This is a genomic window from Marinobacter sp. VGCF2001, from assembly GCF_049943275.1.
Classification (GTDB): domain Bacteria; phylum Pseudomonadota; class Gammaproteobacteria; order Pseudomonadales; family Oleiphilaceae; genus Marinobacter.
Genome location: NZ_JBNFVX010000006.1, coordinates 1 through 115,343 on the forward strand (window position 1 = coordinate 1; position 115,343 = coordinate 115,343).

99 protein-coding genes and 3 tRNA genes (1 of these 102 running past the window's edge) are annotated in these 115,343 nt (G+C 56.7%); 73 read left to right on the forward strand and 29 right to left on the reverse strand.

What is annotated here, in order from left to right; translation table 11 throughout:
- Positions 1-119 precede the first annotated feature (119 nt).
- The 4 genes from htpG (at position 120) to ACP2AU_RS08120 (ending at position 5,894) form a co-directional block, all read left to right on the forward strand.
- On the forward strand, positions 120-2,012 hold the full coding sequence (gene htpG / locus ACP2AU_RS08105) for a molecular chaperone HtpG (protein WP_426375614.1): 1,893 nt from the start codon (positions 120-122) through the stop codon (positions 2,010-2,012).
- 13 nt (positions 2,013-2,025) lie between these two features.
- Positions 2,026-2,244 (forward strand): DUF2835 domain-containing protein, encoded by a 219-nt coding sequence (locus ACP2AU_RS08110; RefSeq protein WP_426375615.1) that lies wholly within the window; start codon positions 2,026-2,028, stop codon positions 2,242-2,244.
- A gap of 350 nt (positions 2,245-2,594) precedes the next feature.
- Entirely contained in the window at positions 2,595-4,766 is a 2,172-nt protein-coding gene (gene katG / locus ACP2AU_RS08115; protein WP_426375616.1) for a catalase/peroxidase HPI, read from the forward strand.
- 150 nt (positions 4,767-4,916) lie between these two features.
- On the forward strand, positions 4,917-5,894 hold the full coding sequence (locus ACP2AU_RS08120) for a tRNA dihydrouridine synthase (protein WP_426375617.1): 978 nt from the start codon (positions 4,917-4,919) through the stop codon (positions 5,892-5,894).
- Here ACP2AU_RS08120 and ACP2AU_RS08125 read toward each other — a convergent pair.
- Positions 5,891-6,910: a class I fructose-bisphosphate aldolase gene (locus tag ACP2AU_RS08125; RefSeq protein WP_426375618.1), complete on the reverse strand. Its 1,020-nt coding sequence runs from the start codon at positions 6,908-6,910 to the stop codon at positions 5,891-5,893. The genes ACP2AU_RS08120 and ACP2AU_RS08125 overlap by 4 nt on opposite strands.
- 139 nt (positions 6,911-7,049) lie before the next feature.
- Here ACP2AU_RS08125 and ACP2AU_RS08130 point away from each other — a divergent pair, with 139 nt between their 5' ends.
- Entirely contained in the window at positions 7,050-9,104 is a 2,055-nt protein-coding gene (locus ACP2AU_RS08130) for a dehydrogenase (RefSeq protein ID WP_426375619.1), read from the forward strand.
- Positions 9,105-9,111: 7 nt separating this feature from the next.
- On the opposite strand, the gene ACP2AU_RS08135 is transcribed toward ACP2AU_RS08130, so the two are convergent.
- The 5 genes from ACP2AU_RS08135 to ACP2AU_RS08155 form a co-directional block, all read right to left on the reverse strand.
- Positions 9,112-9,597, reverse strand: a complete 486-nt coding sequence (locus tag ACP2AU_RS08135; RefSeq protein ID WP_426375620.1) for a GNAT family N-acetyltransferase — start codon at positions 9,595-9,597, stop codon at positions 9,112-9,114.
- Positions 9,598-9,603: 6 nt separating this feature from the next.
- A complete protein-coding gene (locus ACP2AU_RS08140) occupies positions 9,604-9,936 on the reverse strand; it encodes an SMR family transporter (RefSeq protein WP_426375621.1) in 333 nt (110 codons plus the stop codon).
- 51 nt (positions 9,937-9,987) lie between these two features.
- Positions 9,988-10,440 carry a hypothetical protein gene (locus tag ACP2AU_RS08145; protein ID WP_426375622.1) on the reverse strand — a complete coding sequence of 151 codons (453 nt, stop codon included), beginning with the start codon at positions 10,438-10,440 and terminating at the stop codon, positions 9,988-9,990.
- Positions 10,441-10,578: 138 nt separating this feature from the next.
- On the reverse strand, positions 10,579-11,232 hold the full coding sequence (locus ACP2AU_RS08150; RefSeq protein WP_426375623.1) for a PEP-CTERM sorting domain-containing protein: 654 nt from the start codon (positions 11,230-11,232) through the stop codon (positions 10,579-10,581).
- 162 nt (positions 11,233-11,394) lie between these two features.
- Positions 11,395-12,267 (reverse strand): LysR family transcriptional regulator, encoded by an 873-nt coding sequence (locus ACP2AU_RS08155; protein WP_426375624.1) that lies wholly within the window; start codon positions 12,265-12,267, stop codon positions 11,395-11,397.
- Positions 12,268-12,359: 92 nt separating this feature from the next.
- Here ACP2AU_RS08155 and ACP2AU_RS08160 point away from each other — a divergent pair, with 92 nt between their 5' ends.
- Complete coding sequence (locus tag ACP2AU_RS08160) at positions 12,360-12,860, forward strand: lactoylglutathione lyase family protein (protein WP_426375625.1); 501 nt, start codon at positions 12,360-12,362, stop codon at positions 12,858-12,860.
- A gap of 132 nt (positions 12,861-12,992) precedes the next feature.
- Here ACP2AU_RS08160 and ACP2AU_RS08165 read toward each other — a convergent pair whose 3' ends face one another.
- The 3 genes from ACP2AU_RS08165 to ACP2AU_RS08175 form a co-directional block, all read right to left on the reverse strand.
- Positions 12,993-13,394 (reverse strand): GFA family protein, encoded by a 402-nt coding sequence (locus ACP2AU_RS08165; protein WP_426375627.1) that lies wholly within the window; start codon positions 13,392-13,394, stop codon positions 12,993-12,995.
- Between the two features lie 171 nt (positions 13,395-13,565).
- Complete coding sequence (locus ACP2AU_RS08170) at positions 13,566-14,264, reverse strand: NrdJb (RefSeq protein ID WP_426375628.1); 699 nt, start codon at positions 14,262-14,264, stop codon at positions 13,566-13,568.
- A 28-nt stretch (positions 14,265-14,292) separates the two neighbouring features.
- A complete protein-coding gene (locus tag ACP2AU_RS08175) occupies positions 14,293-16,431 on the reverse strand; it encodes an adenosylcobalamin-dependent ribonucleoside-diphosphate reductase (protein WP_426375629.1) in 2,139 nt (712 codons plus the stop codon).
- 554 nt (positions 16,432-16,985) lie between these two features.
- On the opposite strand from ACP2AU_RS08175, the gene ACP2AU_RS08180 reads away from it, so the two are divergent.
- A complete protein-coding gene (locus ACP2AU_RS08180) occupies positions 16,986-17,801 on the forward strand; it encodes a DUF6160 family protein (protein WP_426375630.1) in 816 nt (271 codons plus the stop codon).
- 49 nt (positions 17,802-17,850) lie between these two features.
- Here ACP2AU_RS08180 and ACP2AU_RS08185 read toward each other — a convergent pair whose 3' ends face one another.
- The 3 genes from ACP2AU_RS08185 to ACP2AU_RS08195 all read right to left on the reverse strand — a co-directional run bounded on the left by ACP2AU_RS08185 (position 17,851) and on the right by ACP2AU_RS08195 (position 20,598).
- Positions 17,851-18,645: an ABC transporter ATP-binding protein gene (locus ACP2AU_RS08185; RefSeq protein ID WP_426375631.1), complete on the reverse strand. Its 795-nt coding sequence runs from the start codon at positions 18,643-18,645 to the stop codon at positions 17,851-17,853.
- A gap of 9 nt (positions 18,646-18,654) precedes the next feature.
- Positions 18,655-19,557: an ABC transporter permease gene (locus ACP2AU_RS08190; protein ID WP_426375632.1), complete on the reverse strand. Its 903-nt coding sequence runs from the start codon at positions 19,555-19,557 to the stop codon at positions 18,655-18,657.
- A gap of 66 nt (positions 19,558-19,623) precedes the next feature.
- A complete protein-coding gene (locus tag ACP2AU_RS08195) occupies positions 19,624-20,598 on the reverse strand; it encodes an ABC transporter substrate-binding protein (RefSeq protein ID WP_426375633.1) in 975 nt (324 codons plus the stop codon).
- A 268-nt stretch (positions 20,599-20,866) separates the two neighbouring features.
- Between ACP2AU_RS08195 and ACP2AU_RS08200 the strand changes: the two genes are divergently transcribed.
- On the forward strand, positions 20,867-22,534 hold the full coding sequence (locus ACP2AU_RS08200; protein WP_426375634.1) for an AMP-binding protein: 1,668 nt from the start codon (positions 20,867-20,869) through the stop codon (positions 22,532-22,534).
- A 76-nt stretch (positions 22,535-22,610) separates the two neighbouring features.
- On the opposite strand, the gene ACP2AU_RS08205 is transcribed toward ACP2AU_RS08200, so the two are convergent.
- Entirely contained in the window at positions 22,611-24,299 is a 1,689-nt protein-coding gene (locus ACP2AU_RS08205) for an ABC transporter permease (protein WP_426375635.1), read from the reverse strand.
- A 149-nt stretch (positions 24,300-24,448) separates the two neighbouring features.
- Complete coding sequence (locus ACP2AU_RS08210; protein WP_426375636.1) at positions 24,449-25,462, reverse strand: Fe(3+) ABC transporter substrate-binding protein; 1,014 nt, start codon at positions 25,460-25,462, stop codon at positions 24,449-24,451.
- 194 nt (positions 25,463-25,656) lie between these two features.
- Between ACP2AU_RS08210 and ACP2AU_RS08215 the strand changes: the two genes are divergently transcribed.
- The 3 genes from ACP2AU_RS08215 to ACP2AU_RS08225 all read left to right on the forward strand — a co-directional run bounded on the left by ACP2AU_RS08215 (position 25,657) and on the right by ACP2AU_RS08225 (position 28,078).
- The gene (locus tag ACP2AU_RS08215) at positions 25,657-25,935 is read left to right on the forward strand and encodes a PilZ domain-containing protein (RefSeq protein WP_426375637.1); all 279 of its coding nucleotides are present in this window, start codon (positions 25,657-25,659) and stop codon (positions 25,933-25,935) included.
- 43 nt (positions 25,936-25,978) lie between these two features.
- Positions 25,979-26,593 (forward strand): hypothetical protein, encoded by a 615-nt coding sequence (locus ACP2AU_RS08220; protein ID WP_426375638.1) that lies wholly within the window; start codon positions 25,979-25,981, stop codon positions 26,591-26,593.
- 177 nt (positions 26,594-26,770) lie between these two features.
- Positions 26,771-28,078 (forward strand): HD-GYP domain-containing protein, encoded by a 1,308-nt coding sequence (locus tag ACP2AU_RS08225; RefSeq protein WP_426375639.1) that lies wholly within the window; start codon positions 26,771-26,773, stop codon positions 28,076-28,078.
- Here ACP2AU_RS08225 and ACP2AU_RS08230 read toward each other — a convergent pair.
- Positions 28,068-29,129, reverse strand: a complete 1,062-nt coding sequence (locus ACP2AU_RS08230; protein WP_426375640.1) for an organic solvent ABC transporter permease — start codon at positions 29,127-29,129, stop codon at positions 28,068-28,070. The genes ACP2AU_RS08225 and ACP2AU_RS08230 overlap by 11 nt on opposite strands.
- Positions 29,130-29,430: 301 nt before the next feature.
- Between ACP2AU_RS08230 and ACP2AU_RS08235 the strand changes: the two genes are divergently transcribed.
- The 3 genes from ACP2AU_RS08235 to queF are packed head-to-tail and all read left to right on the forward strand — an operon-like array spanning position 29,431 to position 31,988.
- On the forward strand, positions 29,431-30,381 hold the full coding sequence (locus ACP2AU_RS08235; protein ID WP_426375641.1) for an ABC transporter ATP-binding protein: 951 nt from the start codon (positions 29,431-29,433) through the stop codon (positions 30,379-30,381).
- Positions 30,378-31,151, forward strand: coding sequence for an ABC transporter permease (locus ACP2AU_RS08240; RefSeq protein WP_426375642.1), 774 nt, complete (start codon positions 30,378-30,380; stop codon positions 31,149-31,151). The genes ACP2AU_RS08235 and ACP2AU_RS08240 overlap by 4 nt, the downstream gene beginning before the upstream one ends.
- Positions 31,152-31,169: 18 nt before the next feature.
- Positions 31,170-31,988, forward strand: coding sequence for an NADPH-dependent 7-cyano-7-deazaguanine reductase QueF (queF, locus tag ACP2AU_RS08245; protein WP_426375643.1), 819 nt, complete (start codon positions 31,170-31,172; stop codon positions 31,986-31,988).
- Positions 31,989-31,997: 9 nt separating this feature from the next.
- On the opposite strand, the gene ACP2AU_RS08250 is transcribed toward queF, so the two are convergent.
- Both ACP2AU_RS08250 and ACP2AU_RS08255 read right to left on the reverse strand, forming a co-directional pair.
- The gene (locus ACP2AU_RS08250) at positions 31,998-33,437 is read right to left on the reverse strand and encodes an adenylate/guanylate cyclase domain-containing protein (RefSeq protein ID WP_426375644.1); all 1,440 of its coding nucleotides are present in this window, start codon (positions 33,435-33,437) and stop codon (positions 31,998-32,000) included.
- Positions 33,438-33,439: 2 nt separating this feature from the next.
- Entirely contained in the window at positions 33,440-33,751 is a 312-nt protein-coding gene (locus ACP2AU_RS08255) for an Mpo1-like protein (RefSeq protein ID WP_426375645.1), read from the reverse strand.
- A 133-nt stretch (positions 33,752-33,884) separates the two neighbouring features.
- Between ACP2AU_RS08255 and ACP2AU_RS08260 the strand changes: the two genes are divergently transcribed.
- The 18 genes from ACP2AU_RS08260 (at position 33,885) to secF (ending at position 51,766) form a co-directional block, all read left to right on the forward strand.
- Entirely contained in the window at positions 33,885-34,466 is a 582-nt protein-coding gene (locus tag ACP2AU_RS08260) for a nitroreductase family protein (protein ID WP_426375646.1), read from the forward strand.
- 216 nt (positions 34,467-34,682) lie between these two features.
- Complete coding sequence (flgB, locus tag ACP2AU_RS08265; RefSeq protein ID WP_426375647.1) at positions 34,683-35,081, forward strand: flagellar basal body rod protein FlgB; 399 nt, start codon at positions 34,683-34,685, stop codon at positions 35,079-35,081.
- 33 nt (positions 35,082-35,114) lie between these two features.
- A complete protein-coding gene (gene flgC / locus ACP2AU_RS08270; protein WP_426375648.1) occupies positions 35,115-35,564 on the forward strand; it encodes a flagellar basal body rod protein FlgC in 450 nt (149 codons plus the stop codon).
- Between the two features lie 18 nt (positions 35,565-35,582).
- On the forward strand, positions 35,583-36,260 hold the full coding sequence (locus ACP2AU_RS08275) for a flagellar hook assembly protein FlgD (protein ID WP_426375649.1): 678 nt from the start codon (positions 35,583-35,585) through the stop codon (positions 36,258-36,260).
- A gap of 28 nt (positions 36,261-36,288) precedes the next feature.
- Complete coding sequence (locus ACP2AU_RS08280; protein ID WP_426375650.1) at positions 36,289-38,202, forward strand: flagellar hook protein FlgE; 1,914 nt, start codon at positions 36,289-36,291, stop codon at positions 38,200-38,202.
- A 76-nt stretch (positions 38,203-38,278) separates the two neighbouring features.
- Complete coding sequence (locus ACP2AU_RS08285; RefSeq protein ID WP_426375651.1) at positions 38,279-39,031, forward strand: flagellar basal body rod protein FlgF; 753 nt, start codon at positions 38,279-38,281, stop codon at positions 39,029-39,031.
- Positions 39,032-39,112: 81 nt separating this feature from the next.
- Entirely contained in the window at positions 39,113-39,901 is a 789-nt protein-coding gene (gene flgG / locus ACP2AU_RS08290) for a flagellar basal-body rod protein FlgG (RefSeq protein ID WP_426375652.1), read from the forward strand.
- A gap of 3 nt (positions 39,902-39,904) precedes the next feature.
- Complete coding sequence (gene flgH, locus ACP2AU_RS08295; RefSeq protein ID WP_426375653.1) at positions 39,905-40,606, forward strand: flagellar basal body L-ring protein FlgH; 702 nt, start codon at positions 39,905-39,907, stop codon at positions 40,604-40,606.
- Positions 40,603-41,697: a flagellar basal body P-ring protein FlgI gene (locus tag ACP2AU_RS08300; protein WP_426375654.1), complete on the forward strand. Its 1,095-nt coding sequence runs from the start codon at positions 40,603-40,605 to the stop codon at positions 41,695-41,697. Before flgH ends, ACP2AU_RS08300 begins: the two co-directional genes overlap by 4 nt.
- Before the next feature lie 8 nt (positions 41,698-41,705).
- A complete protein-coding gene (gene flgJ / locus ACP2AU_RS08305) occupies positions 41,706-42,698 on the forward strand; it encodes a flagellar assembly peptidoglycan hydrolase FlgJ (protein WP_426375655.1) in 993 nt (330 codons plus the stop codon).
- A gap of 6 nt (positions 42,699-42,704) precedes the next feature.
- On the forward strand, positions 42,705-44,756 hold the full coding sequence (flgK, locus tag ACP2AU_RS08310; protein WP_426375656.1) for a flagellar hook-associated protein FlgK: 2,052 nt from the start codon (positions 42,705-42,707) through the stop codon (positions 44,754-44,756).
- Between the two features lie 16 nt (positions 44,757-44,772).
- Positions 44,773-46,005, forward strand: a complete 1,233-nt coding sequence (gene flgL, locus ACP2AU_RS08315) for a flagellar hook-associated protein FlgL (protein WP_426375657.1) — start codon at positions 44,773-44,775, stop codon at positions 46,003-46,005.
- Between the two features lie 83 nt (positions 46,006-46,088).
- Positions 46,089-46,175, forward strand: a tRNA-Leu gene (locus tag ACP2AU_RS08320).
- A gap of 40 nt (positions 46,176-46,215) precedes the next feature.
- Complete coding sequence (gene queA, locus ACP2AU_RS08325) at positions 46,216-47,316, forward strand: tRNA preQ1(34) S-adenosylmethionine ribosyltransferase-isomerase QueA (protein ID WP_426375658.1); 1,101 nt, start codon at positions 46,216-46,218, stop codon at positions 47,314-47,316.
- A 14-nt stretch (positions 47,317-47,330) separates the two neighbouring features.
- Positions 47,331-48,452 (forward strand): tRNA guanosine(34) transglycosylase Tgt, encoded by a 1,122-nt coding sequence (tgt, locus tag ACP2AU_RS08330; RefSeq protein WP_426375758.1) that lies wholly within the window; start codon positions 47,331-47,333, stop codon positions 48,450-48,452.
- A gap of 41 nt (positions 48,453-48,493) precedes the next feature.
- Positions 48,494-48,856, forward strand: a complete 363-nt coding sequence (gene yajC / locus ACP2AU_RS08335; RefSeq protein ID WP_426375659.1) for a preprotein translocase subunit YajC — start codon at positions 48,494-48,496, stop codon at positions 48,854-48,856.
- Between the two features lie 92 nt (positions 48,857-48,948).
- On the forward strand, positions 48,949-50,823 hold the full coding sequence (gene secD, locus ACP2AU_RS08340) for a protein translocase subunit SecD (RefSeq protein WP_426375660.1): 1,875 nt from the start codon (positions 48,949-48,951) through the stop codon (positions 50,821-50,823).
- Positions 50,816-51,766, forward strand: coding sequence for a protein translocase subunit SecF (secF, locus tag ACP2AU_RS08345; protein ID WP_426375661.1), 951 nt, complete (start codon positions 50,816-50,818; stop codon positions 51,764-51,766). Before secD ends, secF begins: the two co-directional genes overlap by 8 nt.
- Before the next feature lie 74 nt (positions 51,767-51,840).
- Here secF and ACP2AU_RS08350 read toward each other — a convergent pair whose 3' ends face one another.
- The gene (locus ACP2AU_RS08350; protein ID WP_426375662.1) at positions 51,841-52,641 is read right to left on the reverse strand and encodes an inositol monophosphatase family protein; all 801 of its coding nucleotides are present in this window, start codon (positions 52,639-52,641) and stop codon (positions 51,841-51,843) included.
- A gap of 191 nt (positions 52,642-52,832) precedes the next feature.
- Here ACP2AU_RS08350 and trmJ point away from each other — a divergent pair, with 191 nt between their 5' ends.
- The 13 genes from trmJ to der all read left to right on the forward strand — a co-directional run bounded on the left by trmJ (position 52,833) and on the right by der (position 65,565).
- The gene (gene trmJ, locus ACP2AU_RS08355) at positions 52,833-53,684 is read left to right on the forward strand and encodes a tRNA (cytosine(32)/uridine(32)-2'-O)-methyltransferase TrmJ (RefSeq protein WP_426375663.1); all 852 of its coding nucleotides are present in this window, start codon (positions 52,833-52,835) and stop codon (positions 53,682-53,684) included.
- 10 nt (positions 53,685-53,694) lie between these two features.
- Positions 53,695-54,474, forward strand: coding sequence for a serine O-acetyltransferase (gene cysE / locus ACP2AU_RS08360; protein ID WP_426375664.1), 780 nt, complete (start codon positions 53,695-53,697; stop codon positions 54,472-54,474).
- A gap of 78 nt (positions 54,475-54,552) precedes the next feature.
- Positions 54,553-55,050: a Fe-S cluster assembly transcriptional regulator IscR gene (iscR, locus tag ACP2AU_RS08365; protein ID WP_426375665.1), complete on the forward strand. Its 498-nt coding sequence runs from the start codon at positions 54,553-54,555 to the stop codon at positions 55,048-55,050.
- A 19-nt stretch (positions 55,051-55,069) separates the two neighbouring features.
- Positions 55,070-56,218, forward strand: coding sequence for an IscS subfamily cysteine desulfurase (locus tag ACP2AU_RS08370; protein ID WP_426375666.1), 1,149 nt, complete (start codon positions 55,070-55,072; stop codon positions 56,216-56,218).
- Positions 56,219-56,287: 69 nt separating this feature from the next.
- Positions 56,288-56,716 carry a nucleoside-diphosphate kinase gene (gene ndk / locus ACP2AU_RS08375; RefSeq protein ID WP_426375667.1) on the forward strand — a complete coding sequence of 143 codons (429 nt, stop codon included), beginning with the start codon at positions 56,288-56,290 and terminating at the stop codon, positions 56,714-56,716.
- A gap of 63 nt (positions 56,717-56,779) precedes the next feature.
- Positions 56,780-57,892, forward strand: coding sequence for a 23S rRNA (adenine(2503)-C(2))-methyltransferase RlmN (gene rlmN / locus ACP2AU_RS08380; RefSeq protein ID WP_426375668.1), 1,113 nt, complete (start codon positions 56,780-56,782; stop codon positions 57,890-57,892).
- Positions 57,893-57,930: 38 nt separating this feature from the next.
- Positions 57,931-58,734 carry a type IV pilus biogenesis/stability protein PilW gene (gene pilW / locus ACP2AU_RS08385; RefSeq protein ID WP_426375669.1) on the forward strand — a complete coding sequence of 268 codons (804 nt, stop codon included), beginning with the start codon at positions 57,931-57,933 and terminating at the stop codon, positions 58,732-58,734.
- A complete protein-coding gene (locus tag ACP2AU_RS08390) occupies positions 58,724-59,728 on the forward strand; it encodes a RodZ domain-containing protein (protein ID WP_426375670.1) in 1,005 nt (334 codons plus the stop codon). The genes pilW and ACP2AU_RS08390 overlap by 11 nt, the downstream gene beginning before the upstream one ends.
- 35 nt (positions 59,729-59,763) lie before the next feature.
- Complete coding sequence (ispG, locus tag ACP2AU_RS08395) at positions 59,764-60,882, forward strand: flavodoxin-dependent (E)-4-hydroxy-3-methylbut-2-enyl-diphosphate synthase (RefSeq protein ID WP_426375671.1); 1,119 nt, start codon at positions 59,764-59,766, stop codon at positions 60,880-60,882.
- 33 nt (positions 60,883-60,915) lie between these two features.
- Positions 60,916-62,193, forward strand: a complete 1,278-nt coding sequence (gene hisS / locus ACP2AU_RS08400) for a histidine--tRNA ligase (protein ID WP_426375759.1) — start codon at positions 60,916-60,918, stop codon at positions 62,191-62,193.
- A gap of 47 nt (positions 62,194-62,240) precedes the next feature.
- Entirely contained in the window at positions 62,241-62,894 is a 654-nt protein-coding gene (locus ACP2AU_RS08405; protein ID WP_426375672.1) for a YfgM family protein, read from the forward strand.
- Positions 62,894-64,063, forward strand: a complete 1,170-nt coding sequence (gene bamB / locus ACP2AU_RS08410; protein ID WP_426375673.1) for an outer membrane protein assembly factor BamB — start codon at positions 62,894-62,896, stop codon at positions 64,061-64,063. Before ACP2AU_RS08405 ends, bamB begins: the two co-directional genes overlap by 1 nt.
- Before the next feature lie 80 nt (positions 64,064-64,143).
- The gene (gene der, locus ACP2AU_RS08415; RefSeq protein ID WP_426375674.1) at positions 64,144-65,565 is read left to right on the forward strand and encodes a ribosome biogenesis GTPase Der; all 1,422 of its coding nucleotides are present in this window, start codon (positions 64,144-64,146) and stop codon (positions 65,563-65,565) included.
- A 35-nt stretch (positions 65,566-65,600) separates the two neighbouring features.
- On the opposite strand, the gene pta is transcribed toward der, so the two are convergent.
- Genes pta through ACP2AU_RS08430 form a run of 3 tightly spaced genes read right to left on the reverse strand, consistent with a single transcriptional unit; the run spans position 65,601 to position 71,411 of the window.
- Positions 65,601-67,754, reverse strand: a complete 2,154-nt coding sequence (gene pta, locus ACP2AU_RS08420) for a phosphate acetyltransferase (protein ID WP_426375675.1) — start codon at positions 67,752-67,754, stop codon at positions 65,601-65,603.
- Positions 67,755-67,768: 14 nt separating this feature from the next.
- A complete protein-coding gene (locus ACP2AU_RS08425) occupies positions 67,769-68,974 on the reverse strand; it encodes an acetate/propionate family kinase (protein WP_426375676.1) in 1,206 nt (401 codons plus the stop codon).
- Positions 68,975-68,990: 16 nt separating this feature from the next.
- A complete protein-coding gene (locus tag ACP2AU_RS08430; protein WP_426375760.1) occupies positions 68,991-71,411 on the reverse strand; it encodes an EAL domain-containing protein in 2,421 nt (806 codons plus the stop codon).
- Between the two features lie 272 nt (positions 71,412-71,683).
- Here ACP2AU_RS08430 and ccoM point away from each other — a divergent pair, with 272 nt between their 5' ends.
- Positions 71,684-71,833, forward strand: a complete 150-nt coding sequence (ccoM, locus tag ACP2AU_RS08435) for a cytochrome c oxidase subunit CcoM (RefSeq protein ID WP_426375677.1) — start codon at positions 71,684-71,686, stop codon at positions 71,831-71,833.
- 20 nt (positions 71,834-71,853) lie between these two features.
- Here the strand turns inward: ccoM and ACP2AU_RS08440 are convergent.
- The 3 genes from ACP2AU_RS08440 to ACP2AU_RS08450 form a co-directional block, all read right to left on the reverse strand.
- Positions 71,854-71,929, reverse strand: a tRNA-Glu gene (locus ACP2AU_RS08440).
- Positions 71,930-72,015: 86 nt separating this feature from the next.
- On the reverse strand, positions 72,016-72,921 hold the full coding sequence (locus tag ACP2AU_RS08445; RefSeq protein ID WP_426375678.1) for a TIGR01777 family oxidoreductase: 906 nt from the start codon (positions 72,919-72,921) through the stop codon (positions 72,016-72,018).
- A gap of 39 nt (positions 72,922-72,960) precedes the next feature.
- Entirely contained in the window at positions 72,961-73,338 is a 378-nt protein-coding gene (locus tag ACP2AU_RS08450; protein ID WP_426375679.1) for a sirohydrochlorin chelatase, read from the reverse strand.
- Between the two features lie 101 nt (positions 73,339-73,439).
- On the opposite strand from ACP2AU_RS08450, the gene ACP2AU_RS08455 reads away from it, so the two are divergent.
- The 6 genes from ACP2AU_RS08455 (at position 73,440) to ACP2AU_RS08480 (ending at position 78,599) form a co-directional block, all read left to right on the forward strand.
- Positions 73,440-74,042 carry a DUF924 family protein gene (locus ACP2AU_RS08455; RefSeq protein ID WP_426375680.1) on the forward strand — a complete coding sequence of 201 codons (603 nt, stop codon included), beginning with the start codon at positions 73,440-73,442 and terminating at the stop codon, positions 74,040-74,042.
- Between the two features lie 148 nt (positions 74,043-74,190).
- Positions 74,191-74,880, forward strand: a complete 690-nt coding sequence (locus ACP2AU_RS08460; RefSeq protein ID WP_426375681.1) for a TetR/AcrR family transcriptional regulator — start codon at positions 74,191-74,193, stop codon at positions 74,878-74,880.
- A gap of 101 nt (positions 74,881-74,981) precedes the next feature.
- Positions 74,982-75,057: transfer RNA gene (locus tag ACP2AU_RS08465), tRNA-Gly, on the forward strand.
- 134 nt (positions 75,058-75,191) lie between these two features.
- Positions 75,192-75,989, forward strand: a complete 798-nt coding sequence (locus ACP2AU_RS08470) for an MOSC domain-containing protein (RefSeq protein ID WP_426375682.1) — start codon at positions 75,192-75,194, stop codon at positions 75,987-75,989.
- Positions 75,990-75,993: 4 nt separating this feature from the next.
- A complete protein-coding gene (locus ACP2AU_RS08475; RefSeq protein WP_426375683.1) occupies positions 75,994-77,931 on the forward strand; it encodes an ATP-binding cassette domain-containing protein in 1,938 nt (645 codons plus the stop codon).
- Complete coding sequence (locus ACP2AU_RS08480) at positions 77,928-78,599, forward strand: DUF6901 family protein (RefSeq protein ID WP_426375684.1); 672 nt, start codon at positions 77,928-77,930, stop codon at positions 78,597-78,599. Before ACP2AU_RS08475 ends, ACP2AU_RS08480 begins: the two co-directional genes overlap by 4 nt.
- Before the next feature lie 16 nt (positions 78,600-78,615).
- On the opposite strand, the gene ACP2AU_RS08485 is transcribed toward ACP2AU_RS08480, so the two are convergent.
- Positions 78,616-79,047, reverse strand: coding sequence for a universal stress protein (locus ACP2AU_RS08485; protein WP_426375685.1), 432 nt, complete (start codon positions 79,045-79,047; stop codon positions 78,616-78,618).
- Positions 79,048-79,202: 155 nt separating this feature from the next.
- The gene (locus ACP2AU_RS08490) at positions 79,203-80,021 is read right to left on the reverse strand and encodes a hypothetical protein (protein WP_426375686.1); all 819 of its coding nucleotides are present in this window, start codon (positions 80,019-80,021) and stop codon (positions 79,203-79,205) included.
- 315 nt (positions 80,022-80,336) lie between these two features.
- Here ACP2AU_RS08490 and fadB point away from each other — a divergent pair, with 315 nt between their 5' ends.
- The 3 genes from fadB to topA all read left to right on the forward strand — a co-directional run bounded on the left by fadB (position 80,337) and on the right by topA (position 86,599).
- A complete protein-coding gene (gene fadB / locus ACP2AU_RS08495) occupies positions 80,337-82,484 on the forward strand; it encodes a fatty acid oxidation complex subunit alpha FadB (RefSeq protein WP_426375687.1) in 2,148 nt (715 codons plus the stop codon).
- 33 nt (positions 82,485-82,517) lie between these two features.
- Positions 82,518-83,693: an acetyl-CoA C-acyltransferase FadA gene (fadA, locus tag ACP2AU_RS08500; protein WP_426375688.1), complete on the forward strand. Its 1,176-nt coding sequence runs from the start codon at positions 82,518-82,520 to the stop codon at positions 83,691-83,693.
- A gap of 266 nt (positions 83,694-83,959) precedes the next feature.
- Positions 83,960-86,599: a type I DNA topoisomerase gene (gene topA / locus ACP2AU_RS08505; RefSeq protein ID WP_426375689.1), complete on the forward strand. Its 2,640-nt coding sequence runs from the start codon at positions 83,960-83,962 to the stop codon at positions 86,597-86,599.
- Between the two features lie 64 nt (positions 86,600-86,663).
- Here topA and ACP2AU_RS08510 read toward each other — a convergent pair whose 3' ends face one another.
- Complete coding sequence (locus ACP2AU_RS08510; RefSeq protein WP_426375690.1) at positions 86,664-87,536, reverse strand: NAD(P)-dependent oxidoreductase; 873 nt, start codon at positions 87,534-87,536, stop codon at positions 86,664-86,666.
- 100 nt (positions 87,537-87,636) lie between these two features.
- On the reverse strand, positions 87,637-88,911 hold the full coding sequence (gene gltA, locus ACP2AU_RS08515) for a citrate synthase (RefSeq protein WP_426375691.1): 1,275 nt from the start codon (positions 88,909-88,911) through the stop codon (positions 87,637-87,639).
- A 477-nt stretch (positions 88,912-89,388) separates the two neighbouring features.
- On the opposite strand from gltA, the gene sdhC reads away from it, so the two are divergent.
- From sdhC to rluB, 13 genes are all read left to right on the forward strand, one after another.
- Entirely contained in the window at positions 89,389-89,766 is a 378-nt protein-coding gene (sdhC, locus tag ACP2AU_RS08520) for a succinate dehydrogenase, cytochrome b556 subunit (RefSeq protein WP_426375692.1), read from the forward strand.
- Positions 89,763-90,104 carry a succinate dehydrogenase, hydrophobic membrane anchor protein gene (gene sdhD / locus ACP2AU_RS08525; protein WP_426375761.1) on the forward strand — a complete coding sequence of 114 codons (342 nt, stop codon included), beginning with the start codon at positions 89,763-89,765 and terminating at the stop codon, positions 90,102-90,104. The genes sdhC and sdhD overlap by 4 nt, the downstream gene beginning before the upstream one ends.
- A gap of 3 nt (positions 90,105-90,107) precedes the next feature.
- On the forward strand, positions 90,108-91,880 hold the full coding sequence (sdhA, locus tag ACP2AU_RS08530; RefSeq protein WP_426375693.1) for a succinate dehydrogenase flavoprotein subunit: 1,773 nt from the start codon (positions 90,108-90,110) through the stop codon (positions 91,878-91,880).
- Between the two features lie 14 nt (positions 91,881-91,894).
- Positions 91,895-92,599, forward strand: a complete 705-nt coding sequence (locus tag ACP2AU_RS08535; RefSeq protein ID WP_426375694.1) for a succinate dehydrogenase iron-sulfur subunit — start codon at positions 91,895-91,897, stop codon at positions 92,597-92,599.
- Positions 92,600-92,915: 316 nt separating this feature from the next.
- Positions 92,916-95,753 (forward strand): 2-oxoglutarate dehydrogenase E1 component, encoded by a 2,838-nt coding sequence (locus tag ACP2AU_RS08540; protein WP_426375695.1) that lies wholly within the window; start codon positions 92,916-92,918, stop codon positions 95,751-95,753.
- A 25-nt stretch (positions 95,754-95,778) separates the two neighbouring features.
- A complete protein-coding gene (gene odhB / locus ACP2AU_RS08545; RefSeq protein WP_426375696.1) occupies positions 95,779-96,996 on the forward strand; it encodes a 2-oxoglutarate dehydrogenase complex dihydrolipoyllysine-residue succinyltransferase in 1,218 nt (405 codons plus the stop codon).
- Positions 96,997-97,031: 35 nt separating this feature from the next.
- A complete protein-coding gene (gene lpdA, locus ACP2AU_RS08550) occupies positions 97,032-98,474 on the forward strand; it encodes a dihydrolipoyl dehydrogenase (protein ID WP_426375697.1) in 1,443 nt (480 codons plus the stop codon).
- 195 nt (positions 98,475-98,669) lie between these two features.
- Positions 98,670-99,836 (forward strand): ADP-forming succinate--CoA ligase subunit beta, encoded by a 1,167-nt coding sequence (gene sucC, locus ACP2AU_RS08555; RefSeq protein ID WP_426375698.1) that lies wholly within the window; start codon positions 98,670-98,672, stop codon positions 99,834-99,836.
- Positions 99,836-100,708, forward strand: a complete 873-nt coding sequence (gene sucD, locus ACP2AU_RS08560; protein WP_426375699.1) for a succinate--CoA ligase subunit alpha — start codon at positions 99,836-99,838, stop codon at positions 100,706-100,708. Before sucC ends, sucD begins: the two co-directional genes overlap by 1 nt.
- 195 nt (positions 100,709-100,903) lie before the next feature.
- A complete protein-coding gene (locus ACP2AU_RS08565) occupies positions 100,904-102,118 on the forward strand; it encodes a tryptophan--tRNA ligase (RefSeq protein ID WP_426375700.1) in 1,215 nt (404 codons plus the stop codon).
- A gap of 37 nt (positions 102,119-102,155) precedes the next feature.
- Positions 102,156-102,983 carry a segregation and condensation protein A gene (locus tag ACP2AU_RS08570; protein WP_426375701.1) on the forward strand — a complete coding sequence of 276 codons (828 nt, stop codon included), beginning with the start codon at positions 102,156-102,158 and terminating at the stop codon, positions 102,981-102,983.
- A 16-nt stretch (positions 102,984-102,999) separates the two neighbouring features.
- The gene (gene scpB, locus ACP2AU_RS08575; protein WP_426375702.1) at positions 103,000-103,665 is read left to right on the forward strand and encodes an SMC-Scp complex subunit ScpB; all 666 of its coding nucleotides are present in this window, start codon (positions 103,000-103,002) and stop codon (positions 103,663-103,665) included.
- A 40-nt stretch (positions 103,666-103,705) separates the two neighbouring features.
- Positions 103,706-104,692 carry a 23S rRNA pseudouridine(2605) synthase RluB gene (gene rluB, locus ACP2AU_RS08580; RefSeq protein WP_426375703.1) on the forward strand — a complete coding sequence of 329 codons (987 nt, stop codon included), beginning with the start codon at positions 103,706-103,708 and terminating at the stop codon, positions 104,690-104,692.
- 12 nt (positions 104,693-104,704) lie between these two features.
- Here rluB and ACP2AU_RS08585 read toward each other — a convergent pair whose 3' ends face one another.
- Positions 104,705-105,631 carry a GGDEF domain-containing protein gene (locus tag ACP2AU_RS08585; protein WP_426375704.1) on the reverse strand — a complete coding sequence of 309 codons (927 nt, stop codon included), beginning with the start codon at positions 105,629-105,631 and terminating at the stop codon, positions 104,705-104,707.
- A 270-nt stretch (positions 105,632-105,901) separates the two neighbouring features.
- Here ACP2AU_RS08585 and ACP2AU_RS08590 point away from each other — a divergent pair, with 270 nt between their 5' ends.
- From ACP2AU_RS08590 to ACP2AU_RS08610, 5 genes are all read left to right on the forward strand, one after another.
- Positions 105,902-106,582 (forward strand): GntR family transcriptional regulator, encoded by a 681-nt coding sequence (locus tag ACP2AU_RS08590; RefSeq protein WP_426375705.1) that lies wholly within the window; start codon positions 105,902-105,904, stop codon positions 106,580-106,582.
- Position 106,583: 1 nt separating this feature from the next.
- Positions 106,584-110,075 carry a chromosome segregation protein SMC gene (smc, locus tag ACP2AU_RS08595; protein WP_426375706.1) on the forward strand — a complete coding sequence of 1,164 codons (3,492 nt, stop codon included), beginning with the start codon at positions 106,584-106,586 and terminating at the stop codon, positions 110,073-110,075.
- A 130-nt stretch (positions 110,076-110,205) separates the two neighbouring features.
- Positions 110,206-111,219, forward strand: coding sequence for a cell division protein ZipA (gene zipA, locus ACP2AU_RS08600; RefSeq protein ID WP_426375707.1), 1,014 nt, complete (start codon positions 110,206-110,208; stop codon positions 111,217-111,219).
- Between the two features lie 24 nt (positions 111,220-111,243).
- Positions 111,244-113,280 (forward strand): NAD-dependent DNA ligase LigA, encoded by a 2,037-nt coding sequence (gene ligA, locus ACP2AU_RS08605; RefSeq protein WP_426375708.1) that lies wholly within the window; start codon positions 111,244-111,246, stop codon positions 113,278-113,280.
- 148 nt (positions 113,281-113,428) lie between these two features.
- Positions 113,429-115,343, forward strand: partial view of a hypothetical protein gene (locus ACP2AU_RS08610; protein WP_426375709.1) — the 5' portion only. Its footprint extends 863 nt past the window's final position; only the first 1,915 of its 2,778 coding nucleotides appear in the window; the start codon lies at positions 113,429-113,431; its stop codon lies beyond the right edge, outside the window.

Genomic DNA, 115,343 nt, shown 5'->3' on the forward strand with positions numbered 1-115,343 from the left:
TCGGCTCCGCCATCCCTGGCTCCGCACGGTTTCGGAAAGCCATCCCCACACGTTCGCATTTGCATCGTGCTGGCCGCTCAGCGATATCAAAATGTAAACAGCAGGAGACCAAGACAGCCATGACGGTAGAAGCCAACAAAGAGACGCTCGGATTCCAGACCGAAGTGAAGCAACTGCTTCAATTGATGATCCACTCTCTGTATTCGAACAAAGAGATCTTCCTTCGTGAGCTCATCTCGAATGCTTCAGATGCTGAAGACAAATTGCGCTTCGCTGCTCTGAAAGACGACAAGCTTTTCGAGGGCGATACCGAGCTGAAAATCCGCCTGGATTACGATAAAGACGCCGGCACCATCACCCTCTCCGACAATGGTATCGGCATGAGCCGGGATGACGTGATTGCCAACCTGGGCACCATCGCCAAATCCGGCACCGCAGAATTTCTCAAACAGTTGTCTGGCGACGAGAAAAAAGACAGCAAGCTGATTGGTCAGTTTGGTGTGGGCTTCTATTCCGCGTTTATCGTGGCCGACAAGGTGGAGGTGTTCACCCGCCGCGCCGGCGAACCGGCAGACAGCGGGGTGCACTGGGAGTCTAAAGGAGACGGCGAATTCTCCATTGAGCCGGCCAACCGCGAGCAGCGTGGCACTGAAATCGTGCTGCACCTGAAAGCGGAAGATAAAGAGTTTGCCGACGGCTGGAAGCTGCGTAGCCTGGTCAAGAAATACTCTGATCACATCTCCTTCCCGGTGGTGATGAGGGCGGAATCCGAGGAAGAAGACAAAAAAGGTGAAGACGAAACCGTCAACGATGCCACCGCCTTGTGGACCCTGCCACGCAACGAGATTAAAGACGAAGAGTACAAGGAATTTTACAAGCATATTGCCCACGATTTTGAGGACCCGCTTACCTGGTCTCACAACAAGGTAGAAGGCAAACTGGATTACACCAGCCTGCTGTACATTCCCAAGCGCGCGCCGTTCGACCTCTACAATCGCGAGGCACCACGCGGCCTTAAGCTGTACGTTCAGCGCGTGTTCATCATGGACGACGCGGAGCAGTTCCTGCCGCTGTACCTGCGCTTCGCCAAGGGCGTGATCGATTCCAACGACCTGTCTTTGAACGTCTCCCGTGAGATCCTGCAGAACGACAGCACCGTTGAGAGCATTCGTACGGCGATGACCAAACGTGTGCTGGATATGCTGTCGAAACTCGCCAAGAGAGAAGGCGACGAGTACCAGGGGTTCTGGGATGAGTTCGGTACCGTGTTGAAAGAAGGCCCGGCCGAGGACTTCAGCAATCGCGAGAAAATTGCCGGCCTGCTGCGTTTCGCCTCTACCCACACCGGAGAAGCTGCTCAGAACGTGTCTCTGGATGACTACATTGGCCGGATGAAAGAGGGCCAGAATAAGATCTACTACATTACCGGCGACAACTTTGCGGCGGCCAAGAGCAGCCCGCACCTGGAAGTGTTCCGTAAGAAAGGCATTGAAGTGCTGGTGCTATCAGACCGCATTGATGAATGGATGATGGGGTATCTGAGCGAGTACGACAGCAAGCAGTTCCAGGATGTTGCCCGCGGCGATCTGGACCTTGGCGAGGTCGAGACCGAGGAAGACAAGAAGCATCAGGAAGAGGCCGCCGAAGAGCACAAGGGTCTGCTTGAGCGCATCAAGACTGCGCTGGATGACCGGGTGCAGGAAGTTCGGGTTACCAGCCGCCTGACCGATTCTCCGGCGTGCCTGGTGGTTGGCCAGTTCGATATGGGCGCGCAGATGAAAAAGATCATGGAAGCCGCCGGCCAGAAGGTGCCGGACAGCAAGCCGATCTTTGAAATTAACGTGGACCATCCGTTGGTACAGCGTCTGGAGGCTGAGCAGGGCGAAGAGCGTTTCACCGAACTGTCTGCTGTTCTGTTTGATCAGGCCACGCTGGCCAGCGGTGAGCAACTGAAAGACCCGGGCGCCTATGTCAGCCGCCTGAACCGACTGCTGCTTGAACTGGCCAACTGAGCCAGTATCCGCCATGCAGCAGATCATTGTGGACATCAGCATCAGCCCTGAGGAGTGGCTCAAGCTCTATCAGGGGATAGCCACCGATGTTCACACCACGGCCCGGGACGGACGTTCTGTCCGCTTCCCGGCCCGTATCCTCTCCCGTTTTTTCCTCAACGACGGCGTACGTGGCAGCTTCCGCATCCTGTTTGACGATGCCGGAAAGTTCACCTCTATCGAACGCCTTTAGTTGATAAATAAAAACTCTCGTAAATTTATTTTTAATTAATTGTTTCTCTTGATGGCGTCGACGGTAAGGTAACGGTGTTCTCGTTAACACAGGAGTTGCCCTATGTCAGCGTTGTCCTATCTCACATCGGTAGCATGGAGTGACTCTCTGGGAATTCTGGCGGATTACTGCGGGAATTATGCGATTGCCCAGTGGGTTACAGATTTGCCAGTGAAGCGGGAGAGTCGATAGTCCTTCACTATTCTGGCGGTAGGAAACATTCAAGCAGCCAACTGTGAATGATCTATATTGATAGTTGCTCTTGAATAATAAACGCCTTTTTGCCAATGACGCAGAAGCAGGAGAGTACGATGAGTGAGACGAATTCTGGTGGTAAGTGCCCGGTTATGCACGGTGCTAATTCAACTGAAAATCGCGATGTCATGAACTGGTGGCCGGAGGCGCTGAACCTCGACATCCTGCACCAGCACGATCGCAAGACCAATCCCCTGGGCGAAGACTTTGACTATCGCGAAGAAGTCAAAAAGCTCGACTTCGAAGCCGTCAAAAAAGACCTGCACGCCCTGATGACAGACAGCCAGGACTGGTGGCCGGCAGACTGGGGCCACTACGGCGGCTTGATGATCCGTATGTCCTGGCACGCAGCGGGCACCTACCGTATCCAGGATGGCCGTGGCGGCGGTGGCACCGGTAACCAGCGCTTTGCGCCGCTGAACTCCTGGCCCGATAACGTCAGCCTTGATAAGGCCCGCCGCCTGCTGTGGCCGATCAAGAAAAAGTACGGCAACAAGCTGAGCTGGGCCGACCTGATCATCCTGGCCGGTACCGTGGCCTATGAGTCCATGGGACTGCCGTCATACGGTTTCTCCTTTGGCCGCGAGGACATCTGGCACCCGGAAAAAGATATTTACTGGGGTAACGAGAAAGAGTGGCTGGCTCCCTCTGACGAGCGCTACGGCGACGTAGAAAAGCCTGACACCATGGAAAATCCGCTGGCAGCGGTTCAGATGGGCCTGATCTATGTGAACCCGGAAGGCGTGAACGGCCAGCCGGACCCGATCAAGACCGGTGAGCAGGTGCGCGTCACCTTCGCCCGTATGGCGATGGATGATGAAGAAACCGCAGCCCTGACGGCTGGTGGCCACACTGTTGGTAAGTGTCACGGTAACGGTGACGCAGGTGCCCTCGGGCCCGAGCCGGAAGCGGCTGATGTGGAAGAGCAGGGCTTTGGCTGGAGTAACCCGAACATGAAGGGTAAAGCTGCCAATGCCGTGACTTCTGGTATTGAGGGGGCCTGGACGACTCATCCGACCAAGTTTGATATGGGATACTTTGACCTTCTGTTCGGCTACGAGTGGGAGCTCAAGAAGAGCCCGGCCGGTGCCTGGCAATGGGAACCCATCAACATGAAGGAAGAGGACAAGCCGCTGGATGCCAGCGATCCGTCCAAGCGCCACAACCCGATCATGACTGATGCCGACATGGCCATGAAGATGGATCCGAAGTACCGTGCAATCTGTGAGAAGTTCATGGCAGATCCGGAATACTTCAAGGACTGCTTCGCCCGTGCCTGGTTCAAGCTGACTCACCGGGATCTCGGCCCCAAGGCCCGTTACATTGGCCCGGAAGCCCCGGCAGAAGACCTGATCTGGCAGGATCCGGTACCGGCTGGCAGCACCGACTACTGCGAAGAAGTGGTCAAAGAGAAGATTGCGGACAGTGGCCTGAGCATCAGTGAGATGGTCAGCACCGCCTGGGACAGCGCCCGTACCTTCCGCGGCTCTGATATGCGTGGTGGCGCCAACGGTGCGCGGATCCGCCTGGCACCTCAGAAAGACTGGGAAGGCAACGAGCCTGCTCGTCTGAGCAAAGTGCTGAAGGTTTACGAGCAGATCTCTGCTGAAACCGGTGCCAGCGTGGCCGATGTGATCGTCCTGGCCGGTAGCGTGGGTATCGAGAAAGCAGCGAAAGCGGCCGGTTACGAGGTTCGCGTGCCCTTCCTGAAGGGGCGTGGCGATGCAACCGATGAGATGACCGATGCCCCGTCTTTCGAGTACCTGGAGCCGGTAGCCGATGGCTTCCGGAACTGGCAGAAGAAAGACTACATCGTGAAGCCGGAAGAGCTGCTGCTCGACCGCGCCCAGCTGATGGGTCTGACTGCACCGGAAATGACGGTACTGATCGGCGGTATGCGGGTGCTGGGCACCAACCATGGCGGTACCAAGCATGGTGTGTTCACAGACCGCGAAGGCCAGCTTACGAACGACTTCTTCGTGAACCTGACCGACATGGCTTACAGCTGGAAGCCAGTGGGTAACGGTACGTACGAGATCCGCGATCGCAAGACTGACCAGACCAAGTGGACCGCTAGCCGGGTAGACCTGGTGTTCGGCTCCAACTCCATCCTGCGTTCCTACGCAGAGGTGTACGCCCAGGACGACAACGGCGAGAAGTTCGTGAAGGACTTTATCGCTGCCTGGACCAAGGTCATGAACAACGACCGTTTTGACGTACAGGCATAATCTGCCGGTAACGTTGTGAGAAGCCCCCAGCCGGGCATCCTGTTTCGGGATGCCCGGCTACCTATTTTCTCCCGAATTCCTTACAATCGGCTCCGCCTGATTTTTGATCAGCCGCACTCTGATTCACTCCTCTCAGTTTCTGGAGCCTTCATGCGAATCATCCTTGCCCCGATGGAAGGGCTGGTCGACGCACCTATCCGTGAAACCTTGACCAAGGTCGGCGGGATTGACCGGTGCGTGACGGAATTTATTCGCGTGACCCACGGCATGTTGCCGCCCCGGATTTTCTACAAGTACGCTCCGGAGCTTTACAACGGTGCGCTTACAGAAGTAGGTACACCCGTAGCCGTTCAACTGCTGGGTTCCAATGCCGACATGATGGGCCGCCATGGTGCCAAGGCTGCCGAACTGGGCGCAGGGCAGGTGGACATCAACTTTGGCTGCCCGGCCAAGACCGTCAACAAGCACAAAGGCGGTTGTGTGCTGATGCGCGAGCCCGAGCTGATGTATGAAATTACCGCGGCGGTGCGTAAAGCGGTGCCTGCCCACATTCCGGTGACCGCCAAGATGCGCCTGGGCTATGACGACCGCTCCATGGGCGTGGCCTGTGGCCAGGCTCTGGATGCGGCCGGTGCTTCTGAGATTGTCATTCACGCCCGCAGCAAGGTAGATGGCTACAAGCCGCCCGCTTACTGGGAAGAAATCGCCAAGGTACGCGAAGCGGTCAAAAGCCACGTAATCGCCAACGGCGAAATCTGGACCGTGGAAGACTACTGGCGCTGCCGGAAGGTCTCTGGCTGCGACGATGTGATGATCGGTCGGGGCCTGATTGCCCGGCCGGATCTGGCAGCGCAAATCAAGGCGTCCCAGCGGGGTGAATCCGTCGCACCCATGGCCTGGGCGGAAGCGGTCTCGCTGGTACGGGAATACGCGGCCGCGCTGCAAACCCGGCTGGAAGACCGTTTTGTTACCGGCCGGATCAAACAATGGCTGAATTATCTGCGCCAAGGCTTTACTGAAGCCGAGGCGCTCTGGCCCCAGGCCCGGAAGCTGCGGGAGGTGGCCCCCATGCTGGCCTGTCTGGAACAGCCGGTGGATGTTGCGCCGCGAAAAACCAACGCGGCCTAGGCGTCGTTCTCCATCGCGGGCGAATACTCCCCGCAACGGGCCAGCCCATTAAGTCGCGCGCGTTTGTGCAGGGCTGCCTGTGCCGCCCGGGCGTTATCCAGCTTCCCGGCCCAGGCTTTCTGGGCTGGCTCCTGCAGCGCCCGGCCGTACGAAAAACTCAGCTCCCAGGGCTGTCTGCCCAGGCTGTTCAAAGCGTTCAGGTTTTCCGTGGATTCCTCCGGCGTCTGGCCCCCGGAGAGAAAAACTATCCCGGGTACTGCTGCCGGTACCACGCGCCGGAAAACGCTTAACGTGGCTTCGGCCACCTGCTCCGGGGTGGCTTTGCCGGACGCCTTTCCGGGGGTGACCATGCTGGGTTTGAGAATGATATGTTCAAGATGAACCCGATGCCGGTGCAACGCCTTGAACACCTCCAGTAATACATCCTCGCTGACCTCCGCGGCCCGTTCCATGGAATGATTGCCATCAATCAGCACTTCCGGTTCAACAATCGGCACAATCCCCATGGCCTGGCAGACGGCGGCATAGCGGGCCAGGACCTCGGCATTGGATTTGATGGCCTGGAAGGAGGGCAGGGTGCCTGAGATGTGGAACACGTCCCGCCACTTGGCAAACCGGGCGCCGAGCGATTTGTAGTGCTCAAGCCGCGTTGCCAGGCCATCCAGGCCATAGGTGATCTCATCGCCTGGCGCATTCACCAGTGGCCCCTTACCCTGATCCACCTTGATGCCGGGCACGATGCCCTGGCTGGCCAGCAGTTTCGGGATTGAGATATCGTCCAGGCTCAGCTGCTCCAGGGTTTCCTCATAGAGAATGACACCGCTGATGTGGTCACCCAGATCGGGCGTGGAGAAAATAATACTCCGGTACGCCCGGCGCGTGGCCTCCGTGGATTCCACGCCCACCGCCTTGAACCGCTTGGCAATGGTGGGAGAGCTTTCGTCTGCGGCGAGGATGCCTTTCGCCGGTTGTACAAGATCTTCAATCGTGGCTTTGAGTTCTTCCTGAATGGTCATGGTGGCTCCCTGAATTGGCGTGAAGGAAATAGCATCAGTTTAGCTGGTAAATTCGTGCCTGCTATTTGACTTGAGCTAAAGCAGGTGGACGATAGATCTTCTAAACTGAACGGATAATAAAACAACAAGGAAACCCCGCATGAAAACGGTTGTTAGTGTTAGCCAGGGATCATCTGAGTACGATTACGAGTTGGAAACCTCGTTTCTGAACCAGCCATTCAGAATTATCCGGGTGGGTACAGATGGTCATCTGGATCACGCTGAGGCAGTTCTTGAGTCGGTTCGTGGCGAGGCCGACGCCATTGGCCTGAGCATGATTCACGATCACTATCAGGTAGGGCGCGAGCAACTGCAGCATCCAGACACCGCCCGCCTTGAAGCCTGCGTGCCGGATAAATCGGTGACAACCGGTGCCGGCCTGCGGGGCATATTGCAGGAGTGGGCGGTTCGGCACACCCAGACCGAGCTCGGGCATTTTTTCGATAATGCCCGGGTGCTGTTCCTGAACGGACAGGCCGGTTACCGCATTGCCAAAGCGTTGTCAGAGCACACGGAGAACCTGTATTTCGCCGATCCTTATATGGATTTTGGCGTGCCGCGACTGCTCACCTCCCTCCGGCAGCTGGAGACCTACACCTCTGTAACGGCTCCGGTAATGTTCCGGCCGGCGGCGGTCAAGCTCATCGAAACGCTCCACAAAACGCCGCTGTATCGAATGGGTGAAAAACTCATTCGAGGCTCGTTGCATGAATCCGTGCGGGACAGCCATGTCATCGTTGGTGCCATGGCCGACCTTGAGGCTTTTTCGGAGAAAGAGCTGGACGGCAAAACCGTGATCACCTCCCGGGTAACAGATTCCGCCATGGACTGGCTGAAATCCCGCAAGGTGGCCATGGTGGTGGACTACAGCCCCTGGCTGGAAGGTCGGCCGGTTGGCGTGAACGTCATGGAAGCGATGATCAGTGCGGCCTTGTCGCGGTCACCGGAACAGCTGGGGGCGGATGATTTTCTCGACATCATTCAGAGCCTCGGCATAGAGCCGCGGATTCTTTACCCCGACGGTTACCGGCGGGTAAACCGGTTTGCGTTTGTTATTCATCCGTTGTCGCAGCAATACCTGACTAAAACACCACCGCTGGACTGGATTGCCAACGTCTCCCCGGCGACGGTTATGAATCTGGTTGAAAAAGCGGTGGCCTATACGCCACCGTTTATTTATTCCAAAGTGTCGGGCATAAAATCACCCACCGGCGACGAGGTGGAGGGCTGGCTGATTACCGTGGGGGGCACCCCCAAGGAAATCATGGCCCATGATCCCGAATTTACCTACAGCCGGCTGTTGGCTGCCGCAAAACTGGCGAAAAAGCTTGGTGCCCAGATTATGGGCCTGGGCGCGTTCACCAAAGTCGTTGGCGATGCCGGCATTACCGTTGCCAAGCGCGCGCCGCTGCCGATCACCACGGGCAACAGCTACAGCGCATCTGGTGCCCTCTGGGCCGCCCACGATGCGGCAAGAAAGGTGGGCCGTGTCAGCATCGGGCAAAGCGGTAAAATGGCGGGAAATGCCATGGTGGTAGGGGCTACCGGGGCCATTGGCTCCGTCTGCGCCCGGCTGCTGGCCAAAGCGGTGGACGAAATCTATCTGGTGGCTCCCGAGGCCGCAAAACTGCTGGCATTGAAAGAGAGCATTGAGCTGGAAACCCCGGGCGCCAAAGTTCATGTGGCGGCCACGACCGACCGCGATCTGTCCGACATGGACATGGTGGTTACCGCCACCTCCGGCGCCGGAAAACGGATTCTGGATATCATGCGTGTGAAACCGGGGTGTGTGATTACCGATGTCGCTCGCCCACTGGATATTCCGGCTGAAGACGTGGCAAAGCGGCCGGATGTTCTGGTGATTGAATCCGGAGAAATTCAGTTGCCGGGTGAGGTCCGCATGAAGGACATCGGCCTGCCCAAAGGCATCGCCTATGCCTGCCTGGCCGAGACCATCGTGTTGGCGCTCGAAGCCCGTTTTGAAAACTTTACCCTGGGCCGGAACATCGAGTGGGAAAAGGTGCGGGAAATCTACAAGCTCGGGCTCAAACACGGCATGGAGCTGGCGGCCGTGTCTGGCGTTAATGGCGTGTTTACCGAGGAGGATTTCCAGCGTGTGCGGGCGCTGGCAGCCGAAGCCACAGAACCCGCATGATGGCGGGTCAGTCGTCCAGTTTCTTGCGCATCAGATAGCGCAGGAACTGGGCACCGCGCAGGGTTGCCCGTTGTTCGTCGACCACTTCAAAGCCGTGGCGTTCAAAGAAAGGGCGTGCAACTACGCTGGCTTCGGTGCTCAGCTCTTTTACCCCCAGGGCTTTCAGCTGCTGTTCGGCCTCGTGGTACAGGGCAGACGCAATGCCCCGGCGGGCGAAGTTTGGCGCCGTGAATACCAGATCGATATGGCCACTTTTTTCATAGGAAATAAAGCCAGCCAGATCCGAGCCTTCTTCCGCAACCAGCGTTTCCATTGACTCAAGCCGCTCGCGCCACGTATCCAGGTGGGGCGTGCGCGATGCCCAGGCATAGCGCTGGGTTTCGTCGTAAGCGCCCGCCGTAAGCTCATGCACGGAATCGGTGAACAGCCGGACCACCGGGCTCAAATCCTGAATCCGGTATTTACGAAGGGTGATCGAAGTGACGGTACTCATATCAGTTCAGTGTGCACCTGTGTTGGAAAGCAGGTTGATGACCAGAACGCCGGCCACAATCAGCAGCATACCGACAACCGCAGGAAAATCCAGCTTTTGACCGAGCATCAACCAACCGATGAGCGATATTAATACAATCCCCAGGCCAGCCCAGACTGCGTAGGCTATGCCCACCGGAATGGTCTTGATCGCCAGGGCGAGAAAGTAGAAGGCCACCCCGTAACCCAGAACAACGATGGTACTGGGCATCAGTCGGGTAAACCCGTTACTGGATTTCAATGCCGATGTGGCAACCACTTCAGCCACAATGGCAAAGCCAAGAAGCAGCCAGCTTTTCATAAATTCCCCGTTAATGAATGCGTATCGGTGCTTGATCGGATGAGAAGCGGATCAGTTCCTGCTCTTTAACACTGAATAGATTTGATACGCCGTGGCTTCTGCATCCGGTGCGGTTGTTTTCTGCTCCGCCCCGGTGAAACGGGCTGCCACCGCTGCCGGGTCATCCAGGTTCTGCGCCCAGCGGCTCAGCAACTTCATCACACGCTTTTCATCGTTACTGCGCAACCCCGGCCAGTAAACATAGGGCACCAGGTCCGGGTGGCTGATAAAAAACAATGCGGTTTCCTCCGGGCTATCGAGGATCTCGCCACGAAGCCCGATAGTAAAGACCTGGCCGCTGCTGCCGACCAGCGACACAAGCAACGAGTTGTCGTCATCGACGTAACGGGCATCCGTAGCCGAGATGGGAGGCTCAAGCCCTGGCACTGAGGTAATGTAATACTGAAAGGCAATCAGCCCCGCCAGAATGACCAAAAGCCCGGACAGGGCGATGGATTTAAACATGACTGGGTTCCGTCAATAATGAATTGGCGGAGCTACTCTATGCGGATATTGCTGAAATGGCGAGGGGCAGGGCAAGGAAATTGAACAGCACAGCAACTCTATGTCGAATCAGAGCTGCCGTGCTCGGAACGCCCTGGATCAGGCGGTGTCTCTCGTCTTTCTCGCAAAACTCAGGCCGGCAAGTCCAAGACCCAACAATAGCAGCGAACCGGGTTCGGGCACGGACACTGCCTGGCCATAGAACCCGAGATCCTGGCCAACATCAGCTAACCCACCGCCAGTGCCCGGAATTTCGTGGTTGGCAAACCCCGAAACTGAGGGGCCAGCAACGAACCAGCGGAAGGTTACGGGCGCCGACAGCGTGCCCAGGGCTGCAAGGTTTACGCTGAAATTGGTAACAAGCCCGTTGAGAAAGCTACCGCTTGCGATGTCTGCACTAAAGCCATCCAGGCTGGATCTTAGCCAGTATGTTGATGCTCCCCCGGTGTTTTCCATAGAAAAATCAACTTTGGACAGACTGAAATTGTTGGCGTTTCCAATCGTCGTTTCGTAATACTTGCTGGTATTAAGCGTGCTATCCCAACCGTTGTGGTAAAAATGGTTGGAGAATGAAGCGGTTGTTGACGAAGCGTTGTTCAGGATCAGGTCGGTTGCAGTAAAACCTGGTTCGACAAACGTTGCCGCCACATTTGTGCTGTTATTGGGGGTTGTCGCCAGATCATACTCAGCGATTAAAGCGGCGTTTACCTGCATAGATAAGGTCAGGCCAACAAGAGCTATGATTTTCCGCATAATAACTTCCTTATTTAGATTGTTTTGGTGCGAAAAAACTCCAGCAAGAGATAGGCCAATTCCTAACCCATTAACCTGTAAAGATTTTTCAGTAACGATTTCACTCCGGTGTAAAAAAACCAGACAAATCTTTAAAGCCTCCAGTATATCGAATCGCGCGACTTACTGAAGCCACACTTTTAAATGCGAGATGACCGTCTCCAATCGCTTCTGCAGCACTCGCTGGCGATGGGTGCACAGATACAGAGTCTCGCTGACCGGGTTCTCCAGGTATTCGGCCCGGACGGTTTCCGTGCGGGGGAAGGCCTCTACGGCATGAGCGGGTAACACCGTAAACCCGAGCCCCAGGCTGACCGGCTCCAGAATCATTCCAATCTGATTAGAGAATCCCGCTCGCGGAAAGAGGCTGCTGTGTTGAAATTCATCATAATTTGCGCCCAGCAAAAGGCTGGCATGATGGCTGCCATCAGGGTGATCGATAAAGCCCAGGCCCATGAGCGTGTCCCAATCCATGTTTGGCGCACTTGCAGGCAATACCAGTAGCAGCGATTCCTCGGCAATGGCGGTGCTTTGCACCTCGGGAAGCGTGGAGCGCGCGGTCATGAAGCCGATATCCACCCGTGAGCTGGCAATGGCCTGTTCGACGTCTTGATTCGGAGCAAACCGGTAATCAATCACCAGCTTCGGGTGCCTGGCTTGCAGGGCCAGCAGCTTGGGGTACAGCTTAAGCCCCACGCTGCCGGGCGACATGATCCGCACCTCCCCCTCATAGGGCGGGTCTTCGCCGATGGTTCGTTGCAGATTTGACAGCGCCAGCAGAATGTCCTGAGCTTCAACGTAAAGCCTTTGGCCGGCTTCCGACAGCCGGAATTGTTTACCTTCTCTGATTAGTAGCTGGCTGCCCAACTGCTCCTCCAGCTTTCGTATGTGTTGGCTGACGCCGGACTGGGTCATGTGCAGGCGTTCCGCCGTCCGGGTGAAATGGCCGACGTCTACAAGCGTGCAGAAGGTACGTAACCAGGTGGTATTTATCATTACAGAATATGCTCAATATGATCACAAATGATCATTTTACGTTATCTCCTGCGCTTTGTAATCTGGACTTGGTCATCAACGAGGAGCGCACCATGAACAACGTTTATCCGAGAAACTTTTCGCACATCGGTATTTCTGTTCCGGATCTGGACCAGGCCGTGAAGTTCTACACCGAAGTGATGGGCTGGTACCTGATTATGAAGCCGACCGACGTGGAAGAAGACGACAGCGCCATCGGTGAGATGTGCACCGACGTCTTCGGCAAAGGGTGGGGCAGTTTCCGGATTGCGCACCTGTCGACCGGCGATCGAATTGGCGTGGAACTGTTCCAGTTCCCGAACCAGGAGAACCCGGAGAACAATTTCGAGTACTGGAAAACCGGCATTTTCCATTTTTGCGTGCAAGACCCGAACGTGGAAGAGCTGGCCGAGCGCATCGTGGCCGCAGGCGGCAAGCGCCGGATGGAAAAGCCACGCTATTACTATCCAGGCGAAAAGCCTTACCGCATGATCTACATGGAAGACCCGTTCGGCAACATTCTGGAAATCTACAGCCACAGCTACGAGCTGATCTACAGCGAAGGCGCTTATTAAGCACCTGAGGCCATCAAAGGAGGGCGGGGCGGTTCGCCGTGTCAGCCCTCGCGCTCAATAAACAGCCGTGTGTAAACCAGATACCCGGAAAACACCACCAGCGGCGCCAGGTGCCGGAAAAGGGATGGTCCCTCAATCTGACAGCCCCTCAAACATCGGCACTTTTTCTAACTCCTTATCCCAGGCAGCATTGCTGTTTGAGAAGATGTGCGCGGTTGGCGACAAAGAGATTTCAGTGTCTAAACACCCTGCGGGAACGACGAGCAAACCTGATGTGTGAGAGCTTGGCAACGCTGAGCCACACAACTGACAAAAGCTCTTATTATGACGAGTGCCTGGAAGCGTAAAGGAAGTAACCGCATGAGCGCCCGAATGCCAGACCAGTTTAGCTGTCCGTGAGAACAGGTTTGCCGCATAAGCCGCCCCCGTATCTTTTTGGCAATGCTGGCAATGGCAAAGATAAAAGCTATCGAACTCGCCTTTTACCTTAAAACTTACGGTGCCACACAAACAAGATCCGAAATGCTCAGTCATAAGACTCCTTTCCAATTCACACCCCTTTCCAAGAAACAAGCCAGATTCGGGTTAGTAATATCGCCATAGCCGCATTTTCGCAAATAACGAAGCGCTATCTGAGCTTTTCACCAACAAAAAGGCCCGGATGCGTTCGCAACCGGGCCTTTTGCAACTCAGCGGCTGTTTACGTTAGCCGCACTTGCTGTCACCGCAAGACAAGCAGGTGGCGCAGCCGTCCATGACGATCACCGCTTTGGTGCTGCACTTGCCGCACATGGTGGCGTTGGCTGGGTAGTCGCTGCTGGCATCGTCGTTGGTGGCCTTGTTCTGGGTGGCTTCGAACTCGGCACGCTTTTCCGCCAGGATGCGTTTGGTGGTTTCGCTCAGTTCGTCGCTTTCCAGCAGGCCGATGGCCTTCAGGTGCTTCTCGATCACAGCGCCGATTTCGGCCACCAGCGAGGGCATGAATACGCCGCCTTTCTTGAAGTAACCGCCGTTGGGGTCGTACACGCTGCGCAGCTCTTCCACCAGGAAGGTCAGGTCACCGCCTTTGCGGAACACGGCAGAGATAACGCGGGTGAGCGCGATGACCCACTGGAAGTGCTCCATGGATTTGGAGTTGATGAACACTTCGTACGGCTGACGCGTTTCGTGGTCGGTATCCTCGTTCAGCAGGATATCGTTGATGGTGATGTACATCGCGTGCTCGGCCACGGGCGGTTTGATCTTGTAGGTAGTGCCTAGCAAGAAATCCGGGCGTTCGATGTTTTCATTCATCAATACCGGCTTTGAATCCGCGGCAGCGGCTGCGGGCTGTTCGCCGGTATTTTCCGTGTCGGCCTTCTTTACCCGGTAGCCGACGATCTGGTTGCTGATTTTCACTGTCATGTTGGTATTCCTGTTTGTCGGTCCCGGATTAATACTTGCCGTAAGTGCCTTCTTTCAACGCATCGAACAGGTTGGCGGCGGTGTGGGTTTCTCCGTCGTATTCTACCTGTTCGTTACCGCGCAGGGTCACTTTGCTGCCGTCATCCAGGGTGAATTCGTAAAGGGTGTTTTCAAGGTCTTTCTCTTTCACCAATACGCCCTGGAACGCTTCCGGGTTGAAGCGGAAGGTGGTGCAGCCTTTCAGGCCCTTGTCGTAGGCGTAGAGGTAGATGCCCTTGAAATCCGGATAGGCGAATTCTGTCGGAACATTGGCGGTTTTGGAAATGGAGGAATCTACCCATTTCTGCGCGGCCGCCTGGATGTCTACGTGCTGGGTTGGCGTGACATCGTCGGACGTGGTGAAGTAGCTCGGCAGCTTCTTGTCTTCGTCGTCGGAGAACGGCATGGCGCCCGGGTTGACCAGATGGCGGTAGGCCAGCAGCTCAAAGCTGAATACGTCCACTTTCTCTTTGGTTTTACGGCCTTCACGGATGATGTTCCGTGCGTAGTGGTGCGAGAAGCTCGGCTCAATCCCGTTACTGGCGTTGTTGGCCAGCGACAGGCTGATGGTACCGGTGGGTGCAATGGAGGTGTGGTGTGTGAAACGGCCACCTTGCTCGGCCAGCTTGGCCACCAGCTCCGGCTCTACCTCGGCGATGCGGGCCATGTAGGCGCTGTATTTCGCGTGCAGTACCTTGCCTTTTACTTTGTCGCCAATCTTGATGCCGTCATCGGCCAGTTGCGGGCACTTGTTCAGCATTTTCGGCGTGACTTCGAATTCGTCTTCCATGATCGGTGCCGGGCCTTTCTCTTCAGCCAGGGCCAGGGACTGGCGCCAGCCTTCCACGGCCATTTCCCGAACCACTTCTTCGGTGAATTCTACGGATTCGTCAGAGCCATAAGGCATACGCAGCATGGCAAGCGTAGAACCCAGGCCCAGAATGCCCATGCCATGACGGCGCTTGTAGGTGATTTCGTGGCGCTGTTCGGCCAGCGGCAGGCCGTTGATCTCTACCACGTTGTCCAGCATCCGGGTAAAGGTGCCCACCACTTTGCGGTACTTCTCGTAATTGAAGCTGGCCTTTTCAGTGAACGGGTAGTCTACGAATTTGGTCAGGTTCACCGAGCCCAGCAGGCAGCTGCCGTAAGGGGGCAGAGGCTGCTCGCCGCAGGGATTGGTGGCACGAATGTCCTCGCAGAACCAGTTGTTGTTCATCTGGTTAACCTTGTCGATCAGGATGAACCCTGGCTCGGCATAGTCGTAGGTGCTGGTCATGATGGTGTCCCAGATGAACTGGGCTTTCACCGTCTTGTAGATGCGGCAGGCCACTTTACCTTCGTTGTTGACGACGTAGCCTTCCTGTACCGGGAAGTCGCGGTACACAAACTGGCTGGCGTCGGTCAGGTCCAGGCCTTCGTCGTCGGCTTCTTTCTGGGTGACCGGGAACGACAGGTGCCAGTCGTCGCCGTTGCGCACGGCTTCAATGAAGTCTTCGGTGATCAGCAGGGACAGGTTGAACTGGCGAAGGCGGCCGTCTTCACGCTTGGCCTGGATGAACTCGATGACATCCGGGTGGTGCACGTCGAACGTGGCCATCTGCGCGCCGCGGCGGCCACCGGCAGACGACACGGTGAAGCACATACGGTCGAAGATGTCCATGAACGACAGCGGGCCGGAGGTGGTGGCACCAGCGCCAGCGACGTAGGCACCCCGCGGGCGCAGGGTAGAGAATTCGTAGCCGATACCACAACCAGCTTTGAGCGTAAGGCCGGCTTCGTGGTTTTTCTCCAGGATGTCGTTCATGGAGTCGTCGATGGTGCCAGACACCGTGCAGTTAATTGTGGAGGTGGCGGGCTTGTGTGCTTCGGCACCGGCATTGGAGGTGATGCGGCCAGCCGGTATGGCACCGTTTTGCAGCGCCCACAGGAACTCCTTCATGTACTTGCTGCGTACATTCTTGTTCTCAACTTCAGCCAGTGCCTTGGCCACGCGCTCGTAGGTTGCGTCGATGTCTTTATCAACGGCCTCCCCAGTTTTGGTTTTCAGCTGGTATTTGCTGTTCCAGATATCCAGCGAAGCTTCCTGCATGGGAATCGTGTTGATCACTGCCTGTGCCTTAGCGTTCATTGCCACCCTCGGTTTTCAGTCTGTCTCTGTTCGAAAGCGCCATTTATGGCGCTGTGTCGTCATGCGTTTGCGGTACTGTCTGGGCCCGACCAAAGATCAACCACTATATATGGTGGTTGGGCTCTTTCGAAAAACTACCCGTGATGCCCGAAATCTGCTGTCGATACACGCTGCGAGCGTGGGTATAGCCCGCTTTTCTACTCATTGACTTCTGGTAGATCTTGGCGTAGAGGCCCTATATGTGGGCTCAATTACGATGAAGTATAACAGGATATAGTGTTCTGTGAATAAGAGAGCAACTATTGATTGGCGTTTGAGGGCTAAGAAAATCAATGGAAAACTTCTTGAAAATGCCGCAGCCCGCACCACGACCGCTTTCTGTGATCATTACTACATATTGTGGTTAAAAAGTGCTCGAGATAACCGTTTTGGAATACAGGTTTTTGTGACTTCTGCACGTATCCGAAAACGACGTGTCGGTAAAGTGTTAGCGTGGCGTCGTAACACTGTAGTGGCCCACAGGAAGTGATAACGACTATAAAAGGAAAAGAACAATGAAAGGCCTGAAACCTACCGTTCTTGCGCTGTGCATCGCCGGGGCGCCCCCGGCGGCCCTGGCGTTTCAACCGTTAGATGAAACCACGATGGGCAACATCACCGGCCAGGCCGGTGTGACCATTGAACTGGAAACCAAGGTCGACATCGGTCGCTTTATCTATACAGATGAGGGCTCTTTGTCGGTTAGCGATATCAGCATTGGCGGTGCGGAGCGCACCGACTTCTTCGGCTATAGCGGCCTCGCGGGTACCTCTGCCTCTGATAAGCTCGATAATATCAAGGTCGATATCGATGTGTACTCGGATGGCGATGCGGTGATCAACATTCTGCCGATCCAGTTTTCGGCGGTGGATTTTCGCATCACCACCGGTGCCTGGGAATTGCTGAGCACGGATGGCAGTAATAACCAGACCCTGTTGATGAATAACTTCTTCGCAGAGGGGGTTGTGGGGCGCACGTCTATTGAAATCGACACCGCCACCGATGTGCTGAACTTCCGCGGCGCGTTTGCCATTGAAGTGATGAACTTCGATGTGCCGTTCCTGGCTATGGGTGTACGGGGATTGCAAATTACCGGAGCGGATTACGATCTTCGCCGGCCGAGCCCGCTGGACCTTTTCGCGGAAGTTGAGCTGGATGTGTATAGGGGAACAAGGCAGGCCGGTACTGGCGATGCCCTGGCGATCGATATGCCGGTATTTCGTGCCGATGTTGGCATTGAAGAGGTGATTGTCGGCCAGCACTCGATCGGTACTGTGTTTATGGACGACCTGGCCGTGAACAATACCGCGTTGCGTATCTACGGGCACTAATCGTCTGGCAGAAAAAGAAAAGCGGGGTGTAAGAGCCCCGCTTTTTCGTTTATCCCAGCAACAAGCTGTCGTCGTCGACTTCCAGCCCCCGTTGCTTTTCGAACAGGCCGAGCAGGTCTTTCACTTCGAGCCCGTCCCGGTCTTTGCCGGCAATGTCGAACACCACCTGGCCCTGATGCAGCATGACTGTGCGGTCGCCTACCTCCAGCGCCTGCTTCATACTGTGGGTGACCATCAGGGCAGTCAGATGCTGCTCTTCAATGATCTGCTGGGTCAGTTCCAGCACGAAGTTGGCGGTTTTCGGGTCCAGCGCGGCGGTGTGCTCGTCCAGCAGTAGAATGCTCGACGGCGTGAGGCTCGCCATCAGCAAGCTGACGGCCTGTCGCTGTCCGCCAGAGAGCAGGCCCATCTTGTCGCCCAGACGGTTTTCCAGCCCGAGCTTGAGTGTCGAAAGGCTTTCCCGGAATTGCCCGAGGTACTGTTTTTTCACCGCGCTGGTCAGGCCCCGGCGCTGGCCACGCTTGATGGCCAGTGCGAGATTTTCCTCAATCGAGAGGTTTTCGCAGGTACCGGCCAATGGGTCCTGGAACACCCGCGCCACCCGTGCCGCCCGTTTATGCGTGGGCAGGCGGGTAACGTCAAGGTTGTCCACGATAATCTGGCCGCTGTCGACCATGACTTCGCCGGCCAGTGCGTTCAGGAATGTGGATTTTCCGGCGCCGTTACTGCCAATGACGGTCACAAACTCGCCCTGGTTAACGGTCAGGCTCATGCCTCGAAGGGCGGGGTTCTCCAGCGGTGTGCCTTTACCAAAGGTAAGCCGCAGATCGGTTGCGCTGATCATGTTGTCTCCTCAGGCTTTTTTGCTGGTGAAGCGGCTGACGATCTTGGTACGAACGCCGGGCAACACAATGGCAAGGGTTACCAGAACCGCAGTAATCAGGTTCAGGTCTTGTGCCTGCAGGCCCAGGGCATCGGCGTTCAGGGCGAAAGCAATAGCCAGGCGGTAAATGATGGCACCGACAACGCAGGCCAACAGCGCGCGAACCACCGTAGAAGGTGTTATGACGGCTTCACCGCCAATCAGAGACGCCAGGCCGATAACGATAACCCCAACGCCCATGGTAACGTCGGCAGCACCCTGGCTCTGGGCAAAGAGTGCGCCGGCCATACCCACCAGGCCGTTTGAAAGGGCCACGCCGAGAACAATCATGCCGCCGGTGGCAATGCCCTGGGCGCGGGCCATGCGGGCGTTGGCGCCGGTGGCGCGCATGGCCAGGCCGGTTTCGGATTTCATGAACCGCCACAGCAAAATCAGTGAGGCAATGGCCACCAGTGTAAACAGCACTACCGGTACCTGGTGGAAGGCCATTCCCAGGTCGTACCAGGGAGTCAATACGGTGTCTTCGGTGAGCAGAGCCACGTTGGGCCGACCCATGATGCGCAGGTTAACCGAGTAAAGCGCAATCATGGTGAGGATAGAGGCCAGCAGGTTCAGGATGTGGAGTTTTACATTCAGAAGGGCGGTGACGGCACCGGCAGCCATGCCGGCCAGTGCAGCGCAGCCGGTTGCCAGCCAGGGGTTCCAGCCTTCAATGATAAGCATGGCAGCAACGGCGGCGCCTAATGGAAAGCTGCCGTCTACTGTCAGGTCGGGGAAGTCGAGTACACGAAACGAGAGGTAGATACCAAAGGCTACCAGACCGTAGATCAGGCCGGTTTCGAGAGCACCGTAAAAAGCGATTTCACTGAGCATGGGTAATTTTTCACCGTGAAAGAAAACGGGCGGGCCCTTTTGGGGTCCGCCCGTGTTGGTCAGGCGTTACTTGTCGTTTGTGACGACTTCCTTGGCGTCCTGGATGAGGCTGTCGGGCAGGGTGATGCCCATGCGCTCACCGGCGGCTGGATTCACGAACAGATCCAGCTCTTCCATAGTCTCAACCGGCATATCGGCTGTGCCGGCACCTTCCAGTATTCTGGCAACCATGGCGCCCGTCTGGCGACCGTGGTTGTAATAGTCGAAGCCCAGGGCCGCGACAGCCCCGCGCGCTACGGTGGCCGTGTCTGCGGCGAACACGGGAATGTCAGCCCGCTCGCCCACGGAAACCACCGCCTCTGCCGCGCTGATCACGGTGTTGTCGGTGGTCAGGTAGATGGCGTCGGCCTTGCCGACCAGAGAGCGGGCCGCGCCCAGTACTTCGGAGGTCTTGGTGGCTGCGCCTTTGACCAGTTCCATGCCACGGGCCTGCAAACGCTCTTCCAGTAGCTCGATCAGCGCTGCGGCGTTGGCCTCGCCCGGGTTGTAAACGGTGCCGATACGCTTGGCATCTGGCATGGCGCGCTGAAGCATATCCAGATGCTTTTCGATGGGCAGCATATCGCTTACACCGGTGATGTTGGCGCCGGGGGCTTCCCAGCTTTTCACCAGTTTGGCCGCGACCGGGTCAGTCACCGCCGAGAACACCACCGGTATGTTGCGCGCTGCCGCAGCCACTGTCTGGGCCGATGGCGTGGCAATCGCAACGATCACGTCCGGGCTCTCGCCGACAAATTTGCGGGCAATCTGCGAGGCAATGGCACTGTTGCCCTGGGCGCTCTCGTGCATCAGGCGGAGATTCTCGCCTTCACGGTAACCGCGTTCAGCCAGCTCATCCTTCACACCCTGGTGAGCGGCATCCAGTGCCGGATGTTCAACAATTTGGGTAATCGCAACAACGCGTGGCTCGTCTGCCTGAACCAGGCCGGCTGCGGCCAGCAGCGAGGCACCAATTAGCGTGCGCAGGGATTTCTTGGCCATATGCCCATCTCCGAGTCAGTTTCTGTTTTTTTCCCGCGAAAACGGGGGCAAAAATTCAAGGTGCGCAAGTTTACCACAGCCACAGGCCAATCGGTGTAGCGCAGGGGGCAGATTCTTCAAAGCAATGGTGAGTAAGTTGCAAAAGCGATTTATTTTGCACGGATCACGTTTTGACGGGCTCAGATGTGTTGAAATACGATACCAAAGTCTAATAATACGAGAACGCGACTCAGCGAATCCAAACTATAACGACAAATCAGGAAGGTCCATGGATACAACGACAAAGCTCCCGCTGGATATGGTCTACCACTGGGAGGCCACCAGCCCCGATTCCCTATACATGACACAGCCCATCGGCAATGGTCAGGTAGTTGAGTACACCTGGGGCCGGGCCGTGGATGAAGCGCGCCGGATGGCTGCGTATCTGAAATCGCTGAACCTGCCGGAGAAAAGCCGGATTGGTCTGATTTCCAAGAACTGCGCCCAGTGGGTGATGACAGACTGGGCCATCTGGATGGCTGGCCACATCTCTGTGCCGCTGTATCCGACATTGAACGCGGATACCGTTAATTACATTCTCAACCACGCTGAATGCGATGTGCTCTTCGTGGGTAAGCTGGATGACTGGGACGCCATGAAGCCGGGTGTGCCGGAGTCTGTTCGCTGCATTTCCTACCCGCTGAGCCCGCCCAATGATTTCGAGACCTGGGACGATATTGTTGCCAAGTATCCGGCGCTGGAAGAAAAGGTCGAGCGCGATCCGGAAGAGTTGGCCACCATCGTGTACACCTCGGGCAGTACCGGGCGACCGAAAGGCGTCATGCTGAGCTTCAATAACATGGCCTTTGCTGCGGCCGGTGGTATTGAAACTCTTGGCGTTGGCCCCGGTGAGCGGATGTTGTCCTACTTGCCGCTGGCCCACGTATTCGAGCGTACTTTTGTGGAGCTGGGTTCTCTGTATTCCGGTTTCGAGCTGTATTTTGCCGAGTCGCTGGATACGTTCGTACAAGACCTCCAGCGTGCACGGCCAACCTTGTTCCTGTCGGTACCGCGCCTGTGGGTGAAATTCCAGCATGGTGTTCTGCAGAAAGTGCCCAAGCAGAAGCTGGAGCGGCTCCTGAAGATTCCGGTGGTCAGCAAGCTGATCAAAAAGAAAGTACTCAAGGGGCTGGGGCTGGACAAGGTCAAGCTGGCGGGGTCTGGTTCTGCGCCGTTGTCGAACGACGTTCTCGACTGGTATCGCAACCTTGGGCTGGAGCTGCTTGAAGGCTACGGTATGTCTGAGAACTTCGCCTACTCCCATATGAACAAACCCGGTCGCACTCGCACGGGCTACGTGGGCGAAGCCTTGCCCGGTGTGGAGGTGAGAATCAGCGAGCAGGGTGAAGTGCTGGTAAAGAGCCCGGCCACCATGGTGGGCTATTACAAGGACGAGGAAAAAACCCGGGAAACCTTCACCGACGACGGGTTCCTGCGCACCGGTGACAAGGGCGAGATTGACGAGATGGGTCGCCTGAAGCTGACCGGCCGCATCAAGGAAATTTTCAAGTCCAGCAAAGGCAAGTACATTGCACCTGCGCCGATTGAGAATCAGCTGATGTCCCACGATGCCATCGAGATGGTCTGTGTGTCCGGTGCCAACCAGACCCAGCCACACGCGCTGGTGGTGTTGGGTGAGGAAATTCGCCCGAAAGCGGCAGACGAGGGCTTCAGAAAAGAGCTGGAAGAGAGCTTCAAACAGCTGATTCGGGACGTCAACAAAACGGTTGATCCTCACGAGCGGCTGGCGTTCATCACCATTGTCAGTGATGAGTGGTCTATTGAGAACAGCTTTCTCACCCCCACGCTCAAGCTCAAGCGTAACGTGGTGGAAGATGCCTATCAGGAGAAAGTCGACAGCTGGTACGCCAAGAAGCAGCCGGTCATCTGGCAGTAAGGCGCGGCGTTGATGAACAAAAAAGCCCGGCGGTTTGCCGGGCTTTTTTGTGTCTGGCCGGGGCTTTTTGCGGTGCTCAGGCCATGGTGCGGGAATTGGATATGGAACGGTTCATCAGGATGATCGGAATGATGCCGGCGACGACGATGATCAGTGCCGGCAGAGCGCTGTGGTACAGGCGTTCGTCTGAGGCAAACTGGTACACATAGGTGGCCAGGGTTTCGTAGTTGAAGGGCCTCAGGATCAGCGTGGCGGGCAGTTCCTTCATGCAGTCCACAAACACCACCAGAGCCGCAGTAACCAGTGTTCCCCGGAGAATCGGCAAGTGCACATTGATCAGCGTTTTGCCGGGCGTGTGGCCCAGCGAGCGGGAGGCCATATCCATACTGGGCGTGATTTTCTGGAGCGCGCTTTCGATACTGCCGGCCGACACTGCCAGGAAGCGAACGGTATAGGCGAACACCAGAGCGAATGCGGTCCCGCTGAGCAGAAGGCCGGTGCTAACGCCAAAATAGTCTCGCATCAGAGAATCCAGCCAGTTATCGAAGCCGGCGAGGGGAACGATAACGCCAACCGCCAGTACGGCACCAGGCATGGCGTAGCCAAGGCTGGAGAGGCGCATGAGAACCTGCATACCACGAGTGTTGTGAAGGCGCCGGCTGTAAGCCAGTGTGACGCCAATAATCAGGGTGGTCATGGCGGCCGCGCTGGAGAGAAACAGGCTGTTGAACGTGTTCTGGATGAAATCCGGATTCCAGCTCACATCAAAATACTCCCAGGCGTAATAGGCCAGGGTGGCGCCCGGAACAATAAAGCCGAAGATCAGGGGGATGGCGCACACCACCAGGCAAATCATCTGGCGCGGGAAAGACATGGTAAAGCGATGAATGGGTTCGCGGTTGTCGCGGGCCGCGTACTGTTGTTGCCGGCGGCGCGAGTATCGCTCAAGCGTTACCAGGATAACCACGAACATGAGCATGGTCGTGGCGATTTGCGCGGCGCCGCCCAGGTTGCCCAGATTCATCCAGGTATCGAACAGGCCGCGGGTGAGCGTTTGTACGGCAAAGAAATCGACGGTGCCAAAGTCATTCAGGGTTTCCATCAGTACCAGCGACAAACCCACAGCGATGGCAGGGCGGGCGATAGGAAGCACCACCCGGAAAAACGTGCTCAGTGCCGAGTGACCAAGACTGCGACTGACGGCAAACAGCGAGGGGGATTGTTCCAGAAACGCGGCCCGCCCCAGTAGGTAGACATAAGGATAAAGCACCAGGCCGAGCATCAGAATGGCACCTTCCAGGCTTCGTATTTCCGGAAACCAGTAGTCGCTGGCGTTTTGCCAGCCAAACACTTCACGCAGGGCGCGTTGAATCGGGCCGGCGTAGTCCAGCAAGCTGGTGTACACATAAGCGATGACATAAGCGGGCACGGCAAAGGGCAGTAGCAGTGCCCACTCGAAGTATTTCCGCCCGGGAAACTCGCACATGGTAACGGTCCATGCGGTAGCCAGCCCTATTAACAGGGTGAGCGCACCCACGCCGATCATCAGTTTGAGGGTGGTGGTCAGGTAACGGGGCAGGGTGGTTTCAATCAGATGGGGCCAGATGTTCTCGTCTGGAAACAGTGCAAGAAACAGTACTGAGATTACCGGCAGCGCCACGATAGCGGTTGTGGCAATGGCGCTGATGAGCCAGCGTCTTGAGGTTCGTTTAGCCAGTAGCGGTTGGGAAAGCCCCGGGTTTGCACTGGTTACAGCCTCTGCCATGATGTTCCCGTTATCGTATTGGTGATGAGAAGTGTTGCGATTTTAGATACTGCATCGCTTCCCTGCAATGACCGTGGTCATCTTTATGGGCAACAAAAAAGGGTGCCCGGAAAGGACACCCTTTTTATTATCGCCTGTCAGGCTGGCAATCAGCCGTCGTAGTCAACGCGATCAACCAGTTTTACCGCCGCTTCGCGGTTCTTGGCGATCTCTTGCAGAGACAGATCGTCCGGGTGGATGCTGCCCCACTCGGCCACCAGGCCGGACGGTTCAATCGATGGGTTGGCCGGGTATTCGGTGTTGGCCTCGGCATAAATGCGCTGGGCCTCCGGCGAGGACAGGAACTCCATCAGCTTGACGGCGTTATCCTTGTTCGGAGCGCTCTTGGTCAGCGAGATACCACTGATGTTCACGTGGGTGCCACGCCCTTCGGCGTTCGGGAAGACCAGGTTTACCTGCTCGGCAATCGGGCGCTGGTTTTCGTCCATCAGCATATTGCCGTAGTAATAGCTGTTGCCGATAGAGATGTCGCACACGCCTTCAGCGATGGCTTTGATCTGGTCGCGGTCCCCGCCCTGGGGTTTGCGGGCAAGGTTATCTTTTACACCTTCCAGCCACTCTTCGGTCTTCTGTTCGCCGTGGTGGGCAATCATCGAAGAGATCAGTGCAATATTGTACGGGTGCTTGCCGCTGCGGGTACAGATGCGGCCTTCCCATTGGTCGTCTGCCAGTTGCTCGTAGGTGGTAATTTCGCCTGCTTCAACGCGATCTTTGGAGGCAAAGATGAGGCGGCCACGGGTAGTCAGGGCGTACCACTTGCCTTCGGGGTGACGCAGGTTTTCCGGAATATTGTCGTGAAGGGTATCGGTTTCAACACCGGCAACGAGGTCTTTCTCGACCAGTTCGTTGATGCGGGAGATGTCGACAGTCATAACCACGTCTGCCGGGCTGTTGCGACCCTCGCGCTCCAGGCGCTCTGCCAGGCCTTGTTTGGCAAACACAACGTTTGCGTCAATACCGGTTTGTTCGGTAAATGCGTTGAGCAGGGGCTCCAGGAGATACGCCTGGCGGTAGGAGTAGATGTTGACTTCGCCGTCGGCGGAGGCGGAGAGCGGCATGGCTGCCAGGGCGATAGCGGCAGTTGCGGCAAGCTTCATTCGCATATTGATCATCCTTTATGTCGCATGGCTGAGAGTAAATGCGCGCCTGTGAGTGAGTGCTACAGGCATTTAATAACGACAACTATTCTCATTGCTAACCGCGAATGAGTCAATAACCCTTCAGGGATATTTTCCGGGAAATAGTGTTATCCTTCATAGGACTATAAGAACGCAGCAAATGGGCAGGGTTTCCGGGCATGGTCGGTAGTGATCGCAGAGAGCACAGTCGCACGGCAATGAGTGCAAAAGTGAAGTTGGTCCATGAACAACTGGGTGAGTTTCTTTTTTCGACCCAGGACATTTCAGACGGTGGCGTGTTTATCATTGTGGGGGAGCAAGACTTCGAACCTGCTATTGGTGACTGCGTCACGGTTCAGGTACAGGGGCTTCCTGTTCCGGCACCGGTTCTTGATATGGTTGTGGTCCGCCGCACAGTTGAAGGTTTCGGGCTTCAATTTGCGGGTGACGAGCCCTAGCGGCAGCACGAGTCAGCGCACAGAATTGAGGGGGCGTGAATAAATGGACAGGTCTTGCCTTACCAGCCGGGGAATCCGTGGCAGTGTAAAAGTGGCTGTGGTGACGGCGTGGGTGTTTTTGTTGACTGGCTGCGCCAGTTACTTCACCCACTATGCGATGTTTCCGGCGGAGAATTCTGCCGGGGAGAGTCGTCAGGTAAGGGTCAGCTGGCAATCGGCAGAATACCCCGGCTGGTGGCCTGGTCGTGATCAGGCCACCACCATGAAAGTGGAAACCCAGTGCAGTGAGCGGGTATGGCGCATTGCCGATAAGAGTCATGCCGAAGCCGGCGATTGTGCGGCGGGAATCCGGGCTTGTGGTGTTCAATCGCGGGATATTCATGCTGCAACCAATGCGCCGGCAACCGATGACACCCTGTGCATGAGCGTGCACACCCCGAATGAAAAGGAGCGTGTCGCCGACGTTGGCAGCCGATTCGATTTGCTGGTGTCCTGTCAGCCGGCCAGTCCAGCAATCACGAGGGATGGTGAGTCGGTTAATGTGGATTATCTCAGGCCATCGGCGGTGGCCTATACTGTTTATGCCAGAAAGGTGCCGCGAGGGTCTTTGAGTGCCCGTTTGCCGAATTTTGATGAGGCGGTCTGCCGGGAAGATTGATGGCTGTCTTCTTCTTCGTGTGAGCCCTGTCACATTGCTACATTTCGTTGCCTGATGAAAATGTAGGTTACGCTTTGTTGCTGGCGGGTAACGCTTGGCTACGATTTCGTAATGGAGTCTATCCGGGAACGTGGCACACTGGGTGCAATAAGATAATCTCTGTTCCTGAGGTGTGTAGTGGGCGTCCGTCAAAAGAAGATTGCGGTTCACGATCTTGAGATCGGCATGTTTGTGTCTGATCTGGATCGCCCCTGGCACCAGACGCCCTTTCCGATTCAGGGTTTTTATCTTCGCACCGAAAACGATCTGAAAGCGGTTGTTTCCCATTGCAAGTGGGTGATGATCGATGTTGCCGAAACCCGTGAAGATCTCTCAGTAGGTTCGGAATCCGTTCGCCCGTTCGCGCGCAGATCTGCCGCCCGTTCCGGTGGCCGGGAAATAGTGCAATTGCCGCCTCTGAGCATTCGCGAGCCGGTTAAGTACAAGAGTGAAACGCCACTCCGCAAAGAACTGAAAACTTCCCGTAAACTCCTGACTGATGCCGAGTTGGCACTCAGCCGGATGTTCGAGACGGTTCAGGCCGAGCAGGTTCCTGATTTGCGGCCGGCCGCAGAAGTGACCCGCCGAATGGTTGAGAGCGTGACTCGCCAACCCAATGCACTGTTGTGGCTCAGCCGCACCCGCCAGTATGACGACTTTATCTATCGGCACGCGCTGAACACGGGTGTGTGGGCCCTGGTGTGCGGGCGCCAGCTGGGTTTGAATGAGGGGCTTTTGAACCACCTGGGGATTGGTTGTTTGCTGTCACAGGTGGGTAAGATGACGTTGCCCAAAGCGATGCTTGTGCGTGAGCACCAGTTGTCGGCCGATGAATACGCGACCTACCGCACCTACGTTGAGCGCGGTAGCGAAATGCTGGAAGGCTCCGGCTTGTCCCGGGCAGTCATGAGTGTTGTGGTGGGGCATCGTGAGCGCCACAACGGCTCTGGCTTTCCCAAAGGCATCCGTGGTGATCGTATTCCACTGCTGGCAAAAGTTGCCGGTATTGCCGAGTTTTTCGAGTCGCTGATTGCGCCCAGGGACGGCCAGGAGCCCATGACACCCGCCAAAGCGGTATCGCTGCTTTACGATATGCGGAACATCGAGTTTCAGGAAGACCTGGTTGAGGCCTTTATTCAGGCGGTAGGGGTCTACCCGACCGGAACACTGGTGGAGTTGTCGGACGGCCAGCGTGGGGTTGTGGTGTCGCATTCGCCGGGAAGGCGCTTGTGGCCAAGCGTTATGGTGATGCAGGATTCTGATCGACGCCCGCTTAAATCGGCCAAGGTAATTGACCTGGCGCGTTATAACGAGTCAAAGGTTGCCGCAGAGCTGCTGACCGTTCGTGAGTGCTTGCCCCACGGCACCGATGGTCTGGACCCGGCCCGATACGATGTAACCGGTGCCGAATCGCGGTGGTCTATCGGCAAGCTGATCAATCGATAAGAACGCGTATCTGTTTACGAACCCAGCGGTACGTGCCTTCAGGCCGGAAATTGACCAGAAGTTCAGATTCTCCACCCGTCGAGCCGTTCACCACGTATTCGACTTCCGCTTCCTGCCAGCTTTCGGCGTTTATATAGACATCCGTTGGCCGTTTGCTCTGGGCCTGTAACTGGGCAAGCTGAGGCGAACCGTCAATTTTTTTCACTGCAACGGTTTTGATGCCCGTGTCACCGGCGGAATGTGTGGCGTCTTCAGGCGACAGATAGTATTGACGGGACAACGCCCGGGTGATGGAGGCCAGCTCCCGCGACAGATAGTTTCTCGCTTGTTCGTTATCGAACTCGCTCAGGTTGCGAACGGATTGCAAAATGCGTTCTCTGAGTGCTTCCAGGTCTTCTTTGTAGTCGATGTCCGGGTCAAGTTCACCATCGACCGGGCGCACCGGCGCATTGTCGATCTCTTCCGGGCTTGGTGGCTGCCCGCAGAGCGGGTCATTCTCGGGGTAGAAGCAGATTTCGGCCAGAATCCGGTTGGCGGGTGATTCCTCGGCGGTGAATTCACTGACACCAACGCTGAAGTCCAGGGTATTGGGCAGGTCAGGGTCGGCCAGTATCGCATTAAGCTGGCCGATAACCCGCTCCCGGATATCAATGCCTTCGTCGTCGTCGACATTTTCCGTCCAGTGCAGTGCCAGTAGAAAACGCGACAGGTTCATCAGTGTGTTGTCGTCGAATAGCGCTCGCTCACGCACCTGATGACTGCTGAGCCCTTCATCGTCGACGCCGGGAGTTTGCAGCGCAGAACGGAGGTTGGGCACAAATTCGAGAAAGGTCACGTAGTCCCTGGCGGGAATACCTTCGGCAATGGGCAGGTCTCCGACTTTCAGCGAGAGCGTTTCGCCAGGATAGAAGCGGAACCGGCCCTGAGCGTCAGTAGTGCCGGACTGGCTGGCGGTCTGGTAATCCAGGCCACGGACACCGAGAAAGTGGATTTGCCCGGTGCGTGCATCGTCAGACCCGGAACTGCCGCCGCTATCTAGGCAGCCGCTCATGACGATGGCTGCGGAAACGGGCAGGAGAAGACGAGTGAGGTGAACGAGTTTCATGGTGTGTCGTACAATCCCTTCGCGTTGACCCGGAGCATCCGGTGGCCGGTGTCCGATTTGTAAGTTGTTGTAACGGCATTATAGGGGCGTCGGCCCGGGTTTATCTGGAATCCTGTCGCAGTTTGGGCGTTTGGGGCGTTCCGGGTTGAGGGCCGGCTCCCTTGAAATTCCGGTACCAGCCACAATCAAATAGCTCTCTATCTTTTAACCTCCTTCGGAGCCATGTTTCTATTCAACGGTGGGGTGTATGACCTACGCACTGGAAATTGAGGGGCTGACCAAGAATTACAGCGATGGCTTTCAGGCATTGAAGGGCATTGATCTTTATGTGCGCGAGGGCGATTTCTTCGCGTTGCTCGGCCCTAACGGTGCCGGCAAATCTACCACCTTGGGCGTTGTCTCGTCGCTGGTGAACAAGTCCGGCGGCCAGGTGAGGGTGTTTGGGCACGACATCGACACGGATCTGTCCGGCGCCAAGCTTTCTCTGGGTGTGGTGCCGCAGGAGTTCAATTTTAATCAGTTTGAGAAAGTGGCCGACATTGTAACTACCCAGGCCGGGTATTACGGGATTCCCCTGAAAGTCGCGCGGGTTTCGGCGGAAAAATACCTGAAACAACTGGGCTTGTGGGACAAGCGTGACACTCCGGCCCGGATGCTGTCGGGCGGCATGAAACGCCGGCTGATGATTGCCCGTGCCCTGGTGCATGAGCCCAAGTTGTTGATTCTTGACGAGCCGACCGCCGGTGTGGATATCGAGTTGCGCCGTTCTATGTGGCAGTTCCTGGAGGAAATGAACCGCCAGGGCACCACGATTATTCTGACAACCCACTACCTGGAAGAGGCTGAAGCCTTGTGCCGTAACATTGCCATTATCGATCACGGCGAAATTATCCGGCACACGAGCAAGCGTGATTTGCTGCAGCAGTTGAGTGTGGAGACTTTCGTGCTCGATACCGAGCAATCGCTGGAAAGCGCACCGGAGCTGGCCGGGTTCAACACCAGCCTGGATGATGATGGCGCTCTTGAAGTAGATGTTGCCAAGGGGCAGGGCCTGAACGCCCTGTTCAAGGAGCTGGACAATCGTAACATTCGGGTACTGAGTATGCGCACCAAAGCCAACCGGCTCGAAGAGCTGTTCGTTCGTATGGTTGAGGATAACGCCCGGGAAACCAAACAAAGCAAAGAGGTGACAGCATGACACCGCAAGCTCTGTGGACAGCGTTTGCCACCATTGTCACCCGGGAGGTACGCCGTTTTACCCGAATCTGGCCGCAGACCTTGCTGCCGCCGGCTGTCACCATGACGCTCTATTTCATCATTTTCGGCAACCTGATTGGTTCGCGCATCGGTGAAATGGGCGGTTACGATTATATGCAGTTCATCGTGCCCGGGTTGATCATGATGGCGGTGATCACCAACTCCTACTCGAACGTGGTGTCGTCGTTTTTCTCGATGAAGTTCCAGCGGAGCATTGAGGAACTGTTGGTGTCGCCCGTGCCGAACTGGACGATTCTGGGGGGCTACGTGGCCGGTGGTATGGCTCGCGGTTTGAGTATCGGGCTGATCGTGACGTTACTGTCCCTGGCGTTTACCCGTTTGAGCATTCACAACCTGCCCATGGTGGTGGTGACCGTAATTCTCACCTCGGCCCTGTTTTCTGTCGGTGGCTTCATCAATGCGATGCTGGCCACCAAGTTTGACGACATTTCTATTGTCCCGACGTTTGTGCTGACGCCACTGACCTATCTGGGCGGCGTGTTTTACAGCATCGATTTGCTGCCGTCGTTCTGGCAGGGCGTTTCGATGATCAATCCGATTCTGTATATGGTTAATGGCTTCCGCTTCGGCATACTGGGTGTTTCGGACGTTAATCCGTTCGTGTCTCTTGGTATGATCCTGATTTTCATCGTCCTGCTGTCTGCGGTTGCTTTGCGCCTGCTTGCTCGCGGCAAGGGCATTCGACACTGATTCATTTGCGGAATTGTTATGGCTCTTGATAATGCACCGCTGGGCAAATCCAGCGAATACCCGGACCAGTACAACCCTGGGCTGCTTTTTCCGGTGGCCCGGGAAGAAAATCGCCGCAGGATTGGCCTGGAAGACGGCCGCTGGCCCTGGTTTGGTGAGGATATGTGGCAAGCCTGGGAAATCTCCTGGCTGAAGCCGGGCGGGGTGCCCGTGGTTGCCTGGGCAGAAATCCGTTTCCCGGCCGCCTCGCCGGCCATTATCGAAAGCAAGTCTCTGAAGCTGTACCTGAACTCCCTGAACCAGGCGGTATTTTCGTCGGCAGAGCAGGTGTCTGACACGATAACCGGGGACCTCTCCAGCGCCTGCGGTGCCGCGGTCGATGTGACGCTGTTGAGTGTAGACGCGTCTGCACCGGCGATCGGGCGCCCGGAAGGCTACGAATTGATTGACGACGAGCCAGTAGAACAGGTGGTTTACGAGTACTCGCCGGAATCGCTCGGAGCAGACGGGCCGCTAGTTAGCGAGGGGTTATGCTCCCACCTTCTGAAAAGCAACTGCCCGGTGACCGGCCAGCCGGACTGGGCAACGGTGCTTATTCGTTATACCGGCCAGAAGATTGATCGGGCGGGATTGTTGCGCTACATCGTGAGCTTTCGTCAGAAGCAGGATTTTCACGAGCACTGCGTTGAAACTCTGTTTACAGATTTGATGGCCCGGTGCCGGCCGGAGTCGCTGATGGTGTGCGCGCGTTACACCCGGCGCGGCGGGTTGGACATCAATCCCTGGCGCAGCACCAGCGCTGATGACGGCCCCGGGCCGAGGCTGGTCAGGCAGTAGCCGGCCAGCTCAGCCGGTATCGTCTTCCTGGCGCAGCCGGTCGGCTGCGTCTTCCAGGGCGCTGAGTATGGCTTTGCGCTCTTTTTCGGTGATCTTGTCGGAGTCCAGGTACATGGCAAAACCGCTGTGCTCATGCTCCAGGAAGCTCCGGTTTGGCCCCATGTCGCGCCGGAAATCCACCACCTCGTAAATTGGCACCGGCTTGCCAAAGCCTTTTACCGTGATCTCGCCTTTGTCCCGGCACATGATGCGATCTTTGATCAGCGAAAAGGTCTCGTAGGAAACCAGAATTTCTCCGGGTTCCGCCAGGGATTCCAGCCGGCTGGCCAGGTTTACTTCTTTGCCGATGATGGTGTAATCCATCCGGTTTTCGGCTCCGAAATTGCCGACGGTTGTGTATCCGGTGCTGATGCCCATGCGTATTTCCAGAGGCGTTTTGATACCCTGGCTGCGCCATTTCTGACGCATGATCTTCATGTGTTTCCGCATCTCGATAGCCATGGAGACACAGGCAAAAGCGTCCTCCCGTTGCCCGCGGCTGGTGGGGTCGCCAAAGAACACCATGATGGAGTCGCCAACGAATTTATCGATGGTGCCGCCGTATTTGAGGGCGACTTCAGACATACCGTTGAAGTAGTGATTCAGGAGCTCCGTCAGAGCTTCCGGCTCCATTTCTTCAGACAACTCGGTAAAGCCTTTGATGTCGGAAAAGAACACGGCGAGTTTCTTGCGCTGGGTCTCTAGCCGGACATCGCGCTCGCCCGTAAAGATGGACTGCCATACCTGGGGTGACAGGTATTTGGAGAGCTTGTGGGACAGGGCGATAGATTGCTCTCGCTGATTCTGGATCTGGGTTTTGGCCAGCAAGAGTGCCCGGGCCTGTTGATGGGAGTAATAGGCGGTAACGCAGATATAAGTGCCGGTGCCCAGGATGGCGACAATGCTGGTAAGCAGCGGGGCTTCAAAGCTGGTTGCGGTGCCCATGGTTGCAACGGCGGCGGCGATGGCGGCTGACATCAGGACGGTGCCCAGCAGCCATTGGCGGACACCGCCAACAATAAGACAGCTGAACATCAGCATAAGGGCGACCGATACTGACGGGATGGCCACCAGACCGATGAGCCCGACAAAGCCACCGCCGATTATGCAGTCAAAAAACAGCATTTTTTGCCGAATGCGGGGCGAATTACGCAGAAACGTGCGCCGTGTCAGCGCGTGCGCGAGGTGGGGCCAGGTTAATGCGGCTGCCACCATCCAGAGCAGGTATTGAGGGAAAAAGCCCTGCAGAACGCCGGCCACCACAATAGAGGCCGTTGCCGTGTAGGCCAGTACCCGCCCGTTATAATCAGGCATGGGCGGAATTGCCACCGTGTGGTCGTACAGGTCACCTTGCGCCAGTTTGCCGCTGGTGCCGGCCATGGTGCGTAATTCGGTGGTTGCGCTGGTCATTGTCAGAACCGGATCCTTCCGATCAGCATATCGCGAAACATCACCCAGTCGCCCATCAGGCTGTAGACCGGATATTTGAAGGTTGCAGGCCGGTTTTTCTCATATCGGAAGTGGCCGACCCACGCAAAACCATAACCAATTACCGGCAAAGCCCATAGCCAGATGAGCTTACCGCTGAACACCGCCCAGAGGGCGACTAGAAGAACCAGCAAGCTGCCGGCGAAATGGAGGCGGCGACAGGTAACGTCGCTGTGCTCTTCGAGGTAGTAGGGGTAGAATTCTGCAAAGTTGCGAAATGCCCGCTGGTCGCTCATGGTATGCTGCCGATGCTTTATAATTGTTGGTTTGAACTACGACTAAAGATTAACAGTATTGCCTTGAACTCACAATTCAGCAGAACCGCCCCGATTCATTGTCATTCATGCAGCCTATCACCAGCGAGAGTGTATGAGTTCGATAACCCGTTTTATTCTTGACCGCGCCTCGGAACCCCGTTTGCAGGAGCCGGCACCACCGATGTCTGTTGTTGATCAGGCTCTTCGGTGCGCGGCGCGTGCGCCGGACCATGCATTGCTCAGGCCCTGGCGTTACCTGGTAGTAGAGGGCAGCGGATTGGCGGCTCTGGGCGAGCTTTTTGCTGCCTGTTGCCCGCCTGAAGCTGCGGACAAAGAGCGCGACAAAGCGCGGAGAGCGCCTGAGCGGGCGCCCATGGTGATCATCGGTATCGCTTCGCCGAACCATCACCCGAAGGTACCCGAAGCGGAGCAGGTTATGTCGGCTGCGGCCGGCATGAGTTTTCTGTCACTGGCTTTGAGCGACGCCGGCTATGGCACTATGTGGCGGACCGGGCCGGTGGCCTACCATCCTGCGGTGCACGAGGGTCTGGGGCTTCAGCCCGGAGAGTCGATCATCGGGTTTCTGTACACCGGCACCATAGCCAGTGAAAAACCCCCGGTGCCGAGGCCGGATACCGGGAGTTATGTGGCGCGGTGGGAGGCGCCCGGGCAGCTGTCCACCTGGGAAACCTGAGCTGCCGGTAGCGGCAAGCCGGGCTGGGGAAAGTCATTGCCGCCCCCGCCAGCGGAAACGTTTTTTTGCCGCTTATTTAATGTACAAGCTACCCTGAAGCCCGCGTCAATGCGGGCTTTTTCAATTCTGGCACCCCGCTTGCTTAATCCATTTCAGAACGCACAACCGGCAATCCCACAGGTTCAGCCTGGCTGGTGCAAAGATCTGGAGGCAGTGATGGCAATTACATTCGACAGTGCGCTGGGAATTCATGAGCACGCATTGCAGGCGCGGGTGAAGCGCGCCGAAGTGTTGGCTAATAATCTGGCCAACGCCGACACCCCGGGATACAAAGCCCGTGATCTGGATTTCCGGGCGATGATGCAAAAAGCCCAGGATTCCATGACCGGGCTCGGTATGACCACAACCCAGAGTGGGCATATGGATACCTCCAGCGCGGGTAGCGATGGTGAGCTGCTGTATCGCACTCCTCACCAACCCTCGATTGATGGCAATACCGTAGATGCCCAGGCCGAGCAGAGCCGGTTTATGCGCAATGCCATGGACTATCAGGCCAGCTTCCAGTTTCTGAGCAGCAAGTTTTCCGGCCTGACCAAGGCGCTGAAAGGCGAATGAGCCGCAGCTCTTACCCGATAGAAGGAGGTTGTCATGTCCCTGGGTAATATTTTTGATATCGCCGGTTCCGGTATGACCGCGCAGTCACTGCGTCTCAATACCACTGCATCCAATATTGCCAACGCCGAAACTGCCAGCTCCAGCACGGAGACGACCTATCGCGCACGAAAGCCGGTGTTTGCTGCCATCCAGCAGTCGATGCTGAATCCGGACCAGCAAGGCTTCGGAATGAACGCCGACGAGGGCCCGGGTGCCGGTGTCCGGGTTGAGGGCGTAGTTGAAAGCGATGCCGAGCTGCAAATGCGTTACGAGCCGAATCATCCAGCGGCCGACGAAGAGGGGTATGTGTATTACCCCAACGTGAATGTGGTCGAGGAAATGGCGGACATGATGTCGTCATCCCGCAGTTTCCAGATGAATGTGGATGTGATGAACACCGCCAAATCTATGATGCAACGAATTCTGACGCTGGGTCAGCAGTAAGAGAACGGGGAGTAAGCCATGAGTGCAGTGAATTCCGCAGCCGCCTCTGATGTGCTGAGTCAGTATCGGGCCCAGCAGGACACTGGGGCCGGGAAAAGCAACGAGCTGGGCAAAGATGCTTTTATGGAGCTGATGCTGGCCCAGCTGAAAAACCAGAACCCACTGGAGCCCCAGGACAACGGCGACTTCATCGCCCAGCTGGCCCAGTTCAGTTCCCTTGAGGAAATGCAGAATCTTTCCGGCCGGGTAGATGATGTGGTTGGGCAGTTCCGTTCCAGCCAGGCCCTGCAGGCCTCGGCCATGGTGGGCAAGACCGTGCTGGCGCCGTCTCAGGTGGGTATTCTCGGCGCTGAGGGTGAAATCACCGGGACTATTCAGGTGCCGGCCACCACGGGTGGCCTGAACCTGTCGGTGATGAACGAGAGCGGTGAGCTGGTGCGGCAAATTGATATGGGTGCCAGCCAGGCCGGTGTGGTTTCGTTCCAATGGGATGGCCAGGACGGAAACGGCAATGCTTTGCCGCCTGGCCCCTACACGATCGTGGCCAAGGGGTCTTACCCGTCTGGCATGGAGCAGCTGCCAACCATGGTCAGCGCGAATGTGGATAGTGTGTCGCTGGGTCAGAATGGCTCCGTCACATTGAATCTGGCAGGCATGGGGTCTATCCCGCTGTCTGAAGTCAAACAAATTAACTGATCCGCTGTCAGACCAGGAGGTATGAGTCATGGCATTTAATACAGGTTTGAGTGGCCTTCGGGCAGCATCGGTGGATCTGGAAGTCACGGGCAATAACATTGCCAATGCCAGCACCGTAGGGTTCAAGGGCAGCCGGGTGCAGTTTGGCGATCTCTACGCCAGTGGGTTTCTCAGTTCCGGTTCCAATCCGATCGGTGACGGCGTGCGGGTGCAGGATGTGGCCCAGTCGTTCGGTCAGGGCAACATCAGCTTCACGGACAATGGTCTGGATATGGCCATCAGTGGCGATGGTTTCTTTATCCTGAATAACGGCGGCGAAATCCGCTACTCCCGGGCCGGCCAGTTCACCATCGACAAGAACGGGTTTGTCATCAATAACCAGAACATGAAGGTGCAGGGTTACACCGCTGACGACGATGGCAACCTCTCGGGAATTCGAGGCGATCTGCAGATTCAGACCGACAACCTGGCTCCGCGCCGCACCACCAATCTTACCTCCAGTCTGAATCTGGACTCGCGGGAATCGGTGCTGGAGCGGCGCATTCGCGATTTTGCGCCCATTGGTATCGGCAGCCTTCGGGGTGAGGGCTTTAGCTTCAGCTATTCAGACGGCAGTACCGATTATTCTGTGCCGGCTATTGATGCCAATGCTTCGGCTCGGGACGCTGCTGCTGCCATCAACGCGGCCCCCGGTGTTACCGCCACCGCGACCACGTCGGCGGTGCTGGACGGTGGTCTGGACGACAATTTTGTCTCCACCGCGGGTGATTTCCGGTTGGAACTACAAGTCAATAACTCCGGAGCCATCCCGTTGGACCTGAGTAATGTGTCCTCGCTTGATGATGTGGCGAAGGCGATTAACGCGACTTCGGACAACGCCATTTCAGCTTCTGTAGTAGATCACGACGATGATCCGCTGACGCCCGAGCGCTTGCGCGTTATTCACAGCGGTGGCGATAAGCTCGATATTGCTTATGGTGATGCGGCAGCCGGCGCTTTGCCGGCACCGACCACGTTTGAGGGTGAGGTGCTGGTTACCACCGATCGCAATGTCAGCCAGGCGACCTCAGATGCCGGTACCACCAACTTCGTGGATACCTTTGATGCAACGCCCTTTACGGTAACGAACGAGTTCAATCCGATAGACCAGCGTACCTATAACCACGCTACGTCAACCACGATCTATGACAGCCTGGGTAATGATCACAAGCTGACCCAGTTCTATGTCAAAGAGCCGTCGCCGGGCAACGGGGTAGGTCAGAGCCAGTGGTCGGTCTATTTGCAGATTGATGGTGAGCTGGTGGGCGGTACCGACCAGACGCCCTACACCGCAACGTTCGATCAGGACGGTGAGCTGCAGTCGGTAAATGGCGATCCCAACGGCGAAATTATCATCACAGACTGGACCCCCAAAGATCCGAGCGGCGATCCCAACGGCGCCGATGGTCCCCCGGCCGACCCGGACAGCGTGGTCAGCCCGATTCCTGAGCCGGCAACCAGTTCTGCCTTTGTGCTTAACCTCGCCGATACCACCCAGTACGGCGCCGCGTTTGGTGTCAACGATCAGCGCCAGAACGGCTACACCACCGGTCGTCTGTCCGGGCTGGATGTCTCCGGTGAAGGCGTGATTTTTGCCCGTTACACCAATGGTCAGTCGAAGTCGCTGGGGCAGGTGGCGCTGGGGGCATTCAGCAATACCGATGGCCTGTCTCCGGTGGGTGATACCACCTGGGTGGAAACCTTTGAATCCGGCCAGCCGGTCATTGGTGCGCCGGACACCGGAACCCTGGGCTCGATTGAAGCCAGCTCGGTGGAGGAATCCAATGTCGATCTTTCTGCAGAGCTGGTAAACCTGATCATTGCCCAGCGCAATTATCAGGCTAACGCCAAGACCATCGAAACCTCCGATGCGGTTACGCAGACCATTATCAACCTCCGCTAATCCCGCCTTGAAATAAACATGGCATGACTCCTGCAGGAAGACTGGAAACAGTCAAAATTCCGGCAGGAGTTTGCCCATGGACAAAGCCCTCTACATTGGAATGTCTGGCGCCAAGCAGAACATGTTGGCCCAGCGTGCCCATGCCAACAACCTGGCCAATGTAAACACCACCGGATTCAAAAAGGATTTTGCCCAGGCGCGCAGTATGCCTGTGTTCGGTGAGCATCATCCCACCCGGGCCTATGCCATGACCGAAAGGCCTGGCACAGACCTCTCCGCAGGCGCCCTGATGGAAACCGGGCGCAAACTGGATGTGGCGGTGGATGGTGGTGGCTGGCTTGCTGTTCAGAACACTCAGGGGGAGGAAGTCTTTACCCGAACCGGCAGCCTGCAAGTCGATGTTAACGGCCTTGTACGGCTGCCCGGTGGCGAGTTGGTGCTGGGCAATGGTGGCCCGGTGGCGCTGCCGCCTTTCGATAACCTGCAGGTTGGGTCCGACGGCACGATTTCCATCGTCCCTGTGGGTGGGCCGCCCGATCAGTTGGTTGAAGTGGACCGCCTGAAACTCGTCAACCCGCCGGCTGATGCCCTCGAGAAAGGGCTCGACGGTTTTATCCGAAGAAAGCCCGAGCAGGCTCTGGACGGCCCTGAGCCGCCAGACGGCGCCATGCGTGTCGCGACTGGCTTTCTGGAAAGCTCGAACGTGAATGCGGTGGAAGAAATGATCTCTAACCTGCAGCTGTCTCGGCAGTATGAAATGCAGGTGAAGGTAATGTCGACCGCCAACGAAAATTCCGAGGCCACGGCACGACTGTTGCAGAACCTCTGATAACGATGATCAAACGCCACCGGCTGGCGGATAGCGGCAAAAAGTCGCCGCACTGATAACCGGTAGGTAAGGAGTAAAACCATGCATCCAGCACTTTGGGTCAGTAAAACCGGGTTGAGCGCACAGGACACCAATATGTCCACCATTTCCAACAACCTGGCCAACGTGAATACCACTGGGTTCAAGCGGGACCGGGCCGTGTTCCAGGATTTGCTCTACCAGGTGAATCGTCAGCCTGGTGGTCAGAGCACGGAAAACACGCAGCTGCCTTCCGGCCTTCAGCTGGGAACGGGGGTCCGGATTGTGGGCACCGCCAAACAGTTCAGCCAGGGCAATCTTCAGATTACCGAACAGCCTCTGGATCTGGCGGTCAATGGTCGCGGTTTTTTCCAGATCCAAATGCCGGATGGCCAGATTGCCTACACCCGTGATGGTCAGTTCCAGCTGAACTCCGACGGTGATGTGGTCACCCCGGATGGTTTCCCCCTGGAGCCGAACATCAACGTGCCGGAGAACGCTACCAACATCAGTATTGGTAAAGATGGCACGGTCACCGCAGTGACCGACGACCAGGCCGCGCCCGTGAACCTTGGGCAGGTCACCCTGGTGGATTTCATTAACCCACAGGGCCTGCAGGCCATTGGTAACAACCTGTTCAAGCAGACCAATGCCAGCGGCGACCCGGCCGAGGGTGAAGCGGGGCTTGCGGGCCTGGGCACCATTGAACAGGGCTCCATTGAGTCTTCCAACGTGGAAGTGGTCGAAGAGTTGGTGAACATGATCACCACTCAGCGCGCCTATGAAATGAACTCCAAGGTGGTCTCGACCACCGATCAGATGCTTCAGTTCATCACCAACAATATCGGTTAAGTCATGAAACGCATTCAACGCAGGTTACACAGTAAACGGCTGGCCACTCTGGCACTGGTGGGTGTGCTGATTGTGCTGCAGGGATGCACCGCCATGAGCCGACCGCGAGCGGTACCAGACGACCCGGCCTACGCGCCGGTTCGCGCCCAGGCAATGATGCAGCGCGATCCGGATTCCGGGTCGATCTATCAGGTGTCCAGAAACTACAACCTTTACGGCGACACCAAGGCCCTGAACGTGGGGGATGTGCTGACGGTTCAGCTGCAGGAATCCACCCGTGCCAGCAAAAACGCCGAGACGTCGATTACCAAGGATCAGGAGCTGAGCATTCCGGAGCCCAATTTGTTCGGGAAGAACAACATTGGCCTGAACGCCTCGGCGAATTTTGAACGGGACTTTGAAGGCTCGGCCGAAGCGGATCAAAGCAATAGCCTGGCGGGCAGTATCACGGTGACTGTAACGGAAGTGTTGCCTAACGGCGTACTTAGGGTTCGCGGAGAGAAGTGGCTGTCGCTGACTAATGGCGATGAATTTATCCGGATGACCGGCCTGGTGCGCCCACAGGACATTCAGCCAGACAATACGGTGGCCTCCAACCGGGTGGCTGATGCCCGGTTCGCCTATGGTGGCACCGGCGATTTTGATCAGGCCAATCAGATGGGTTGGCTGGCGCGCTTCTTCAACAGTGAGTGGTGGCCGTTATGATTCGTAAACTGAGTGCGGTAGTTGTGGCGATGATTCTCTGTGCGGCCCCGGCCATGGCGGACCGGCTCAAAGATCTCGCCCAGGTAAAGGGTGTAAGAAACAATCAGTTGATTGGCTACGGCCTGGTGGTGGGCCTGGATGGGACCGGCGACAAGGCACCGTTCACCAACCAGACCTTCCGCAACATGATGAACCAGTTTGGCATTACCCTGCCTGATGGGGTGAACCCCAACCTTGCGAACGTGGCGGCCGTGACCGTGAGCGCAACCTTGCCCGCGTTTGCTAAAGCCGGCCAGGAACTGGACATTACCGTGTCTTCTATTGGTAACGCTGACAGCCTTCGCGGCGGCACCTTGCTGATGGCTCCTCTGAAAGGGGCGGATGGCCAGGTTTATGCCATGGCCCAGGGCAGCCTGGTGGTGGGTGGATTTGGTGCCCAGGGGCAGGATGGCTCGAGGATTACCGTTAACGTACCCAGTGTCGGCCGTATTCCCAATGGGGCAACCATAGAGCGTGAGGTGGAATCACCGTTTACTCGGGGTGACACCATTACCTTCAATCTGCTGCGTTCGGATTTCACCACAGCGCGCCGCGTTGTCGAGGCGATTAATGGTCGGCTTGGCCCGGATATGGCCTACGCGCACGATGCGACGTCGGTTTCGGTGCGTGCCCCGCGCGATCCGTCCCAGCGTGTGAGCTTTCTGTCGATTCTCGAAAACATTGAAGTGGACCCCGGCCAGGAAGCGGCCCGGGTGGTGATCAACAGCCGCACTGGCACCATTGTGGTTGGTCAGAACGTGAAGGTTAGCCCGGCCGCCATTACTCACGGCAATCTCACGGTCACCATTCAGGAGAACCCGGATGTGGTGCAACCGAATCCGCTGGCCCAGGGCGAGACCGCCGTGGAGCAGAACACCCAGATTGCGGTAACCGAAGATCCGGCACGGATGTTCCAGTTCGGCCCGGCCACCACCTTGAATGAAATTGTTCAGGCCGTGAATCAGGTTGGCGCCGCGCCCGGCGATGTCATGGCCGTGCTTGAGGCGCTTAAACAAGCCGGCGCTTTGCGCGCCGAGTTGATAGTGATTTAGGTATCGTCATGCAAGATCCGCGTGTTCAGCAAGCCCAGGTTTATACCGACTTCAGTGGCCTGAATGCTCTGAAAACCCAGGCACGTTCAGACAAACAGGCTGCTCTGGAGCAGGTGGCGAAGCAGTTCGAGAGCCTGTTTCTGTCTGAAATGCTGAAGTCCATGCGTAAAGCGGGCGAAGTATTTGCAGAGGGCAACTACCTGAACAGCAATGAAAGTGAAATGTACCGGGATATGTTCGACAGCCAGATCAGCCTGAGTATGGCCGGGGGCACCGGCACAGGTTTGGCCGAGGCGCTGGTGCGGCAGTTAAGCCAGCAAATACCCGGTATGGCGCCGGATGGTCAGCCCGGTTCTCAGCATAAAGCATCGATCGGCGACTACGACCGGACATTGCCCGCGATTTCTGGGGAACTGCCGGCACGCATGAGCGAAGTTGCGGATCTGGCGGATTCCGAACCCGCAGCGCGTGGCCCCGAGGCAGAGGGCCGCTCGTTGCCGGAGCAGTTCGAGTCTCCGGAGCATTTTGTTTCCGAACTGATGCCGGTGGCTGAACGCATTGCGGCGGAGTCCGGCATCGATCCCCGGCTGATGGTGGCTCAGGCCGCCCTTGAAACCGGTTGGGGCCGTCACATGATCAAAGGTGACGGTGATCAGCTCAGCTTCAACCTGTTCGGCATCAAAGCGGATAGCCGCTGGAATGGGAAGGCGGTGTCCATTACCACGACCGAATTCCGGGGTGGGGTGGCCATGAAGGAGCGCGCAGACTTCAGGGCATACCCGGATTATGAGGCCAGCTTCCGGGATTACGTGAATTTCCTGGAAAGCAATCCCCGGTACCGGGATGTTCTGGATTCGGCCGATCAGCCGGCGCAGTTTGCCGATAAGCTCCAGCAAGCTGGCTATGCCACCGACCCCGAATACGGCAGCAAGATACGCCGGATTATGAACCGGGATTCCCTGATGACGCTGTCGCTGCGCAGCAATGAGACAAAGGAGTAACAGGGCATGGCGGGATTGATCGGCATTGGCCTGAGCGGCATTCTTGGCCACCAGACGGCGTTGAATACCACCGGTAATAACATCACGAATGCCAATACTCCGGGTTACAGTCGGCAGGAAGTGCAGTTCGAAACCCAGACGGGGCAGCGCACGGGAGCTGGCACCATCGGCAGCGGTGTCTCGGTTGCCAATATCCGGCGGTTGGCAGACGCGTATCTGAATCAGCAATTGCGTGAGGACAGCACCCTGTTTGGCGAGCAGAATGCGTTCAATGCGGAGCTGACCCGGCTGGATAACTTATTGGGTGGCGAAGATACGGGCCTGAATAAGGCCCTGAATAATTTCTTTTCGGCCATGCAGAATGCGGCCGAAGATCCCACCTCGCTACCGCAGCGGCAACTGGTGTTAAGCGAAGCCCAGCAGCTGATCAATCGTTTCCAGGGGTTGAACCAGGAATTTGTCCAGCAACGGGAGTCGGTCAAGACCCAGATGCAGCAGGGGGCGAAGGATGCCAACACACTGTTGAACAGTATCGCGGAGCTCAATCTGGCAATCTCGGAATCGCCCGGGCTTGCTCAGGGCAAAATGCCCCTGGAATTGATTGACCAGCGTGATGAGAAGCTGCGAGAGCTGTCTGGTCTGGTGAGTATCCGGGTCTCGGAAGTTGAGGGTAGTCAGGTCAATGTGTCGTTGACCAACGGTCTGTCATTGGTGACCGGTTCCGAGGCGTCCCAGTTTGCTACCCGCAGCAGCGCTCAGGATTCGACCCGCCTGCAATTCACCTTGCAGACCGGAGGCCGGACGCTGCTGGTAGACGAACAGATCCAGGGTGGCAAGCTTGGGGGATTGCGGGCGTTTGACCAGATGGGCTTGCAGCCCGCATTTGATGAGCTCGGGCGGTTAGCGATCGCCATTTCCTCATCGACCAACCATCAGCATGAAATCGGCATGGACCTTGAAGGCGATCTGGGCAGCAAGTTTTTTACCGATGTGAACAGCCTGGAAGCCCAGCGCAGCCGGGTTGTGCCCAATGGCAACAATAACCTGAACACCACGGGCCGCCTGGCGGTTGAAATAACCGACAGCTCACAATTGCCTGCCGGTACCTGGGAGCTGCAATTTGGCGAAGATGGACGAAGTTACGAGTTGATTGATGCCCGCTCAGGTGAAACGGTCCGGCAGGGCAGGTTGCCAGACCCGGTGGAATCCGAAATCAATATGCCCGGATTCAACATCCGGATTGAAGGCGGCGGCTTCAATGCCGGAGATAAATACCTGATCCAGCCAAGCCGTAATGCTGCTGAGAGCCTGGATCTGAATATTCGCCGAGAAGAAGATCTCGCGTTCGCGAGCCCGATCAGGGCCGGCGCCAGCGATGACAACCTCGGCACGGCCGAGATTGGCCAGGGCACGATGCTGAATGTGCGGAACCCCAATACGGGCGCTTTGTTGCCGGGGTTCCAGAGCCGGGGAGAGTTGACCAACGGGCCGCTCAATATTCGGTTTACCAATTACGACGCAACGACCGAAACCTACGATTATGAGATCACAGACAACACGCCGGTACCGCCGGCGGGTGCGAACGTTTTAGAAACGGGAAGTTATGATCCCAAGAAGGTCAACGTCTTTCTGAGTGATGACCCCAGCGATGGCAGTCGTTACCAGGGGTTCCAGTTCGATATGACCGGGGAGCCGGCGGTGGGGGACGAGTTCACCATTGATTTCAACAAAAACGGCGTTTCCGACAACCGGAATGCTGAGTTGCTGGCAGCCCTGGGCACCAAGAATACCCTGAATGGCGGCTCCCAGAGTTTCACCGAGGGCTATGCCGGACTGGTGGAGGATATTGGCGTGCAGACCCGCCAGAGCCAGCTCGACAAAGACGCCAGCGCGACTCTGCTCGAGCAGTCGACCAATCAGCGGGAGTCGGTGTCTGGCGTGAACCTGGACGAAGAGGCTGGCAAGCTGATTCAGTATCAGGCTGCCTACAACGCCTCTGCTCAGGTGATTTCTGTGGCTCAGGATCTGTTCAATACGTTATTGCAGAGTTTTCGCTAAGGCGAGGTGATATCCCATGATACGAATTTCATCCCAACAGATTTTCTCGGGCGGTATTAATCGCCTGCAGGGTATCAACAGTAACCTGGTGGATACCCAGCAGCAAATTTCGACCGGAAAGCGGGTTAACAAGCCTTCGGACGATCCGGTGGCTGCGGCCCGGATTCTCAAGCTGGATCAATCGCTTCAGCGCATCGAGACCTATGGCCGCAATGCCAGTCTTGCCGAAAACCGGCTGAAGCAGGAGGAGAGCACGCTCGCAGGTGCCGTCGATATTATTCAGCGGGTTCGGGAGCTGACCGTTCAGGCGGGTAACGGCTCTTTGTCAGCCAACGACCGGCAATCCATTTCCGCCGAGCTGGAGGAACGCTTGGGCCAGTTGGCAAATCTGGCTAACACTCAGGATGCCTCTGGTGAGTACATCTTTAGCGGATTTCAGGGCAGCACACCGGCATTTGCAAAAAACGATGAAGGCAACTGGATTTACCAGGGCGATGAAGGGCAGCGGGTACTGGAGATTGATGATGGTGTAACCGTGCCGATCAGCGATAACGGCAAAGGCATCTTTGTGGATGTGCCCCAAGCCGTTTCCCTGAAATCAACAACCTCGACTGACGGTTATGTGTCGGATCTGGAGCTGATTGGGCCGGAGGACCTTACTAACGCATTCAGCCCGAGGGTGCCGGATGATTTTGACCTCACGGTAACTGACGACGGCGCCGGAAATCTTGAAATCTCCGCCTCCTATACACGAGGTGGCACGACTTATCCGCTGACTGTCGAGCCTGCTGGTGCGGTGGTCGGCGATGAAATCGAGGTGGCGGGCGTCAAGCTGGCAATCAACGATGCTCAGGATGGTGACACCTTCACGCTGGGAGTAAATGATAAACAGTCGATTTTCGGAACCATTGAAGGTTTGATTGACGGCCTGGACAATCTTTCGAAGACCAGTCCGAAAAGCAGTGCCGGGTATGATGCGCTGATATCCGAAACCCTGGCTAACCTGGACAACGCACAGGAATCAGTCATTCTGAAACAAACGGAACTGGGCGGGCGACTGAATGCCGTAGAGTCGACTACTGCATTCCTGGAGGATTCCGGGCTCTACACCCAGGAGATACGGTCCCAGTTGCAGGACGTGGACTACGCTGAAGCGATCAGTAACCTGACCTTCCAGAGCTTTGTGTTACAGGCCGCTCAGCAGTCGTTTGCCCAGGTTTCTCAGCTTTCTCTGTTTGATCGACTCTAATTCACTGTGCCAACGTGACATTTTTGCTCGTTGGCCGGTTGCTTTCAGTCGCTGGCTCAGTATAATCCCCCTCACTCTCCGATGGCGGCGTGGTGAAATTGGTAGACACGACGGATTCAAAATCCGTTGGGGTAAAACCCGTGGCGGTTCGAGTCCGCCCGCCGCTACCACTTATAGGCCGCAACCAGCGGCATCGTGAACAGCCGGCCCATGAACGTCTCCGATTTTCATTTTGATCTGCCGGACGAGCTTATCGCTCGCTATCCGCTAAAAGAACGCAGCGCCTCACGCTTGCTCAGTCTTGATGGTCTTTCCGGCCACACCCGTCACCTGAACTTTACCGACCTCGCTGATTTGCTTCAGCCCGGGGATCTTCTGGTGTTCAATAATACCCGTGTGATTCCGGCCCGGCTGTTTGCCCAGAAAGAGACGGGCGGCAAGGTCGAGATTCTCGTCGAGCGGCTGTTGGGTGAACGCGAGTTCCTGGCCCATACACGTGCCTCCAAGTCTCCGAAAGAAGGGCAGCGCCTGATCCTTGAGGATGGAGCCGCCGTGCGCATGGTTGGGCGTGAAGACGCTTTGTTCCGGTTTGTCTTTGAGAGCGATGAGGCGTTCCTCGATGTGCTTGAGCGCATCGGGCATATGCCATTGCCCCCCTATATGGAGAGAGACGACGAGCTCTCTGATCGCGAACGTTACCAGACAGTCTACGCCAAAGAGGCGGGGGCGGTGGCTGCACCGACCGCAGGGCTGCACTTTGACGATACTGTGCTATCGACCCTCGCAGAGAGAGGCGTCGAATTCGCCTACGTTACGCTTCATGTAGGTGCAGGTACGTTCCAGTCGGTGCGGGTCGACAAGATCGAAGATCACATCATGCACAGTGAAATCGCCCATGTGCCCGAGGAGACGGTCACGGCTGTTAACGAAGCGCGCCGCAGGGGGAGTCGCGTGGTCGCGGTCGGTACAACGTCCGTGCGCTCACTCGAATCTGCGAGCCGGGCAGGGCGGCTGCAGGCGTTTCGGGGGGAAACCGATATTTTCATTTACCCCGGTTACCGCTTCCAGACCGTCGATGCCATGATCACCAACTTCCATTTACCGGAATCGACGCTGATCATGCTGGTCAGCGCCTTTGCCGGCCACAGCAACATTATGGCTGCCTACCGGGAAGCGGTGGCGCAGCAGTACCGGTTTTTCAGCTATGGCGACGCCATGTTTCTCTCAGCCCAGGAGCCAAGCCGGGGCATGATGCTGGGCGCGGAGTCGTCTGTGCAAAGTCAAATTCAACCCCGTGGAGAATCCCAGTGAGTGAATCCTGTTTTATGTCTTTTGAAAAACTGGGAGAAGATGGCAAAGCCCGTCGCGGGCGGTTGACTTTTCCCCGAGGTGTGGTGGAGACCCCGGCGTTCATGCCGGTAGGAACCTACGGCACGGTAAAAGGTATGTTGCCCAGAGACATCGAGGAAATTGGCGCGCATATTATTCTGGGCAACACCTTTCATCTGATGCTTCGCCCGGGCACCGAGGTAGTCAAGGCCCATGGTGATTTGCACGATTTCACTCAGTGGCAGGGCCCGATTCTGACCGATTCTGGCGGTTTTCAGGTGTTCAGCCTGGGTGAGATGCGCAAGATCACCGAAGAGAGCGTTACTTTCCGGTCCCCGGTGGATGGCTCCAAGGTAGAGCTCTCGCCGGAAATCGCCATCCAGGTTCAGCGCGATCTGGGCTCCGATATCGTCATGATTTTCGACGAATGTACGCCTTATCCGGCCACCGAAAAGCAGGCCAAAGACTCCATGGAACTTTCGCTTCGCTGGGCCCAGCGCAGTAAAAATGCACACGAGGGCAATCCGGCTGCGTTGTTCGGTATTGTCCAGGGTGGTATGTACGAATCACTCCGGGACCAGTCTCTCGATGGCCTTGAAAAGATCGGTTTTGACGGTTACGCCATTGGCGGGTTGTCAGTTGGTGAGCCGAAAGAGGACATGATCCGCATCCTGGACCACTTGCCACCGAAAATGCCGGAAGATAAACCCCGGTACCTGATGGGCGTTGGCCGGCCGGAAGACATTGTCGAAGCGGTTCGTCGCGGCGTCGATATGTTTGACTGTGTAATGCCGACCCGGAACGCCCGGAATGGCTATCTGTTTACGTCGACCGGGATCGTCAAGATCCGCAATGCCAAGAACCGTCACGACACCGGCCCACTGGATGAGCGGTGCGATTGCTACACCTGCAAGAACTTTTCCAAAAGCTACCTGCATCATCTTGATAAGTGCGGAGAAATGCTTGGCTCCCAGTTGAATACCATCCATAACCTCCGCTTCTACCAGAACCTGATGAGCGGATTGCGTGGGGCCATTGAAGCAGGTACATTGTCGGACTTTGTAAGCGAATTCTATGCCTTACGGGGCGAAACCGTTCCGCCCCTGGGCGATTCCTGAACAAATTTTGCTTTAAATCAGTCAATAAACGGAGAACCTGAATGAAATCAATCAAACTGCTCATCGCCGGCCTGCTGTCTCTGATGCCTGCCCTGGCCTCAGCCCAGGAAGCCGGTGCCCCGGGAATGAGCGTGATGGGTCAGATTATCTTTTTCGCCGGTTTCATCCTGATTTTCTACTTCCTGATCTGGCGCCCGCAGTCCAAGCGTGCAAAAGAGCACAAGGCGCTGATGTCTGGTCTGAACAAGGGTGACGAAGTCGTGACTTCCGGTGGTGTCGCTGGCCGGATCACCAAAGTGACAGACGATTTCATTGTTCTGGAAGTTGCTGACAACGTTGAAATGAAAATTCAGAAAGTCGCCGTTGCTGCTGCACTGCCGAAAGGCACTCTGAAGGACATCTGAGCTGGTTTTCAGGCGCATTCATCATGCGCCTGTTTCTTTTCTGACTGGCTGAAATATCAAGACCGGCGGACCTGCCGGCTCGAAGGATTCTCATGCTGAACAAGTATCCTCTCTGGAAAAACCTGATCATTGTGTTCGCATTGGTGATCGGTTTCATTTACGCCTTACCGAATTTTTTCCCCGACGACTACGCCATCCAGATCACCGGCGCCCGCGGCAGCACTGAAGTTGACCAGAGGGTATTGGATCGCGCTCTGGCCAAGCTGGAGCAGGAAGGTATTGAAGTAAAATCCAGCCTGCTGGAAGAGCGCGACGCGCTTATCCGTCTAACCAGTTCCGACGATCAGCTTCGGGCCAGGCCTGCTGTTCAGTCGGCATTGGGTAACCAGTATCTGGTTGCGCTGAATATGGCGCCGTCGACGCCCGGCTGGCTCCGCAGCCTGGGTGCTGGCCCCATGAAGCTGGGCCTGGATTTGCGTGGTGGTGTTCACTTCCTGTTGGAAGTGGATATGGAAACAGCTCTGAATCAGCGTCTCGAAGCCCTTGCCGGGCAGATCAAACGCGATTTGAGAGAAGAACGGATTCGGTATCGTGGTGGTGATATTGAGGATGAGACTCGCGTTGTTCTGAGTTTCCGTGACGAGGCTACCCGCACGGATGCGTTTGAACTGGTGCGCGATCAGTACAACGAGTTTCTGCTGGATGAGACAACCGAGGGGCAGGAGTTTCTGCTGACGTTAACCCTGTCTGAAGCGGAAGTTCGCAATATCCAGGAGTACGCGCTCGAGCAAAACCTGACCACCATCCGCAACCGGGTGAATGAGTTGGGTGTGGCTGAGCCGCTGGTGCAACGCCAGGGCGCAGACCGGATTATTGTCGAGCTTCCGGGGGTTCAGGATACCGCGCAGGCGAAACGGGTTCTGGGGGCTACAGCGAACCTGGAATTCCGGATGGAAGCACGCCAGGATACGCCGTCTGCAGAAACCGAGCAGTTCACGTTCCGGGATAATCCGCAGCGTACCGCCCGCCTGCAGCGCGATGTCATCGCCACCGGTAACAATGTTGCCAACGCCCAGCAGGCGTTTGATGAGAATGGGCAGCCTCAGGTCAACATCACCATGGATTCCGTTGGTGGTGATTTGATGAATCGCGCGACACGCAACAATATTGGTCGACGCATGGCGGTTCTGTTTATCGAGTATCGGACTGAAACCGAAACCCGGGAAGTGAATGGCGAAATCATTGAAACCGAAAACCGGGTTGTTGAAAAGGGCATTATCAGTCTTGCCACGGTGCAGTCCGCGCTCGGCAGCAGCTTCCGGATTACCGGCCTGGATTCCATTCCGGAAGCGTCGGAACTGGCGTTGTTGTTGCGGGCCGGTGCGCTGGCGGCGCCGATGTACTTTGTTCAGGAACGTACCATCGGGCCCAGCCTGGGGCAGAAGAACATCGATGCGGGCATGATGTCGGTCATGCTGGGCTTTGGTCTTGTGCTGCTGTATATGCTGGCGTTCTATCGCGGTTTCGGGTTGGTGGCCAATATTTCTTTGACCCTCAACCTGATGTTGCTGGTGGCGTGTATGTCGATTCTTTCCGCCACCCTGACGTTGCCGGGTATTGCCGGTATCGTGCTGACAGTGGGCATGGCCGTTGATGCGAATGTGCTGATCTTCGAGCGCATCAAAGAAGAACTCAAGGCCGGGGTGTCGCCCCAGATTGCCATCAATTCCGGTTATGGCCGAGCGTTTGTGTCTATTTTCGACGCTAACATCACCACATTACTGGTTGCTGTCATTCTGTTTGCCATGGGCTCCGGCCCGGTCAAAGGCTTCGCCGTAACCCTGTGTATCGGCATCCTTACGTCCATGTTCTCGGGCTTGATGGTGAGCCGCAGTATCGTGAACCTGGTGTATGGCGGTCGCAGGGTCGAGAAATTATCAATCGGGGAGAAGCCTAAAAATGCCTGATATGGAAAAACAACCGTTTGATTTTATGGGGTTGCGGAAGGCTGCTTCTGTAATTTCTATTATTCTGGTGGTCACATCGATTGCACTGCTGGGTGCCCGGGGCCTGAACCTGGGGATGGACTTCACGGGGGGCACGTCCGTCGAGCTGGAGTATGCTGAAGCACCGGCGTTGGACGACATCCGTAGTGCGCTTACAGACGCGGGTTACGAGCAGTTTGCCGTCCAGAACTTTGGCGCGGATACCACCGTCCTGATCCGTATGTCGGAAGCGGGCAACGATGAGCTGGCATTGCAGGTGGCTGGAGTGCTGGCGGAAGACGGTGCTGATCTGGAACTGGTGAGCTCCGAATTTGTCGGTTCGCAGGTTGGCGAAGAGCTGAAAGAAGACAGCGGGCTGGGATTGTTGCTCGCGCTGGCGGTTGTGCTGATTTACGTCGGTATGCGCTTCCAGTTCAAGTTCGGTATCGCTTCAGTGGTGCCGCTGGCCCACGATGTCATTATTGTTCTGGGTGTCTTCGCGCTGTTCCAGTGGACATTCGATCTGACGGTACTGGCGGCTCTGCTGGCGGTTATCGGTTACTCTCTGAACGATACAATCGTCGTGGCGGACCGGATCAGGGAAAACTTCCGCAAGATGCGTGTAGGTGAGCCCTGGGACATTATCAACCAGTCTATTCATGAGACCATCACCCGTACCATCAACACCTCGGGTACGACCCTGGTTGTGTTGCTTGCGCTATATTTCCTTGGCGGTGAAGCCATTAACAACTTTGCGCTTGCGCTTATTGTCGGCGTGATTGTGGGTACCTATTCTTCCATCTACGTGTCGGCAAATATGTTGATGGTGATGGGCGTTACCCGTGAAGATCTGATGGTGCCTGCAAAAGAGGGTGCTGGTGAGGAAGAAGAAGAGCAGCCGCCGGAGTGGTTGAACCGGATGTAAGTCCGGGCATTTCCGGCCACAAAAAAACCGCCATCCGGGAGGATTGGCGGTTTTTTTGTGGCCGGAACCGAGGTTCAGCGCGGCAGGCGGCCGCGGAACGGGTTCAGGGTTTTGAGTAATTCACGGAACAGTTTCGGGTTGGCGACCACCAGTTGCTTGGCGGCGCCAACGGCCGGGTTTCCGGAAAAGTCTCCGGTAAGAGCGCCGGACTCCATTGCCAGAGTCACCCCGAGGTCAAAATCGGCTGCTTCCGGGCGGAAGATGACAGCTGCATCCAGCAGGCCCGCAGAGACCCGGGCAATATCAAGGGTAACGCAACCAGTGGTGCGGAACATTGCGGTGTCGCGGGCCAGAACCGTGGCCATTTCACCCCAGATGACCGGGTCGTCACCCTGTCGGGCCTGGTCCAGAAGGTTGCTGGCAATAGCCGCTTTGGCCGTAAGCTTTACATCAGAGGTACGCACGCGGCGGCTGTTCAGGGCAGCGCCATGGCCCCGGCTTGCAGAGTACTCTTCGCCGGTAATCGGATTGATCAACAGCAGGTTTTCGGTGCGGTTGTTCTTTTTCTGGGCCAGAGCCAGTACGAATTCCGGAATGCCCCGTAAAAAATTGTCGCGACCGAGAACCGGGAATATGTGCCAGCTTTTTTCGCTGTCGCCGGCATCTGATTCGCCCAGTGGCGCGATCATGTGGTCTTTGTAGGCTTTTTCCAGTTGCTCGGTGAAGTTGTCGTATATAGAACGCTCCACCCGCTCCAGTTGCCGGTGGCGCTCGGACTCATCCTTGCCGTTGGGCTCCTGGCGCTCGAAATGGGCTTTCAGGTAATCAGATCCCTGGCGCGCGACGCGCAGGGCCATTTTAATTGCTGGTTGCATCTGAGTGTTCATTATCCGGGTGTGTGAAGGCCGTGCATCATAGCAAAAACTGGCCCGTTTTGTACGTTTTTTGGCTTAGCAAAAGCACGGATACCATGGGGTTGCGGCTCTTCCGGAGAGCGGAGTGGCCGGTAATTCTGGTATTATGACGGTCTTTAATCATTTTTATCGATGCAACAGGCCAGACAATCATGAATAAGCCCGCGCTGCCCCGGGAAAACACGGATACTTACAACAACCAGGTTCGCATTGTCCTGGTGGAGACCTCACACTCCGGTAATATCGGGGCCGTTGCCAGGGCTATGAAAAACATGGGTCTGGGAAATCTCTGGCTGGTAAACCCGTCGTCATTCCCGGACGAAGCGTCCTATGCCCGGGCTTCGTCGGCGGCCGATGTGCTCGATGCGGCACGGGTCGTGTCCAGTCTCGATGAAGCGCTGGCTGACTGTGTTCTGGTGATGGGCACCAGTGCTCGCGGGCGGAAGGTTCCGTGGCCGGTTATTTCGCCGCCGGTGGCGGCCTCAACGGCAGCGGAAAACAGTGAACGCGGCCCTGTAGCGTTGGTGTTCGGTCGCGAAAGCAACGGGCTTTCCAATGATGAATTGCAACGCTGTCACTATCATATCCATATTCCTTCGAATCCGGATTACAGCTCTCTGAATCTTGCTATGGCTGTTCAGGTTGTGTGTTATGAACTGCGAATGCACTACCTGCGCGGTCTTGAAGAGGGGGAAAGTAGCCCCCAACTTGAAGCCATGGTCGCGCCGGGTGATCGGGGCTGGGATGTGCCACCGGCAACGGTACAGGATGTCGAAGGATTTTTCGGGCATCTTGAGCAGATGTTGCAAGACGTGGAGTTTCACCGTCGGGATTATCCACGCCAGTTGATGACCCGGCTTCGTCGTTTGTTTCAGCGGGCGAAGATGGACCAGATGGAAATCAATATCCTGCGCGGGATTCTGACATCGGTGCAAAAAGCCGCCGGAACCGGTAAAGGGGATGCGTCAACATCAAGTGCGGCCGGTGCCGTGGATGAGGGGTAAGAATAACGTCATGCTACAGCGTTTACGGGAAGATATTAAAAGCGTATTTCACCGCGACCCGGCAGCCAGAAACACCTTTGAAGTGCTGACCAACTACCCGGGCCTTCACGCTCTGCTGTTCCATCGCTTTTCCCACTGGCTTTGGGGGCTGGGGCTGAAATGGCTGGCACGAACGATTTCAACGCTGGCGCGCTGGTTTACCGGAGTTGAGATCCATCCGGGTGCCACCATTGGCCGGCGATTCTTTATTGATCATGGTATGGGCGTGGTCATCGGCGAAACGACCGTAATCGGCGACGACGTGACCCTGTATCAGGGCGTGACGCTTGGCGGTACCAGCTGGAATAAGGGAAAGCGCCACCCCACCATCGGCAATGGCGTTGTGGTGGGTGCCGGCGCCAAGATTCTCGGGCCGTTCGAAGTGGGTGAGGGGGCCAAGGTTGGCTCCAACTCCGTGGTGACCAAGGCGGTTCCTCCTGGTGCAACGGTGGTTGGCATCCCGGGGCGGGTCATCGTCAAGCGCAAGGGCGAAGAAGCGGTCCGTCGCAAGCAAATGGAGGAGCGGATGGGCTTCGATGCATATGGCGTGACCGAGGAAATGCCGGACCCTGTGGCCCGATCGGTTCGTGCGCTGCTTGATCATATGCACGCGGTAGACGACCGGATCGAAGTAATGTGCAAGGCTCTGCGCAAGGTGAATGCCGAATACCAGAACGGCGCGTTGCCTCCGCTTCACGATGAGGATTTTGACTGCGTTCGCGACGAGTCGGATGATCCGGAGCGTGGCTGAATACTTGACTGTTTTAGTGGGTCAATTCATACTCGGTGCTGTTATTCGAGATTCAATCCCATCTTCGGGGCTGAGAATATGAAGCTGACCACGAAAGGCCGTTATGCCGTAACGGCAATGCTGGATCTTGCTCTCCATGCCGGGCAGGGGCCGGTCAGTCTGGCGGATATTTCAGCCCGGCAGGAAATTTCCCTCTCCTATCTTGAGCAGTTGTTTTCGCGCCTGCGTCGCCAGAAACTGGTCGACAGTGTACGGGGGCCGGGCGGTGGCTACAGGCTTAGCCGCTCAGCTGATGAGGTCTACGTTGCCGAAGTGGTGGACGCGGTAAGCGAATCTCTCGACACGACTCGATGCGGAAACAAGGGCGATTGCCAGAACGGTGAGAAATGCCTTACTCACCACCTTTGGTCCGATCTCAGTGACCAGATTCATCAGTTTCTGAGTGAAATCAGCCTCGGTGATCTGATGCGCAAGAATGAGATCCGGCAAGTGGCTGATCGCCAGAATCACAAGCACTCCGACGAGAGTGCTGACACCATTAATACCCGACGCCTGACAGACCAGGCCACGGCCTGACAATCCGACCCCATTGCCTATGAAAAAGCCCGTTTATCTGGACTATGCGGCAACAACGCCCGTTGATCCGGCTGTTGCCGAGCACATGATGAAATTTCTCACTCTGGAGGGCGTGTTCGGTAATCCCGCGTCTCGCTCCCACGGCTATGGCTGGCAGGCCGAAGCGGCCGTTGAGAGTGCGCGCCGGCAGGTGGCGGATCTGATCCACGCCGATCCGCGTGAAATTGTGTGGACCTCCGGAGCCACCGAATCGGATAATCTCGCCATCAAGGGTGTGGCGGAGTTGCATGATCAACCGCACATTGTAACTTCCATAATCGAGCACAAGGCGGTCATTGATACCTGCAGGCGGTTGGAGCAGCAGGGCGTGGCAGTGACATGGCTGGAACCGGACACAGAAGGGCGGGTGTCGCCGGCGGCTGTCGAGGCGGCTGTTCAGGAAAATACCGTGTTGGTCAGCCTGATGATGGTGAACAATGAGCTCGGATCGCAGTCTGATATCCGCTGTATTGGTCGCTATCTGAGGCAGCGGGGCATTCTGTTCCATGTGGATGCCGCTCAGGCCGCAGGCAAAGTGCCTGTCGATGTTTCCGAGCTTGAAGTGGATCTTCTTTCGCTCTCTGCGCATAAGGTATACGGCCCCAAGGGCGTGGGCGCTCTTTACGTGCGCCGCGCGCCTGAAGTCCGGATTGCGGCACAAATCCATGGTGGCGGGCACGAGCGTGGTATGCGCTCCGGAACGCTGCCAACCCACCAGATTATCGGCATGGGCCAGGCGTTTGAGTTGGCCCGGGTGAACCTGAATGCTGAGACAGATTGGCTTGAGCAGCTTCGCGGGCAATTTCTTGAGGGGCTGGAGTCGCTTTCGGGAGTTCATTTCAACGGCAGTCGGGAACATCGGGTGCCGGGTATTGTCAATCTCTCATTCGACGGGGTTGAAGCGGAATCTCTGATGCTGGGATTGCGCCACCTTGCTGTGTCTTCTGGATCTGCCTGCGCTTCGGCGACTGTAGAGCCCTCGTTTGTGCTTCGGGGAATCGGCCTGAGTGATGAGATGGCCCACAGGGCGTTGCGGTTTTCGTTTGGCCGGTTCACGACAGAAGAAGAGATCGCGTTCGCGACGTCGCAGATCAATGAAGTTGTTGGGCGACTTCGCTCGGTGCGGTAGGCAGTTGCACCCTGACGGCGTATAATCCCACCCCTGAATTTTCAACCCTGAACTAACTGGAGAAATACCATGGCAAATGAGCGCACGCTCTCCATTATCAAGCCCGATGCGGTCGCCAAGAATGTGATTGGCGAAATTTACAGCCGTTTCGAAAAAGCAGACCTGAAAATCGTCGCTGCAAAAATGATGCACCTGACCCAGGAGCAGGCCGAGGGCTTCTACGCCGAGCATAAAGAGCGCCCGTTCTTTAACGATCTGGTCGCATTCATGACCTCTGGCCCGGTTGTCGTTCAGGCTCTGGAAGGCGAAGGCGCCATCCTGAAAAACCGTGATCTGATGGGAGCGACCAATCCGAAAGAAGCAGAAGCAGGCACTATTCGTGCAGATTTTGCTTCTTCTATTGATGCTAACGCTGTTCACGGATCGGACTCTGCCGCTTCTGCTGAGCGCGAAATAGCTTACTTCTTTAACGACAACGAAATCTGCCCGCGCGGCTGAAGTTGTTGTGCCAGGGGCGCCTGAGAGGCGCCCCTGTATTGGTTATTTGATCGAGGTTATGTGATGACAGGCGCCGCCGAAAAAGTCAATCTTCTGGGAATGCCCAAGGCAAAACTGGAGGCGTTTTTTGAAACTCTGGGAGAGAAGCGTTTCCGTGCCCAGCAGGTTCTGCAGTGGATACATCAGCGGGGCGCTGATGACTTCGATCAAATGACCAATATGAGCAAGGTGCTGCGGGACAAGCTGAAGCAGGTTGCCGAAATTCGTGGCCCCGAGGTGGTCTACGACGAAACGTCCAAGGACGGTACCCGCAAATGGGTAATGCGCATGGACAACGGCAACAGTGTCGAGACCGTACTGATTCCGGATGGAGAACGGGGAACGCTCTGTGTTTCCTCTCAGATCGGTTGCAGTCTGGATTGTACCTTCTGCTCCACAGGCAAGCGCGGATTCAACCGCAATCTTACTGCAGCAGAAGTCATCGGGCAGGTTTGGGTGGCCCGCAAAGCGTTCATGCCTTTTGAGCCCGGGCCGGATCGGCCCATTACTAACGTCGTTATGATGGGTATGGGCGAGCCTTTGCTCAATTTCGACAATGTCGTGGACGCCATGAATCTGATGATGGAGGATCTGGCCTACGGTATTTCGAAGCGCCGGGTAACTCTCAGTACCTCGGGTGTGGTGCCGGCCTTGGATCGCCTGTCGGAAGTTACCGATGTTTCACTGGCTATTTCTCTGCACGCGCCGAATGATGAGCTGCGTAACAAGCTGGTTCCGTTGAATAAAAAGTACCCGATTGCAGAGTTGCTGGCCGCAACCAAGCGTTACTTTGCCCGGTTGCCCGATAAGCGTAAGGCAACGATTGAGTACACTGTGATTGAGGGAATGAACGACCAACCAGAACACGCCCGGGAGTTGGCCGCGCTGTTACGGGATCTCCCCTGCAAGATTAACCTGATCCCGTTTAATCCATTCCCCGAAAGCGATTTTCGGCGGCCGAGCATGAATGCGACCCGCCGGTTCCAGGCGGTGCTCAATGAGGCCGGCTACATTGCGACCATCAGAACACCCCGGGGCGACGATATTGATGCCGCCTGCGGTCAGCTGGTTGGCCGGGTTGAAGACCGCACCCGGCGCAGCCAGCGTTATATTGCCGTTCAGCAGGTTAATCCCTGACAGCCGGCGGGCAGGACAACAGGAGAAAGTATTTGTTGATGGCAAAGGGCGTTACCGTAAAACTGGCTGCCGCTGCGGTGCTGATGGCTGCGGTTGTTCTGTCAGGCTGTGTTACCACCACGGATAGCCGGTTCAGTCGCGAGGCCGATCGTCAGAAAGCCCTCAATAACTATGTTCAGCTTGCGACGGCTTACATTGGCCAGGGTAATCTGGAGCGTGCCCGCAACCATCTGGAGCGGGCCCTGGAAATTGATGCCGATAGCGCTCCCGCGCTTGCGGCCCGCGGCCTCGTGCTCAGTGCGGAAGGTGAAGAAAAGCTTGCCGAAAAAAGTTTCCGCGAGGCTTTGGCCGCAGATGACGGGTACACCCGGGGCAGGGTTTATTACGGGGCTTTCCTGTACAGCCTCGAGCGTTTCGAGGATGCCCGTAACCAGTTCAGAACCGCCTCAAAAGATACCGACTATAAGGATCGCGGCGCTGTTTTCTACAATCTCGGCCTGACCGAAGAGCGGCTTGGCTCGCTGGCGGGCGCAGAAGCGGCATACCGTCGATCCGTTGAGCTGACGCGTGGCGAAGCGCGAACACTTCTGTCGTTGTCGCGAGTGCTTGTTGAACAGCAGGACTACTCCGAGGCTTCCCGCTATTACAGCCGCCTTCAGACCATGATTCAGCGCAATACACGGTTGACGCATTCACCGGAGAGTCTGTATACCGGTATCCGTATTGCACGACATTTTCGCGACCGGGACCAGGAAGCCAGCCTGGCGTTGTTGCTCAAAAACGAGTATGCGGATTCTGTCGAATATCAACAATATAAGGTACTGATTGCCAATGACCGGTGAGGATCAGTCACAGCCACAAGTCGAAGGTCAGGTCGGCCTCCAGCTGAGGCAGGCCCGGGAGAAGCTCGGGTTGAGTGTCTCAGACATCGCGGATCAACAGCACCTTCGCCCCTGCATTATTCAGGCGATAGAGGAGGGGGATTACAACAAGGTCGACACTGAACTGTTTCTGAAGGGCTATGTCCGAACGTATGCGCGACAAGTAAACCTGGACCCTGATTCAGTGATTTCTGCGCTGGATGCCGAACTCGAACCGCTCCGTGAGCAGCGAGAACGGGAACACCTGGCCAATCCCCTGGTTGATATTGAACGAAAAAAACGGCGCAAACGGCAGATTGCGAAGTTAGTAATCTTGATTGTGTTCCTGGGTGTGTCGGGGTTGCTGGCCTACAACATTTTTCTCAAACCGATTCATGGCGGGGAGATGGAGGGTGCCGAAGGCGCTACAAATGAGACGTTGACCCAGCAACCGGACGAGTCGCCCGGTGAAAACATCAGTGAGCCCCAAAGCCCCTTAGATGAGGCTTCCGCTGACGGCCAGCCAGGGCTGACACCGGCGCCGCTTGATACCTCCGAAGTAGCGGTGGCGAGCGCCGATTCGGCAAGCCCTGCAGGAGTGAACGACGCGGATCAGGCTCCGTTAGACGGCGAAAGGCCTGTCGTTGGTCCGGGTGAGGCATTGCCGGATGCAGTTGCGCCGGGCCTTCTGCCGGCCGAGGAATCACCGACAGAGCCAGCGCCAGTGCAGTCCGTCAGCCTGGAAATGGAGTTCAGTGCAGACTGCTGGATACAGGTAACGGACGGAGCAGGTAACCGGTTGGCCAGCGCTCTGCGTACAGATGGCGATGTTCTGGATGTGCGTGGCCAGCCGCCACTGAAGGTTGTTGTGGGGGCGATGAGCGCGGTGGAGTCTTTGGCGTTCCAGGACGAGCCCATGGACCTGGGAAGCTTTCGTGTCGTGAACAACCGTGCTGAGTTCACGCTTGAACCCTGAACAGTATTTTCTATCAAGATTTCTGGTTGAATCCCATGAAACAAGAGTCTCCGATCAAAAGACGTAAATCCCGTCAGATTATGGTGGGCGATGTACCGGTGGGGGGAGATGCCCCCATCGCCGTGCAGAGCATGACCAATACCAATACCTGCGACGTAGACGCGACGGTCGCCCAGATCAGGGCCATTCAGGATGCCGGCGCAGATATTGTCAGGGTGTCGGTGCCGTCCATGGAGGCTGCAGAGGCGTTCGGTAAAATACGCCAGCAGGTTTCCCTGCCACTGGTTGCCGATATTCACTTTGATTACAAGATTGCCTTGAGGGTTGCCGAACTCGGTGTAGACTGTTTGCGCATCAACCCCGGCAACATAGGTCGCGACGACCGGGTCAGCGCGGTCATCAGCGCTGCCCGCGACCGTGATATTCCGATCCGTATCGGGGTGAATGCGGGGTCGCTGGAGAAAGCCCTGCAGCGCAAATATGGCGAGCCCACACCAGAGGCTCTGGTGGAATCGGCCATGCGCCATATTGATATCCTGGACAAGCATGATTTCCAGAACTTCAAGGTCAGTCTCAAGGCCTCTGAAGTGTTCATGACGGTCGCGGCGTATCGCCTGATTGCGGCTCAGATTGACCAGCCCCTGCACCTTGGTATCACCGAAGCCGGTGGGTTCCGTTCCGGTACAGTCAAGTCATCCATCGGTTTGGGGATGTTGTTGATGGATGGCATCGGCGACACCATTCGTGTTTCCCTTGCCGCGGATCCGGTTCAGGAGATCAAGGTCGGCTTTGATATTCTCAAAAGCCTGCGCTTGCGCAGCCGCGGCATCAATTTCATCGCGTGCCCCAGCTGTTCCCGTCAGAATTTTGATGTCATCCAGACCATGAACGATCTGGAAGCTCGTCTTGAAGATGTGAATACGTCCATGGATGTGGCCATTATCGGCTGCATCGTCAACGGACCGGGTGAAGCGAAAGAGGCGGATATCGGTCTGACCGGCGGCACGCCAAAAAACCTGTTCTACATGGGCGGCAAGCCGAACCAGAAGCTGGAGAACGCTACGCTGGTTGATGATCTTGAACGGCTGATCCGTGAAGAAGCGACCCGTCGTCAGGAGCAGGAAGAGGCCGTGATCGCCAGGTCATCAGACTGATCAGAACCGATTTCAGTAACACATCAGGATTTTATTTTGGCAAAAATTCAGGCAATCCGGGGCATGAACGATATTCTCCCGGATCAGACACCGGTTTGGCAGTACGTTGAGTCCACCGTCCGTGAAGTGCTCGGGCAGTACGGTTATCAGGAGATCCGTATGCCCGTGGTTGAGCACACCGAGTTGTTCAAACGCTCGATCGGCGAGGTTACCGACATTGTCGAGAAAGAAATGTATACCTTCGAGGATCGTAACGGTGACAGTCTCACCCTTAGGCCTGAAGGTACAGCCGGCTGCGTGCGGGCTGCGGAAGAGCATGGCTTGCTCTTCAACCAGACCCGTCGCCTGTGGTACACCGGCGCCATGTTCCGGCATGAGCGTCCTCAGAAAGGTCGCTACCGCCAGTTTCACCAGATCGGAGTGGAATGCTTCGGTATGGCAGGCCCGGACATTGATGCAGAACTGCTGATTCTGACCGCACGGTTGTGGAAAGCGTTCGGGTTGACCGAGCACGCCAGACTAGAAATCAATTCCATTGGCACCAGTGAATCCCGGAAGGTTTATCGGCAGGCTCTGGTTCAGTACCTGGAGCAGTATCAGGATAAATTGGACGAGGACAGCAAGCGGCGTCTTGGCACCAATCCGCTGCGGATTCTGGACAGTAAGGATCCGGGGACTCGGGAAATCCTCAGGGGTGCCCCGAGTCTGGACGATTATCTGGACGATGAATCGCGTCAGCATTTTGAGCAGTTGAAAGCCATGCTGGATGCTGCCGGTATTGCTTATACGGTGAACCCTGCACTGGTGCGTGGCCTCGATTACTATGGCAAGACGGTGTTTGAGTGGATTACCGAGAGCCTGGGAGCTCAGGGCACCATCTGCGCCGGGGGGCGTTACGATGGTCTGGTGGAGCAACTGGGTGGTAAAGCGACCGTAGCGGTGGGCTTTGCTATGGGGCTTGAACGTTTGATTTTATTACTGGAAACGCTGGACCTGATACCGCAACACGTCAACAATCAGGCGGATGTGTATGTTACGGCCATGGGCGATACCTCGGTGGCGCCGGCGATGGCGTTGGCAGAGGCGTTGCGTAATGAGTTGCCTGGCCGGATTGTGATATCCCACTGCGGCGGCGGCAGCTTTAAGAGCCAGATGAAAAAGGCCGATCGCAGCGGTGCCCGTTATGCCGTTATTCTCGGGGAAAACGAGATAAACCAGGGGACAGCGGGGTTAAAGCCATTGCGTGATGATCAGCCCCAGCAAGAGCTTGCGCAAGCGGAACTGGCAGGTGCCCTGGCCAGTCTGCTGTGAGGTGATTCAGTTCAAACAGGCAGTTTAAACGAATAACAGGAGTTTTCATGGCGGAGTTGCGTACCGAAGAAGAACAGGTCCAGGCAATCAAGGACTGGTGGAAAAATAACGGAAGCTCGTTGCTGATCGGTATTGGTGCAGCTCTGGCTATCGTGTTTGGGTGGCAGGCCTGGCAAAACCACGAGGCCCAACAACGTGCCGAAGCGGCAAACCAGTTCGCCAGCTTGTTGAATGCGTTTTCTTCAGCTGACGAGGAATCTGCCAATACGGTTGGATTTGTTGCCGAGACCCTGCGTGAAGAACATGGCGACAGTGCCTACGCCATTTACGGCAATCTGGTGCTGGCCCGCCAGCAAATGGTGGAAAGCCAGGACCCGGCAGCGGCGGTTGACAGCCTGCAATGGGCGCTGGACAAAGCGGTGGCTCATCCCGCCCTGGAGCTGGTTATTCGCAATCGGCTTGCCCGTGCCCAGTTTGCGGCTGGAGAGCTCGATGCCGCGCTTGCCACGTTGAATGATGCCAAAGATGCTGAGGCGTTTGCTGCGATTTTCTCGGAATTGAAAGGTGATGTGTTGCTGGCAAAAGGTGATCGTGATGGTGCCCGGGAAGCCTACCTGGCTGCGCGCGAGCAGAGCCGGCAAGGCCGCAACGGCGTGCTGGAGCTGAAACTGTCGGATCTCGGTGTCGGGGAGAGCGCCTGATGGTCGTCGAGCGTGTGCTCAAGGCGGGAATGGGCGTGGTCGCTGGCGGTTGGTTGTTGGCGGTAACGGGCTGCAGCAGCACGGACACCTTTGAACAGCCAGCGCCGCTTCCGGAGGTCAGTGAAACGGTTGAGCTGGATACCCTGTGGAGTATGTCGGTCGGCGACGGTCATGATGACCAGTTGCTGCAAATAGCGCCGCTTTATACCGGCAACCTGATTTATGCCGCATCGGCGGACGGCGTGGTGTTGTCGGTCAAGCCTTCCGATGGCGAGGTTGTCTGGCAGAAAGAGTATGAAGAGCGGTTTTTTGCGGGCCCGGGAGCTGATGCCGAGCATCTTTATATGGTAACGCGAGATGCGGAGCTGGTGGCATTGTCGGCCGGGGATGGCAGCGAAATCTGGCGCTCCTCGTTGCCAACCGAGGTGCTGGCGACGCCGCAATCGAACGGTAATCTGGTTGTTGTCCAGACCACCGATGGCCGGGTTATTGCGCACGACGCAAAATCCGGTGAGCGACTCTGGCAATACGAGGCGCAGGTGCCGGTATTGACGGTGCGTACCGCAGCGGCGCCGTTGGTGGGAGGCGACATCGTTATCTCCTCGTTTGCAAACGGTCGGGTGATCGCACTCACAGCTGCCGACGGCCAGCCAGTATGGCAATACGAGGTAGGGCAGCCGCAAGGGCGCACCGAGCTCGAGCGCCTGGTTGATATTGGCGGGCAGCCCCTGGTGCTTGAGTCTGCCATCATGGTTGTGGGTTACCAGGGCAAGCTGGCGCTGGTGGATATTCGCTCTGGCCAGGAAATCTGGAGCCGTCAGGCATCAAGCTTTCACTCCCCGGCGATTGGCAATGGCAATATTTTTCTGTCTGCGGCCAACGGGAAGGTGCTGGCACTCAGGGGAAACGACCGGCGTGAACTCTGGGTTCAGGACAACCTTTCCTGGCGCCAGCTTACCCGGCCTGCAGTTAGCGGAGACTATCTGGTGATTGGTGATTTTGAAGGTTATCTCCATGTGCTTTCCGCTGCGGATGGCAGTCTGCAGGGCCAGCGCTCTTTCGATAGTGACGGTATCCGCGTACCGGCTCAGGTGATTGATGGTGGTAACCTGCTGGTGTATGGAAACAGCGGGAAAATGGCTGTGCTGAGTATTGAGCAGGACGACTGAATACACCACGGATTTATTATGCCCGGCCCAGGCGCGTGCCTGTGATGCCGGGTTTCTGGTTTCTTGAATAGCAGATTATTATGACCCCAGTTATTGCCCTTGTCGGACGTCCTAACGTTGGTAAGTCCACTTTGTTCAACCAGATGACCCGCTCAAGGGATGCCCTTGTGGCGGATTTTCCGGGCCTGACCCGAGACCGGAAATACGGAGAAGGCAGGTACGAGGGACAGAAGTTCATCGTCATCGATACCGGTGGCTTAACCGGTGACGAGGCTGGCATTGATGCCGAAATGGCTCATCAGTCGATGCAGGCGGTGGATGAAGCCGATATCGTATTGTTCCTGGTGGATGGTAAGGCCGGATTGACCGCTGGCGACGAAATGATTGCCGACTACCTGAGGAAATCCGGAAAGCGGGCGCATCTGGTGGTCAATAAAACGGATGGCCAGGATCCGGACGTTGCCGCAGCGGATTTCTATAGCCTTGGTTTTGACTCCAGTTTCCTCATTGCCGCCGCGCACAACCGGGGCATCCTTTCATTGCTGGAAGCACTGCTGCCGGAACCGGAAAATCCCGAAGACCAGGATCGCGCCGATCGCTACCCGGGTATCCGCATTGGTGTGGTGGGGCGCCCGAATGTGGGCAAATCCACGCTCGTCAACCGGATGCTGGGCGAAGACCGCGTGGTGGTCTACGATATGCCGGGAACCACCCGCGACAGTGTCTATATCCCCTATGAGCGTCACGGCCATGAGTACACGCTGATTGACACAGCCGGTGTGCGGCGCCGCAAGAATGTTCGTGAAGTCGTGGAAAAGTTCTCCATCATCAAGACGTTGCAAGCAATTGACGATGCCCATGTGGTGATTCTGGTGATTGATGCCCGGGAGGGGCTGGTAGATCAGGATCTGCACCTTATCGGTTTCGTCCTTGATGCCGGTCGCTCTCTGGTGATTGCTATCAACAAGTGGGATGGGATGGATCCGGAGGACCGGAGCCACGTCAAGGAGCAGGTGGCGAGACGTCTGGATTTCCTCGACTATGCCGACAAATATTACATTTCGGCACTTCATGGTACTGGCGTCGGAACCATGTACGAATCGGTTCAGGCCTGCTATGAATCTGCGATGTCAAAATGGCCGACAAACCGGCTTACCGCGATTCTGCAGGACGCGGTTGCCCAGCATCAGCCCCCCATGGTTCATGGCCGGCGCATCAAGTTGCGGTACGCCCACCAGGGTGGCTCGAATCCGCCGGTGGTGGTGGTGCACGGTAACCAGGTGGATTCGCTGCCAGGCGCTTACAAGCGCTATCTGGAAAATACCTTCCGCAAGGTATTGAGCGTAGTGGGTGCGCCAATACGCTTTGAATTCAAGTCCGGGGAAAACCCGTTTGCCCATAAGGTTGACCGACTTACTCCCCGCCAGAAGGTCAAGAAAGACAACGACCTGAAGAAAGGCCGCAGGGTGAAGAAAACCCGGCAGAAAAGCGTTAAACGCTAACCGCCGGGCTGAACGCGTTTTGTCAGGAGCCCCGCTCAGGCGGCTCCTGCATCCGCCACCTGTTTTGCCTGTACCGCCGTCAATGCGATGGTGAAGACAATATCCTCGACCAGAGCACCACGCGACAGATCGTTCACCGGTTTGCGAAGACCCTGAAGCATGGGGCCCACGCTAACCACGTTGGCACTGCGCTGCACCGCCTTGTAGGTGGTGTTACCGGTATTCAGATCCGGGAATATGAACACCGTGGCCTTGCCCGCCACCTGACTGTTCGGTGCCTTCGAGCGCGCAACGCTCTCAATGGCTGCGGCATCGTACTGCAGTGGACCATCGATCAGCAGGTCGGGACGACGCTCACGGGCAATGCGGGTTGCCTCGCGTACTTTCTCAACGTCCTGGCCGCTGCCGGATTCGCCGGTGCTGTAGCTGATCATGGCGACGATCGGCTCAATGCCGAACGCCTCGGCGGATTGCGCACTCTGTATGGCAATGTCAGCCAGCTCTTCGGCGTTCGGGTCCGGGTTGATGGCACAATCGCCATAAACCAACACCTGTTGCGGAAGCAGCATGAAAAACACCGAGGACACCACCTTGGCGTTGTCGTGTGTCTTTATCAATTGCAGAGCCGGGCGCACCGTATTTGCGGTGGTATGAATGGCTCCCGACACCAGGCCATCCGCGGCACCCTGTGCCACCATCATCGTGCCCAGTACCACGGTATCCTCGAGCATGGCTTCTGCCATGTCGGGGGCGAGCCCCTTGTGCTTTCGGAGCTCGACCATAGGAGCAACATAGTTCTGGCGCACGGACTGCGGGTCAATAACCTCCAGGTCATCCGGTAATTCAACACCCTGGGAGGCAGCCACGGAGCGAACCTCATCAGGATTACCGATCAATACACAGTGGGCCAGTTTACGCTGATGGCAGATAATGGCGGCCTGAACCGTTCTGGGTTCTGTGCCTTCAGGCAAGACAATGCGCTTGGCTGCCGATCTCGCTCTTTCAGAGAGCTGGTAACGGAACGCGGGCGGTGAAAGCCTGCGCTGCCTTTGTACTTTGAGATGCTGCTCCAGCCACCGGGTATCCACCCGGCGTGCCACGGCTTCCATCGCCTCTTCCACACGTTCGGGATCGTCGATGGGTATGGCGGGAGACAGATTTGCCAGCAGGTGAGCACTTTCGTAAGTGTTGGTTGTTGCGCTGAGTACGGGAAGGCCGGTATCCAGCGCCCGACGGCAGAGTTCGATTACCCGATTGTCCGGCATCAGGCCGCCGGTGAGCATCAAACCCGCCAGAGGAACCCCGTTCAGGGCGGCAACGGCCGTCGCCACCACGATATCTTCGCGATCTCCGGGTGTCACCATCAAGGTACCGGGCTTGAGAGTTTCCGTCATGTTGCGGATGGAGCGGGCACAGACAGATACCCGCTGCACGCGCCGGGTCTTCATCTGGCCCTCATGTAACACCGGCACTTCCAGTTCCCGGGCAACATCGGATACCCGGGGTGCGAGCAGTTGAGGTTGCCAGGGAATTTCGGCAAGCAACCGGAACCGGTTGTCGGTAAAGGCCCTGCAGGTGGAATGATAGTTTGTTTCTACTGCCTCGCTGGCCGGAGGATAATCCAGTGCCATGCCGGATTTCTGGGGCTCGCCAACCTTGTTAAGGATCACGGCAATAACGTCCGGGTCCGAAGGTGCGGCAAAGAGCCGGGCCGAGAAATCGAGTTCTTCGTCCAGTTCAGCAGAGGTGCAGTTTTTGGGCGTACTCACCAGCACGACCTCGGAGCCGAGGTTTCGGGCGACCTCCACGTTCAGGCGTGCAATATAGGCTTCGCTGCGATCCGGCACGAGGCCCTCAATGATCACGACGTCTACTTCGGTAGCGACTTTCTGGTATTCGCCCACAATGGTTTCCATCAGCAGGTCGGCTTTGCCGCGATTGAGCAACTGCTGAGCTTTTTTCAAAGGGACAGGATCGGGCGGTTGCAGGTGACTGCGGGCTCTGACAAAAGCCACTGAGGAATCCCGGCCGTCATTGTGAAGTGCTTCGCCCCGGTGTACGGACTGGCTGAAGGGCTTGTAAAAGCCGACACTGACACCTTCTCGCTCAAGGGCGCGAAGCAGGCCAAGACAAACGGAGGTCAAGCCTGAGTCAAGGGAAGTCGGGGCTATGAAAAGGCTTTTCGGCATGATGGTTCCAAATTTCATCCGTCGGGGTTTACGTGGCGGGCTGCTGCCAGGCGGTCTGCCTCGCGGGCAATAACCAGTTCCTCATTGGTGGGGATCACCAGCACCGGGTAGCGGGAGTCGGCGGTATTAATCCGCCCATCACTCCAGCGGCCGTGATTGCGGTTTAGATCCGGCTCCAGTTCGATGCCAAGCAACCGCAGATGTCTGGCCGTTTCCTGGCGGACTCGGGCACTGTTTTCCCCAATACCGCCTGTGAAAACCAGGGCGTCGAGTTGGCCAAGTGAGGCTGTCATAGCGCCGATGTAACGGGCAAGCCGGAAGCAGAATACGTCAATGGCCAGCCGGGATGGCTCGTGGCCATGGTCGGCAAGATCGCACAGGGTCCGCATATCGTTGGTCTGGCCAGAGAGCCCGAGCAGGCCACTGTCATTATTCAGCATTTTGTGGGTTTCGCTGGCACTGACACCTCTGGATGACAGGTAATCGAACACGCTGGGGTCGACATCGCCGCTCCGGGTGCCCATCACAAGTCCCTCGAGTGGAGTCAGGCCCATGCTGGTATCAACGCTGATTCCGTCGCGAATCGCGGTAATACTGCACCCATTGCCCAGGTGCGCTGAAATAATCGAGGTGGTGGCCGGCGTTTTGCCCAGTAGTCGAGCCGCCTGCTGGGCCATAAAGGCGTGGCTTGTGCCGTGGAAGCCGTAGCGGCGAACACCCCAATCCCGGTAGCAGTGTTCGGGCAGGGCATAGCGAAAGGCCCTGGGGGGAAGCGTTTGATGATAGGCGGTGTCAAATACTGCGACCTGGGGAACATCCGGGCATAGCGCTTTCATGGCTCTGATACCGGCCAGGTTTACGGGATTGTGCAGGGGAGCCAGGGCGGAGCAGTGTTCAATCGCGGCGATGGTTTCATCATCGATCAGCGAGGCTTCCCGGAAGGTTTCACCGCCGTGGACGACCCGGTGGCCAATGGCCGCAGGCTCACCGGTCATCAGCCCCCGGTCTTTGAAGGCATTGATCAGCGCGGCCAGCGCCTGTTCGTGATTGGCCCTGGCAGGCAGAGGGACGCTTGAGTCGTCTGCGCTGATACGGGCGAGCGCACCCGACTGATTCAGTCTTTCCGCCAGTGCTGAGGCTATTTTTTGATGATCGTGATCGAACAGGGCCAGTTTCAGTGATGAACTGCCGCAATTCACCACGAGAATAGAGTCGTCCATGGTGGTGCCGTGTTGTTTACCTGGAAAGGGCTCGATCGTTGGTTTCGAGCCAGTGAATGAAATCGGTTTCGGGCAGAGGCCGGCTGTAGAAGTAGCCCTGGGAAAAGTCGCAATGTTCGGCTTTCAGGAAATGGGTCTGCTGCTCTTCCTCGACGCCTTCGGCAACGACTTTGAGGCCCAGGCTGTGAGCCATGTTGATGATCGCCCGCACCAGCGAGGCGTCTTCGTTTTCCTTTAGCACATCCTGGATAAACGATTTATCGATCTTCAGGGTATCAAACGGGTAGCTCTTCAGGTAACTGAGCGCCGAGTAGCCAGTACCGAAGTCATCAACAGACAGAAGGATTCCGGCCCTGTCCAGTTGCTTCAGAATGTCGGCCGTTTCAATCGAGTTGTCGAGAATGAGGCGTTCGGTAATTTCCAGCTCAAGCAGGCCCGGCCGAAGCCCGGTTTCGTCAAGGATGCGCATGACTTTTTCGGTGAACGCCGGATCCCTGAACTGGCGGGGAGACACGTTGACCGCGATACTGATTTCCCGCCCCGTCATCGCCTGCCAGCTGCGCGCTGCCTTGCAGGCCTCGAGAACCGCCCATTCTCCGATTGGAATGATGAGCCCCGTTTCTTCGGCCAACGGGATGAAGCGGTCGGGCATGACCGTGCCCATCGCAGGATTATCCCATCGGATTAATGCTTCGGCTGCCACCAGTTGGCCACTTGCGGTATCCACGATCGGCTGGAAGTGAAGGCGGAATTCCTTCAGTTCCAGGGCCTTGCGCATATGGGATTCCATTTGCAGGCGTTCATGGGAAACCTCTGTCATTTCCGGCGTGAATCGGGCGTAGGAACTCTTGCCCTGATGCTTGGCCTCATACATGGCCGCATCCGCATGCTGGAGCAGGGTGCCACTGTTGTCCGAGTCGTTCGGGAAAGTGGCAATACCGATACTGGTAGTGACAAACACTTCCTGGCCGCTAAGCATAAAAGGCGTTGCGAAGGTTGTCAGAATGCGATCTGCAACCTGACAGGCCGCGTCCGGGCCTTTCAGCCCGGGAAGTACAACCAGAAACTCATCGCCACCCAGCCGCGCCACAGTGCTTGTGCCCCTCAGGCAGCTGGATATACGGCGTGCCGCTTCGATCAACAAAGTGTCGCCCGCGTCGTGACCGAGTGTGTCGTTGATATGCTTGAAATTGTCCAGGTCGAGAAACATGACGCCTACCTGGGTCTCGTCCCGTCTTGCCTGAGCCAGTGCCAGCTTGAGTCGGTCCAGAGCCAGCATCCGGTTGGGTAGCCCGGTCAGGATGTCGTAGTTTGCCTGTCGTAGCAGCTGCTGTTCGTATCGCTTACGGATACTGATGTCCTCACCCAGTATCAGGTAGCCCGTGGTTTCACCGCTGTTATCCTTGATTGGAGTGACTACCAGTTGTTCCCAATAGCGTTCCCCGTTTTTCCGACAGCTGTTGACTTCGCCTTGCCAGACGCCCACGCGCTGGACCTGGAGCCTGATTGACTTCCACAGTTGCCGGGCTTCATTGGATTCCACGCCCGGGTTTATAAGTGAGGAGGGCGGCTGGCCGGTAATGTCGGATGAGTTGTGACCTGTGAGTTGGCTGAACTTGCGATTGGCATATTCAATCCGCCATTGCCGGTCACAAATGATGACCGAGGAAGGGCTTTGGTCGATGGCTTTGGAGAACTTCCGGATTTCGGCTTCGTCCCGTTCTCTCCTGGCAACGTCATCGGTCAAGCGCTCACGCATCTGGTTGATGGCGTCGGTCACCATGCCCAGCTCGTCGCGCTGGTAGGCTGGCGTATTGGGGCGATTAAGCTCGAGTGGCCGGGACAGATTGCGCAGAGAGAGATCTCTCGTGTAATCCGCCATATCCGCAAGGTGGCGGGTAACCAGGTGCCGGAAGATCCATAACACCAGAATGGAGACAAACAGAACGGTCAGGAACTGGGTGGCAAGAATGTACCCCACCCGGCGACGAAGTTCGTCGTAAACCCGCTGAAGACTGGCTGTAATGGTCAGCTCGCCGAGCTGGAATTCGGTGTCGCCCTGGTAGGTCAGTCCGAATTGATGGGTCAGGGTATCGGCGCCCCTGGGTAAATCGCCCATCACGATCTCGGCATCGGGCTCGATACGGAGCCGGAGGTGTTCAATATCCGGCAGGCTGATGATGCCATCCATCTGGGTTTGCAAGTGCTTCTGGTCAAGTGCCCATAGACTCTGCGCCAGACTGGAGCTGTAGCCGGATTCGATGACCCGCAATCGCTGTTCGATTTTGGCGAGGTCCTCCCGGTAGTCGGAATAAATCTGGACCCCCGCAGCAAGCAGAGAGAAAGCAGAGCTGAACAGAAGGATCCATGCCACCAGCCGGAAGGAAAGAGGAGAAGCTGCACGAAAACGTTTTAAACGTGTGGCAAATTTTGGCATGTCGTTGATGTTGTGGCCATCCAAGGAAGTATCGGACATAACAATGGTCGTGGCGGTCCCTGACTTTATTGCCTTTTTCCCTGCTACGACTATAGCAGCAGTTTCTGGCAAATGCGCTGCAAACTCAGGATAAATCGAAAGAAATGGAGGATAGCATCTCAGTTTTACAATTGTTGCAATCCTGACAGGGGCTTGATGCAGATCAAGACGTTGTCCGAGCTCCGGGCGTAACCTGAGCTTAATCAAGTTTGACGTATGCAGGAGATCTGATTATGTATATGGACGCAGTGGTAATCGCAGGTATTTTGACAGTACTGCTTATGATTGGCTTTTTTGTGGGGGTCGGCATCTTCGTGATGAAGGATCAGAAGACGCACGGAACAAAGGGTGGCAAAAACCACCAGGGTGGTCACAGCGGATAACCGCTGTGAAGCTTTGAAATTGGCGTCCCCTAGGGGGTTCGAACCCCTGTTGCCGCCGTGAAAGGGCGGAGTCCTAGGCCACTAGACGAAGGGGACGCAACGTTTTCAAAGGCTTGCCTCGTCGAGGTGGCGCGTATATTAAGTAAGAGGCCGGAGGCTGTCAACGCTTTTTTTGAAAAAAATCAGTTTCCGGTACTTTCCCTCAGTGCGGCCTCCAGATCCGGGTATTGAAAGTCAAAACCCTCTTGCTGCAGCCTCTCCGGAACGGCTTTTTGCCCGGTCAGTAAAAGCCCCGCCATTTCCCCCAGTGCGAGTTTCAGGACAGGAGCCGGTGCCGGCAAGATAGCAGGGCGGTTCAGAACCCGGCCCAGAGTTCTGGTAAATTCGGCATTGGTTGCCGGATTCGGGCTCACCATGTTGTATGGCCCGCGTGCCGATGTCGTCTCAAGCATCCATAGCAGGCCGGACACCACATCTTCGCGGTGAACCCAGGGCATGAACTGCTCGCCGGAACCCAGTTTGCCGCCCAGCCCCATTTTGAAAGGCAACAGCATACGCTGCAGGAAGCCACCGTTTCGGCCGGCAACAACCCCGGTTCGGGACAGGCATACCCGAACACCATCAGATTCAAGCTTCAGGGCCTCTTCTTCCCAGTCGCGGCAGAGTCTGTGGGTGAATTCATCGTGGGGCCTGGTGTCCTCAGTTACCCGTTGGGCTCCCTGGTTGCCATAAAAGCCAACGGCTGAGCCGGAAACAAGTACTTCAGGCGCCCGCTGCCAGGTTTTGACCACGTCGACCAGTTCACGGGTGAGGTCAATGCGGCTGGCCCGAAGTTCTTTCTTGCGATTGTCGCTCCAACGCTTGTCGGCGATGCCTTCGCCGGCCAGATTAATGATGGCGTTGAATCCCGGGTGAGAACGCAGGTCGTTCAGGTCCTTGATAACGTCAACCCGCCCGCAAATCGCCCGCGCAGACTCGGGAGCCTGGCGGCTCAGGATCGTCAGGGCGTATCCACGCTCAATCAGTCTCCGGCACAGTATATGGCCGATAAATCCCGTGGCGCCTGTTACTAGCAGCTGTTTTTCCATGCTTCACCTCTTGCAAGCGCATCCTTTGGTAGCGAGAGTTCAGTTGGCAGACTTGCCCAGTTCCTCCTCAACCACATCCCGGATCGCCAGGCCCAGTTTGGGGTTCATCCCGATCGGGTCGGCGAGCCGAATGCTGACACCATGCTCTGCTTCCAGTTTTTCGATCATGGCCGGCACGTCCTTGCGGAGATGACGTCCGGCGGCGAGAAACAGAGGAATGATGGTGAAGTGCTCCGTGCCCTGGCGGCTACCATCTGCGATGATTGTGTCCAGTGAAGGCTCCGCCAGTTCCATATACGCGATGGCCGCGTTATCGATAGACTGAACCGTAGGTTCGGCCAGTCTCTCGAAGGTTTCACACCAGCGTGCATCGCTGCTTCCGTGTGCGAGAAGAATAATCTGGTGGTGCTGGGTCATAAAGGCTCCGAACTGGTCGTTTGTAGTGTGCCGGCCGTAGATTCAGCGGTAGCGGGTCGACAAAGTTGATCCTGACAGTAAATGTATCAGGGAGTGGCTAGATGTTCGATTGGAAAGAGCTTCTGGATTTCTGGTTCGGAAAATTGGATGAACACGGTCTACCCGATCGTGTTCATCGAAACCGATGGTTTCGCAGTGATCGGGCCTTCGATCAGGAAATTCGCCGTCGGTTCATGTCGTTGGTTCTGTTCGCCTCCGAGCAGGGGCTGGATCATTGGCGACAAGATGCCGGAGGGGCGCTTGCAGAGATTCTTCTCCTCGATCAGTTTACGCGCAACATATTCAGAGGAGGGGCTATGGCCTTTGAAAACGACAGGCAGGCAAGGCAGTTGTGTCGCAGCGCGATGAAGCTCGGGCAGGACCTTGAGCTGCCGCCTGTGCAGCGCGCCTTTCTCTATATGCCGCTGCAGCATTCCGAGAAGCTTGCCGATCAGGAGCTTTCGGTGGAGTGTTATCAGCAGTTGGAGGCATTAACCTCAGGCCCGTTGCGGGATTTCATCAGTAGCTTTTTCCAGTCGGCCTGCGATCATCGGGATATTGTTGTGCGTTTTGGTCGCTTCCCCCACCGCAATAAAGCCTTGAAAAGGCAGTCCGGGCCAGAGGAGATAGCCTACCTCGCCAATGGGCCTCGCTTTGGCCAGTAGTTGCAACGAAGTGCCGATTGGTTCAACGAAGCGGATTGGCGGTAATGGCAGACTTCCCGTCTACTAATAATAAAAACGCCAGTGGAGTGCCGATGCGATGTCATCTTCCAGTTCGTTGGTGAGCAGATGCCCGGAGGGCGGTCGAGTTATGCCGAGCAGCCGAGGCGCCGCCAGGCGCAATGCCAGAACTACGCGGGTAAAGAGCGAAGTGCGCCGCACCAGTATCCTGAAAGCCACCATTCGCGTGGCAGCCAGAGACGGGATAAAGGGTATAAAACACCGCTCAGTCGCCAGAGAAGCGGGTGTTCCTCTGGCGGCAACCACCTATTATTTCCGGGACATCAACGAACTGATCAGCGATGCCTTTACCCTCTACGCAAAGGAGGCGGGGGCCGAGTTGAAGGCTTTTCACGATACCCTGAATCTCGTTCTGGACGGTGTACCCCCGGAGCATCTGCGGCGGGGCTCCGAATTCCGCCCGGAATTGTGCCGGCGGCTTACCGACTTTGCCCGGGGCTGGATGCGGGAGCAGTTTACCCGCCGCCGGGAGCAGGTTCTGGCAGAGCAGGTGTTTGTGATGGAGGCGCTCAGAGATGATCGTCTCGCCAGGGTAGCGCGGCGTTACCGGCAGTCCTGGATTGATGGCCTGGAACAGTTGCTCACGCGCCTGGATTCACCGTGTCCGCGCCAGGACGGCTCGTTGATCGTAAACGTGGTGCTGGGCATGAGCTATGATCTGCTGCTGGAGGTTCCGGGGACTGAAGCCGAGGTGTTGAGTGCGTCGGTTGCCAGAATTGTGCAGCTTGCTCTGGGCGTAGAGCCGGAGGTGTCTTCATAGCCGGAGTGTTGGGACGGAATATTTTTAAAAGAAAGTGTTGACGGCCTGTCAGTTATCAGTAGAATACGCACCCGTTGTCAGGCAACGCCCGGCGACATTTAGCGGGAATAGCTCAGTTGGTAGAGCACAACCTTGCCAAGGTTGGGGTCGCGAGTTCGAATCTCGTTTCCCGCTCCAGAATTTTGAAACCCGGCCCATTGGCCGGGTTTCTTCGTTTTGGGCTCCCCGATTTCGCACACACCCCTGTCCCCGTCAGTTATACTCGGCAGCCATTCCCACGGTAACCCGGCAAACGATCAGAAGGCGGCGCGATGAAGGTGAAATCTCTGTGTATTTATCCGGTCAAATCGCTGGCGGGCATCGATGTGCCCCACTTCAGGCTTGACGATTTCGGCCCCCGGGGCGATCGCCGCTGGATGATTGTTGACGCAGACCATCGGTTCGTCACCCAGAGGCGCCAGCCGGTGTTGGCCAACGTTGCCACATCTCTGGTTAACGGCGAGGTGGGCATCCGTATACCTGGCGAGGGCGACTATGTGCTGGCAGCCGGAGACAAAAGGGTGGAGGTAACGGTCTGGCGTGATCAGGTGGCCGCAATCCTGGAGTCAGGGCCTGCAAGTGAGGCGTTGAGTCGCTACTGCGGTGAAGCGGTGCGGCTGGTTTATATGCCCGACGACTGTTTCCGGCGGGTGGACCCTGAGCGGGTCAGCGCAGAGCGTAGAGTTGGCTTCGCAGATGGCTTTCCGATCTTGCTGGTCAACCAGTCTTCCCTGGACGAGCTCAACTCAAGGCTCGAACATAAGGTCGATATGCGTCGTTTCCGGCCCAACATCGTTGTTGAGGGTGCGCCAGCGTGGGCTGAAGATGCTTGGGCCAGGGTCAGTGTCGGTGATGTCCGAATGAACCTCGTCAAGCCGTGTTCACGTTGCGTCATGACGACCGTCAATCCCGATACCGGAGAGAAGGACCCAGCCACCCAACCCCTCAAGACCCTTGCGGCTTATCGCAAAATGCAGGATGGCGTCATTTTCGGCCAGAACGCCGTTCATGAAAGGGCAGGGAGTATATCAGTGGGTGACTTGGTAATCGTTCCCGAGCAGGAGAATTAAGACAGTGCCATTGTTAACGCTTGATCGCATTTCGCTCGCCTATGGTATGCATCCGTTATTGGATGATGCCGGCCTTACCATTGAACCCGGGGAACGGGTTTGTTTGCTTGGGCGTAACGGTGAGGGTAAATCCACTCTGTTGAAGATCGTCAGCGGCGAAGTAACTCCGGATGGGGGCGTGGTGCGCCTTGACGATGGTGCCGTGCTGTCGGTTCTGCCTCAGAGCCTGCCTTCAGATGATACTCGCACCGCCTACGATGTCGTAGCCTCGGCTTTCCCTGAAACGGGCGACCTGCTGGCAGAATTTCATCATTTGTCCCAGCAAGCCGATGACGCCAGTCTTGAGCGCCTGATGAAAGTCCAGGAGCGGCTGGAATCCTTCGACGGATGGCGGCTTGATCAGAAGGTAACAACGATCCTGGGGCAGTATGGTGTCGATCCCGACCGGGTTCTGAATACGCTTTCCGGGGGGTGGCAAAGGCGCGTTCTGCTGGCGAGAGCACTGGTCGCCGAGCCCGACATCCTGTTGCTGGATGAGCCAACCAACCACCTGGATGTTCCTGCCATCGCCTGGCTCGAGGAAGCGCTCGCGCAGTTTCGTGGTGCGATGTTGTTCGTGAGTCATGACCGGGCCTTCATCCGCCGGATGGCGACCCGCGTGGTGGAATTGGATCGTGGGCAGTTGGTGAGTTTTGCCGCCTCCTATGACCGGTATCTGGAGTTGAAGGAAAAAGCTCTGGAGGAAGAAGAACGCCAGAATGCCCTCTTTGACAAACGGCTGAAGCAGGAAGAGGCGTGGATTCGTCAGGGTATCAAGGCCAGGCGAACCCGAAACATGGGCCGGGTGAGAGCGCTGAAATCCATGCGGGAAGAGCACCGTCAGCGGCGGACACGTGGCGGTACGGCAAGCTTTGCGGTAGAGCAGGCGGATATTTCCGGCAAGTTGGTTGTTGAAGCCAGGGGCGCGGGGTTTTCTTATGTGGACGGCGAGCCTGTGGTCCGTGATATGGATCTTACGATACTTCGCGGCGATAAAATCGGCCTGGTTGGGGAGAACGGAACCGGCAAGACAACCCTTGTGCGGCTGCTTTTAGGGGAGTTAAAGCCGACGGCAGGAAATATCCGGCTGGGAACCAATCTGCAGGTTGCCTATTTTGATCAGCTCCGTGGAGAGCTGGATCTCCAGCGCAATGCCCTTGATAACCTGGCGGAAGGCCGTGAATTCATCGATATCAATGGCCAGAGTAAGCATGTGCTCGGTTATTTGCAGGAATTTCTGTTCACTCCGGAACGGGCTCGTTCGCCTGTGCGCGTTTTCTCCGGTGGTGAGCGTGCCCGGCTGTTGCTGGCAAAGCTGTTCAGCAAGCCCGCCAACATACTGGTGCTGGACGAGCCCACCAATGACCTTGATGTTGAGACACTGGAATTACTGGAGGAGCAGCTTTCAGAGTTCAAGGGTACGGTTATCGTGATCAGTCACGACCGTGAATTTCTCGATAACGTGGTTACCGACACGATTTTCCTCGATGGCTCCGGAGCCGTGCTGGAGTACGTAGGAGGCTACACGGATTGGCGACGCCAGGGTGGCCGGTTTCCTTCTGAGGCATCCGGCAGCCGGCCGGACAAACAGGACAAGCGTGACAAGTCCGACAGATCAGTAAAAAAAGCTGAGCCTGAGGCTGCAACTGTGGGGCAGTCGGCAAAACCAAAGCCCGCAAAGCTGAGCTATAAGCTTAAACTTGAGCTGGAGCAATTGCCCGGAAAAATTGAAGACCTGGAGCAGAAGGTCGCGGCGCTTCAGGATAAGATTTCTGCGCCGGACTTTTATTCCGGCCCAGCGGACGATGTAGCAACCACTCTGGAGCAACTGGCGGAAACGGAATCGCGCCTGGAGCAGGTGATTGAGCGGTGGATGGAACTGGAGGAACAGGCGAATCAATGAAAATAAATTACAACTTCAACTTTCAGGACGGCCGCAATATCGAATTCAAGGTGACCGGTGAGGCCTCTCCAGCGCCGGCAGGGCAGTCTTTGCCTGCGTGGGTTCGCCTTGAGCACTGCCAGTGTTCCAACTGTCCGCTGAATGCCGGCGATACGCCGTACTGCCCGGCAGCGACTGAAATTCTGCCCGTGGTGGAGGCTTTTCAGGCGGACGATGCGTATCAGAAGGTGGAGGTGCTGGTCACCGATGAGCGCCGCTCCTATCTCAAGCAAACAACACTGGAAGAGTCTCTGCGTTCACTGCTGGGCTTGAAGATGGCGACCAGTGGCTGCCCTGTTTTATCCGAGCTCAAACCCATGGCGTTGCACCATTTACCGTTTGCCAACAGCGATGAATTTGTCATGCGCAGCGTTGGGTATTATCTGCTCCAGCAATTGTTTGCGAAGCGCAACCAGCAGGAAGCGGATTGGGAGTTGAAGGGGTTGGTGGAGCGTAACCAGCGGTTGCAGCTGGTGAATCAAGCCCTCTGGCAGCGTATTCACGCGGTTTGCAGGGGAGACAGTAACCTGAAAGCCCTGCTGAATTTTTTCTCTATGGCATCCAGTGTCAGTGTGTCGCTGGAAAGCCAGCTCAGAAAGCTGCAGGCAAGGATGAAAGGGGAGGCTTGATGCCTCCCCTTTACATTTAATGGATACGAACCGCCAGGACGTCGCATTCTGTGCCATGCAAAACGCCGTTGGCCGTTGATCCCAGCAGCAGTTGAAAACCTTTGCGGCCGTGGCTACCGACTATTACGAGTTCAACATTATGCTCTTTGGCAAGGCGGTGAATCTCGGATTCCGGCCGGCCTACCGTTACGATCTGGTTGCCGGCGGCAACACCGTATTCCTCTCCGTACTTGCCAAGTTGTTCCCGTGCGGCTTTGTCCAGCTGGTCCTGAAGCTCCGACAGATCCATGGGAATGTCGCCACCATAGGCGTAGCCCACCGGCTCTACCACGTGAACCAGCAGCAATTCCGCGCCCTCGGCACTGCAAATCGCTTTTGCTTTGTTCAGAACCTGCGGTGCCTCTTCGGTAAGATCAATGGCGACCAGCATTTTCTTATAGGTGGACATAGGTTTTCACTCCTTCGTGCTTGAGGGTCTTTTCAGACGTTGGAATCTTTCCAGAATATACCGAGAGTATACGGGGGGAAGTGTTTTGTCACTCTGACCGGCATCAACGCCGGAGCAATAGTGGGGTCGGGCGGGGAGCCCAACCCCGGAGCGTGTCAGGCGCTGGCGCGCATGAGTTCGATGGCGCTGGTGAGGCCTTCGATGATTCCTTTGGAGTAGCGGTCGATGACGAAACCGACGTTATTCTCGTTGTAGTTGATGTAGGAGCCCCGAATGAATCGCCATTTTGAAGCGACATCCTCAAGCATTGCTTTTAAATCGCCCTGTGCTGTGTCTGAGCGCAGAGCACCCAGAAGTTGGTCGAACGCTTTGGCCTGCTCGTCCAGAGGGATTTCACTGGAGGCGCCCTGAAAGGTCTGGGCGACAGAGGAATGGGTTCTGGCTGCGTATCTGGCCATCATCTGGGCCATCACAACGGTGGCAGAGCGGGCGGATTCAATTCTGTCATCGGGCGTGGTGTCGCCGCTTTCCTGGGCGACAGTGTAAAGCTCCGTGGCCAGAGTATTCATGCCAAGCGCCTGGTTGGCGAGATCTGCCGTCAGGCGGAGATCCGGATACCCCCGCTCACGGACTTCGTTAATATTGCCGCGCATCAGGTTCTTGAACTGATCAAATTCCTGCTTAAGCTGTTCAATCTGCTCTTCAGAGAGTGCGCCGCTGGTGCTGGCGACAATCGAATTCATTGCATCGTTTGAGTTGTTGATGCCCACGACAATGCGGTTCAGTGTGTCGGTGTCGCCGGTGGCGCTGAAATTGTAGAAGGCATCGAGTGCCATGTAGTTGTTAACCCGGAAATCGTGCAGGTCAGACAAAAAGTCCGCTCCGCTTTCCTGGGCCTTGGCGCCCATAGCCGTCAGGGCGAGTAACATGAACGCGGCTACCAACGACTGGGTCCGCAAGCGGGCGTCTTTCATCGGATGAGTCTCCGTAATGCTGTTTTATTATTGTGGACTAAAGTCGCAACCCGAAGTTAAAGTAACTCAGCCGGGTAATCAAGTGGTTTCCGGCGCTTACGAAGAGAGCTTTCTGTTTTCTGCCAAGGTTCAATCAGAAACAAATTGACAAACGCGTCTTTTTTTTTCATCGTGTGCCCTCACGATTCAAACGACTGTATGAATTTTGGATCGGAAGATCGGGCAGTGACCGAAATCTCGCTGCACAAACAGCCGGCCCGGCGGTGATTGCCGACCGGTTGTCAGCAGTTCCAAACACAGACTGGAGATCAGTTGATGATTTACGAAGGTAAAGCCATCACGGTTAAAGAGATCGAAGGCGGGATCGCTCAGTTGGACTTCGACTTGCAAGGCGAGTCAGTCAACAAGTTCAACCGTCTCACCATCGAAGAACTGGGCGCCGCAGCTGAAGCACTCAAATCCCAGAAGAACCTCAAGGGCCTGGTGGTTACCAGTTCCAAAGACAGCTTCATTGTCGGTGCAGACATTACCGAGTTTACTGAACTGTTTGCAGGTTCTGAAGAAGAGCTCGTAGCCAACAACCTGAAGGCTAACGAGGTTTTCAGCGCCATTGAAGACCTGCCGTTCCCAACCGTGACCGCGATCAACGGTATCGCGCTGGGTGGCGGTTTTGAAATGTGTCTTTCTACCGACTATCGCGTTATGGCGCCCAAGGCCAAGGTTGGTCTGCCAGAAGTGAAGCTGGGCATCTTCCCGGGTTTCGGCGGCACCGTTCGCCTGTCTCGCCTGGTTGGTGTGGACAATGCCGTTGAATGGATCTCCGGTGGCACTGAAAATCGTGCCGATGCCGCTCTGAAAGTTGGCGCTGTAGATGCGGTTGTTGAGGCTGACAAGCTGGTGGAGGCTGCGGTCGCTATCATCAATCAGTGCAACGAAGGCAAGCTCGACAATCTCGCGCGCCGCGAAGAGAAAAAGGGCAAGATCAAATTGAACGCCATGGAAAGTATGATGGCGTTCGAAATTTCCAAGGCGTTCGTGGCTGGCAAGGCCGGCAAAAACTATCCGGCGCCCGTGGAAGCGATCAAGACCATGCAGAAGCATGCTGGCATGACTCGCGACAAGGCAATCGAAGTCGAAGCCAAAGGCTTTGCCAAGATGGCCAAAACCAATGTTGCCGCGTGTCTGGTTGGCCTGTTCCTGAACGACCAGGCGCTGAAGAAGAAAGCCAGCGCATGGGAAAAAGAAGCCTCTGATGTGAATCTGGCCGCTGTTTTGGGCGCCGGCATCATGGGTGGTGGTGTGGCTTACCAGTCTGCACTGAAAGGCACGCCGATCATCATGAAGGACATCAACCAGGACGGCATCGCGCTGGGTCTGAAAGAAGCCAAGAAGCTTCTGTCCAAGCGTGTTGATAAGGGCCGTATGGACGCTGGCAAGATGGCCGACGTTCTGAACAGCATCACGCCGACCCTGAACTACGGTGATTTCAAGAACGTAGACTTGGTGGTTGAAGCGGTTGTTGAGAATCCGAAGGTGAAAGATGCCGTACTGCGTGAAACCGAAGATGCGGTTCGCGAAGACGCTATCCTGACCTCGAACACCTCTACCATTTCCATCGACCTTCTGGCCAAGAACCTGAAGCGTCCGGAAAACTTCTGTGGTATGCACTTCTTCAACCCGGTGCACATGATGCCGCTGGTTGAGGTTATCCGTGGCGAAAAGACCAGTGATCGCGCGATTGCGACCACAGTTGCTTACGCCAAGGCCATGGGTAAGACTCCGATCGTTGTTAACGATTGCCCGGGCTTCCTGGTTAACCGGGTACTGTTCCCGTACTTCGGTGGCTTTGTAGGTCTGGTTCGTGACGGTGCCGACTTCCAGAAAGTCGACAAGGTTATGGAAAAGTTCGGCTGGCCGATGGGTCCTGCCTACCTGCTGGACGTTGTTGGCATGGACACTGGCAAACACGCTGGTGAAGTTATGGCCGATGGCTTCCCGGATCGCATGAAGCACGCAGAAACCACCGCTATTGACGTAATGTTTGAAAACAACCGTTACGGCCAGAAGAACAACGTTGGTTTCTACAAGTACGAGCTGGACCGCAAGGGTAAGCAGAAGAAGGTTGTAGACGAAGAAACCTACAAGCTGCTCGAGCCGGTGGTTCAAGGCAAGAACGACTTCAGTGATGAAGACATCATCGCCCGCATGATGCTGCCTCTGTGCCTGGAAACTGTACGCTGCCTCGAAGACGGCATCGTAGAGGATCCTGCTGACGCGGACATGGGCCTCATCTTCGGTATCGGCTTCCCGCCGTTCCGTGGTGGTGCGCTGCGCTACATCGATGATATGGGTGTAGACAAGTTCGTTGAACTGGCAGACAAGTTTGCAGATCTGGGTCCTTTGTATCACCCGACCGAGAAGCTGCGTGAAATGGCCAAGACTGGCGAAAAATTCTTTGGCTAACCCTGAACGAGATTTCCGAACGGAGAAAGATCAATGAGCCTTAATCCGAGAGACGTTGTCGTCGTCGATTGCGTACGGACTCCGATGGGTCGTGCCAAAAACGGTTGCTTCCGTAACGTACGTGCGGAAACCCTGTCGGCTACGCTGATCGACGCACTGTTCGAGCGCAACCCGAAGCTCGACCCTAAAGAAGTTGAAGATGTCATCTGGGGCTGTGTAAACCAGACTAAAGAGCAGGGCTTTAACGTGGCTCGGCAGATTTCTCTGCTGACCCGTATCCCCCACGAGTCTGCAGCACAAACCGTCAACCGCCTGTGTGGTTCTGCCATGAGCGCGATCCACACTGCGGCCCAGGCTATCATGACCGGTAACGGTGATGTGTTCATGGTTGGTGGCGTAGAGCACATGGGTCACGTACCCATGACTGCTGGCTTCGACCACAACCCGGCTGCATCCAAGTACTCTGCTAAAGCGTCCAACATGATGGGCCTGACCGCAGAAATGCTGGCTAAAATGCACGGTATCACCCGTGAACAGCAGGACGAATTTGGTGCACGTTCTCATCGCCTGGCTCACGAAGCCACGCTTGAGGGCCGCTTCAAGAACGAAATCGTTCCTGTGCAAGGTCACGACGAGAACGGCTACGTGAAGCTGATCGAAGAAGACGAAACCATTCGTCCGGAAACCACTGCGGAATCTCTGGGCCAGCTGAAGCCGGCTTTTGATCCGAAGAACGGTACCGTGACTGCGGGTACTTCTTCTCAGTTGACCGACGGTGCCGCCGCTATGGTACTGATGTCTGCGGAGCGTGCTGAAGCGCTTGGCCTGAAGCCGATCGCCAAGATCCGCAGCATGGCTGTAGCAGGTTGTGATCCCGCGATCATGGGTTACGGCCCGGTTCCGGCGACCAAGAAAGCGCTCAAGCGTGCAGGCCTGAAAGTTGAAGATATCGACTTCTGGGAACTGAACGAAGCGTTTGCTGGCCAGTCTCTGCCGGTACTGAAAGACCTGAAACTGCTGGGTGTGATGGAAGAGAAGGTTAACCTGAACGGCGGCGCGATTGCTCTTGGGCATCCGCTGGGCTGCTCCGGTGCCCGTATCTCTACCACTCTGCTGAACGTGATGCAGGCCAAAGGCGGTAAGCTTGGTGTCTCCACCATGTGTATCGGCCTCGGCCAGGGCATCGCCACGGTGTGGGAGCGTCTCTGATCAGAAATGCCTGATCAATGATGCTCAGTCAGGGGGCCCGGCTTATGCCGGGCCTTTCTGTTTTCGGTGACGAAAAAACCGATCAACGCCTCAAAAAAGGCTGATTGAAATCAAAGAATGGGTTGTCTTGCCAATCTTGACCCTGTAAAACAGTGAGCCTATACAGAATGGCAGCCATTGTGTTTTCCAGCTGCCTGATTTTTATGCGAGTTTACGGTTGCGTTCAGATTACGACCGATTGATCGCCAAGGATACAGATCTCCGATATGGGTAAAAGCCTCGTTATTGTCGAGTCGCCAGCGAAAGCGAAGACTATCAATAAGTACCTGGGCTCGGATTTCATTGTGAAATCCAGCGTAGGGCACATTCGTGACCTGCCGGTCAGTGGCAGTGGTAGCCAGTCAGATCCCAAAGAGCGGGCCAGGCAGGCGGCGGTTACGCGTAAAATGAGCCCGGAAGAAAAGGTAGAGCATAAAAAGCGCAAGGCCCGCGCGCAGCTTGTGGCCCGTATGGGAGTCGACCCGGACCAGGACTGGGATGCCCGCTACGAGATTCTGCCAGGCAAAGAGAAAGTGGTCAGCGAGCTCAAGCGCCTGGCAAAGTCTGCGGATCACATTTATCTGGCGACGGATTTGGATAGGGAAGGGGAGGCCATCGCCTGGCATCTTCAGGAAACCATCGGCGGCGAGCCTGAAAAGTACCGCCGCGTTGTCTTCAACGAGATCACCAAGCGCGCCATTCAGGAAGCCTTCGAGAAGCCGGGCAATCTTGATAACGATCGCGTCAGCGCCCAGCAGGCCCGGCGTTTTCTTGATCGCGTTGTCGGTTATATGGTCTCACCCCTGTTGTGGGCCAAAATTGCCCGCGGCTTGTCGGCCGGGCGGGTGCAGTCGGTTGCGGTGCGCCTGATTGTCGAGCGGGAGCGGGAAATCCGGAAATTTGTGCCGGAAGAATTCTGGCAGCTACACGCAGATCTGGCGGCCGACGGCGGCAAGGATCCGGTGCGGTTCGAAGTCACCCGTTACAACGACAAGGCTTATCGTCCGGTCAATGAATCCGAGAGTCGTCAACACGTTGAGCGCCTGGAGTCAGGCAGCTTCAAGGTAGCCAAGCGCGAGGATAAGCCGACGCGGTCCAGGCCATCGGCTCCGTTCATTACTTCAACCTTGCAGCAGGCCGCCAGCAATCGCATGGGCTTCAGCGTCAAGAAGACGATGATGCTGGCGCAGCGCCTCTACGAGGCCGGTTTTATTACCTATATGCGGACGGACTCGACCAATTTGAGTCAGGACGCCGTTAGCGCCTGCCGCGAGTATGTCCAGAAGCAGTTTGGCGATCGCTACCTGCCAGAAAAGCCGAGGCTGTACGGCAGCAAAGAAGGCGCACAGGAAGCTCACGAGGCGATTCGTCCGACAGATGTGTCTCGTCGTCCGGCCGATATATCCGGTCTTGAGAAGGATGCCGAGAAGCTGTATGACCTGATCTGGCGCCAGTTTATTGCCTGCCAGATGGCGGATGCAGAGTTTCTGAGTACCTCTATTGTGGTCGCCAATGGCGATTATGAGCTGCGCACGCGCGGCCGTATTGTTCAATTCGAAGGCTTTCTGAAAGCCGCGCCTCAGTCCGCCAAGAAAGACGAGGATGTCGCTCTGCCGGATATCAAGGTGGATCAGGCGCTTGATCTGAAACAGCTAGATCCCACCCAGCACTTCACCAAGCCGGCGCCGAGGTACACCGAAGCCAGCCTGGTCAAAGAGCTTGAGAAGCAGGGAATCGGGCGGCCATCGACTTACGCGTCCATTATCTCCACGATTCAGGATCGCGGTTATGTCCGGTTGCAGAATCGCCGCTTCTATGCTGAGAAAATGGGCGAAATTGTGACCGAGCGGCTGGCAGAATCTTTCCCGAACCTGATGGACTACGATTTCACGGCGCGCCTTGAGGGTGAGCTGGATGAAATTGCCGAGGGGGAGGTTGAGTGGAAGCAGGTACTGAACGATTTTTACGCCAGGTTCCGGAATCAGTTGGAGAGTGCCGAGAAGGCAGACGGGGGAATGCGAGCCAATACGCCCACTGAAACCGATATTCCCTGTCCGAGCTGTGGCCGGAATATGCAGATTCGAGTGGCCAGCACCGGCGTCTTTCTCGGCTGTTCAGGTTATTCTCTGCCGCCCAAAGAACGCTGCAAGACTACCATTAATCTGGTCTCGGGCGACGAGGTCGTCAGTGCAGATGACGATGTAGAGGGCGAGGGCGAGACCCGCCTGCTGCGCAAGAAGCGTCGGTGCCCCAAGTGTGGCACCGCAATGGACAGCTACCTTGTTGATGAGAAGCGCAAGCTGCACGTCTGCGGTAACAACCCGGATTGTTCTGGCTTCGAGGTCGAGGAAGGCACCTTCCGCATCAAGGGCTATGACGGCCCGACCCTGGAGTGCGACAAATGCGGGGCTGAGATGCAATTAAAGACCGGGCGCTTTGGCAAGTACTTTGGCTGTACCGGTGATGATTGCAAGAATACCCGCAAGCTTCTGAAAAGCGGCGAGCCTGCGCCACCCAAGATGGACCCGGTGCCGATGCCGGAGCTCAAATGCGACAAGGTGGACGATACTTACGTTCTGAGGGATGGCGCTTCTGGCTTGTTTCTGGCTGCCAGCAAGTTCCCGAAGAATCGGGAAACCCGGCCACCAAAGGTGATGGAGATCAAGCCGCACCGCAAGGAAATCGATCCGAAGTACGATTATCTGATGGATGCTCCGGAAAAAGACCCGGAAGGTAATCCAACGGTGATTCGCTACAGCCGCAAGTCCAAAGAGCAGTATGTAATGTCGGAAAAAGACGGCAAGGCCACAGGCTGGTCGGCCTGGTATGAAAGCGGTCGCTGGGTGCCAAAAGATAAAAAAAAGTAAGGCTCAACATTCACCCTCGGCGCTGACCGGCGGAGGGTGAGTGGCTTTCAGGCCGGCCAGAAATCTAGCGGAACTTCCTCAGTCGCTGTATCAGGGAAGAAGTGTCCCAGCGGCTTCCGCCCATTGCCTGCACATCGGCATAGAACTGGTCTACCAGGGCGGTCACCGGCAGTGTTGCGTTAACCTTCCTGGCTTCCTCCAGGCAGATGCCCAGGTCTTTGCGCATCCAATCCACGGCAAAGCCATGGTCAAACTCGCCATCTGCCATGGTGTCAGAGCGGTTTTCCATTTGCCATGATTGCGCGGCGCCCTGGGAAATCACTTCTACCACTTTTTTGACATCCAGGTCCGCCTGCTCCGCGAAGTGAAGCGCTTCCGAAAGACCCTGAATCAAGCCGGCGATGGCAATCTGATTGACCATCTTGGTTTTTTGGCCGCTACCTGCCGGGCCCATCAGATTCAGTGCCCGGGCGTAGTGCGCCATAACCGGCCGCGCTGTCTCAAAAGCCTGCCCGGGGCCACCGCACATAATGGTGAGTACACCGTTTTCCGCGCCTTGCTGTCCTCCTGAGACCGGTGCGTCGATAAAGGGCTGATTGCGGGCCCTTGCGGAGTCTGACAGTCGTTCTGCTATGCCCGCCGAAGCGGTCGTGTGATCGATCAGAATGGCGCCCTCGGGCGCATTGGGAATGATACCCGCATCACCTTCGAATACGTCAATCAGATCCTTGTCAGCCCCGACACAGGTCATCACGAATTCGGCATTTTCGACCGCATCGGAAATCGTATCGCAAGCGGTTCCGCTGTGTTCGGAAGCCCATTGGGCTGCCTTTGCGGCCGTCCTGTTCCACACTTTGACACTGTGCCCGGCGCTGGCCAGGTGTCCCGCCATGGGGTAGCCCATCACGCCAAGGCCTATAAAGGTGACTCTAGCCATTGCTTGCTCCTGTGGTTGTTGTTTGTCGTGTTTACTACCCAATGATACGAAAAAAGCCGCTGAAACAGCGGCTTTTTCTGGCTGAAGGCAGGTTGTCTGCCTACTTCTTCGGATAGTCTCTCTTCGGTGAGCCGGTGTAAAGCTGGCGCGGCCGGCCAATGCGATTGGCGCCGCTGACCATTTCGTTCCAGTGTGAGAACCAGCCAATGGTGCGGGACATGGCAAAGATAACGGTAAACATGGAGGTTGGGATACCAATGGCCTTCAGAATAATGCCTGAGTAAAAGTCGACATTCGGATACAGCTGGCGCTGAACGAAGTACTCGTCTTCCAGGGCAATTTTTTCCAGACGCTGGGCAATCTTCAGCAAGGGGTCGTTTTCAAGGCCGAGTTCGCTCAGCACTTCGTGCGCCGTTTCCGCCATGACTTTGGCGCGGGGGTCAAAGTTCTTGTAAACGCGGTGGCCGAAGCCCATCAGGCGGAACGGGTCGTCCTTGTCTTTGGCTTTGGCAATGAACTTTTCAATGTTGGATTCGTCGCCTATTTCGGCCAGCATATCCAGTACCGCTTCGTTCGCTCCGCCGTGTGCCGGCCCCCACAGGGCTGCAATGCCGGATGCGATGCAGGCATAAGGATTGGCGCCAGTGGAGCCTGCAAGGCGAACGGTTGAGGTGGAGGCATTCTGCTCATGGTCAGCGTGCAGAATGAAAATCTTGTCCATGGCGTTGGCGAGCACGGGGTTTGGCTTGTACTCATCGCAGGGCGTGCCAAACATCATGTGCAGGAAATTCTCGGCGTAAGACAGGTCGTTCCGGGGATACATGAACGGCTGACCCATGGAATATTTGTAACACCAGGCGGCAATGGTCGGCATTTTCGCGATCAGGCGATGCCCGGTGATTTCGCGCTGCTTGGGATCGTCAACGTCCATCTGGTCGTGATAAAACGCAGAAAGCGCACCGACGACGCCACACATGATGGCCATGGGGTGCGCGTCACGGCGGAAGCCGTTAAAGAAGTTGCGCATCTGGTCGTGCAGCATGGTGTGGTTCTTGATGGTGTCGTGGAACCGCTTGTTTTCATCTTCGCTTGGCAGTTCGCCGTTCAGCAGCAGATAGCAGACTTCCAGAAAATCGGAGCTCTCGGCCAGCTGGTCGATGGGGTAGCCCCGATGCAGCAAAACGCCGTTCGCGCCATCGATGTAGGTAATGGCCGATTCGCAAGCTGCGGTGGACACGAATCCCGGGTCGTAGGTAAAAACGCCTTCCTGTACCAGGCCGCGTACGTCGATAACGTCAGGGCCGACGGTGCCGGAGTAAACCGGTAGCTCAATGGACTTATCTCCCACCGAGAGCGTGGCTTTCCTGTCGGTCATGGTGCTCTCCTGTCTGAATTAGCTATAAAAGCTTCTCTGCATGTGTCGATGCGCTAGCAGGCGCGTATTATCGCAAAACTGGCGGCAAAATATAGGGTGTCAGCTTTTTTTGTCAATGCACTGGCTGCGAAAACCGAAAAATTATTCCGGTTTGTAAATGAGGGATATCCGGAATACGCTGGCAGTACTGCGCCAATTGCTTTTGTCAATAAGCCTTATAGAGGGGTGTAGGCAGCAGGCGACAAGGCCTGGGAGGTGGTTGCCGGTTTGTAATTATCAGGGTGTCTCCTTATAATCCGTAGCCCGGAATCGGGGATGCGCCTGAATATGGGCTTGAGTATAGCAAGCTACCGGGTAATCATCCGCCCTCCTGAACCAATCGGTTATCGGTGACGTACCGATCCTCCGATCCCAACATACCAACCATCCGCCACCGCTTTGCGGTCCCGCGGAACCAAGAGAGAGTGTGAGAGCGCTGTGAATAGCAAACGACCAGTAAATCTCGATCTCGGCAAGTTTCATTTCCCGCTGCCAGCCATTACATCGATCCTGCATCGCATCAGCGGCATCATCATCTTCGTAGGTGTTGCTTTCCTGATGTACGGCCTGGATCTCTCCCTGTCCGGGGAGGATGGCTTCAACCGGGTAAATGAGCTGCTGGACAGCTTCCTGGCGAAGCTGATCATCTGGGGCATCCTGTCTGCTCTGTTGTACCACCTGGTTGCAGGTATCAAGCACCTGCTTATGGACGCCGGCGTGGGTGAGGAGCTCGAGAGTGGGCGTCTCGCCGCGAAAGCCACGATTGCGGTTTCCGTTGTTCTCATCATTCTGGCAGGAGTTTGGGTATGGGCATGAACAGTGTAACGAACATTGGCCGTAACGGTATTCAGGACTGGATCATCCAGCGGGTATCGGCGTACGTATTGGCACTGTACACGCTGTTCCTGCTCGGCTTTTTCGTGACCACGGATGTGGACTACCAGGCCTGGTCTTCACTGTTCGGTCAGGGATGGTTCAAGATCTTCAGCCTGCTTGCGCTTCTGTCCATTGCCGGGCACGCGTGGGTTGGGTTGTGGACGGTATCCACTGACTACGTTAAATCCGCGATGCCGCGTTTTCTGCTTCAGACAGCCTGTGTACTCGTGTTGTTCGTGTATGTCGTGTGGGGCATTCAGATTCTTTGGGGGCTTTAATAGATGGCTAACATCAAGACCATGTCGTTCGACGCGATTGTTATCGGTGGTGGCGGTGCCGGTATGCGTGCCGCCCTGCAACTGACCGAGTCCGGTCTCGATACTGCGTGTATCACCAAGGTTTTTCCAACCCGTTCACACACTGTGTCTGCCCAGGGTGGTATCACCTGCGCAATCGCAAGCGCAGATCCCAACGACGATTGGCGCTGGCACATGTACGACACCGTAAAGGGGTCTGACTACATCGGTGACCAGGACGCCATTGAATATATGTGTTCTGTTGGCCCTCAGGCGGTGTTTGAGCTCGAGCACATGGGGCTTCCGTTTTCACGCACCGAGCAGGGTCGTATTTATCAGCGTCCGTTCGGTGGCCAGTCCAAGGGGCCGGATAATCCGACCCAGGCGGCGCGTACTTGTGCTGCAGCTGACCGTACCGGTCACGCTCTGTTGCATACCCTCTATCAGGCAAACCTGAAAGGTGGCACTTCGTTCCTGAACGAGTGGTACGCCGTTGATCTGGTCAAAAACAGCAAGGACGAGGTTGTTGGCGTCGTTGCTATCGAGATCGAAACCGGCGAGGTCTGCTACATCAAGGCCAAAGCGACCGTTCTGGCAACCGGTGGTGCCGGCCGCATTTATGCGTCGACCACCAATGCCATGATCAACACCGGTGACGGTATCGGTATGGCGCTGCGGGCCGGCTTCCCGGTTCAGGATATGGAAATGTGGCAGTTCCACCCGACGGGCATTCATGGCGCGGGCACGCTCGTGACAGAAGGTTGCCGGGGTGAGGGTGGTTACCTGATCAACTCCGAGGGCGAGCGTTTCATGGAGCGTTATGCTCCGAACGCCAAAGACCTTGCCGGTCGTGATGTGGTGGCGCGCTCCATGGTTCTGGAGATCCTGGAAGGTCGCGGTTGTGGCCCGGAGAAGGATCACGTCTTGCTGAAGCTGGATCATCTGGGTGAGGAAACCCTGAATCTGCGTTTGCCGGGTATTTGTGAGCTTTCTCGTACGTTTGCTCATGTGGATCCGGTGAAAGAGCCGATCCCGGTTGTTCCGACCTGTCATTATATGATGGGTGGCGTTCCGACTAACGTTGGCGGTCAGGCTCTGACCCAGGACGAAAATGGCGATGACAAGCCGATTCCCGGCCTCTTTGCCTGCGGTGAGGCGGCGTGCGTTTCTGTTCACGGTGCCAACCGTCTTGGCGGTAACTCCCTGCTTGATCTCGTGGTCTTTGGTCGTGCGGCTGGTTTGCACATTGAAGAGCAGCTTCGCGGTGGTTTCGAGGTAGACAGCGCCAGCGAAGAAGACATCAAGCGGGCCATGGCTCGCCTGGAGCGCCTGGACGGTGCCTCCGAAGGTGAAGAAGTTGCCCAGGTCCGAAAAGATCTCCAGAGCTGTATGCAGCTGTATTTCGGTGTGTTCCGTGACGGCGAAAGCATGGACAAAGGCATGAAGCTGCTGGAGGAGATCGGCGAGCGCGTTCGCAAGACCAAGCTGGCGGATACCAGTAAGGCCTTCAATACGGCGCGGATTGAGGCTCTCGAGCTGGATAACCTGTACGAGGTGGCCTATGCCACGGCCAAGTCGGCCATCGAGCGTAAAGAAAGCCGTGGTGCTCACGCCCGTAACGACTTTACCGAGCGTGACGACGAGAGCTGGCTGAAGCATTCTATCTACTTCCCGGTGGATAAGCGTGTTGGCAAGCGCGATGTCAACTTCGCACCGAAGACGGTTCCGACCTTTGAACCGAAAATCCGGACCTACTAAAGGGGGCTCTGAAAATGTTGGTAAGCCTTTATCGTTATAATCCGGAGGCCGATAACGCTCCTTATATGCAGGACGTCGAGATCGAGATTCCGGAAGGCAAAGACCTGATGGTGCTGGATGTTCTGAATCTGGTGAAAGAGCGGGATGCCTCCATGAGCTATCGCCGTTCCTGTCGGGAGGGGGTGTGTGGTTCCGACGGTATGAACATGAATGGCAAAAATGGCCTGGCATGTATTACCCCGGTGTCCGACGTGGTCAAGGACAACAAGCTGGTTCTTCGGCCTCTGCCGGGTCTTCCGGTTATCCGGGACCTGGTCGTGGACATGAGCCTTTTCTACAAGCAGTACGAGAAGGTCATGCCGTACCTGGTCAACGACAACCCGGCGCCGGCCATCGAGCGCTTGCAGTCGCCGGAGGATCGCGAGAAGCTGGACGGTCTGTACGAGTGCATTCTTTGCGCGTGCTGTTCAACGGCCTGCCCGTCGTTCTGGTGGAACCCGGACAAGTTTATTGGCCCGTCTGGCCTTCTGCAGGCTTATCGCTTCCTGGCGGATAGCCGCGATACGGCGCAGGCGGAGCGGCTGGCGAACCTTGATGATCCGTTCAGCGTATTCCGCTGTCGGGGTATCATGAACTGTGTGAGTGTTTGTCCGAAAGGGCTGAATCCCACAAAGGCGATTGGCCACATCCGTAATCTGTTGCTGCAGCGGGCGACCTGACCGGCAAAATTTGCAGCACCAGCTATACTGGTGTCCTGATGCCAGTAAGCACTCTTGAAGGCCTCGCTCTACGCGGGGCCTTCAACCAAAGGCTTATAGTCAAAAGTCTTACCGGCGTGCAAACTTACACAGGTTGTTTCGGTGTGCTTGTTCAGTCACCGAACAGTGTTGCTGAGTATAAAAATCACTGGGGACCGAAAGCATCCTTGCCGGGTGTAGTGGCCAAAGTCATGCCGTAATAACCCGTATTGACTGAGAATTACCCCTGGCCGACCATACCGGCTCCCCCGCACCAGCCCAAGGTGAGCTATTCAAAATGCACGAAAGCATCATGGAGCAGTTATGGCAGACTTCCCACTTGCAGGGTGGAAATCTGGCCTATGTTGAACAGCTTTTTGAAACCTACCTGACAGACCCCAATTCAGTTCCTGAAGAATGGCGGAGTTATTTCGATAAACTCCCGAGTGTCGACGGTCACCCCGGCCGCGATATTGTCCATTCGACGATCCGTGAACAGTTCGAGCACATCTCCCGAAATCAGCGTTTTTTGGCGGCCAGCGGCGTTCCAGCCTCGGCAACGTCTGATGCTGACAAAAAACAGATTCGTGTTCTGCAGTTGATCAACGCATTCCGGTTCCGCGGTCACCAGGAAGCCAAGCTTGATCCCCTGGGAGTCTGGCAGCGTCCACAGGTTGAAGATCTTGATCCTCGATTCCACGAGTTGGGCGAGTCCGATCTTGATCTGGAATTCCAGACCGGTTCTCTGAACTTTGGTTCTGAGACCATGAAACTCGGCGATATTGTTAAAGGGCTCCGGCAAACCTACTGCGAGGGTATCGGTGCTGAATATATGCACGTGGTGGATACCCGTATCAAGCGCTGGTTTCAGCAGCGCATGGAGCCGGTTCGGTCACGCCCAGAGTACGAAGCAGCAACCCGGAAGCACATTCTTGAACGGCTGTCGGCAGCAGAAGGCCTTGAGAAGTATCTCGGTTCCCGTTACCCGGGCGTTAAGCGCTTTGGTCTTGAGGGCGGCGAGAGCCTGATTCCCTGTCTGGACGAGCTTATCCAGCGTGCCGGCTCGTACGGCGCCAAGGAAATCGTTCTTGGTATGGCACACCGTGGTCGCCTGAACGTGCTGGTGAACACGCTTGGCAAAAACCCGAAAGAACTGTTTGACGAATTCGAAGGCAAGAAACTTGCGGATTCGGGTTCGGGCGACGTCAAGTATCACCAGGGTTTCTCCTCGAACGTGATGACACCGGGTGGCGAAGTACACCTGGCGATGGCCTTCAACCCGTCCCATCTCGAAATCGTGTCGCCGGTGGTTGAAGGGTCGGTTCGGGCACGTCAGGATCGCCGTGGCGATACCGAAGGCAACACCGTGGTGCCGATCGTGATGCACGGAGACGCGGCCTTTGCCGGGCAGGGCGTTGTCATGGAAACCTTCCAGATGTCGCAGACCCGCGGCTATGGCGTTGGCGGTACTATCCACATCGTCATCAACAACCAGGTTGGTTTCACCACCAGCAGGCAGGAAGACGCACGCTCTACGGAATACTGTACCGACGTCGCTAAAATGGTTCAGGCGCCGATATTGCACGTTAATGCAGACGACCCTGAAGCGGTCATGTTCGCCACCCAGATGGCCATGGATTACCGCAACGAGTTCAAGGGTGATGTGGTTATTGATCTTGTCTGCTATCGCCGCCGTGGCCACAACGAGGCGGATGAGCCAGCGGCTACCCAGCCGTTGATGTACGACAAGATTCGCAAGCTGAAAACCACGCGCGCCATCTACGCCGAGCAACTGGTTGAGGCCGGTGTCATTACCGAAGACGAAGCCAAACAGGTCGAGAGTGACTACCGGGATGCCCTCGATAAGGGCGATCACGTGGTCAAGTCGCTGGTAAAAGAGCCCAACAAAGAGTTGTATGTGGACTGGGCTCCGTACCTCGGCCATGAGTGGACAGCCAAGTGCAAGACCAGCGTTGCCCTGAAAACCATTCAGCGCCTTGGCAAAAAACTGACCGAGGTACCTGAAGGCTTCAGTATCCAGCGTCAGGTTTCCAAGATCGTTAACGACCGTGAAAAAATGACGGCCGGCGCGCTCTCCCTTAACTGGGGCTACGGCGAGATGATGGCCTATGCCACGCTGCTAAACGAAGGGCATCCGATTCGTCTGACCGGTCAGGATGTCGGGCGCGGCACCTTCTCGCACCGTCATGCCGTTCTGCATAACCAGAAAGATGGCTCTACCCATGTTTCCCTGCAGAATCTGGAAGACGATCAGCCCAAGTTCGATATCTATGATTCGCTGCTTTCTGAAGAGGCGGTCATGGCCTTCGAATACGGGTACTCAACGACGACGCCGAAGGCGCTCATCGTCTGGGAGGCCCAGTTCGGTGACTTTGCCAACGGTGCCCAGGTTGTTATTGACCAGTTCCTCACCAGTGGCGAGCACAAGTGGGGGCGCCTCTGCGGCCTGACCCTGCTGTTGCCCCACGGCTACGAGGGGCAGGGGCCGGAGCACAGCTCCGCGCGCCTGGAGCGTTTCCTGCAGTTGTGCGCGCAGCACAATATTCAGGTATGTGTGCCGACGACACCTTCCCAGGTGTTCCATATGCTCCGCCGCCAGGTCAAGCGTCCGCTGCGTAAGCCTCTGGTGGCAATCACACCGAAGAGTCTGCTTCGTCACAAAGAGGCGATCTCTGGCCTGGACGATCTTACAACCGGCACCTTCAAGACCGTACTGCCGGAAAAAGAGCCGTCTGACCCGAAGAAAGTTACTCGCCTGATCCTCTGCAGTGGCAAGGTCTACTATGATCTTCTGGAGAAGAAGAAGGCCGATGAGCGGGATGATGTTGCCATTGTGCGCATCGAGCAGTTGTACCCGTTCCCGGGCGACGACCTGGACGAGCTTCTTGCGCAGTACAGTAAGCTCAAACACGTAGTCTGGTGTCAGGAAGAGCCGATGAACCAGGGAGCCTGGTACTGCAGTCAGCATCATATGCGCAACGCGCTGCAGCGCCTGAATCCCAAATTATATCTCCAGTATGCCGGTCGTGAGGCTTCTGCTGCTCCTGCCTGTGGACATATGTCTGTCCACATTGAAGAGCAGAAGAAACTGGTTAACGACGCGTTTGAAATCTGACGAGCTACCGAACTAAGGATCCGTAATGTCAACAGAGATTAAAGCCCCCGTTTTCCCTGAGTCGGTTGCCGAAGGCACCGTCGCGACCTGGCACAAGCAGCCGGGCGAAGCCTGTTCCCGCGACGAGCTGATTGTCGATATCGAAACCGACAAGGTTGTGCTCGAGGTGGTTGCGCCGGCGGATGGTGTGATCGAGGAAATCGTCAAGAATGAAGGCGACACCGTGGAAAGCGGTGAGCTGATTGGTAAATTCAAGGAAGGTGCCGCGGGCGAATCCAAGCCGGCCGAGAGCAAGTCCGACGACAAATCTGAAGCGCCACAAGCCGAGGCGAAGGCTGAAGCAGGTTCCGACGACGCTATCCTCAGCCCGGCGGCACGGAAGCTGGCTGAAGAAAACAATGTTGATCCGAACGCCGTGAAAGGCACTGGCAAAGATGGCCGGGTGACCAAAGAGGACGTTCAGGCGCACGTTGATAGTAACAAAGGTGCTGCCAAGGCCCAGGCGCCCTCAGCCGCTCCGGCGGTGGATGTGGCACAGGGCGAGCGCCCCGAGAAGCGTGTTCCGATGACCCGTCTGCGGGCCAGCATCGCCAAGCGTCTGGTGGATGCACAGCAAACAGCGGCAATGTTGACCACGTTCAATGAAGTGAACATGGGGCCGATCATGGAGCTGCGCAAGCAGTACCAGGACAGTTTTGTGAAGCGTCACGGTATCAAGCTGGGCTTCATGTCCTTCTTTACCAAGGCCGCCACGGAGGCTTTGAAACGCTTCCCGGCAGTCAACGCATCCATTGATGGCAACGACATGGTTTACCACGGCTACCAGGATATTGGTGTGGCAGTTTCAACCGATCGCGGCCTGGTGGTTCCGGTACTTCGTGATGCTGACGCCATGGGTCTGGCCGACGTCGAGAAGAAAATTGTCGAATACGGTACCAAGGCCAAAGAAGGCAAGCTGGCCATTGAGGACATGACGGGCGGTACCTTCACCATTACCAACGGCGGCATCTTTGGCTCGTTGATTTCGACCCCGATCCTCAACCCGCCGCAGACTGCGATTCTGGGTATGCATAAAATCCAGGAGCGCCCGATGGCGGTTAACGGCAAGGTTGAGATCCAGCCGATGATGTACCTGGCGCTGTCCTACGATCACCGTATGATTGACGGCAAGGAAGCGGTGCAGTTCCTGGTGGCCATCAAGGAAATGCTGGAAGACCCGGCGCGTATCCTGCTGGATGTGTAAGCTGACACTCAACGAATTCGATAACAGGAAAGATTATGTCCGATAAGTTCGATGTTATTGTCATTGGTGCAGGCCCCGGCGGTTACGTTGCTGCCATCAAAGCCGCTCAGCTGGGTCTGAAAACCGCGTGCGTAGAGTCCTGGACAGGGCAGGACGGTAAAAGCCAGGTGCTGGGTGGCACCTGTCTGAACGTAGGTTGTATTCCGTCCAAAGCGCTGCTGGAAGTAACGCACAAGTTTGAGGAAGCCAGCCACGACTACGAGTCCATGGGTATCATGGCGAAAGACGTTGGTATTGACGTTGCCAAGATGATGGAGCGCAAGTCCGGCATCGTGAAGCAGCTGACTGGCGGTATCGCCGGGCTGTTCAAAGCGAATGGTGTAACCTCTATCCATGGCCACGGCAAGCTGTTGGCTGGTCGTAAGGTTGAAGTGGCCGATAAAGACGGCAACACCAAGACCTACGAAGCGGATAATGTGATCATAGCGACCGGCTCGCGCCCGATCGAGATTCCGCCGGCACCCTTCGACGGCGAGCATATTGTCGATTCCGAAGGTGCTCTGGAGTTCACGGAAGTACCGAAGCGCCTGGGTGTGATCGGTGCGGGTGTCATTGGCCTTGAGTTGGGCAGCGTGTGGGCTCGCCTGGGTTCGGAAGTGACCGTGATTGAAGCCCAGGACAGCTTCCTGCCGACAGTGGATCAGCAGTTGGCCAAGGACGCGCTGAAACAGTTCCGGAAGCAGGGACTGAACATTGTGATGGGTGCGCGCATGACCGGTGCCGAGGTCAAGCGCAAGCTGGTGAACGTCAGCTATGAAGACTCCAAAGGCAAGCAGGAAGCCAAGTTCGACAAGCTGATTGTCGCGGTTGGCCGTCGTCCCTACACCGATGGCGCGCTGGCTGAAGACTCCGGCGTTACCATGGACGAGCGCGGCTTCATCTTTGTCGATGACAAGTGTAAAACCGAAGCGCCGGGTGTCTGGGCTATCGGTGATGTGGTACGTGGCCCGATGCTGGCGCACAAGGCCTCGGAAGAGGGTGTGATGGTTGCCGAGCGTATTGCCGGTCACAAGCCACAGGTGAACTACGACTGCATCCCGAACGTGATCTACACCTTCCCGGAAGTGGCCTGGGTCGGCAAGACCGAAGAGCAGCTGAAGGCCGAGGGTGAAGAGTACAACGTAGGGACCTTCCCGTTTGCAGCAAACGGCCGCGCCATGGCCGCCAACGCAGCTTCTGGCCTGGTGAAAATCATTGCAGACGCAAAGACCGACCGTATCCTCGGTTTCCATGTAGTTGGCCCGCAGGCGTCTGAAATCGTAGCCCAGGGTGTAATTGCCATGGAATTCGGTTCCAGCGCAGAAGATCTGGCGTTGACCTGCTTTGCACATCCGACTCTGTCGGAGTCGGTGCATGAGGCAGCCCTGGCCGTTGCCGGCGGTGCGATTCACGTCGCCAACCGTCGCAAAAAGAAGTAACGCAGTTCGGAATACGGGGCGCCACGCGAGGCGCCCCGCTGCCATCATAACGGCAGCTTTCCACCTGCGTAACCGGCAGGCCGAGGCGATCCCTGGCCTGCCAGAACGAATTCGTTCCAGTCGCGCCATTTGTGGCGTGCTGACGGGTTCATTTCCGTACGTGGTTATCCTCCATCAATAGACGGGACATTAACTATGAATTTGCACGAATATCAGGGCAAGCAGCTGTTCGCTGAGTATGGCCTGCCCGTATCCAAAGGCATTGCCTGCGATACCCCCAAGGACGCCGTTGCAGCAGCAGATGAAATTGGCGGCGACGCATGGGTTGTCAAAGCCCAGGTTCATGCCGGTGGTCGCGGCAAGGCCGGCGGCGTAAAGCTGGTCAAGAGCAAAGACGAAATCCGCGAGTTCGCCGAGAAATGGTTGGGTCAGAACCTGGTGACCTACCAGACCGACGAAAACGGCCAGCCGGTTAGCAAGATTCTGGTTGAATCCCTCACTGACATCGACCAGGAGCTTTACCTTGGCGCTGTTGTGGACCGTGGTACCCGTCGTATCGTTTTCATGGCGTCGACCGAAGGTGGCGTTGAGATTGAAAAAGTTGCGGAAGAGACCCCGGAAAAGATCCTGAAGGCGGAAGTTGATCCGCTGGTTGGCGCGCAGCCGTACCAGGGCCGCGACCTGGCGTTCAAGCTGGGCCTTGAGGGCAAGCAGATCGGTCAGTTTACCAAGATTTTCCTGGGCCTGGCGAAGCTGTTCGAAGAGTGCGATCTGGCGCTGGTTGAGATTAACCCGCTGGTGATCACCCCGGCTGGCGATCTGCACTGCCTGGACGCCAAAGTCGGCATCGACGGTAACGCGCTGTACCGTCAGAAGAAAATCCACGAAATGCACGATCCTTCCCAGGAAGATGCCCGTGAAGCCGAAGCGGCCAAGTGGGAACTGAACTACGTGGCTCTGGAAGGCAACATCGGTTGCATGGTGAACGGCGCAGGCCTGGCCATGGGTACCATGGACATCATCAAGCTGTCCGGCGGCCAGCCGGCCAACTTCCTGGACGTTGGCGGCGGCGCGACCAAAGAGCGCGTATCCGAAGCGTTCAAGATTATCTTGTCCGATGACAACGTGCAGGCCGTATTGGTTAACATCTTCGGTGGCATCGTTCGCTGCGACATGATTGCAGAGGGCATCATCGGCGCGGTCAAAGAAGTAGGCGTGAAGGTTCCTGTGGTGGTTCGCCTTGAGGGTAACAACGCCGAGTTGGGCACCAAGGTTCTGGAAGAGAGCGGCCTGAACATCATTGCTGCCACCAGCCTGTCCAATGCCGCAGAGCAAGTCGTTAAAGCCGCAGGGGGTAAATAATGAGCATCCTGATCAACAAAGACACCAAGGTTATCTGCCAGGGCTTTACCGGCGCACAGGGTACCTTCCACTCTGAGCAAGCCGTTGATTACGGCACCCAGATGGTCGGTGGCGTCAGCCCCGGCAAAGGCGGCACCGAGCACCTGGGCCTGCCGGTATTCAACACCGTGCGTGAAGCCGTAGAAAAAACCGGTGCAGAAGCGACCGTCATCTACGTGCCGGCTCCGTTCTGTAAAGATGCCATCATTGAAGCCGCCGACGCTGGCATTCAGCTGATTGTGTGCATCACCGAGGGCATCCCGACCATCGATATGCTGTACGCCAAAGAATACGTTGATCGTAAAGGCGTTCGCATGATTGGCCCCAACTGCCCGGGCCTGATCACGCCGGATGAGTGCAAGATCGGCATTATGCCTGGCCATATCCACAAGAAGGGTAAGGTTGGCATCGTATCCCGCTCTGGCACCCTGACTTACGAAGCGGTCAAGCAGACCACAGACTTCGGTTACGGGCAGTCTACCTGTGTTGGTATCGGCGGTGACCCGATTCCTGGCTCCAACTTCATCGATATTCTGAAGCTGCTGCAGGAAGATCCGGAAACCGAGGCCATTGTTATGATCGGTGAGATCGGCGGTACCGCGGAAGAAGAGGCCGCTGCATTCATCAAGGCGAACGTCACCAAGCCGGTTGTTTCTTACATTGCCGGCGTTACGGCGCCTCCAGGCAAGCGTATGGGCCACGCCGGTGCCATCATCTCTGGTGGTAAGGGTACGGCCGACGAGAAGTTTGCCGCCCTGGAAGACGCCGGTGTTAAAACCGTGCGCAGCCTGGCTGAAATCGGCAAGGCTCTGAAGGAAGTGACTGGCTGGTAAGCCGCCACTGACCTTCATGAAACCCCCGGATTCGAAAGAATGCCGGGGGTTTTTGCGTTATGGACACGTGGTTTTGTGCCGGTTTGCTTAACGCCGGCGAGTGTAAAGACTATAATGCCCGGTCAGCTTGGTTTCAGGTGTCGTATTCCGGTGCCTTGTCCAGCGCTTTATAAACAGAAAGAAGGAGTTTGTGCTTTGAGTTCTGTCGATTCCCAGCAAAGAGTGTTGTCCGGCATGCGTCCGACCGGCAAGCTGCACCTCGGCCACTACCACGGTGTGCTGAAAAACTGGGTAAAACTCCAGCACGAGTACGAGTGCTTCTTCTTTGTCGCCGATTGGCATGCCTTGACCACACAATATGATGATCCCTCGGGTATTGAGCAAAGCGTGCATGACATGGTGATTGACTGGCTGGCTGCGGGGGTGAACCCGGGCTCGTCGACCATGTTCATCCAGTCTCAGGTGCCCGAACATGCCGAACTGCACCTGCTGTTGTCGATGATTACTCCCCTGGGCTGGCTGGAACGCATTCCCACTTATAAAGACCAGCAGGAAAAATTGCGGGAAAAAGACCTGGCCACCTATGGCTTCCTGGGCTATCCGCTACTGCAGACTGCCGATATTCTGATGTATCGGGCCGGCCGCGTGCCGGTGGGCGCCGATCAGGTCTCCCACGTGGAAATCACCCGCGAGATTGCCCGTCGGTTCAATCACATCTACGGCCGTGAGCCGGGTTTTGAAGAGCAGGCTGAGGCCGCCATCGTGAAGATGGGCAAAAAGAACGCCAAGCTCTACCGCAATCTGAAAAAACGCTACCAGGAAGAAGGCGACGCTGAAGCTCTGGATACCGCACGGGCTTTGCTGAAAGAGCAGCAGAATATTTCCCTGGGCGATCGTGAGCGACTGTACGGTTACATTGAGGGTGGTGGTAAGGTCATTCTGCCGGAACCCCAGCCTTTATTGACCCCCGAATCCAAGATGCCGGGGCTCGATGGCCAGAAAATGTCGAAATCCTACAACAATTACATTGGTTTGCGCGAAGACCCGGATTCGGTGGCGCAGAAGATCCGCACCATGCAGACAGACCCGCAGCGAGTCAGGAGAACCGACCCCGGCGAGCCTGAGAAGTGCCCGGTTTGGGGTATGCATAAGGTTTATTCCGATGAGAAGACCTGTGACTGGGTTCAGGAAGGCTGCCGCAGTGCCGGCATCGGTTGTCTTGATTGCAAGAAACCGCTGATTGACGCCATCATCGAGGAGCAGAAGCCCCTCCATGACCGGGCCAGGGAGTACGAAAGTAACCCGGATCTGGTGCAGTCTATCCTGCAGGAGGGGCGTGAGCGGGCTCGCGATGCTGCTCGGGATACGCTCGAAGAAGTTCGCGCGGCAATGGGCCTCAGCTACCGCTGATGCCTGACCGCGCGCCCGTCACAGGCAGGCTAATGGTATGACCGAAGAAACCATGGAAGGCGAGAAAACGCAGGGCGCGGCGCCCGAACAGCTGCCCCTGGCGTTTGTGTCGGGCAAACCTCTGGTCGATATTCCCAAAGATCTCTACATTCCGCCGGATGCGCTGGCGGTTTTTCTGGAAGCCTTTGAGGGGCCGCTGGATCTGCTGCTCTACCTTATCCGTCGTCAGAACATGAATATCCTCGATATTGATGTCAGCGAGATTACGCGCCAGTACATGGAATACATTGGGGCGGTGGAGGCCATGCGATTCGAACTGGCGGCAGAGTATCTGGTGATGGCCGCGACTCTGGCTGAGATCAAGTCCCGGATGCTGTTGCCCCGCCAGGAAAGCGACGATGACGAAGATATCGATCCACGCGCAGAGTTGATTCGCCGGCTCCAGCAGTACGAACGTTTCAAGAAAGCCGCGGAAGACATTGATGACATTCCGCGCATGGAGCGGGATACGTTTGCAACGTCTGCAGCTTTGCCCAGGTTACCGTCATCCCAGCCTCATCCCGATGTTGAAATGCGGGAGTTGTTGCTGGCGTTGCAAGGGGTTCTGCAACGAGCAGACCTGTTTACCAGTCATCATGTCGAAAAAGAACGGTTATCCACTCGCGAGCGGATGTCGCACATTTTGTCGTCATTGCAGGGCGATCGCTTTGTGACGTTCGAGAGCCTGTTTACGCCTGAGGAGGGTCGACTCGGCGTGGTGGTCACTTTTCTGGCCACACTGGAACTGGTAAAAGAACAGCTGGTTGAAATCGTTCAGGCAGAAGTGCTTGGGCCAATACACATCAGAGCCCGGGCAACGAACTGAGGGACTGAATAGCACTATGAACGAAGAGCATCTGGCTCGAATTCAGGCCATCGTGGAGGCTGTGCTGCTGGCCGCCGGCAAGCCGATGACGCTGGACCAGCTCCGGGAGCTGTTCGCCGAGGACGAGCGTCCGGCGCGGCAGGTTATGGAGCTTGCCCTGACCAACCTTGGGGCATCCTTTGAAGGGCGGGGAGTGGAGCTGCGGAAAGTAGCCAGTGGCTATCGACTCCAGGTGCGGGAAGAGTTTGCGCCCTGGGTGGGTCGGCTGTTTGAGGAGAAACCACAGCGATATTCCCGGGCCCTGCTGGAAACGCTGGCTTTGATTGCGTATCGGCAACCGATTACCCGTGGAGAGATTGAGGATATCCGTGGCGTAACGGTAAGCAGCAATATCATTCGAACCTTGCTTGAGCGAGAGTGGATTCGGGTGGTGGGTCATCGGGATGTTCCGGGTCGGCCGGCGATGTATGCAACCACCCGACAGTTTCTCGATTATTTCAGTCTGACCGGTTTGGATGAATTACCGCCGCTGGCAGAGGTCCGCGACCTCGAAGAAATCGGCCGGGAGATTGAAAACAGTATACAGGGAGAGGTCAGGCACGACTCTCCGAATGGTTCCGGCGACAGTTCCGATGCCGAAGGTGATCAGCAGCCACCGGAATCTGACCAGACACTTCACTGAAACCCGGTTTCAGCTTTGTATTTCAAGGATATCTACAGATATGGCGGCAAAAGGCCCCGAAAAGAAAGCAGCTCGCAGCGACCAATCTCTTACGGGCGGCCCCGAGCGGGTTCAGAAGTTGCTCGCCCGCGCCGGCGTCGGCTCACGGCGTGAGGTAGAGGGCTGGATTGAGGCCGGTCGCCTGCTGGTGAACGGTGTTCAGGTCGAACCGGGCCAGAAAGCGTCAACGTCCGATCGTTTCGAGCTGGATGGCAAAACTCTGGATGTTGGCTCGGCTGCCCAGGTGGTCAGGCGCGTGCTGGTGTACAACAAGCCGGAGGGCGAAGTGACCAGCAGGAAAGACCCGGAGGGACGGCCGACAGTCTTCGACCGGCTGCCGCGGCTCAAGGACCAGCGATGGATATCCATTGGCCGGCTGGATTTGAATACCACCGGGCTTGTGCTGTTTACCACCGACGGCGAGCTGGCCAACCGGCTGATGCATCCGTCCAGCGAAATTGATCGGGAGTATGCTGTCCGGGTATTCGGTGAAGTCGACGATGCCATGATCGAGCGGCTTCGGGAAGGCGTTTTACTGGAAGACGGCATGGCCAAATTTACCGACATCAGTCCGGCCGGTGGCAAGGGTATGAACCGCTGGTTTCACGTAACCCTGCTGGAAGGGCGCAATCGCGAGGTGCGCAGGCTGTGGGAATCGCAGGGCGTTCGGGTAAGCCGGCTCAAGCGTGTCCGCTACGGGCCTGTGTTCCTGCCCAGCCGATTGACCATGGGGCGTTGGGAAGAGCTGGACCAGAAAGGGGTGGACGCCCTGAGCCGTGTGGTCGGGCTGGACAGTGTGGCCATACCCCCGAAAACGCCCGGTGAGCAGGCAGCTCACGACCGGAAGCGTCGCAAGAGCCCGGGCAAGTCACTGCAACGTGGCCGTAAGGGTGGAAGCTGGCAGGTTGCGGATGCTGCTCCGGCAAAATCGCGATCGAATACGGCCGGCAAACCCGGGACGCCTAAAGCCCGCAAGCCCTCCCGTTAAAACGGGAGCGGATCAGGAAATGCTGGCGAACACCCGGGTGCAGTTTCGGCCAGCGGACTTGGCCCGGTAAAGCGCTTCGTCGGATCTGGCCAGCCACTGTTCCGGCTGTTCATCCGATAAACGCACGGCGACTCCGCAGCTGGCGGTTACGGTTAACGGAGTTTCGCCACCGTCTACGCGAATGCTTTCAATGGCAGCCCTTAACCGGTCTGCAACATCCCGCGCTTCGTGTTCGTTGGTGTGGGGCAGCAATACCGCGAACTCCTCCCCGCCAAACCGGTAGACACTGTCTGAGTTGCGAAGTGCCTGTTCAAGCTTTTCGGCAGTGCGCGCCAGAATGTGATCGCCAACCACGTGGCCATGGGTGTCATTAACCATCTTGAAATGGTCGAGATCGCACAGGATCAGGCTCCAGGCAGCACCGTGGCGCTCAGCCAGAGCGCTTGCGCGATGAAGGTCCTCGTCAAGTGCCCGTTTATTGCCAATACCCGTCAACGAATCGGTCAGCGCGGCCTGCTCAATAGCGATGAACCGGCAGGCATTGCGAATATGGCAGATGACTCCCGACAGCATCATTTCAACACCAGTGAGCTCTTCTTCGGTGAAGCGCTGCCGGCGATGCAGTGCCAGCGTACCGTACTGATGGCCTTCCAGTGACAGTCGATACTCGCAACGGTGCGGGCCGCCCATTCCGGTAGAGAATACAAAGTCCTGCCGGGCAATGCGGTGACGATAGTTCAGCGCATCAAAGGGTACGATTGCCGCCATTTCCTCGGCCAGAATGGCCAGCTGGGTTTCCAGCGACAAGGTTGTGCTCAGTCGCCGGGCCATTTGAGGCATAACATCCGAGGTATTGTTCCAGTCCTGGAACGACTGCTTTAACTCTGCAAGCCGCGCATGGCGTGAGGTGTTTGGCTGGATCGACGTCAGGTTTTTCACAGTTAGTCGCTCTGCTGGTTAGAAACTCATTTGTTCAGAGTAAAAGCATAAAAGGTGCCACGTTGAAAAAAGCGCATAAAAACAATCAAATATCAGGTTTTTTGTGCTCGGATACTCGCTTTTCGGGGCTGCTGTCAGCAATTCGTCAAAAATCCGGCAGGTTCTTGCCGGGTGTTCCGGCAAGCCATCGAAATGTCCTGCAAGGGGTGGGGCGGCCAGAAGCCTGTGGTAAACTTTCGCGCTTGAATATTTCCAGCGGGACCCAGTTTTATGAGATTCCAGGCACCGGAAAGCCTATCCGAACAGATTGCCCAGCATTTGGGGCAGCGCATTGTTGTTCGTGATCTCAAGCCGGGAGAGCGAATTCAGGAACTGAAAGTTGCGGGCGATCTCAACGTCAGCCGCGGCTCGGTAAGGGAAGCGTTGCTGATTCTGCAGCGTCGACACCTTGTCGAGATCTATCCAAGGCGCGGAGCCGTGGTATCGAATCTGACCCCGGAGTCGGTGAATGCCTTGTACGACATCTACATTGACCTTCTTTGTATGTTGGCGCGCAAGGTGCTGGAGCGTTGGCCGGGTGGGCAGTTGGAGGGCGTGATGGGGCAGGTTCAAGAGCTTCAGGCTGTGATTGATGCATTGAACTCGAACGCCCCGGATTCGGCAGAGCGGGTGATTGAAGCCGGTTTTGGTGTTATGCAGTACGCTTACCGCCTGGTTGAGAACCCCTTTCTCGAGGAAACACTGGAAAACTTCCGGCCTGCGATCAGCCGTACCTACTATGTGGCTCTGGATCATTTCAGAAGTGAGATTGCCGAGACGGGCACGTTTTTCCGTCAGTTGGCCGATGCCGCTGTGGCAAGTGACTCCGAACGCTTGCAGCACGTTATTCAGCATTTCGGTGAGCACCAGCGCAGTCTGGTGTTGAGCATTCTCCAGGAGGAATCTTCCTGATATGCGGCTGAAGTCCATCAAGCTTGCCGGCTTCAAATCGTTTGTTGATCCGACCACGGTGCCATTTCCGTCCAATATGACGGCAGTGGTCGGGCCCAATGGCTGTGGTAAATCCAATATCATCGATGCCGTGCGTTGGGTTATGGGGGAAAGTTCTGCTAAATACCTGCGCGGCGAATCCATGACCGATGTCATCTTTAATGGCTCAAGTGCCCGAAAACCTGTAGGTCAGGCCTCTATAGAGCTTGTGTTTGATAATAGTGACGGCTCGGCACCCGGTGAATTTGTAAAATTCAATGAGATCTCGGTCAGGCGGCGGGTGTCCCGGGAAGGGCAATCCGAGTATTTCCTGAACGGTTCAAAGTGCCGTCGCCGGGATATCACCGATCTTTTTCTTGGTACCGGTCTTGGCCCCCGCAGTTATGCCATCATCGAACAGGGCATGATTTCGCGTCTTATTGAAGCCAAACCTGAGGAATTGCGAGTTTATATCGAAGAGGCGGCTGGCATTTCCAAGTACAAGGAACGCCGCCGGGAGACCGAAAACCGCATTCGACGAACTCAGGAAAACCTCGAGCGGCTGACCGATTTGCGTGAGGAGCTGGGGCGGCAATTGCAGCATCTGGAGCGCCAGGCAGCGGCGGCTGAAAAATACAAAGCCTATAAACAGGAAGAGCGGAAGAAAAAAGCCGAGCTTACCGTGCTTCGCTGGCAGGCCCTGGACAACGACCTGCAGGCCTGGCGCGGGAAAATCCGGTACACCGAACTCGAGCTTGAAAAGTTTCTGACGGAACGGGTCAATCTGGAGACGTCACTGGAATCACTGCGTGAAGGGCATCATGAGCGCACCGAGCATTTTAACCGGGCTCAGGCGCGGTATTACGAGGCCGGTGCCGACATCGCGCGGATTGAGCAAAGCCTGGAGCATCAGCGCGAGCGCAGCCGTCAGACTGCCGCCGAGCTGGATCAGGCGATGGCGAACCAGCGGGAGCTTGGCCGCGAGCTGGAGCAGGACGAAGATAAACTGGCCGCACTCCAGGAAGAACTCGACATGGTCGAGCCCGAGCAGGAAGCGCTGGCCATGCGTTCCGAGGAGTCTGCAGAGAAACTGCAACAGGCCGAAGAAGATATGAGCGACTGGCAGCAGCGATGGGACGAGTTCAGTGCCCGCTCCTCGGACGCCCGCCGGCAAGCCGAGCTGGCCCAGTCCCGAATACGATCCCTTGAAGACGCCATTACACAACAGAAAAGCCGGCAGCAGAAGCTGCGGGATGAACAGGCTTTGCTGGACGAGCAAGTGGACCGCTCGGAACTGGAGCAGCTGCTGGAAGAGCAGGAAACCCTGGCGTTGCAGCGGGAAGAGGCGGCGGAGAGCATTCAGTCGCTGCAGGACGATGTCCATTCAAGCCGCCAGGCACTGCGAGAGGCGGAGCACGCCTGTTCAGACATTCGACAGACAGTTCAGAGCCTGACGGCGTCACTTCAATCCCAGCAAGCACTCCTGGATGAGCAAATGGGAGCCGGTGACGGCGCCTTGCAAGACTGGCTGGCGGGGCAGGGGCTGGCTGATTCACCCCGGTTGGCTGAGCGCCTGTCCATTGATGATGGCTGGGAATTTGCCGTTGAGCAGGTGATAGGCCGGTTTACTCAGGGCCTGGCGTTATCAGATTTTGAACAGGTTTTGCCGGCTCTGGAGTCGGCTCCCAAAGGCCTGGCAGCGATTACCGGTAGCGGGAATGCGCCGACTGCTGGCGGCCTGGCGTCGAAAGTGAGTGGCGCTCCGGCTATCACGTCCTGGCTGGCGCATATTGAAACCGCCGACTGCCTTGCAGACGCGGTGGCCAGGCGGAATGAGCTTGGGCCAGAGCAAAGCGTTATCACCCGCGATGGCGTGTGGTTATCCCGCGACTGGTTGCTGATGCCGGATTCCGATGCCGCCCAGATCGGGGTTATCGAGCGCCAGAAAAAAGTCGCTGCGCTGCAGCGGGAATTGGCGGAGGCGGAGGCTCAGCTTCGGGAGGCGACAGAGCAGGCGGAACAATTGCGCGAAAAGGCAGAGCGTGCAGAATCATCGCGCGACGAGGCCCAGGCCCGGCTGGGCAGTATTGAACGGGAGCAGGGAGCGCTGGCATCGCGGGTGAGCGGTTTGAAAGCCCGATCGGAACAGATTGATGCTCGTCTGAGAAGCATTCGCGAGGACATCGGCGACATCGAAGTGGATCTTGAGCAGCAGCAGATCAACCTCGAGGAAACCCGCGAGGAGTGGGATATTGCTCTGGCCTCCAGCGAGGACAGCGAGGAAGAGAAAGAGCAGTTGCTTGAGCAGCGGGATTTGCTCCGGGAAAATCTCGACCGCCTGCGCCAGGAAGCGCGGCATGATCGCGATCATTCGCATCAGTTACAGCTGCAGCTTCAGACCCTGCAGAGTCAGCGCGATGGCCTGAGGCAGACCATTGATCGAATGCAGCTGCAAAAAGAACGGCTCGAGGAGCGCCTGGACGTATTGAGAGAGTCCAGAGAAAGCGCTGAGGAGCCGATTGAAGATCTGCAGCTGCAGCTGGAAGGCTTGCTGGAGCGGCGATTGGCGGAAGAGGAAAAGCTTGGGGCTGCCCGGGATGTCCTGGAGGAGATTGATCGGCAGGTGCGGGAGCGCGAACAGGGGCGTAGCCGGACGGAACATGAGGTTCAGGAAATACGGGCCCGGCTTGAGAAGCTGAAAATGGAATCCCAGGCACTGGAGATCCGCTCCGGCAACCATATTGAACAGCTCAAAGAGTTGGATGTAAAACTGCACGATGTGCTCGGCCAGCTCCCGGAAGATGCCGCCGAAAAGCTCTGGGCCGAAGAGCTGGAGAAAATTGGCAATCGCATTCAGCGTTTGGGTGCTATTAATCTGGCGGCGATTGAAGAGTACCAGGTCCAGAGCGAGCGCAAGACCTACCTGGATGAGCAGCACGATGATCTGATGGAGGCCCTCGAGACCCTCGATAACGCCATCCGGAAAATCGATCGGGAAACCCGGCAGCGTTTCAAAGAAACGTTTGACCAGGTGAATGGCGGCTTGCAGGCGCTGTTTCCAAAAGTCTTCGGTGGCGGCAATGCTTATCTGGAACTCACCAGCGATGATCTTCTGGAGACCGGAGTTGCCATTATGGCCAGGCCACCCGGCAAGAAGAACAGCACGATTCATCTGCTTTCGGGCGGGGAAAAAGCGTTGACCGCCATCGCGCTGGTATTTTCGATTTTTCAGCTCAACCCCGCGCCCTTCTGTATGCTGGACGAGGTTGACGCACCACTGGACGATGCCAACGTAGGGCGTTACGCCAACATGGTAAAAGAGATGTCAAAACAGGTTCAGTTCATCTACATCACTCACAACAAGATCGCCATGGAAATGGGAGACCAGTTGATGGGGGTAACGATGCATGAGCCCGGTTGCTCGAGGCTGGTATCGGTGGATGTGGATGAAGCGGCGGCGCTGGCCGAAGCCTGACTGAAACAATCATGGGTGGTATGGCCGCCAACCATGACAATAACGCCATCTGGGCCCGGTTTGCGTTGTATTCATTACGGGCTTTTTTTAGAGTAACAACGTTCCGAACTGCAAACAGGACAGCAGCACTATGTCACTTAGGGAATGGTTAATTGCCATAGGTACCCTGGTTATTATTGGAATTGTCATTGACGGTGTACGCCGTATGAGGCGCGCCCGTAAAGAATCCATGGCGATATCGTCGGGTATGGGGGCAGATGAGCTCAAGGATTCTCCGCTGGATGAAGGTTTTAACCCCGAGTTACCGAACGGCGGTGCCCGTACGGTCTCCCGGACGACCCTTGAAGATCGCGGCTATGTGAAAACCGATGCCTCGGAATCGGTGAGCGCCGGCGTCGACGACACGGAGTTAACGCTGGAATCCGGCTGGGGCGCCCGCGATTACGACGATGGCATCCTCGGTGAGCCCAGGATTGCTCGTGCTGAGCAGGCGCCAGTTGCCCCCGGAAAAACCGGAGAAAAGCAAAGTGTGGAGTCTGAGTTACCCCGGGCGGAGGCGGATTCTGATTCCTCAGCCTCGCAGGGGCATGAGCCTGAACCCGTTGGCGACAGTCAACCGCCGGTCGTGACCGAAGTGGAAGAAGACACTGCCCGGCGGGCGGCTACACGGCCAAGGAAAAATCAGCCATTGGCCGGTGCCAATCGCCCCGAAGCCAGAGAAGTGCTGGTGATTAACGTATTGGCGCGAAGCGGTGAGCAATTTGACGGCAACAAATTAAAAAGTTTGTTCGAAGCGTGTGGGCTGGAGCATGGTGATATGGATATCTACCATCGCCATGAAACTGACGATACCACAACGCCGGTTCAGTTCAGCGTTGCCAATGCGGTGGAACCCGGAACCTTCCGGCCGCAGGACATAGCCACTCTTAGCACGCCGGGCATCAGTTTCTTTATGAGTTTGCCCGGCCCGAGCAGTTCCTTGCAGGCCTTCGAGTTTATGCTGGAAACAGCGCAATGCGTTGTGCGAAATCTCGGGGGAGAACTGAAGGACGAGCGTCGCAGTGTGATGACGCCGCAAACCATTGAACACTGTCGCCAGCGTATTCGCGAGTTTGATCGCAAACAGCGCTCTCAGCGAGCCTAGCAGCCCGTCCGGACCCCAGACCCGATGACCAACGTTCCTCAAGATATCCGGCAGCGCGTGGAGACCCTGCGCTCGACCCTGGAAGATCATAACCATTTTTACTATGTCCTGGACGACCCCCGTATTCCGGATGCCGAATACGACCGGATGTTCCGGGAGCTGCAAAAGCTCGAGGCCGATTATCCTGGCCTCGCGTCTGAGCAATCACCGACCCGCCGTGTGGGTAGTAGCGCAGACACCAGTTTTCATTCTGTCACCCATCGCCTGCCCATGTTGTCGCTGGATAATGCGTTCAGCGAAGACGAGCTTCGGGATTTTGATCGACGGGTTCGCGAACGCCTCGGGGTGGATGCGAGCGTTGAATACGTGTGCGAGCCCAAGCTTGACGGGCTCGCCGTCAGCCTCCATTACGAACACGGTTTGTTGACCCGGGCGGCTACTCGGGGCGATGGCTACACCGGTGAGGATATCACCGCTAATATCCGCACCATTCCCTCGGTACCTCTGAAACTTCGGGGTTCCGGCTACCCGGATCTCGTGGAGGTTCGGGGCGAGGTGTATATGCCGCGCGCCGGCTTTGAAAAACTGAATGCGCGGCTGGCGGAACAGGGTGAAAAGACGTTTGTGAATCCCCGGAACGCGGCCGCCGGTAGCCTGCGACAGAAGAAATCTACCGTCACCGCCAAACGGCCACTGGAGCTATGTGCCTACAGTATGGCGGTTACCGATGAGAGCGTGTTGCCGGAAACACACTGGGACAGCTTGCAGCAGGTTCGTGAGTGGGGCTTTCGTATCAACCCGGAGATGCGCAAAGCAGAGGGCGTCGAGTCCTGTCTGGAGGCGTACAGCGCGCTCATGCTTAAACGCGACAGCCTGCCCTACGAGATTGACGGCATCGTCTTCAAGGTTAACCGCCTGGATTTCCAGCAGGCTCTTGGCTTTGTCTCCAGGGCTCCGCGTTGGGCCATTGCTCACAAGTTCCCGGCCCAGGAAGAACTCACCGTTATCGAGGGAGTGGAGTTCCAGGTGGGCCGAACCGGAGCAGTTACCCCGGTTGCCAGGCTCAAACCGGTGTTTGTTGGCGGTGTTACCGTCTCGAACGCGACACTGCACAACATGGACGAGATCCGTCGGCTTGATGCGCACATAGGCGATACCGTGTTTATTCGCCGGGCCGGGGATGTTATTCCGCAGGTGGTCAAGGTCGTGCCCGACAAACGCCCGGACAATGCCGCTACGGTAGAAATGCCGGAACATTGCCCGGTCTGTGGTTCGGATATTGTCCAGATAGAAGGAGAGGCGGTGGCTCGCTGTTCTGGTGGCCTGTACTGTCCTGCACAGCGCAAAGAGGCTATTCGGCATTATGCATCCAGGAAGGCTATGGATATTGAAGGCCTGGGAGATCGCCTGATCGAGGTTCTGGTGGACGAGGGTATGGTGAATACCGTCGCCGATCTCTACCGGTTAACGAAGTTTCAGATTGCCAGTCTTGAGCGCATGGGCGATAAATCCGCCACCAACCTGATTGCCGCGATTGATCGTTCCCGCGAGCCTGCCTTGTGGCGGTTTCTTTATGCGCTGGGTATTCGTGAAGTCGGCGAGGCCACTGCCAAGGCGCTGGCTTCCTACTTTGGCACACTAGAGGCGATTTCCGGGGCGGATGAGGATACATTGCAGGCGGTACCCGATGTGGGGCCGATCGTGGCCGGCCATATCCGGAGCTTCTTCGATCAACCCCATAACCAGGAAACACTCTCAGAATTGAAAGCCGCGGGGGTCAGTTGGCAGGAAGAGGAAGTCCGTTCCATCGAAGAGGCGCCTCTGAACGGCCAGACCTGGGTGTTGACCGGCACACTTGCCACGCTCACGAGAGACCAGGCCAAGGAGAAGCTGGAGCAGTTGGGCGCCAAAGTCGCCGGCAGTGTCTCCAGGAAAACGGCTTGCGTGGTTGCTGGTGAGTCCGCCGGCTCCAAACTGGCCAAGGCGGAGCAGCTTGGCTTGAACGTGCTGGATGAGCAAGGGCTGCTCGACCTTTTCCAGGAGCATGGCCTGCAGAATTGACCTGACGCTGGCCGGAGAATCTGAGAACTCGCGCAGATCGCTCAGAGTTCAAATTGGCTACCATGACGATAATCTGTAACGGTGTGTAAACCGGGCGCCTGTTGCCCGGGCACGGCCATAACAATAACGTCATGAAACGGATTTTTGCATGCGCGCCGATTTGTTCTCCCGCTCAACCGCTTCGGGCCGCCTCCTAGGCATCGCCCTGATCGCCCTGGCAGCAACTGGCTGCAAAACCGAAAAAGATCCCGACCAGCCCACGTTGTTGGGCGCGCCCCCGGCCATTGCCTATCTCGGCGTGGAATATTATTACAACTGGGGGGCTTATGGCGGGGAAAGCATACTGGATTACTCGCTTACCAACGCGCCCTCCTGGCTGGCCCTGGAAGACACCAGTAACAAGGCGCGTCAGGGGATTATTATGCGCGGGGTACCCGGGTTGTCCGGTGGCAACCGGGGCACGGAAGATCTTGGCAAAAACGACAATATCGACATTGTCACCACGGATGGTCGGATGGCCGGTTTCCAGCCTTTCAATATTGAGGTTAAACGGAACGTCATTACCCTGGCGGGCGCGGACCTCTCGGAGGGTGATGTTCAGGCCTCAGATGACGATGCCGAGGGGCGGTGCGCGGTGCCTGCGCTGGATGAGGGCAGTTATAGTTACGATCTGCGCCTGTACGGACCGGACGGAGGCAAGCCCGGGCCGGCCGAAGGCCAGACAGAGCCAGGCCCGGAGATCAAGACCGTCACCTATCCTACCAAACGAGCCTATGCCACAGTCTCACTGGATCAACCTTCAGTTACCGAAGTGAAAATCGCGTTTGAGCTCAGGTCGGACTATAGCGAAAACGCCTGTGACAATGAGCAATCTCCGCCACACCAGGATTGTAAATACAGCCGCGCTAATGTTGGCGCGGCCATTATTGGTGAAGATCTGGTGGCCTTGAGCGACGAGCGTAACCATCCCGTGGACCGGGAGGGAAACCGGCTGGACTACATTGAATACGATCTGACCGGCAGCACGCCAACCCGAGGCGTGGTAACGCTCAAGCCTGGCATCACTGAATGTTATATTCCGTTCGAGGTGGTGGACGACCTGATACCGGAGCCTGCGGAAGTCGCTACCATGGTGCTCACGGAGATTCGCCAGGGCATCGCCTCGCTGGGCAATGGCAGCGTTGAGGTAAAAGCCAATGTTTCTGTCGAAGATAATGAGCCGGTACTGAGCCTGGAAACGGTTAACGGCGGAACCCGTGATGCGCTGAATACGGGTGAGGGCGGCGAGCAGTCTTACAGAGCGATACTCCGTGGCGAACGCGAGGGAGAATTCAAGGCAAAGCTCGCTCGAATTGGCGAGCTGACCGGTGTTTCCGAGTCGCAAACGTTCCAGATCATGCAGCCGGACCCCGACAATTCTGCGGCTTTGAAAGAGAACGATACGCTGGTTTTTCCCGAGGATCAGGACGAAATACGCTTCACCATCAGAGCGCTCGAGTACACCAATCTGGGGGATGAGCTGGACGATAACCTCGCGCCTATCGGGGTTGACGTTGCCTACCAGGCCGGCCGGGAACGTTTTGCCCGAGGCGCTTCTGAAACCTTGCTCACGGTGAACCTGAACCGACTGAAAAGTCCATTGGAGTGGAACGACGGATTTATCGCCACGGATGTGACGAGCGGGCATAAGGGGCGATTGTTTGCGGCGGGGTATGCTCCGAATGCTAGCAATCAGGTGCAGGTCAGGGTTTACGATCAGGTTGGTTCGTTATTACAGACGGTTGAGGTGACACCTCCGGGCCTGAGCCTGCAACCACACGATGTTTACCTGGCTGACGGTGTGCGCACGGTCACCGAGAACAATAACCGGGTCAACCGCTACGAAATCGTTGTCGCCTTCAGTACTGCGGAAGCCGGGCTCGGCTCCCCGTTAGGGGGCGTAGATGCGGTAACCGGGCTGTTCCATTTTGATGGCAGCAATTACGTGGCGAGTTGGCCGGATACGGTATACCGGCTGGGATCGCCGGGCGACGATACAGTGCGCTGGGTCGGCCTAAATGGCA

Bases quoted from the DNA above. Each gene is read 5' to 3' on its own strand.
- htpG (WP_426375614.1), top strand. From the start codon at position 120: ATGACGGTAGAAGCCAACAAAGAGACGCTCGGATTCCAGACCGAAGTG.
- ACP2AU_RS08110 (WP_426375615.1), top strand. From the start codon at position 2,026: ATGCAGCAGATCATTGTGGACATCAGCATCAGCCCTGAGGAGTGGCTC.
- katG (WP_426375616.1), top strand. From the start codon at position 2,595: ATGAGTGAGACGAATTCTGGTGGTAAGTGCCCGGTTATGCACGGTGCT.
- ACP2AU_RS08120 (WP_426375617.1), top strand. From the start codon at position 4,917: ATGCGAATCATCCTTGCCCCGATGGAAGGGCTGGTCGACGCACCTATC.
- ACP2AU_RS08125 (WP_426375618.1), bottom strand. From the start codon at position 6,910: ATGACCATTCAGGAAGAACTCAAAGCCACGATTGAAGATCTTGTACAA.
- ACP2AU_RS08130 (WP_426375619.1), top strand. From the start codon at position 7,050: ATGAAAACGGTTGTTAGTGTTAGCCAGGGATCATCTGAGTACGATTAC.
- ACP2AU_RS08135 (WP_426375620.1), bottom strand. From the start codon at position 9,597: ATGAGTACCGTCACTTCGATCACCCTTCGTAAATACCGGATTCAGGAT.
- ACP2AU_RS08140 (WP_426375621.1), bottom strand. From the start codon at position 9,936: ATGAAAAGCTGGCTGCTTCTTGGCTTTGCCATTGTGGCTGAAGTGGTT.
- ACP2AU_RS08145 (WP_426375622.1), bottom strand. From the start codon at position 10,440: ATGTTTAAATCCATCGCCCTGTCCGGGCTTTTGGTCATTCTGGCGGGG.
- ACP2AU_RS08150 (WP_426375623.1), bottom strand. From the start codon at position 11,232: ATGCGGAAAATCATAGCTCTTGTTGGCCTGACCTTATCTATGCAGGTA.
- ACP2AU_RS08155 (WP_426375624.1), bottom strand. From the start codon at position 12,267: ATGATAAATACCACCTGGTTACGTACCTTCTGCACGCTTGTAGACGTC.
- ACP2AU_RS08160 (WP_426375625.1), top strand. From the start codon at position 12,360: ATGAACAACGTTTATCCGAGAAACTTTTCGCACATCGGTATTTCTGTT.
- ACP2AU_RS08165 (WP_426375627.1), bottom strand. From the start codon at position 13,394: ATGACTGAGCATTTCGGATCTTGTTTGTGTGGCACCGTAAGTTTTAAG.
- ACP2AU_RS08170 (WP_426375628.1), bottom strand. From the start codon at position 14,264: ATGACAGTGAAAATCAGCAACCAGATCGTCGGCTACCGGGTAAAGAAG.
- ACP2AU_RS08175 (WP_426375629.1), bottom strand. From the start codon at position 16,431: ATGAACGCTAAGGCACAGGCAGTGATCAACACGATTCCCATGCAGGAA.
- ACP2AU_RS08180 (WP_426375630.1), top strand. From the start codon at position 16,986: ATGAAAGGCCTGAAACCTACCGTTCTTGCGCTGTGCATCGCCGGGGCG.
- ACP2AU_RS08185 (WP_426375631.1), bottom strand. From the start codon at position 18,645: ATGATCAGCGCAACCGATCTGCGGCTTACCTTTGGTAAAGGCACACCG.
- ACP2AU_RS08190 (WP_426375632.1), bottom strand. From the start codon at position 19,557: ATGCTCAGTGAAATCGCTTTTTACGGTGCTCTCGAAACCGGCCTGATC.
- ACP2AU_RS08195 (WP_426375633.1), bottom strand. From the start codon at position 20,598: ATGGCCAAGAAATCCCTGCGCACGCTAATTGGTGCCTCGCTGCTGGCC.
- ACP2AU_RS08200 (WP_426375634.1), top strand. From the start codon at position 20,867: ATGGATACAACGACAAAGCTCCCGCTGGATATGGTCTACCACTGGGAG.
- ACP2AU_RS08205 (WP_426375635.1), bottom strand. From the start codon at position 24,299: ATGGCAGAGGCTGTAACCAGTGCAAACCCGGGGCTTTCCCAACCGCTA.
- ACP2AU_RS08210 (WP_426375636.1), bottom strand. From the start codon at position 25,462: ATGCGAATGAAGCTTGCCGCAACTGCCGCTATCGCCCTGGCAGCCATG.
- ACP2AU_RS08215 (WP_426375637.1), top strand. From the start codon at position 25,657: ATGGTCGGTAGTGATCGCAGAGAGCACAGTCGCACGGCAATGAGTGCA.
- ACP2AU_RS08220 (WP_426375638.1), top strand. From the start codon at position 25,979: ATGGACAGGTCTTGCCTTACCAGCCGGGGAATCCGTGGCAGTGTAAAA.
- ACP2AU_RS08230 (WP_426375640.1), bottom strand. From the start codon at position 29,129: ATGAGCGGCTGCCTAGATAGCGGCGGCAGTTCCGGGTCTGACGATGCA.
- ACP2AU_RS08235 (WP_426375641.1), top strand. From the start codon at position 29,431: ATGACCTACGCACTGGAAATTGAGGGGCTGACCAAGAATTACAGCGAT.
- ACP2AU_RS08240 (WP_426375642.1), top strand. From the start codon at position 30,378: ATGACACCGCAAGCTCTGTGGACAGCGTTTGCCACCATTGTCACCCGG.
- queF (WP_426375643.1), top strand. From the start codon at position 31,170: ATGGCTCTTGATAATGCACCGCTGGGCAAATCCAGCGAATACCCGGAC.
- ACP2AU_RS08250 (WP_426375644.1), bottom strand. From the start codon at position 33,437: ATGACCAGCGCAACCACCGAATTACGCACCATGGCCGGCACCAGCGGC.
- ACP2AU_RS08255 (WP_426375645.1), bottom strand. From the start codon at position 33,751: ATGAGCGACCAGCGGGCATTTCGCAACTTTGCAGAATTCTACCCCTAC.
- ACP2AU_RS08260 (WP_426375646.1), top strand. From the start codon at position 33,885: ATGAGTTCGATAACCCGTTTTATTCTTGACCGCGCCTCGGAACCCCGT.
- flgB (WP_426375647.1), top strand. From the start codon at position 34,683: ATGGCAATTACATTCGACAGTGCGCTGGGAATTCATGAGCACGCATTG.
- flgC (WP_426375648.1), top strand. From the start codon at position 35,115: ATGTCCCTGGGTAATATTTTTGATATCGCCGGTTCCGGTATGACCGCG.
- ACP2AU_RS08275 (WP_426375649.1), top strand. From the start codon at position 35,583: ATGAGTGCAGTGAATTCCGCAGCCGCCTCTGATGTGCTGAGTCAGTAT.
- ACP2AU_RS08280 (WP_426375650.1), top strand. From the start codon at position 36,289: ATGGCATTTAATACAGGTTTGAGTGGCCTTCGGGCAGCATCGGTGGAT.
- ACP2AU_RS08285 (WP_426375651.1), top strand. From the start codon at position 38,279: ATGGACAAAGCCCTCTACATTGGAATGTCTGGCGCCAAGCAGAACATG.
- flgG (WP_426375652.1), top strand. From the start codon at position 39,113: ATGCATCCAGCACTTTGGGTCAGTAAAACCGGGTTGAGCGCACAGGAC.
- flgH (WP_426375653.1), top strand. From the start codon at position 39,905: ATGAAACGCATTCAACGCAGGTTACACAGTAAACGGCTGGCCACTCTG.
- ACP2AU_RS08300 (WP_426375654.1), top strand. From the start codon at position 40,603: ATGATTCGTAAACTGAGTGCGGTAGTTGTGGCGATGATTCTCTGTGCG.
- flgJ (WP_426375655.1), top strand. From the start codon at position 41,706: ATGCAAGATCCGCGTGTTCAGCAAGCCCAGGTTTATACCGACTTCAGT.
- flgK (WP_426375656.1), top strand. From the start codon at position 42,705: ATGGCGGGATTGATCGGCATTGGCCTGAGCGGCATTCTTGGCCACCAG.
- flgL (WP_426375657.1), top strand. From the start codon at position 44,773: ATGATACGAATTTCATCCCAACAGATTTTCTCGGGCGGTATTAATCGC.
- queA (WP_426375658.1), top strand. From the start codon at position 46,216: ATGAACGTCTCCGATTTTCATTTTGATCTGCCGGACGAGCTTATCGCT.
- tgt (WP_426375758.1), top strand. From the start codon at position 47,331: ATGTCTTTTGAAAAACTGGGAGAAGATGGCAAAGCCCGTCGCGGGCGG.
- yajC (WP_426375659.1), top strand. From the start codon at position 48,494: ATGAAATCAATCAAACTGCTCATCGCCGGCCTGCTGTCTCTGATGCCT.
- secD (WP_426375660.1), top strand. From the start codon at position 48,949: ATGCTGAACAAGTATCCTCTCTGGAAAAACCTGATCATTGTGTTCGCA.
- secF (WP_426375661.1), top strand. From the start codon at position 50,816: ATGCCTGATATGGAAAAACAACCGTTTGATTTTATGGGGTTGCGGAAG.
- ACP2AU_RS08350 (WP_426375662.1), bottom strand. From the start codon at position 52,641: ATGCAACCAGCAATTAAAATGGCCCTGCGCGTCGCGCGCCAGGGATCT.
- trmJ (WP_426375663.1), top strand. From the start codon at position 52,833: ATGAATAAGCCCGCGCTGCCCCGGGAAAACACGGATACTTACAACAAC.
- cysE (WP_426375664.1), top strand. From the start codon at position 53,695: ATGCTACAGCGTTTACGGGAAGATATTAAAAGCGTATTTCACCGCGAC.
- iscR (WP_426375665.1), top strand. From the start codon at position 54,553: ATGAAGCTGACCACGAAAGGCCGTTATGCCGTAACGGCAATGCTGGAT.
- ACP2AU_RS08370 (WP_426375666.1), top strand. From the start codon at position 55,070: ATGAAAAAGCCCGTTTATCTGGACTATGCGGCAACAACGCCCGTTGAT.
- ndk (WP_426375667.1), top strand. From the start codon at position 56,288: ATGGCAAATGAGCGCACGCTCTCCATTATCAAGCCCGATGCGGTCGCC.
- rlmN (WP_426375668.1), top strand. From the start codon at position 56,780: ATGACAGGCGCCGCCGAAAAAGTCAATCTTCTGGGAATGCCCAAGGCA.
- pilW (WP_426375669.1), top strand. From the start codon at position 57,931: ATGGCAAAGGGCGTTACCGTAAAACTGGCTGCCGCTGCGGTGCTGATG.
- ACP2AU_RS08390 (WP_426375670.1), top strand. From the start codon at position 58,724: ATGACCGGTGAGGATCAGTCACAGCCACAAGTCGAAGGTCAGGTCGGC.
- ispG (WP_426375671.1), top strand. From the start codon at position 59,764: ATGAAACAAGAGTCTCCGATCAAAAGACGTAAATCCCGTCAGATTATG.
- ACP2AU_RS08405 (WP_426375672.1), top strand. From the start codon at position 62,241: ATGGCGGAGTTGCGTACCGAAGAAGAACAGGTCCAGGCAATCAAGGAC.
- bamB (WP_426375673.1), top strand. From the start codon at position 62,894: ATGGTCGTCGAGCGTGTGCTCAAGGCGGGAATGGGCGTGGTCGCTGGC.
- der (WP_426375674.1), top strand. From the start codon at position 64,144: ATGACCCCAGTTATTGCCCTTGTCGGACGTCCTAACGTTGGTAAGTCC.
- pta (WP_426375675.1), bottom strand. From the start codon at position 67,754: ATGCCGAAAAGCCTTTTCATAGCCCCGACTTCCCTTGACTCAGGCTTG.
- ACP2AU_RS08425 (WP_426375676.1), bottom strand. From the start codon at position 68,974: ATGGACGACTCTATTCTCGTGGTGAATTGCGGCAGTTCATCACTGAAA.
- ACP2AU_RS08430 (WP_426375760.1), bottom strand. From the start codon at position 71,411: ATGCCAAAATTTGCCACACGTTTAAAACGTTTTCGTGCAGCTTCTCCT.
- ccoM (WP_426375677.1), top strand. From the start codon at position 71,684: ATGTATATGGACGCAGTGGTAATCGCAGGTATTTTGACAGTACTGCTT.
- ACP2AU_RS08445 (WP_426375678.1), bottom strand. From the start codon at position 72,921: ATGGAAAAACAGCTGCTAGTAACAGGCGCCACGGGATTTATCGGCCAT.
- ACP2AU_RS08450 (WP_426375679.1), bottom strand. From the start codon at position 73,338: ATGACCCAGCACCACCAGATTATTCTTCTCGCACACGGAAGCAGCGAT.
- ACP2AU_RS08455 (WP_426375680.1), top strand. From the start codon at position 73,440: ATGTTCGATTGGAAAGAGCTTCTGGATTTCTGGTTCGGAAAATTGGAT.
- ACP2AU_RS08460 (WP_426375681.1), top strand. From the start codon at position 74,191: ATGCCGAGCAGCCGAGGCGCCGCCAGGCGCAATGCCAGAACTACGCGG.
- ACP2AU_RS08470 (WP_426375682.1), top strand. From the start codon at position 75,192: ATGAAGGTGAAATCTCTGTGTATTTATCCGGTCAAATCGCTGGCGGGC.
- ACP2AU_RS08480 (WP_426375684.1), top strand. From the start codon at position 77,928: ATGAAAATAAATTACAACTTCAACTTTCAGGACGGCCGCAATATCGAA.
- ACP2AU_RS08485 (WP_426375685.1), bottom strand. From the start codon at position 79,047: ATGTCCACCTATAAGAAAATGCTGGTCGCCATTGATCTTACCGAAGAG.
- ACP2AU_RS08490 (WP_426375686.1), bottom strand. From the start codon at position 80,021: ATGAAAGACGCCCGCTTGCGGACCCAGTCGTTGGTAGCCGCGTTCATG.
- fadB (WP_426375687.1), top strand. From the start codon at position 80,337: ATGATTTACGAAGGTAAAGCCATCACGGTTAAAGAGATCGAAGGCGGG.
- fadA (WP_426375688.1), top strand. From the start codon at position 82,518: ATGAGCCTTAATCCGAGAGACGTTGTCGTCGTCGATTGCGTACGGACT.
- topA (WP_426375689.1), top strand. From the start codon at position 83,960: ATGGGTAAAAGCCTCGTTATTGTCGAGTCGCCAGCGAAAGCGAAGACT.
- ACP2AU_RS08510 (WP_426375690.1), bottom strand. From the start codon at position 87,536: ATGGCTAGAGTCACCTTTATAGGCCTTGGCGTGATGGGCTACCCCATG.
- gltA (WP_426375691.1), bottom strand. From the start codon at position 88,911: ATGACCGACAGGAAAGCCACGCTCTCGGTGGGAGATAAGTCCATTGAG.
- sdhD (WP_426375761.1), top strand. From the start codon at position 89,763: ATGAACAGTGTAACGAACATTGGCCGTAACGGTATTCAGGACTGGATC.
- sdhA (WP_426375693.1), top strand. From the start codon at position 90,108: ATGGCTAACATCAAGACCATGTCGTTCGACGCGATTGTTATCGGTGGT.
- ACP2AU_RS08535 (WP_426375694.1), top strand. From the start codon at position 91,895: ATGTTGGTAAGCCTTTATCGTTATAATCCGGAGGCCGATAACGCTCCT.
- ACP2AU_RS08540 (WP_426375695.1), top strand. From the start codon at position 92,916: ATGCACGAAAGCATCATGGAGCAGTTATGGCAGACTTCCCACTTGCAG.
- odhB (WP_426375696.1), top strand. From the start codon at position 95,779: ATGTCAACAGAGATTAAAGCCCCCGTTTTCCCTGAGTCGGTTGCCGAA.
- lpdA (WP_426375697.1), top strand. From the start codon at position 97,032: ATGTCCGATAAGTTCGATGTTATTGTCATTGGTGCAGGCCCCGGCGGT.
- sucC (WP_426375698.1), top strand. From the start codon at position 98,670: ATGAATTTGCACGAATATCAGGGCAAGCAGCTGTTCGCTGAGTATGGC.
- sucD (WP_426375699.1), top strand. From the start codon at position 99,836: ATGAGCATCCTGATCAACAAAGACACCAAGGTTATCTGCCAGGGCTTT.
- ACP2AU_RS08570 (WP_426375701.1), top strand. From the start codon at position 102,156: ATGACCGAAGAAACCATGGAAGGCGAGAAAACGCAGGGCGCGGCGCCC.
- scpB (WP_426375702.1), top strand. From the start codon at position 103,000: ATGAACGAAGAGCATCTGGCTCGAATTCAGGCCATCGTGGAGGCTGTG.
- rluB (WP_426375703.1), top strand. From the start codon at position 103,706: ATGGCGGCAAAAGGCCCCGAAAAGAAAGCAGCTCGCAGCGACCAATCT.
- ACP2AU_RS08590 (WP_426375705.1), top strand. From the start codon at position 105,902: ATGAGATTCCAGGCACCGGAAAGCCTATCCGAACAGATTGCCCAGCAT.
- smc (WP_426375706.1), top strand. From the start codon at position 106,584: ATGCGGCTGAAGTCCATCAAGCTTGCCGGCTTCAAATCGTTTGTTGAT.
- zipA (WP_426375707.1), top strand. From the start codon at position 110,206: ATGTCACTTAGGGAATGGTTAATTGCCATAGGTACCCTGGTTATTATT.
- ligA (WP_426375708.1), top strand. From the start codon at position 111,244: ATGACCAACGTTCCTCAAGATATCCGGCAGCGCGTGGAGACCCTGCGC.